This is a genomic window from Thermoanaerobaculia bacterium, assembly GCA_035593605.1.
Taxonomy (GTDB): Bacteria; Acidobacteriota; Thermoanaerobaculia; order UBA2201; family DAOSWS01; genus DAOSWS01.
In genome coordinates, this window is the sequence record DAOSWS010000008.1 from 1 (window position 1) to 115,343 (window position 115,343).

Annotated in this window: 102 protein-coding genes and 2 pseudogenes (1 of these 104 running past the window's edge); 60 read left to right on the forward strand and 44 right to left on the reverse strand. The window is 53.4% G+C overall.

What is annotated here, in order from left to right:
* Positions 1 to 258 precede the first annotated feature (258 nt).
* Positions 259 to 1,263: a hypothetical protein gene (locus PLD04_05180; GenBank protein HXK67715.1), complete on the reverse strand. Its 1,005-nt coding sequence runs from the start codon at positions 1,261 to 1,263 to the stop codon at positions 259 to 261.
* A gap of 78 nt (positions 1,264 to 1,341) precedes the next feature.
* Between PLD04_05180 and PLD04_05185 the strand changes: the two genes are divergently transcribed.
* Positions 1,342 to 2,838, forward strand: a complete 1,497-nt coding sequence (locus tag PLD04_05185; GenBank protein ID HXK67716.1) for a GAF domain-containing protein — start codon at positions 1,342 to 1,344, stop codon at positions 2,836 to 2,838.
* Here the strand turns inward: PLD04_05185 and PLD04_05190 are convergent.
* The 5 genes from PLD04_05190 to PLD04_05210 form a co-directional block, all read right to left on the reverse strand.
* Positions 2,758 to 3,375 carry an anti-sigma factor gene (locus tag PLD04_05190; GenBank protein HXK67717.1) on the reverse strand — a complete coding sequence of 206 codons (618 nt, stop codon included), beginning with the start codon at positions 3,373 to 3,375 and terminating at the stop codon, positions 2,758 to 2,760. The genes PLD04_05185 and PLD04_05190 overlap by 81 nt on opposite strands.
* On the reverse strand, positions 3,365 to 3,925 hold the full coding sequence (locus PLD04_05195) for an RNA polymerase sigma factor (protein ID HXK67718.1): 561 nt from the start codon (positions 3,923 to 3,925) through the stop codon (positions 3,365 to 3,367). The genes PLD04_05190 and PLD04_05195 overlap by 11 nt, the downstream gene beginning before the upstream one ends.
* Positions 3,926 to 3,963: 38 nt before the next feature.
* Entirely contained in the window at positions 3,964 to 4,734 is a 771-nt protein-coding gene (locus tag PLD04_05200; protein HXK67719.1) for a TatD family hydrolase, read from the reverse strand.
* Between the two features lie 71 nt (positions 4,735 to 4,805).
* Positions 4,806 to 7,175 (reverse strand): von Willebrand factor type A domain-containing protein, encoded by a 2,370-nt coding sequence (locus PLD04_05205; protein HXK67720.1) that lies wholly within the window; start codon positions 7,173 to 7,175, stop codon positions 4,806 to 4,808.
* Positions 7,172 to 7,744, reverse strand: coding sequence for an RNA polymerase sigma factor (locus PLD04_05210; GenBank protein ID HXK67721.1), 573 nt, complete (start codon positions 7,742 to 7,744; stop codon positions 7,172 to 7,174). Before PLD04_05210 ends, PLD04_05205 begins: the two co-directional genes overlap by 4 nt.
* A gap of 114 nt (positions 7,745 to 7,858) precedes the next feature.
* Here PLD04_05210 and PLD04_05215 point away from each other — a divergent pair, with 114 nt between their 5' ends.
* The 5 genes from PLD04_05215 to PLD04_05235 all read left to right on the forward strand — a co-directional run bounded on the left by PLD04_05215 (position 7,859) and on the right by PLD04_05235 (position 10,167).
* Complete coding sequence (locus tag PLD04_05215) at positions 7,859 to 8,509, forward strand: hypothetical protein (protein HXK67722.1); 651 nt, start codon at positions 7,859 to 7,861, stop codon at positions 8,507 to 8,509.
* Between the two features lie 89 nt (positions 8,510 to 8,598).
* Complete coding sequence (locus tag PLD04_05220) at positions 8,599 to 9,249, forward strand: ParA family protein (GenBank protein HXK67723.1); 651 nt, start codon at positions 8,599 to 8,601, stop codon at positions 9,247 to 9,249.
* Positions 9,228 to 9,620 carry a hypothetical protein gene (locus PLD04_05225; protein ID HXK67724.1) on the forward strand — a complete coding sequence of 131 codons (393 nt, stop codon included), beginning with the start codon at positions 9,228 to 9,230 and terminating at the stop codon, positions 9,618 to 9,620. The genes PLD04_05220 and PLD04_05225 overlap by 22 nt, the downstream gene beginning before the upstream one ends.
* Positions 9,617 to 10,030 carry a hypothetical protein gene (locus PLD04_05230; protein ID HXK67725.1) on the forward strand — a complete coding sequence of 138 codons (414 nt, stop codon included), beginning with the start codon at positions 9,617 to 9,619 and terminating at the stop codon, positions 10,028 to 10,030. The genes PLD04_05225 and PLD04_05230 overlap by 4 nt, the downstream gene beginning before the upstream one ends.
* A gap of 2 nt (positions 10,031 to 10,032) precedes the next feature.
* The gene (locus PLD04_05235) at positions 10,033 to 10,167 is read left to right on the forward strand and encodes a hypothetical protein (protein HXK67726.1); all 135 of its coding nucleotides are present in this window, start codon (positions 10,033 to 10,035) and stop codon (positions 10,165 to 10,167) included.
* 44 nt (positions 10,168 to 10,211) lie between these two features.
* Here PLD04_05235 and PLD04_05240 read toward each other — a convergent pair whose 3' ends face one another.
* The 4 genes from PLD04_05240 to lepB form a co-directional block, all read right to left on the reverse strand.
* Positions 10,212 to 14,372, reverse strand: a complete 4,161-nt coding sequence (locus tag PLD04_05240) for an integrin alpha (protein ID HXK67727.1) — start codon at positions 14,370 to 14,372, stop codon at positions 10,212 to 10,214.
* A 268-nt stretch (positions 14,373 to 14,640) separates the two neighbouring features.
* The gene (locus PLD04_05245) at positions 14,641 to 16,317 is read right to left on the reverse strand and encodes a M2 family metallopeptidase (protein HXK67728.1); all 1,677 of its coding nucleotides are present in this window, start codon (positions 16,315 to 16,317) and stop codon (positions 14,641 to 14,643) included.
* A 100-nt stretch (positions 16,318 to 16,417) separates the two neighbouring features.
* Positions 16,418 to 17,134: an endonuclease III gene (nth, locus tag PLD04_05250; GenBank protein ID HXK67729.1), complete on the reverse strand. Its 717-nt coding sequence runs from the start codon at positions 17,132 to 17,134 to the stop codon at positions 16,418 to 16,420.
* Positions 17,073 to 17,750, reverse strand: coding sequence for a signal peptidase I (gene lepB, locus PLD04_05255; protein HXK67730.1), 678 nt, complete (start codon positions 17,748 to 17,750; stop codon positions 17,073 to 17,075). The genes nth and lepB overlap by 62 nt, the downstream gene beginning before the upstream one ends.
* A gap of 81 nt (positions 17,751 to 17,831) precedes the next feature.
* Between lepB and PLD04_05260 the strand changes: the two genes are divergently transcribed.
* From PLD04_05260 to amrS, 13 genes are all read left to right on the forward strand, one after another.
* The gene (locus PLD04_05260; protein ID HXK67731.1) at positions 17,832 to 18,524 is read left to right on the forward strand and encodes a ubiquinone/menaquinone biosynthesis methyltransferase; all 693 of its coding nucleotides are present in this window, start codon (positions 17,832 to 17,834) and stop codon (positions 18,522 to 18,524) included.
* Positions 18,508 to 19,428: a bifunctional methylenetetrahydrofolate dehydrogenase/methenyltetrahydrofolate cyclohydrolase FolD gene (gene folD / locus PLD04_05265; protein HXK67732.1), complete on the forward strand. Its 921-nt coding sequence runs from the start codon at positions 18,508 to 18,510 to the stop codon at positions 19,426 to 19,428. The genes PLD04_05260 and folD overlap by 17 nt, the downstream gene beginning before the upstream one ends.
* The gene (gene coaE / locus PLD04_05270; GenBank protein ID HXK67733.1) at positions 19,425 to 20,024 is read left to right on the forward strand and encodes a dephospho-CoA kinase; all 600 of its coding nucleotides are present in this window, start codon (positions 19,425 to 19,427) and stop codon (positions 20,022 to 20,024) included. The genes folD and coaE overlap by 4 nt, the downstream gene beginning before the upstream one ends.
* A gap of 51 nt (positions 20,025 to 20,075) precedes the next feature.
* A complete protein-coding gene (locus tag PLD04_05275; GenBank protein ID HXK67734.1) occupies positions 20,076 to 21,182 on the forward strand; it encodes a sensor domain-containing diguanylate cyclase in 1,107 nt (368 codons plus the stop codon).
* Positions 21,183 to 21,224: 42 nt separating this feature from the next.
* Positions 21,225 to 21,797: an RNA polymerase sigma factor gene (locus tag PLD04_05280; GenBank protein ID HXK67735.1), complete on the forward strand. Its 573-nt coding sequence runs from the start codon at positions 21,225 to 21,227 to the stop codon at positions 21,795 to 21,797.
* Positions 21,794 to 22,423, forward strand: a complete 630-nt coding sequence (locus tag PLD04_05285; protein HXK67736.1) for a hypothetical protein — start codon at positions 21,794 to 21,796, stop codon at positions 22,421 to 22,423. The genes PLD04_05280 and PLD04_05285 overlap by 4 nt, the downstream gene beginning before the upstream one ends.
* On the forward strand, positions 22,395 to 22,982 hold the full coding sequence (locus PLD04_05290) for a hypothetical protein (GenBank protein ID HXK67737.1): 588 nt from the start codon (positions 22,395 to 22,397) through the stop codon (positions 22,980 to 22,982). Before PLD04_05285 ends, PLD04_05290 begins: the two co-directional genes overlap by 29 nt.
* Positions 22,983 to 23,097: 115 nt before the next feature.
* Entirely contained in the window at positions 23,098 to 25,101 is a 2,004-nt protein-coding gene (locus PLD04_05295; GenBank protein HXK67738.1) for a TonB-dependent receptor, read from the forward strand.
* A gap of 76 nt (positions 25,102 to 25,177) precedes the next feature.
* Positions 25,178 to 25,426: a hypothetical protein gene (locus tag PLD04_05300; protein ID HXK67739.1), complete on the forward strand. Its 249-nt coding sequence runs from the start codon at positions 25,178 to 25,180 to the stop codon at positions 25,424 to 25,426.
* On the forward strand, positions 25,419 to 25,640 hold the full coding sequence (locus PLD04_05305; protein ID HXK67740.1) for a hypothetical protein: 222 nt from the start codon (positions 25,419 to 25,421) through the stop codon (positions 25,638 to 25,640). Before PLD04_05300 ends, PLD04_05305 begins: the two co-directional genes overlap by 8 nt.
* Entirely contained in the window at positions 25,637 to 26,446 is an 810-nt protein-coding gene (locus PLD04_05310) for a metallophosphoesterase (protein HXK67741.1), read from the forward strand. Before PLD04_05305 ends, PLD04_05310 begins: the two co-directional genes overlap by 4 nt.
* 6 nt (positions 26,447 to 26,452) lie before the next feature.
* The gene (locus tag PLD04_05315) at positions 26,453 to 27,370 is read left to right on the forward strand and encodes an HAD family hydrolase (protein ID HXK67742.1); all 918 of its coding nucleotides are present in this window, start codon (positions 26,453 to 26,455) and stop codon (positions 27,368 to 27,370) included.
* Positions 27,357 to 28,394: an AmmeMemoRadiSam system radical SAM enzyme gene (amrS, locus tag PLD04_05320; GenBank protein HXK67743.1), complete on the forward strand. Its 1,038-nt coding sequence runs from the start codon at positions 27,357 to 27,359 to the stop codon at positions 28,392 to 28,394. Before PLD04_05315 ends, amrS begins: the two co-directional genes overlap by 14 nt.
* A gap of 24 nt (positions 28,395 to 28,418) precedes the next feature.
* Here the strand turns inward: amrS and PLD04_05325 are convergent, their stop codons facing one another.
* The gene (locus tag PLD04_05325) at positions 28,419 to 29,135 is read right to left on the reverse strand and encodes a rhomboid family intramembrane serine protease (GenBank protein ID HXK67744.1); all 717 of its coding nucleotides are present in this window, start codon (positions 29,133 to 29,135) and stop codon (positions 28,419 to 28,421) included.
* A 36-nt stretch (positions 29,136 to 29,171) separates the two neighbouring features.
* Between PLD04_05325 and queC the strand changes: the two genes are divergently transcribed.
* The 4 genes from queC (at position 29,172) to PLD04_05345 (ending at position 32,354) form a co-directional block, all read left to right on the forward strand.
* The gene (queC, locus tag PLD04_05330) at positions 29,172 to 29,843 is read left to right on the forward strand and encodes a 7-cyano-7-deazaguanine synthase QueC (protein ID HXK67745.1); all 672 of its coding nucleotides are present in this window, start codon (positions 29,172 to 29,174) and stop codon (positions 29,841 to 29,843) included.
* Positions 29,844 to 29,879: 36 nt separating this feature from the next.
* Positions 29,880 to 31,136 (forward strand): hypothetical protein, encoded by a 1,257-nt coding sequence (locus PLD04_05335; protein HXK67746.1) that lies wholly within the window; start codon positions 29,880 to 29,882, stop codon positions 31,134 to 31,136.
* Between the two features lie 5 nt (positions 31,137 to 31,141).
* A complete protein-coding gene (locus PLD04_05340) occupies positions 31,142 to 31,561 on the forward strand; it encodes a hypothetical protein (GenBank protein HXK67747.1) in 420 nt (139 codons plus the stop codon).
* Positions 31,562 to 31,694: 133 nt separating this feature from the next.
* Positions 31,695 to 32,354 (forward strand): hemerythrin domain-containing protein, encoded by a 660-nt coding sequence (locus PLD04_05345; GenBank protein ID HXK67748.1) that lies wholly within the window; start codon positions 31,695 to 31,697, stop codon positions 32,352 to 32,354.
* A gap of 150 nt (positions 32,355 to 32,504) precedes the next feature.
* Here PLD04_05345 and PLD04_05350 read toward each other — a convergent pair whose 3' ends face one another.
* The 3 genes from PLD04_05350 to PLD04_05360 form a co-directional block, all read right to left on the reverse strand.
* Positions 32,505 to 33,737, reverse strand: a complete 1,233-nt coding sequence (locus PLD04_05350) for a sensor domain-containing diguanylate cyclase (GenBank protein ID HXK67749.1) — start codon at positions 33,735 to 33,737, stop codon at positions 32,505 to 32,507.
* Positions 33,738 to 33,930: 193 nt separating this feature from the next.
* Complete coding sequence (gene hutH, locus PLD04_05355) at positions 33,931 to 35,463, reverse strand: histidine ammonia-lyase (GenBank protein ID HXK67750.1); 1,533 nt, start codon at positions 35,461 to 35,463, stop codon at positions 33,931 to 33,933.
* A 29-nt stretch (positions 35,464 to 35,492) separates the two neighbouring features.
* A complete protein-coding gene (locus PLD04_05360) occupies positions 35,493 to 36,662 on the reverse strand; it encodes an acyl-CoA dehydrogenase family protein (protein ID HXK67751.1) in 1,170 nt (389 codons plus the stop codon).
* 149 nt (positions 36,663 to 36,811) lie between these two features.
* On the opposite strand from PLD04_05360, the gene PLD04_05365 reads away from it, so the two are divergent.
* From PLD04_05365 to PLD04_05400, 8 genes are all read left to right on the forward strand, one after another.
* The gene (locus PLD04_05365; GenBank protein ID HXK67752.1) at positions 36,812 to 38,062 is read left to right on the forward strand and encodes an outer membrane beta-barrel protein; all 1,251 of its coding nucleotides are present in this window, start codon (positions 36,812 to 36,814) and stop codon (positions 38,060 to 38,062) included.
* Between the two features lie 10 nt (positions 38,063 to 38,072).
* Complete coding sequence (locus PLD04_05370) at positions 38,073 to 38,933, forward strand: SLBB domain-containing protein (protein HXK67753.1); 861 nt, start codon at positions 38,073 to 38,075, stop codon at positions 38,931 to 38,933.
* Positions 38,933 to 41,056, forward strand: a complete 2,124-nt coding sequence (locus PLD04_05375) for a polysaccharide biosynthesis tyrosine autokinase (GenBank protein HXK67754.1) — start codon at positions 38,933 to 38,935, stop codon at positions 41,054 to 41,056. The genes PLD04_05370 and PLD04_05375 overlap by 1 nt, the downstream gene beginning before the upstream one ends.
* Before the next feature lie 43 nt (positions 41,057 to 41,099).
* Positions 41,100 to 41,558 (forward strand): hypothetical protein, encoded by a 459-nt coding sequence (locus PLD04_05380; GenBank protein HXK67755.1) that lies wholly within the window; start codon positions 41,100 to 41,102, stop codon positions 41,556 to 41,558.
* 9 nt (positions 41,559 to 41,567) lie between these two features.
* Positions 41,568 to 42,005, forward strand: a complete 438-nt coding sequence (locus PLD04_05385) for a hypothetical protein (protein HXK67756.1) — start codon at positions 41,568 to 41,570, stop codon at positions 42,003 to 42,005.
* 113 nt (positions 42,006 to 42,118) lie between these two features.
* A complete protein-coding gene (locus PLD04_05390) occupies positions 42,119 to 42,943 on the forward strand; it encodes a MoxR family ATPase (GenBank protein ID HXK67757.1) in 825 nt (274 codons plus the stop codon).
* Positions 42,940 to 43,809: a DUF58 domain-containing protein gene (locus PLD04_05395; GenBank protein HXK67758.1), complete on the forward strand. Its 870-nt coding sequence runs from the start codon at positions 42,940 to 42,942 to the stop codon at positions 43,807 to 43,809. Before PLD04_05390 ends, PLD04_05395 begins: the two co-directional genes overlap by 4 nt.
* Entirely contained in the window at positions 43,806 to 45,704 is a 1,899-nt protein-coding gene (locus tag PLD04_05400; GenBank protein HXK67759.1) for a DUF3488 and transglutaminase-like domain-containing protein, read from the forward strand. Before PLD04_05395 ends, PLD04_05400 begins: the two co-directional genes overlap by 4 nt.
* Here the strand turns inward: PLD04_05400 and PLD04_05405 are convergent.
* Both PLD04_05405 and PLD04_05410 read right to left on the reverse strand, forming a co-directional pair.
* Entirely contained in the window at positions 45,643 to 46,521 is an 879-nt protein-coding gene (locus PLD04_05405; GenBank protein HXK67760.1) for a 2-oxoacid:ferredoxin oxidoreductase subunit beta, read from the reverse strand. The two genes, PLD04_05400 and PLD04_05405, sit on opposite strands and share 62 nt — an antisense overlap.
* Positions 46,521 to 48,272 carry a 2-oxoacid:acceptor oxidoreductase subunit alpha gene (locus PLD04_05410; protein HXK67761.1) on the reverse strand — a complete coding sequence of 584 codons (1,752 nt, stop codon included), beginning with the start codon at positions 48,270 to 48,272 and terminating at the stop codon, positions 46,521 to 46,523. Before PLD04_05410 ends, PLD04_05405 begins: the two co-directional genes overlap by 1 nt.
* Positions 48,273 to 48,394: 122 nt before the next feature.
* Between PLD04_05410 and PLD04_05415 the strand changes: the two genes are divergently transcribed.
* Positions 48,395 to 49,180: an SDR family NAD(P)-dependent oxidoreductase gene (locus tag PLD04_05415; protein HXK67762.1), complete on the forward strand. Its 786-nt coding sequence runs from the start codon at positions 48,395 to 48,397 to the stop codon at positions 49,178 to 49,180.
* Here the strand turns inward: PLD04_05415 and hisS are convergent.
* Positions 49,161 to 50,459, reverse strand: coding sequence for a histidine--tRNA ligase (gene hisS, locus PLD04_05420; GenBank protein HXK67763.1), 1,299 nt, complete (start codon positions 50,457 to 50,459; stop codon positions 49,161 to 49,163). The two genes, PLD04_05415 and hisS, sit on opposite strands and share 20 nt — an antisense overlap.
* Before the next feature lie 28 nt (positions 50,460 to 50,487).
* Between hisS and PLD04_05425 the strand changes: the two genes are divergently transcribed.
* From PLD04_05425 to PLD04_05440, 4 genes are all read left to right on the forward strand, one after another.
* Positions 50,488 to 51,657, forward strand: a complete 1,170-nt coding sequence (locus PLD04_05425; protein ID HXK67764.1) for an alanyl-tRNA editing protein — start codon at positions 50,488 to 50,490, stop codon at positions 51,655 to 51,657.
* A 57-nt stretch (positions 51,658 to 51,714) separates the two neighbouring features.
* On the forward strand, positions 51,715 to 52,206 hold the full coding sequence (locus tag PLD04_05430; protein HXK67765.1) for a ferritin family protein: 492 nt from the start codon (positions 51,715 to 51,717) through the stop codon (positions 52,204 to 52,206).
* Positions 52,203 to 53,822, forward strand: coding sequence for a methionine--tRNA ligase (gene metG / locus PLD04_05435; GenBank protein HXK67766.1), 1,620 nt, complete (start codon positions 52,203 to 52,205; stop codon positions 53,820 to 53,822). Before PLD04_05430 ends, metG begins: the two co-directional genes overlap by 4 nt.
* Before the next feature lie 281 nt (positions 53,823 to 54,103).
* Entirely contained in the window at positions 54,104 to 56,071 is a 1,968-nt protein-coding gene (locus PLD04_05440; GenBank protein ID HXK67767.1) for a dockerin type I domain-containing protein, read from the forward strand.
* A gap of 163 nt (positions 56,072 to 56,234) precedes the next feature.
* Here PLD04_05440 and PLD04_05445 read toward each other — a convergent pair whose 3' ends face one another.
* Both PLD04_05445 and PLD04_05450 read right to left on the reverse strand, forming a co-directional pair.
* Positions 56,235 to 57,392 (reverse strand): O-antigen ligase family protein, encoded by a 1,158-nt coding sequence (locus PLD04_05445; protein HXK67768.1) that lies wholly within the window; start codon positions 57,390 to 57,392, stop codon positions 56,235 to 56,237.
* Positions 57,389 to 57,640: a Trm112 family protein gene (locus tag PLD04_05450; GenBank protein HXK67769.1), complete on the reverse strand. Its 252-nt coding sequence runs from the start codon at positions 57,638 to 57,640 to the stop codon at positions 57,389 to 57,391. The genes PLD04_05445 and PLD04_05450 overlap by 4 nt, the downstream gene beginning before the upstream one ends.
* A gap of 41 nt (positions 57,641 to 57,681) precedes the next feature.
* Here PLD04_05450 and PLD04_05455 point away from each other — a divergent pair, with 41 nt between their 5' ends.
* Positions 57,682 to 58,704: a glycosyltransferase family 4 protein gene (locus tag PLD04_05455; protein HXK67770.1), complete on the forward strand. Its 1,023-nt coding sequence runs from the start codon at positions 57,682 to 57,684 to the stop codon at positions 58,702 to 58,704.
* Here the strand turns inward: PLD04_05455 and PLD04_05460 are convergent.
* The 4 genes from PLD04_05460 to PLD04_05475 form a co-directional block, all read right to left on the reverse strand.
* The gene (locus PLD04_05460; protein HXK67771.1) at positions 58,650 to 59,525 is read right to left on the reverse strand and encodes a PHP domain-containing protein; all 876 of its coding nucleotides are present in this window, start codon (positions 59,523 to 59,525) and stop codon (positions 58,650 to 58,652) included. The two genes, PLD04_05455 and PLD04_05460, sit on opposite strands and share 55 nt — an antisense overlap.
* A 69-nt stretch (positions 59,526 to 59,594) precedes the next feature.
* The gene (locus tag PLD04_05465; GenBank protein ID HXK67772.1) at positions 59,595 to 64,898 is read right to left on the reverse strand and encodes a cohesin domain-containing protein; all 5,304 of its coding nucleotides are present in this window, start codon (positions 64,896 to 64,898) and stop codon (positions 59,595 to 59,597) included.
* On the reverse strand, positions 64,895 to 65,359 hold the full coding sequence (locus PLD04_05470; GenBank protein ID HXK67773.1) for a cohesin domain-containing protein: 465 nt from the start codon (positions 65,357 to 65,359) through the stop codon (positions 64,895 to 64,897). Before PLD04_05470 ends, PLD04_05465 begins: the two co-directional genes overlap by 4 nt.
* 17 nt (positions 65,360 to 65,376) lie before the next feature.
* Positions 65,377 to 71,019, reverse strand: a complete 5,643-nt coding sequence (locus tag PLD04_05475; GenBank protein HXK67774.1) for a S8 family serine peptidase — start codon at positions 71,017 to 71,019, stop codon at positions 65,377 to 65,379.
* Positions 71,020 to 71,268: 249 nt separating this feature from the next.
* Here PLD04_05475 and PLD04_05480 point away from each other — a divergent pair, with 249 nt between their 5' ends.
* The 10 genes from PLD04_05480 (at position 71,269) to PLD04_05525 (ending at position 80,910) form a co-directional block, all read left to right on the forward strand.
* Entirely contained in the window at positions 71,269 to 72,198 is a 930-nt protein-coding gene (locus PLD04_05480; GenBank protein HXK67775.1) for an SAM-dependent methyltransferase, read from the forward strand.
* 60 nt (positions 72,199 to 72,258) lie between these two features.
* The gene (locus tag PLD04_05485; GenBank protein HXK67776.1) at positions 72,259 to 73,008 is read left to right on the forward strand and encodes a YIP1 family protein; all 750 of its coding nucleotides are present in this window, start codon (positions 72,259 to 72,261) and stop codon (positions 73,006 to 73,008) included.
* Entirely contained in the window at positions 73,005 to 74,213 is a 1,209-nt protein-coding gene (locus PLD04_05490; protein HXK67777.1) for an efflux RND transporter periplasmic adaptor subunit, read from the forward strand. The genes PLD04_05485 and PLD04_05490 overlap by 4 nt, the downstream gene beginning before the upstream one ends.
* Entirely contained in the window at positions 74,213 to 74,896 is a 684-nt protein-coding gene (locus PLD04_05495; protein HXK67778.1) for an ABC transporter ATP-binding protein, read from the forward strand. The genes PLD04_05490 and PLD04_05495 overlap by 1 nt, the downstream gene beginning before the upstream one ends.
* Complete coding sequence (locus PLD04_05500) at positions 74,893 to 76,110, forward strand: ABC transporter permease (GenBank protein HXK67779.1); 1,218 nt, start codon at positions 74,893 to 74,895, stop codon at positions 76,108 to 76,110. The genes PLD04_05495 and PLD04_05500 overlap by 4 nt, the downstream gene beginning before the upstream one ends.
* Before the next feature lie 100 nt (positions 76,111 to 76,210).
* Positions 76,211 to 77,800 (forward strand): hypothetical protein, encoded by a 1,590-nt coding sequence (locus tag PLD04_05505; GenBank protein ID HXK67780.1) that lies wholly within the window; start codon positions 76,211 to 76,213, stop codon positions 77,798 to 77,800.
* Between the two features lie 20 nt (positions 77,801 to 77,820).
* Positions 77,821 to 79,104 (forward strand): radical SAM protein, encoded by a 1,284-nt coding sequence (locus PLD04_05510; GenBank protein ID HXK67781.1) that lies wholly within the window; start codon positions 77,821 to 77,823, stop codon positions 79,102 to 79,104.
* Between the two features lie 63 nt (positions 79,105 to 79,167).
* Positions 79,168 to 79,407, forward strand: a complete 240-nt coding sequence (locus PLD04_05515) for a CDGSH iron-sulfur domain-containing protein (protein HXK67782.1) — start codon at positions 79,168 to 79,170, stop codon at positions 79,405 to 79,407.
* 14 nt (positions 79,408 to 79,421) lie between these two features.
* Positions 79,422 to 80,021 carry a YceI family protein gene (locus PLD04_05520; protein ID HXK67783.1) on the forward strand — a complete coding sequence of 200 codons (600 nt, stop codon included), beginning with the start codon at positions 79,422 to 79,424 and terminating at the stop codon, positions 80,019 to 80,021.
* Positions 80,022 to 80,121: 100 nt separating this feature from the next.
* Positions 80,122 to 80,910 carry an SDR family NAD(P)-dependent oxidoreductase gene (locus PLD04_05525; GenBank protein ID HXK67784.1) on the forward strand — a complete coding sequence of 263 codons (789 nt, stop codon included), beginning with the start codon at positions 80,122 to 80,124 and terminating at the stop codon, positions 80,908 to 80,910.
* Between the two features lie 187 nt (positions 80,911 to 81,097).
* Here the strand turns inward: PLD04_05525 and PLD04_05530 are convergent, their stop codons facing one another.
* From PLD04_05530 to PLD04_05545, 4 genes are all read right to left on the reverse strand, one after another.
* Entirely contained in the window at positions 81,098 to 85,459 is a 4,362-nt protein-coding gene (locus tag PLD04_05530) for a PKD domain-containing protein (protein ID HXK67785.1), read from the reverse strand.
* 108 nt (positions 85,460 to 85,567) lie between these two features.
* Positions 85,568 to 86,785, reverse strand: a complete 1,218-nt coding sequence (locus tag PLD04_05535) for a hypothetical protein (protein ID HXK67786.1) — start codon at positions 86,783 to 86,785, stop codon at positions 85,568 to 85,570.
* Positions 86,786 to 86,801: 16 nt separating this feature from the next.
* Positions 86,802 to 87,629 (reverse strand): outer membrane lipoprotein-sorting protein, encoded by an 828-nt coding sequence (locus PLD04_05540; protein ID HXK67787.1) that lies wholly within the window; start codon positions 87,627 to 87,629, stop codon positions 86,802 to 86,804.
* Positions 87,626 to 87,979: a sulfite exporter TauE/SafE family protein gene (locus PLD04_05545; protein ID HXK67788.1), complete on the reverse strand. Its 354-nt coding sequence runs from the start codon at positions 87,977 to 87,979 to the stop codon at positions 87,626 to 87,628. Before PLD04_05545 ends, PLD04_05540 begins: the two co-directional genes overlap by 4 nt.
* A gap of 44 nt (positions 87,980 to 88,023) precedes the next feature.
* Between PLD04_05545 and tmk the strand changes: the two genes are divergently transcribed.
* The 9 genes and pseudogenes from tmk (at position 88,024) to PLD04_05590 (ending at position 100,082) form a co-directional block, all read left to right on the forward strand.
* The gene (gene tmk, locus PLD04_05550; GenBank protein HXK67789.1) at positions 88,024 to 88,644 is read left to right on the forward strand and encodes a dTMP kinase; all 621 of its coding nucleotides are present in this window, start codon (positions 88,024 to 88,026) and stop codon (positions 88,642 to 88,644) included.
* Positions 88,626 to 89,375, forward strand: a complete 750-nt coding sequence (locus PLD04_05555; protein ID HXK67790.1) for a hypothetical protein — start codon at positions 88,626 to 88,628, stop codon at positions 89,373 to 89,375. Before tmk ends, PLD04_05555 begins: the two co-directional genes overlap by 19 nt.
* An 18-nt stretch (positions 89,376 to 89,393) precedes the next feature.
* A pseudogene (locus PLD04_05560) lies at positions 89,394 to 89,936 on the forward strand (GTPase domain-containing protein).
* Between the two features lie 247 nt (positions 89,937 to 90,183).
* Complete coding sequence (locus tag PLD04_05565; protein ID HXK67791.1) at positions 90,184 to 91,881, forward strand: VWA domain-containing protein; 1,698 nt, start codon at positions 90,184 to 90,186, stop codon at positions 91,879 to 91,881.
* Between the two features lie 10 nt (positions 91,882 to 91,891).
* Positions 91,892 to 93,526, forward strand: coding sequence for a VWA domain-containing protein (locus tag PLD04_05570; protein ID HXK67792.1), 1,635 nt, complete (start codon positions 91,892 to 91,894; stop codon positions 93,524 to 93,526).
* A 329-nt stretch (positions 93,527 to 93,855) separates the two neighbouring features.
* Positions 93,856 to 96,258 carry a hypothetical protein gene (locus PLD04_05575; protein ID HXK67793.1) on the forward strand — a complete coding sequence of 801 codons (2,403 nt, stop codon included), beginning with the start codon at positions 93,856 to 93,858 and terminating at the stop codon, positions 96,256 to 96,258.
* A gap of 162 nt (positions 96,259 to 96,420) precedes the next feature.
* Entirely contained in the window at positions 96,421 to 97,755 is a 1,335-nt protein-coding gene (gene trkA / locus PLD04_05580) for a Trk system potassium transporter TrkA (GenBank protein HXK67794.1), read from the forward strand.
* 2 nt (positions 97,756 to 97,757) lie between these two features.
* The gene (locus PLD04_05585; protein ID HXK67795.1) at positions 97,758 to 99,212 is read left to right on the forward strand and encodes a potassium transporter TrkG; all 1,455 of its coding nucleotides are present in this window, start codon (positions 97,758 to 97,760) and stop codon (positions 99,210 to 99,212) included.
* A gap of 276 nt (positions 99,213 to 99,488) precedes the next feature.
* Positions 99,489 to 100,082 (forward strand): annotated as a pseudogene (locus tag PLD04_05590) (peptide-methionine (S)-S-oxide reductase).
* 10 nt (positions 100,083 to 100,092) lie between these two features.
* Here PLD04_05590 and PLD04_05595 read toward each other — a convergent pair.
* Entirely contained in the window at positions 100,093 to 100,890 is a 798-nt protein-coding gene (locus tag PLD04_05595; protein HXK67796.1) for a hypothetical protein, read from the reverse strand.
* Between the two features lie 177 nt (positions 100,891 to 101,067).
* Between PLD04_05595 and PLD04_05600 the strand changes: the two genes are divergently transcribed.
* A complete protein-coding gene (locus PLD04_05600) occupies positions 101,068 to 102,363 on the forward strand; it encodes an HD domain-containing protein (GenBank protein ID HXK67797.1) in 1,296 nt (431 codons plus the stop codon).
* A 122-nt stretch (positions 102,364 to 102,485) separates the two neighbouring features.
* On the opposite strand, the gene PLD04_05605 is transcribed toward PLD04_05600, so the two are convergent.
* The gene (locus PLD04_05605) at positions 102,486 to 104,546 is read right to left on the reverse strand and encodes a S9 family peptidase (GenBank protein ID HXK67798.1); all 2,061 of its coding nucleotides are present in this window, start codon (positions 104,544 to 104,546) and stop codon (positions 102,486 to 102,488) included.
* Positions 104,547 to 104,662: 116 nt separating this feature from the next.
* Between PLD04_05605 and rplU the strand changes: the two genes are divergently transcribed.
* Positions 104,663 to 104,974 (forward strand): 50S ribosomal protein L21, encoded by a 312-nt coding sequence (rplU, locus tag PLD04_05610; protein ID HXK67799.1) that lies wholly within the window; start codon positions 104,663 to 104,665, stop codon positions 104,972 to 104,974.
* Between the two features lie 2 nt (positions 104,975 to 104,976).
* Positions 104,977 to 105,237, forward strand: coding sequence for a 50S ribosomal protein L27 (gene rpmA, locus PLD04_05615; GenBank protein HXK67800.1), 261 nt, complete (start codon positions 104,977 to 104,979; stop codon positions 105,235 to 105,237).
* A 654-nt stretch (positions 105,238 to 105,891) separates the two neighbouring features.
* Here rpmA and PLD04_05620 read toward each other — a convergent pair.
* From PLD04_05620 to PLD04_05690, 15 genes are all read right to left on the reverse strand, one after another.
* A complete protein-coding gene (locus PLD04_05620; protein HXK67801.1) occupies positions 105,892 to 106,101 on the reverse strand; it encodes a hypothetical protein in 210 nt (69 codons plus the stop codon).
* Between the two features lie 45 nt (positions 106,102 to 106,146).
* Positions 106,147 to 106,680, reverse strand: coding sequence for a DUF1697 domain-containing protein (locus PLD04_05625; GenBank protein ID HXK67802.1), 534 nt, complete (start codon positions 106,678 to 106,680; stop codon positions 106,147 to 106,149).
* Positions 106,681 to 106,701: 21 nt separating this feature from the next.
* Positions 106,702 to 107,064 carry a cupin domain-containing protein gene (locus tag PLD04_05630; GenBank protein ID HXK67803.1) on the reverse strand — a complete coding sequence of 121 codons (363 nt, stop codon included), beginning with the start codon at positions 107,062 to 107,064 and terminating at the stop codon, positions 106,702 to 106,704.
* A gap of 34 nt (positions 107,065 to 107,098) precedes the next feature.
* A complete protein-coding gene (locus PLD04_05635; GenBank protein HXK67804.1) occupies positions 107,099 to 107,599 on the reverse strand; it encodes a hypothetical protein in 501 nt (166 codons plus the stop codon).
* Between the two features lie 47 nt (positions 107,600 to 107,646).
* Positions 107,647 to 108,402: a type II CAAX endopeptidase family protein gene (locus PLD04_05640; protein HXK67805.1), complete on the reverse strand. Its 756-nt coding sequence runs from the start codon at positions 108,400 to 108,402 to the stop codon at positions 107,647 to 107,649.
* 125 nt (positions 108,403 to 108,527) lie between these two features.
* Positions 108,528 to 108,803: a hypothetical protein gene (locus PLD04_05645; GenBank protein ID HXK67806.1), complete on the reverse strand. Its 276-nt coding sequence runs from the start codon at positions 108,801 to 108,803 to the stop codon at positions 108,528 to 108,530.
* A gap of 56 nt (positions 108,804 to 108,859) precedes the next feature.
* Entirely contained in the window at positions 108,860 to 109,117 is a 258-nt protein-coding gene (locus PLD04_05650) for a ribosomal protein L7/L12 (protein ID HXK67807.1), read from the reverse strand.
* 33 nt (positions 109,118 to 109,150) lie between these two features.
* Positions 109,151 to 109,609, reverse strand: coding sequence for a heme-binding domain-containing protein (locus tag PLD04_05655; GenBank protein ID HXK67808.1), 459 nt, complete (start codon positions 109,607 to 109,609; stop codon positions 109,151 to 109,153).
* A gap of 136 nt (positions 109,610 to 109,745) precedes the next feature.
* Positions 109,746 to 110,120 carry a hypothetical protein gene (locus tag PLD04_05660; protein HXK67809.1) on the reverse strand — a complete coding sequence of 125 codons (375 nt, stop codon included), beginning with the start codon at positions 110,118 to 110,120 and terminating at the stop codon, positions 109,746 to 109,748.
* A gap of 26 nt (positions 110,121 to 110,146) precedes the next feature.
* Positions 110,147 to 110,491 (reverse strand): hypothetical protein, encoded by a 345-nt coding sequence (locus PLD04_05665; GenBank protein HXK67810.1) that lies wholly within the window; start codon positions 110,489 to 110,491, stop codon positions 110,147 to 110,149.
* A gap of 15 nt (positions 110,492 to 110,506) precedes the next feature.
* Positions 110,507 to 110,866 carry a hypothetical protein gene (locus PLD04_05670; GenBank protein ID HXK67811.1) on the reverse strand — a complete coding sequence of 120 codons (360 nt, stop codon included), beginning with the start codon at positions 110,864 to 110,866 and terminating at the stop codon, positions 110,507 to 110,509.
* Between the two features lie 9 nt (positions 110,867 to 110,875).
* On the reverse strand, positions 110,876 to 111,172 hold the full coding sequence (locus PLD04_05675) for a hypothetical protein (protein ID HXK67812.1): 297 nt from the start codon (positions 111,170 to 111,172) through the stop codon (positions 110,876 to 110,878).
* 153 nt (positions 111,173 to 111,325) lie between these two features.
* Positions 111,326 to 112,384, reverse strand: coding sequence for a hypothetical protein (locus tag PLD04_05680; GenBank protein ID HXK67813.1), 1,059 nt, complete (start codon positions 112,382 to 112,384; stop codon positions 111,326 to 111,328).
* Positions 112,385 to 112,415: 31 nt separating this feature from the next.
* Positions 112,416 to 112,958, reverse strand: coding sequence for a GNAT family N-acetyltransferase (locus PLD04_05685; GenBank protein HXK67814.1), 543 nt, complete (start codon positions 112,956 to 112,958; stop codon positions 112,416 to 112,418).
* Between the two features lie 108 nt (positions 112,959 to 113,066).
* Positions 113,067 to 114,356 (reverse strand): MFS transporter, encoded by a 1,290-nt coding sequence (locus PLD04_05690; GenBank protein ID HXK67815.1) that lies wholly within the window; start codon positions 114,354 to 114,356, stop codon positions 113,067 to 113,069.
* A 411-nt stretch (positions 114,357 to 114,767) separates the two neighbouring features.
* Between PLD04_05690 and PLD04_05695 the strand changes: the two genes are divergently transcribed.
* Positions 114,768 to 115,343 carry the 5' portion of a hypothetical protein gene (locus PLD04_05695; GenBank protein ID HXK67816.1) on the forward strand. It continues 66 nt past the right edge of the window, so the window shows 576 of its 642 coding nt (coding positions 1-576); it begins with the start codon at positions 114,768 to 114,770; its stop codon lies beyond the right edge, outside the window.

A 115,343-nucleotide genomic window follows, 5' to 3' on the forward strand; every position in this document is an offset into this window, starting at 1 on the left:
AAATCTGATTGAGTTGCTCCTTCCAAAAGGGAGCGCTGTCCAGAGTCTGTTTTTGAAGGCAGGGGGTCAGAACTTATATCTTTACATTGGAAAGTCAGCGTCAGCCTTTAATTGCTGGTAAATTTTGGGTTAATGTACCGTACCCGCCACACAAACAATGCCATAATGCACGAAAGCCAGCTAATAATCCAAAAACTTACCACCTGAAGAAGGTAGAGGAAAAGGAACGGTACGATTGAAAGTGGGTGCTGCCTACAACTACGATTTGCGATAGGGTCGGGAAAGCTGAATCTCGCCGGAAAAATGTTTTGCCATCTGGCGGACCATCTCTTCCTCGTGGCCCAGGTACTTGGGAGAGATGTGAAGGGGTCGGAGACGTTTGGCACGAACCTGCTGTGCAATTACAGCGGCATGGAAGGCATTGAAGTGGTTTCGCTCCAGTGCTCTTTCTTCCTCACCCTCCGGAAAGGCCGTCTCCATGTATAGAATATCAACTCCTTCCAGGAAAGGGATGAGTCGCTCCAGGTTTTCTTCATGGTACGCAGTATCCACGACATATCCGATCGAACGGCCCGGTGTAACAATGACCAGTTCCCGTGTGATTTCGCCGATCGGGCGGCGGCCCGCCGGTGTATCCATCGGTGTCGACTCATCCATACCCAGCTTGATTGCCCTTTTGATTTCTTTGAGCCAGGGACCCGGAGGAAGTCCGGCCTCTGTAAGAGCCTGTGCGTTGATGTTGACATGGTCATGCTCCTCCATTCGAAAGGCCAGCACGGGAATACCATGGTCCAGCGTACAGGCAGTGACCCGGTGCACCTCATTTTCTACGATCGGACCGTCGGAAGGGCACTCACGGAGCGACTCCATGACGAAGTGATTTCTGCAGGAGAAGGTGGCTTCTTTTCGCGTCGTTTCTCCGACCTCCAGGACTCGTAATCGAAAGGGATAATCCTCTCCCAGGTTCCAGGTAAAGGCGGAGAGAAAACCGTTCACGTTGGAAACGAAACCTTCAGGACCCACGAGAAGAACCTCTTCATCCCGGGTCAGATTTACGCGGAGAAAGTGCCCCATGCCGACAAAATGGTCCACATGAGTATGTGTAACAAAGGCGGCACGCACCCTGCGCAGGAGCCGGGTCGCCACATGGGACACAGGCGGGAGGTCAAAGAGGTACTCATACCCTTCCACAATGACATGAACGATCACCCCCGGGTCCCCGCAGGGCCGATGGAGAAGCCTGGGAAGGAGTTTCTCACGCATGGACCTATTTTGACATAAAAAACTCACAAACCTTAAGCCGTGTTGCGCGGGCTTCCTGATTCTGGTATGTTCATCCGAATGGAATACGCGTTTATCCTGGAAATCGTGAAAAAGATCCTGAAAACGGATCTGCTGTATATTTTTTACAGCAAGGGTGGATTTCACAATCAGGTATTTCCTCATTCGACAAACAAGGAACCGATCCCCAACGTGTGCTCCAGGGAATGCGCTCATCACATCAACTGGATTCCCATCGACCAGTGGCCCGATTGCCCGATGTCAGGATGCATTCTTGATGACTTTTCCTCCTTCGCCGGAGTCATCTGTATTCCCTTTTCCAATAATTTCATCCTGGTTCCCGTTACAGCCCATCCGGGAGAAGATATTCTTGTGCTCATCAAGGAAGCCCTGGAGATTCATGTCCGGGAGATGAATCTTGTCTTTGAGCTTGAACGCAAGGAACACCGGGAGAAGACACTCTTTGAACTTCATCAGCGCCTCGTCGGGAAGATCGCCTTCGAAGATCTTCTCAACGAAATGCTCCTCTTCATTAAAGACTCACTGGGGTACCACAACTGCGCGATTCTTCTCTACGAAGAGGATGGTGAACATCTGAAAATTGTTGCTTCGATCAACTACCCCCATGAAGTCGTGGAAGCCTTTCGAATCACCTCCCGGGACGGCATCACCGGATATGCCGCTCTACATAACGAAATCGTGATTGTGGAAGATGTTCTCGATGACCCCAGGTACATCCGCTCCAGCCAGGCCACCCGATCGGAGATGGCGATCCCCCTCCGCGTTCATGGAAGTGTCATCGGTGTCCTGGATGTCGAGAGCGACCGCCCCGGATTTTTCAGTGAAAACGATCGCCTCATTCTGGAACCCTTTGCCCACATTCTGGCCGTCGCCATTGAGAATGCCAAGCTGTACCGGACCCTTGAAGAACGGAACGAGGAACTAAAAGACTTTTTCTTTCACACCGTCGAAACATTGGCCGAGGTCATCGAGGCCAAGGATCCCTACACACGCGGTCATGTAGGCCGGAGTGCTTACTTCGGCGAGCTCCTTGCCGGGCTGATGGAGCTGGATGATGCTCAGATCGAACAGGTTAAGCTGGGATGTATCCTCCACGATATCGGGAAGATCGGTGTCCCGGAAACCATTCTTCTGAAAGGTTCCCATCTCTCCGATGACGAGATGGTTATCATGCGCCGCCATCCCGAAATCGGGGTTCAAATCCTGCGGGGTATTTCCCAGCTCGAGCCGGTGATTCCGTTCATCCTCCACCACCACGAGCGCTTTGATGGTCATGGATACCCGAAGGGGATCGGAGAACACGAAATTCCGCTGGGAGCCCGGATCGTAGCCATCGTCGATGCCTTTGATGCCATGGTGTCGGATCGCCCTTACCGCTCCCGTCTCCCCCTCAGCCATGCAATGAAGGAGCTGGAACGAGAATCCGGTGGCCAGTTCGATCCAGAAATTGCGAATCTATTTCTTGCCTGGCTCCGGGATCGTGAGAACCAGGATATAGTCACCCGCCTCAGCAACGGAGAAGGTCCAGCGGCGTAATAATCCCCGATATCTTTCCTGTAACTTTTCCGAGCCGCCTTCCATTTCAAGAATCTTTTCCATCTTCCCATGTTGATCAATCAGGAGATGAATCGACATGACGGTACCCCGCTCGTCCAGAAGGACGGAACGCGGCGGATGGACCGTTTGCACCACTCTCCCCGACGGAAAAACCTGCACCAGGATCAACGGTTCTTCAGGCGTGCCGGGAGGGAAGGCATGGGTATAGATCAGGATCAGGACAAGGAGAAGCATGACCGAGGCGCCGATCACACCAAGGGTTGTCTCCCAGAGCATTCCAGGGAGTCGGCGCGTTCTTCCCTTACGGTCTCTGGCCACTCTCTGCAGAAAGGCTCGACGGAGGGAGGGGGGTGGGTCCAGGGATCGCAATGCCTTCAGGTTCCGCGTGGCCACTTCCAGAGCCTCTTGAATTTCACGGCAGGCCGGACAGGTTGAAAGATGAGCCTGCACCTGATCTCTCTCGATCCCGGAGAGATCGTTGGCGGCCATCCGCTCCCGGATCTCATCACAGTTCATGATTCCTGAACTCCTTTCGGAACTGCTCCGCGAGGGCAAGGCGAGCACGGGCGAGGCGGGAACGGACGGTGCCTATGGGAATGGAGAGAATCTCTGCAATTTCTTCATAGGATAGTTCTTCCGTCTCCCGGAGGACCAGAATCTCCCTGTATTCCGGACGAAGATCCCTGAGAGCCCTTACAACCTTATCTGATCGTTCCATTCTGAGTGCGTACTGTTCCGGTCCTTCCGCTGGCGAACTCAGGTCAATGTCTTCCAGTGATCTGGACCGTCGGTTTCGTTTGATCTCGCGCTTCAGGCGTGTCCGGGCTGTGTTCAACGTGATGGAGATGATCCAGGTTTTCAGCGTCGACCGTCCCTGAAACCCCTGGATGGAACGCAGAACCTTGAACAAAACATCCTGAGCGCAATCGCTTGCGAGGATTTCATCTCCCAGCACGCTCATGGCCAGCCGGAAGACCATAGGACCGTACCGGCTGAAGAAGAGTTCCGAAATTCCAGGATCCCGGATCTTCAGGCCGTAGACGAGATCCTCATCCTTCACAATCATGGGACTCTCCGGCAGCCTGGAAGTTCCGGATCAAGAGCTTAGCTCCGCCCAAGGTAACGGTATGTATTCTCTGAAAGGACCCGCCGGGTGATCCGGTTTGAAGAATCGGCCCGGACTAGATGATCAGCCACCCGGGAGGTCCAGGTTGGACGGGAAAACTGACCGCTGTAGGGAACCGGCGTATCGGTTTCGACAAGAATCAGGTGCAGATCAATCGTGAGAGCCGTCGAACAGGCCTCTTCAGAGAAAAGGATCGATGGACCCGCGGAAACAAAGATCCCCTCCGCATTGGTTGCCCTGAGCAATTTCTTTGAATGGGCAAACCAGTGGAGAAGTGCCTGGAGCCCGGTTTTTTTATGAAAGGAAATGGCCTCTTCCATGGTCTGACGAAGGGCACGCCGGGAATGCAGGTTAATCGGAAGACGATGTGCCTCGGCTATCTCCATCTGCGCATGGAGGTGGGAACGCTGCAGGGATTGTGCCGTTTCGTCTTCGGCATGTTTGAAATCCAGCCCGATCTCACCCATACAGACCGCTTCCTTCGCATGTTTCTGCAAAAAGTTCAGGCTGCGTTCCCAGGTTGCTGAATCGTAGTAGACCGATTCCGCTGGATGGATTCCCAGACCGGGAAGAACAAAGTCCGGAAAGCGGTCCCGGATCGCAAGAACCGCCTCCATCGTTTTCAGATCCTCACTCACACAGATGACCGATTCAACTCCCGCATCTTTCGCACGCTGGACTTCTTCCTCAGGGTGGTCAAGGCTGTACAGATGGCAGTGGGCATCGATCAGGTTCATCGGTTCAGGCATTCCCATGGATTATAAAGTGTCCCGGGACGGAAAGAAAACGGGCCTTCCCGGAGGAAGGCCCGTGAGGTATCTCAGTTGGTGGTGATTCCGGGTGAACCATGGCCGTTCAGAATGGTCTCCGCACGGGAGACAAGATCGAAAAACTCGTCCGTCTGCGCATTCAGATGAGCGGTTTTCGGGATGGAGCCGGCGACCTTCAGGATCGCGGTAAATCCTCCATCCTCCTTTGCCCAGTAACTGCCCCGGAGAATTTCCGCAAACTGGGCCACGAGCGCATCGACGACCAGGTAGGGAGAGGCTGCAGAAAGCTTCCTGGCAAGGTTCTTCCGGTGGATGGATCGGGCGATCTCCCGGGCGGTGTCGCTGTCGGGTTGTTTATAGCGGATCCGGACCACACCCAGGTCATTTCCACGTTTTGCGAGCTTAACCTCATAGAGGGCAATCACCGTGTGTCCGGCGTTGACCTCCCCTGCATCCACCCGGTCATTCCGGAAATCAACATCCCGGACATCCCGGTTTTCATACCCCAGAAGGCGATAACGAAGAACCGTGTCGGGGTTAAATTCAACCTGGATCTTCACATCCTTGGCCACGGTCTGCAGAAGGCCCGTCAGCTTCTGGAGGAAGAATCGCTCCGCCTCTTCGTAGGTATCGATGTACGCGTACATGCCGTTTCCCCTGTCGGCCAGGCGTTCCATCAGGACGTCGTTATAGTTGCCCATCCCGAATCCGATCGCGGTCAGAAAGACGCCTCTCTGGGCAAAAACGCTCAGCTGTTCCAGGATGTCTTCCGCGCCGGTCCGTCCCACATTGGCAACTCCGTCGGAGCATAGGATCACACGGTTGACCGCACGGGGATCGAACGCATTGAAGGCCATCCGGTACCCGATCCGCAACCCTTCTTCTGCGTTTGTCGATCCGCCGGGACGAAGCTGGCGGATAGACTGAAGTATTTCTTCCCGGTTTTCCGGAGTCACCCGTTCATGGCTCATGAAGGATTCCCCCCTCGACCCGTACACGGCGATTCCGATGGAATCCCGGCTGTCGAGACGATCGACCAGGAGCCGGAGGCTGCGCTTGACCAGTTCCAGTCGGTTTTCACGGTTCATGGATCCCGAAACATCGATCACGAAAGTCAGAACGACCGGCTTCCGGGATTCCTCCGGGATTGACCGTGCGGCGAGACCGACGCGAACCAGGTGATACCCGTCACCGAATGGCGAGGGAACCCCGTCCACGTGGATCGCCCAGTCCTCGTTCCGCTCCTCCGGGTATCCCTGGGGAAAGGCGTTGACAAACTCTTCCACCCGGACGGCATCCTGGGGGGGAAGCTGACCGCGCATCAGGTAGTTCCGGGCCACAGTATAGGACGCTGTATCCACATCTACGGCAAAGGTGGAAAGAGGATCTTCCTCCGTGACGATGAAGGGATTGACCCCGGCGTGCTCGAAGAACATCGACGGGTAGGGCTCCCCGTTGGGAGGCACGCTGCCCCCGACGTTGGAGGGATCGTGTGTTGCAGATCCCCCTCGGAGTCTGTCATTGGAAACCGTAACCTTTTCTTCAAATTCACCATAGGTAATCGGTGCGGGAGGCGGTGTCTGGGCCTTTTTCTCCTCAGCCCGTCTGGATTTTTCCAGACCCGATGCCGACGTAGAACCCGTTCCCGCCACCTCGGTTGGCGCATCCTGACGAATTTCTCCTGCAGCCCGCTTGTCCTTCGAACGCTCTACAGTCTGGTCATAATCCTGACCCTTACGATCTGAATAGAGGGCATCCATCTCTCTCGGCTCTGCCGCACTGGACGGTGCTGTCCGAAGTTCGGGTGCTGATTCTTCAGACCTTACGCCTGTCGTCCTCAGTGCCTCACCCATTTCTCGATCCTGCACTTCGTTCTTCTCTCCTGCCTTCTGAACTTCCTTCATCGCCGGTGCGTACTCGTCGAGACCGGCCTTGCCGATCGTCGCTCGGCTTTCCTGTCCATCCCGGTCGTAAGGTATTGCAGAGGAAAGATCTCCAGTATCAGCTTTTATTGACATTTCTTTCTGCGCCAATGGTGTTGATTGAGATTCAGCCACGGCCTTCGCCTGGGGAGCCGTGAGATCAACGAGACCCTGCCTGTTGCCGACCCTGAGGATAGAAATTGCGATAACCCCTACAACAAGGGCTGCCGCGACGGGGAGCCAGTACCGGATCGGGGTCCGGAAGGTTCGCACATCGGCTTTCGTGGCCTCCGCCACGATTCGATCCACCTCTTCATCCGTCGATTCCAGCGCCGGGAACCCGTCCCGGATCATCCCGACCGTCGATTCCAGCTGAGTCAGCTCAGCCCGGCAGAGTTCGCACGTTTCCAGGTGCTTCTCTACCATCTCATGATCTGCAGGCTCCAGTTCGTGAAAGAGGTAAGCGGCAAGTTTTTCTTCGATATGTTCGTGTTTCATGATTGTCCTCCTTGTCCAAGGTGGGAGGCCATTCTTTTCAGACCGTGATGGAGGATGTAGCCCACATTGGAAACGGAGAGGTCCATGGATTGGGCAATCTCCTGGTAACTCAGACCCTCGACGACCTTCAACAGGACGACGGCCCGATCCCGCTCCGACAGTACATCCATGGCTTCACGGACCTGCAGGGTCAGATCGGGGGGCAGGCTTCCCCGGGAGGAGATGTGGATGGCCCCTCCCAGGCGTTCCTCGCCTCGTCTCTTCCTCTGCCGGATCTGGTCGATGCATTGGTTGCGGGTCACTTTAAAGAGCCAGGCCATGGGATTTTCCCGGATCGACCTTCCCACGCGGTAGAGCTTCGTGAAGGCTTCCTGGACCGCGTCCTTTGCGGCGTCCCAGTCCGAGATCACGGCGTACGCATAGTGCGTAAGGCGGCTTCTGAGCGTCCGCACGACCTCGGGGAAGGTTGAAGCGTCTCCGTCGATGAAGGATTGAAGAAGGGTTCCCGCGTCCGGCTTTTCATCCATGATCGTCTCCATTGTACCGAATCGGTTCGCTGTCTGTTCCATCACGATATGACCTCCTCACCCCACAGACGAACGGGGCCGTATTTTTCTTAGATCCCGCGTCTGCGAGAATGAAACGGGAGCTGCCGGGTGTTGTAACATATGGAAGGAGGTCGGATGAAACGAACGATGACGATTCTTGCCGTAACCTTTGCCTCGCTCCTGGGACTGTCCTGCACGGCCTTTCGGGGCTACCATCTCACATTGAACGGATTTGCCAGTCCCGACATCCCTCTCCGGGTTTCCCCGGATAACACCTTTGCCCTTGTGACAAACCCCGATGCCGAAAATGAAATGTTCGAAAAGGAAGTCATCCGGAAGACCGGCCTCGCTATGGAACAGGCGGGAGTAAAGGTTCTTCCCCGGGAAGAAGCCGACTACCTGATCATGGTGACGTACGGCCTCGGAGGTGAACGGCCGGTGGACAGTTGGGACATCGATCCCGTATTTGACATCATGATCTTTCCCGACCCCCGCATCTTCTTCCGGGGATTCACCTTTTCCCCGGTGCGGAGAGGGGCCTATCTTCACTGGATGGAAGTCAATGTAATCGAATCCGAACCCTTTGACAGGGATGGCACACGCTCCATCGTGTGGCTCGCTCAGATCGCCTGCTTATCCCCCTCCAACGATCTCAGGGAGACGGTGGATGCCATGCTGGTGGGAGCCATGGAGATATTCGGGACCGACACCGGGCGTGCCGAATCCGAAGTCATTGAACCCTGGGATGCACGGCTGGATATCTTCAGACAACCTGACAACCCCTGATTCGTGATCTGAATTCCTTTGAGGGTTTCCAGGTTCGGGCAGGATGTACCCGGTTCGCGTGAGGTTGTGAAATCTGGGATAATAGAACCATGGCCCGCAAGAATCTATCACTGACCCTGGCCTTTATGAATACGAAGGGAGGGTGTGGGAAAAGCCTTCTCGCCTATAACGTTGCAGGCATGGTGGCGGACCAGGGATATCGGGTTGTTCTCCTGGATGCGGACCGCCAGGGTTCGGCCTGGGAAATGTACCGGGCCCGGACCCGGGAACTTCCCTTTACCGTCCAGCATGTACCGGACAGCCTGGACGAGGCCCTGACTCACCGGTCGGAGGAAGTCACAATCGTGGACAGTCCCCCGAACCACGACGAAATTGCCATGATCCTCATGGACAGGATGGACACCCTGGTCATTCCCATGAATCCCACTCCCCAGGATCTTCGGGCCACCACAGCCCTGCTTCCTCTTCTAAGGCATTCACAGATGAAACGAACTCCTCCCCCCCGTGTTCTTTTCGTCTTTAACCGCGTCCGGCCCCGGCTCGCCATCGTGGAGACGATGTACACCCTGGCGGACCGGCTCGGAGTCTTCCCCACAATCAGCATCCCCGAAACATGCGCCTTTCAGGAAGCATCCTTTGCCGGACTTCCGCTCCACCGGTGGGAGGCCGACCACAAGGCCGTAACCGCAATCGAATTGCTCACTCAGGAGGTGACAGGATGGCCAAACGACAAAAGTTAGAAGCCCTGCTGGATCGTTCCGTAGAAGCAGAACCCGTACCTCCCCCACCGGAACCGGCCAAGCAAAAACGGACAGCTGCCGCAAGAAAACCCGCGGCCGCAAAGCAATCCAGAAGGCCTCAATCGAAAAGAAAACCGGCTGCCGTGAAAAAACCGATACAGAAAAAAGCTGCGGTAAAAAAAGAATCGGAGGACATTCTCGTAACTGAGCATGGACCGAAAATCAGGAAAGGGAAAAAGTATTACCGGATTGAAGTCACAATCTCTGCAAGGGTGTCCAAGGACTTTGCGAGGAAACTCATGGATAAAGGAACGAACCCGTCCGATCTCCTTGAACAGGTGCTCCGCGGCATGCTTCGGAAGGTGAAATGAACGCGGTTCTGGACATTCACCCTTACGGAACCCTCACCCTTACCGGATTTGAGCGGGCTTCCCACGAAGAAAACCACGAAAACTTCATTCGGGACAACTGGGAAGCCCTGGCCGGGTACGCCTACCTTCAGTATCGGGAGCGGGGCGGCGGAGCGCTGGCCCTGGTGGTTGAAGATAAGGAAATGCACTACCTGACGGAGGAAGATGGGGAGATCTTCGAACAGATGGCGGACGACCAGGCCCGGGACTTTATTCGTCTGTACGACCCCGAGCTGCATTTCGTGATTCTCATCGTCTGTCCGGGGAAGAAGCAGAAGATTCTTGCCTACCGGTACGGCGCGAAGAACATGACTCCAAAGGAAGCCAGCGAGAAGATGATGGGAAGCCTCCTTCAGGGGCTGGACACCTGACGATGGCCCGGCGGCCGATTCTGGGGTTTTTCACAGGATGCTGCTGTTGCGGATGCCTTTCCCTGCTCTTTATCCTGATGATTGTGTCCTACTTCTTCCGCGGCATCCTGACCTTCATTTTCGGATCGGGCTCCTGAAAAAACGATCTATCTACTGAATACGGACTAAGGTTTTTACTTTCTCAGAACGGCCCCTCCGCTGGACAGTTGGCATTGTACGCGGTGACCTGGTAATACCAGGTGTTGTAGGGCCCACCCGGAATATCCCCCGAGATGTCGGTCCACTGATTGTTGGACGTGGCGGCGTCTCCGTCGAGGATATTGCTCGCCACGATCTCCCAGGATTCCTTGGGAAGAGCGGGGTCATTTGAGCGGCGCACATTCCAGCCCGTCCGCTGGTCCAGCTGGTTCCAGTCCTGCCAGTGGATGATGGGATAGTTGTCGGGAACACTCTTGGTCTCCTCGTAAATCCATGCCGCCTCGTCGGGGACGTTGCAGGTCGGCGCGCGGCGCAGATCGGTTTCCATCAGCCCGTTGGCCGTGGGGGAGAACCAGGGGCCGTGCCCCTGGAGGGGAGTCGTGGCCGCACGGTACTTCGTCCGCATTCTCCAGAGATACGGACCATCAGTTTGAAGGATGAGAGAGGGGGAAAGAGCAGTCCCCGTAAGTTGGCTGTTCGTCCATCCATACTCGGTCTGAAAGGGATTGAGGCCGGAAGAGAAGGTCCCTCCCAGTGGGGTAACCTGCCATTCGAGCTTCACATCGCTTCGACCGAAGGGCGTCCGGCCCGACAGCGCAAGTCGGAACAGGCCGTCCCCCGCACGACCCAGCGGTGCGATCATCGCACTGTTGTCAATCCTTCTCTGGATCGGGCACAGGGATATCCCCGGCCCTCCTCCACCTAAGTAAACCCAGGCCCGCCCTTCGTCGGTCTCACCGTTGTCATAGGAGGAGATACCCACAAGCACGTCGGCAAATCCATCACCATTTACATCCCCTGCAGGGCCGACGAAGGTGCCCCAGAATGAGGCAGACTCCTGGTCGCTCTCCATCGTCCAATCCGGAGAAGATAGCAGGCCGGAGGCCGAACCGATATAAACCGCAGCCCCTCCCTCTTCCGTTTCACCATTGGAGTAGGACGCGATGCCGATGATGACATCGGAAAAGCCATCCCGATTCACGTCCCCCGCCGGAGCGGTTGACCACCCCAGCAATTGCCCCGCTTCACTGCCTTCAACCGTCCAAGCTGGTGCAGAAGAGAGGCCGATTGATCCCCCCAGATAGACGGCGGCAAGGCCTGCGTCCGGGTAAGTCCCGTCAAAGAAAGGCGACCCGACAATGACATCGGAATAACCGTCGCCGTTTACGTCTCCGGCTGTCGCAACCGCATGGCCCAGGTAAGCGTTGTTCTGATCGCCCTCCGCTGTCCAGGCGGGCATTGCCGAGGGACCGGCAGCCGACCCCAGGTAGAGGAACGCCCGCCCTTCGTTGGGCTGGAAAGCAGGCAGGTCATCATAGCCCCGGGCGCCAATAATAATGTCCGAGTAGCCGTCGCGGTTTACGTCCCCGGCCGTGGCCACGGCATTACCGAAATAGGCGTTGTTCTGCTCACCCTCCGCCGTCCATACCGGTGTCCCGGCGAGCCCTGCTGAACTTCCCAGAAAGACCATTGCCCGTCCTTCGTCCGTTTCGCCATTGTCGTAGCGCCGCACCCCGACGATCACATCGCCGTACCCGTCCCCGTTCACGTCTCCCGCCCCGGCCACCGCCTCTCCGAGAAGGGCCGTGCCCTGGCCACCAAACACCGACCAATCGGCCGATGCCGAGGGGCCCATGGCGCCACCCAGATAGACAAACGCCCCTCCCTCCCGACCAAACCCCTGGGTCATATCGGGCGCGCCGATGATGAGGTCGCTGTAGCCGTCCCCGTTCACGTCACCGGCACCGCCCACGGAGAATCCGAAATGGGCATAATCCTGTTCGCCCGTCAACGACCAATTGGCGACAACGGAAACTCCATCGGGTCCCCCAAGGTAGAGGAACACGGCTCCTTCCTCGGTGAATGCACCACTATAAAATGGTGCACCGATCAGCACATCGTCGAAGCCGTCCCCGTTCACATCCCCGGCGGTACGGACGGCCTCGCCGTACCGGGCGCCTTCTGCGTTGGATTCTCCGGTCCAGCTTGTTGCGGCCGCCAACCCACTTGCCGATCCCATATACACATAGGCCCGTCCCTCATCGGTCTGGCCATTGTCGTACCCAGATGCCCCAACGATGATATCCGAATAGCCGTCCCCATTGACATCCCCCGCCGTCCCAACAAAGATGCCGAAGAAAGCGGAAACCTGGTCGACCTCCTCGATCCAGACCGCGGTCGCGGAAAGTCCCGAGGCCGAGCCCAGGTAAACGAACGCCCGCCCCTCATTGTTCTGGCCGTTGTCGTACAAGGGCGCCCCCACGGTGACATCCGAGTAGCCATCCCCGTTCACGTCTCCCGCCGTTGCTACAGACTGACCAAAATAGGCGTTGACCTGGTTGCCCTCTGCGGTCCAGGCCGCGGTAGTGGAAAGCCCCGAGGCTGAACCCAGGAAGATGAACGCCTGCCCCTCGTTGCCCTGGCCGTTGTCGTAATAGGGCGCTCCCACGATGACGTCTGAATAGCCATCACCGTTTACGTCCCCCGCCGTCCCTACGGCAAAACCGAAATTAGCGGCATCCTGGTCGCTCTCCACTGTCCATGACGCGGTCGTTGAAAGTCCCGAGGCCAAGCCCAGGTAGACATACACACGACCCTCATCGTACTGGCCGTTGTCGTAATAGGGCGCCCCCACGATGACATCGGAATAGCCGTCCCCATCGATATCCCCAGCTGTTGCCACAGATCGGCCGAAAAAGGCGGCATCCTGGTCGCCCTCCACCGTCCAGGCCGCGGTCACGGAAAGTTCTGAGGCCGAGCCCAGGTATACATACGCCCGACCCTCATAGCTCTGGTCGTTGGTGTAATTGGGCGCTCCCACGATTACGTCCGAATAGCCGTCTCCGTTCACGTCCCCCGCCGTCCCCACGGCAAAGCCGAACTCGGCGCTGTCCTGGTCACCCTCCATCGTCCATGACGGGATCGTGGAAAGCCCCGAGGCTGAACCCAGGAAGACATAAGCCCTCCCCTCGTCGGTCTGGTCGTTGTCGTATAAGGGCGCTCCCACGATGACGTCGGAGTAGCCGTCCCCATTCACATCCCCCGCCGTCCCCACGGTAGATCCAAACCGTGCGTTGTCCTGGTCACCCTCCATCGTCCATGACGGGATCATAGAAAGTCCCGAGGCCGAACCCAGATAGAAATACACCCGGCCTTCATCGGTCTGGCCGTTGTCGTAATAGGGAGATCCCACGATGACGTCGGAGTAGCCGTCCCCGTTGACATCCCCCGCCGTTCCCAACCTGTAGCCAAACGTGGCGGCATCCTGATCACCCTCCGCCGTCCAGGCGGGGCTGGTGGCCAATGGATCCACGGTGATGGGGTAGACTGCTCCCTCCGCATCGATGACAATGCGAATACCCCCACCCCTTCCGTAGTCCGTAGATCGTAAACCGGTGACAGGACTCCCCACCCACCCCTCAAAGTGGGCCGGGAGTTCCTGGCCGGTGGCGTCCGTGACTTTCAGCTTCGCGTATCGCAGAACACTGACGTTTCCGCTGTCCCAGAAGTCCACCGCATGGCCGTCCTCGGCGAACTTCGGATGGAGGGAGCCGGAGAGGAGTAGATCCAGATAAAGTCCGGTATTTTGAATTTTGGATTCAATGTTCTTACCTCTACTGACTGCCGGCTGCTGACTACGGTCTACGGGTGGCCGGTGGATTGTAAACCCCTGTTCCAGACCATCGGGAGTGTTGACGTACCATTCGGTGATCCGGCCGCGGTCCAATTCGATGCGGTTGTCGTACACCTGGATCCCCGGCTGTGTGTCCGTCTGCTCCCCGGGCATCAGAAGCGTCAGGCCCCAGGTCCAAGAGGGGACGTCCTCCCGCCTCGGCACCACGGTGATGCCCTTCTCCGTGAACCAGGTCCGGAAGCCCTGTGCCCGGTTGGGGGCCTGGTAGGCTCCCTGCCGGTCGGGGAGGGGAGACTCTTCCTGCCACGTGATGCCGTACTCATCGCTCCGGATGTCCGCCTGGACCCGGAACCACCAGTCCATCCCGGCCCCCGGAGGGAGCTGGACGTCGGCCGATGCCGGCAGAGTGAGTTGGGAAGAAGAAGGCGGCGGATCACCGTGGAGTGATAGTGCTGGGAAAATGAAAAGCAAACTCAACAGACAGCCCGTTCGAATCGTCCGTGCGATCATGGGCTACCTCCTGCGCCCTGAAGATATGTGAACTATATCACAATATCAGGAATGCAAGTAAGGTTGCCCTGTTCCCCTTTAGACATATTTCATATAGAATGATCAAACCGTTTAATTTACGCTACTTCCCCCTTTTACTTTTCCGGTAGAAAACCTCATCCGGGTCTTACATTCCACTCATTTAAACTCTGTTTTCGAATGGGAGCAAATAAAAAGATTTCGGGGCAGCAGAGCTGCCCCGAATCAATACATTACGGTATCTTTATCGTTAGTTTACAAACTGCTCCGCAAAGTACTTCGCTGTCAGGGGTTCTCCTGTCGCGTCAACGACAAATTCATCCCAGCGTTTGGTCTTTCCAGGGGCAAAGACCTTTTCCTTCAGGAAGGCGCCCAGTTCGGGATGGCCTATGAAGATGACATCGGAAGCAGTTCCTTCCTTAAGAATATCCGTTGCCATCGTGTGAAGGAGCTGGCTGGCCAGGAGCTGGCCCAGCATATAGTTATGGTAGTAAACCGGGGACGAGGTCAGATGAATCTTGGATGCCCAGTCCGGTGCATTTCGGCCTTCGGGAGGCGTAAGAAACTGGTATTCGCTCTTCAAGTTCCACCACAGGGCATTCAGATCCTGGTCGGGATCCCGGTATAGCTCCCTTTCGAACCTCAACATGACTTCGGTCCAGCGGCAGAAGACCAGCTGTCCCATCCTCTCCTGCATGTGGAGCTTGTCCCTCCAGGCGTCGGTCGTGGCGTCATCCAGGTCCAGCATCACCTTGAGCCAGTCGGCATTGTTCGTCATGCGCTCGAACATCTCGGCAATGGCTTCAGTCGTGAAGATGTGGGCCTCTTCGCGGAGAAGGAAGGGCAGATTCGGGTCGATGTTCTTGGAATAGACTCCGTGCCCCAGCTCGTGCATCAGCGTGGAGAGCCAGTAATGAGAAGGCGTGATGGAATCCATGGTGCGGACATCACCCTTCCGGTCCACATCCATGCAGTAAGCATGCTGGTATTTGCCATCCCGGCCGTAGAGATCGCTGTTTTCCAGGATTCCCTTCACCGGCAGTCCGATACCATCATAAAAGGTGGACACGATCTGCACGATGTCCTTGTCCTTCAGGACCGCGTCGATGTCCACGCCTCCCAGATCGGGAGCTTCCTGAAAGAAAAAGTCCTGATAGTGCCAGGGCATCATGGCATCCGGCTTGATCCGGTACTTTTTGGCAAGGGTTTCATCGATCTGGGCCTTGACCTGACGGAAGGGTTCGTCGGTGAGGGTTTTCAGCTCATCAAAGACCTTGAAGAGCTCTTCCACGCTCTGCTCGCGGAGATCAAGCTGCATAACGTAGTAGTCATCGTATCCAAGGGCCTTCGCGGCCTCGTTCCGCATCTTAACCAGTTGGATCAGGTCCGGGGCAACTTCTTCACCGACTTTTTTGAAGGCTTCCCAGGCTTCCTGGCGGCGGGCCGACTTCGTCTCTTCCGCAAGAACCGTGCGGAGTGCATTGTCATCCACAGCGGCTCCTTCAAAGGTGGCCCGGAAGGTATTGAATTTCTTTTCAATGTCTGTAGAGAGCTTGACCATTTTTTCAAGAAGGGCAGGATCGATCTGATTTTCAGCATAGGCATTCTTCAGAAGGACCAGTTGCCGCTTCAACAAAGGATCGGTTACTTTTCCCGAAGCTTCCCAGGCCTTCAGCTTTTCGTACTCCTCGTGATTCGAATAGAGGGTACGGATCTTGAGGAGGAGATCGCTGTACTGTGTGTAGTATTCTTCTTTTCCTGTCCCCGTGGCATTCCAGTATGCCAGGTTCATGTCCTTCAGCATAGGTTCAATGGTTGATACATGTGCCGTAAGGAATGTGGAAAATTCTTCCTGAGGATTGGGCGCACAGCCCGTCATCATGAAGACAAAAGCCCCGAGTAGAAAAACCATGGTAATGAAACGCATTCTGTACCTCCGTATGATTTATGAGTATGCATTATCCCAGATTCCGGCAAGGATGTCGCCTCTGGAAAGAAGAAATGAAGAAAAGAGCTATGATGGCGGATCAAGTGGGGGTCTCTGATTCACGGTTTGGATCCACACCAATTTTCGGGCAGTCCGATTGGATGGGACACTGGGCGCACCGGGGATTCCGGGGCAGGCAGACGCGCTGTCCGAAGGTAACCAGAATATCATTCACCGGAATCCACCAGCAGCGGGGAAGAAGTAGCTCCAGAGCCGCTTCGGTTTCCGCGGGAGTCTTTGTTCGAACCCATCCCAGCCTCTGACTGATTCGATGAACATGGGTATCCACACAGATCGCTGGAGTATCAAATCCGAGTCCCAGTACGAGGTTGGCCGTCTTTCGCCCCACCCCGGGAAGGGCCATCAGATCCTCCCGCGTGGAGGGTACCTTCCCATGATACTCCTCCACAAGAATGCGGCCGATTTGATTCAGCTGCTTCGATTTGGTCCGGTAAAATCCCGCCGGATAAATCAGCTCTGCAATCCGGTCAGGATTGGTCTGCGCGAGGTCAGCCGGTCGGGAAACAATTTCAAAGAGCCTCCGGCTTGCTTCCCTTGTTACGGCATCTTTCGTCCGCAGGCTGATGATGCAGGCAACAAGCAGATGGAAGGGATCGTGATACCCTTCGTCCATCTGACGAAGAGTCGTCTTCTGCAGGGTACCCACGTACGCTTCGAGAATCTTCAGGAGGCGGTTAACGTGGAAAAGTGAAGGAACGGGCCCAGCGGGTTTTGGAGAAGAAGGTAAAGAAGACATTGAAAAAGTTTCGCGTTTTTTGAGAAACGGACTCTCTGGGATTGTAGGGCGGGGCTTCATACGACCAGTAAATGAGCCATGGCGTTCCCAGAATATTATCCCTTGGGACAAAACCCCAGAAACGGGAATCGCGGGAGTGATCCCGGTTGTCCCCCAGGGCAAAGATCATGTTTTCAGGCACACGGGTGGGAACATAGACGGGCCGGTGTCCGTCTTCCATCAGGTAATGGGCCCATGGATCCTCCAGGGGCTTTCCATTGATATAAACCGTCTTATCGGTGATAGCCACGATATCTCCGGGCATTCCAATGGCCCGCTTGACGAACATGACCCTGGGGTCTTCGGGATATTTGAAAACGATGATATCCCCGCGTTTGACATCCGACGCGGGAAAGAGTGCATCCAGAAAACCCAGCCCCGGATCGCGAAAGGAAAACTTGTTCACGATGAGATGATCCCCTACAAGAAGGGTCGGAACCATCGACTGGGTTGGGATCTTATAGGTTTGAAAGATGAATACCTTCACAAAGGATGCAAAGATGACGGCCACAAGAATGGCCTCATAATATTCCCTGAACAGGGAGTGCTTCCTCTTTTTCTTTTCTTCCTTTGGCATCGCCGAATTGTAACACAACCCTCCCGTCCTGAAATTCCCATCCTCCGATCTTGCAGGCACCCGGTGCTACAATCTTACTCCATGACGAAGCCTCCGGATATTCCGATTCCAACGGAACCCGTCTTTTCGGATATCAGCCTGAAGTATGATCGGCTGAACCAGATCCTCTCCCTGGGTCTCCATCGTAGATGGAGGCAGAAACTGGTGAAGGATATCCACCCCGGTGACAGGGTTCTGGATATTGCCTGCGGAACCGGAGATGTCGCACTGGCGGTCGAGGAACGGGGTGCCCGGGTCATCGGACTTGATCCCTCCCTCCGCATGCTTCAGCTGGCCCGGACCAAGGGCCTCACTCACCTTGTATGCGCCCAGGGTGAAGCACTGCCTTTTCATGACGGAGTCTTCGACGGAGCCACGGTCGCCTTCGGGATCCGGAACTTTGCCGATCCGAAGGCATGTATGGAGGAGACAGAGAGAGTTCTGAGCACTCCGGGGACCTTTGGTATTCTGGAGTTTTCTCTGCCCCGCAACCTCTTCTGGAGAACAGCGTTTAATTTATATCGAAAACTGATTCCCCTGATCGGAGCCGTCCTTGCTGGCTCATGGGCCGCTTATGGACATCTGGCTACCAGTATAGGTATCTTTGCCTCATTTGATCTGGTCTCCCATGCCCGGAGGGCGGGATTTACGAAGGGTTCCATATCCACTATACTGGGGGGGATTGTCACGTTAACCTTGGTGTCGAAAGGAGAGCCGGATGGCAGAGATTCTTGACGGAAAGACCGTCGCGGATCAGATTCGCGAGAATGTCAGGCAGGAAGTCGAGATTCTTCAACAGCAGGGTATCACTCCGTCCCTTCATGTCCTCCTCGTGGGTGAAGATCCGGCAAGCCAGATCTATGTCAGCTCCAAGACCCGTGCCTGTGAAGAAGTTGGGATTCGAGGCGTACTGCATACCTACCCGGACACCCTGACCCGGGAAGAGCTTCTCCGGACGATCGATGAATTGAACCGCGACCCGGAAGTCGATGGCATTCTGGTCCAGCTCCCCCTTCCGGGAGATCTTCCCGAATTCGAAGTCACGCTTGCCATCGATCCCGCCAAAGACGTCGATGGCTTTCATCCGGTAAACGTAGGGCTTCTTTCCATGGGGAAGGCCGTTGTCAAGCCATGTACTCCCGCCGGGATAATGGAGCTCCTTTATTATTTCGGGATCCCATTGAAAGGTGCCCGGGCTGTCGTCATCGGCCGGAGCAACATTGTAGGTAAGCCGATGGCTCAGCTTCTCCTTGCAGAACATGCAACTGTGACGTTATGCCATTCTCGGACCAGGGATCTTCCGGCAGTTGCCCGTGAGGCGGACATTCTTGTCGCGGCCATCGGGCGCCCCGGCATGGTGGACCGCTCTTTTGTCCGGGATGGTGCAGTCGTGATTGACGTTGGCGTAAACAAGCTTACTGACGCCGAAGAGGTTTCCCGCTTCTTCTCCTCCAATGAAAAGAAGCGTTCTTTCTTTGAACGCAAGGGGTATGTGCTGATTGGAGATGTTCACTATGACGATGTGGAACCGGTCGCTTCCAGGATCACCCCCGTTCCCGGCGGGGTCGGCCCCCTCACGATTGCCATGCTGATGAAAAACACGCTCATGGCCGCCAGGGCCCGTCGTAATATCAAGTGATTATTGGCGTTACAGGAGGAATCGGGTGCGGAAAGAGCACGATCACCCGTTTCTTTCAGGAGCTGGGATGCCCCGTTCTTTCCGCCGACGAGGTTGTACATGAGATTTACGCTTCGGATGCAGAAGTACGGGAGAAGCTCTCCATGGCATTTGGGACAAGGATTTTTTCCGCGAAGGGGGACGTGAACCGCGCGATCCTGGCAGAAGTCTTTTCCAGTAAAGAAACGACCCGGACACTCAACAGGATCGTCCATCCGGCCGTGATCCGGCGCATTCAGATCTATCACCAGGATCTGGTTGACCGGGATCCCTCCACGATTCTCGTGGTGGAAGCTCCCCTGCTTTTCGAAGCCGGAGTGGAAGAAGTCTTTGACCGGATCATCTGTGTGACATGCCCTGAGGAAGAGGGGTATGAACGCTTTGCCGGGGCTGGAAACACGACGCCGGAAGAGGCACGGAAACGGGCTGGATTCCAGCTTCCTCAGGAAGAAAAAGCACGTCGTTCAGATTTTGTGATCGACAACAGCGGGGATCGATCGAAAGCCCGGGAGCGGGTCCTCTCCATTCTGAATACATTACGATCGCAACTGATATAAACCCGGACAGCCAGGATTGCATTCGCCCCACAAGTTTGCTACCGTGAATCCATGGAGCAGACCTTCGTCCTGCCCGGCGCAGAACTGGAGCATTTTCTTACTCGAAAACGATCGATCAACATTTTCCAGACCTACGTTTCCTTTGAAACCTTTCTCCTGAGGGTCCTGGAAATGGCGAACCGGTTTGTTCCCGCGGAGGCTGTATCAATTCTGATGGATGATCCTCGCCACAAAAAGGATGATCCGGAACGAAACGCCCTGCGCTTTGTCGCTACTTCGGGCGCCAGGGCTTCCGGGCTCCTCGGCCGTTCGATCCGTGGAGACCAGGGAATCGTGGGCCACGTTTACCGCGAAAACCACATTTATCTGACCAATGACCCGTACAACGACCCCCATTTTGATTCCGCCTGGGATAAGGAAAATTCCTTTGTCACACGTTCCATCATCGCCGCACCCATCCATATCGAGCGTGCGGTCATCGGGGTGATTGAACTCATCAATGCTGCATCAATTGATGGATTCACGGAAACCGACGCACGGCTTCTGGAGGTCTTTGCCGATTACACTTGCCTTTCCATTCAGAATGTCATGGATGCCAAACGCGCACAGGAAATCGCTCAGCAGGACGAGCTTACCGGACTCTATAACGATCGGTTCTTTCATATTCAGCTGACACAGGACATCCTGGAAGCCCAGAAGAAAGGCGGGGATGTCTGTCTCCTCTTTATGGATCTGGATAAATTCAAGAAGGTCAACGATACTCATGGTCACCTGGCGGGAAGCCAGACCCTGCGTGAGGTCGGTTATCTTTTGCGGGACCTCGTGGACTGGCCCAGGGCTACCCTTGCGCGGTATGGGGGCGATGAATTCGTGATCATTCTTCCCGATGCTCATCTCACCGCCTCGCAGCAGGTGGCCGAATCGATCATCGAAGCGATTCAGACCCATACATTTCTGACCCATCCCTTTGGATTTCTCAAGCAGCCCTTGAATCTTAAGGGTGCCATTTCATGTTCCATCGGCATCGCCTCTTTCCGTAAGATCGTAGCATTCAAGCCTCTCCCCCTGGAAGAGCTGAAGGAGGATCTCATCCGATACGCGGACCGGGCAATGTATCGGGCAAAACAGCGCGGCCACGGGTACGTCGAACTTTCATGAGTCGGGAACCCTGAGGCCCGATCTTGCGTAATGATGAGTGACATGAACGATTCCATCCTCGTAGAACGGTGCCTGGCAGGCGATGAAACAGCGTGGAAATCCCTGGTGGATCGATACGCCAGGCCCGTTTTTTCCGTATGTTTCCAGTTCACCGGGAACGGACACGATGCAGAAGACCTGACCCAGGAGGTTTTTCTGAAGATCTATTCCAACCTGCATCGCTACGCACCGAGATATCCATTTCTGACCTGGGCCATGAAGATTGCAAGAAATCTCTGCATCGACGAGTACAGGCGACGGAAGACCGAACGAAGCTTCAACCATATCGGGGACGAATATCTCCACCTTCTGTCCTCTTCCAGCGATCCTCACGGAGAGACCCAGCAGAGAGACGAACTGAACCGTGCCCTCTCCGCCCTTCATCGCCTTCCGGAAGAGTCCGTTGCCATGATCCTCATGCGGGACCTGATGGGCTTCTCCTACGATGAGCTCAGTGACATCTTCGAGGTCCCTGTGGGTACGGTCAAATCCCGCCTGAACCGGGGCCGTTTCGCCGTTGCCATGGAGATCCATGACACCTCTGCACACCATGCAGAAATGGGGGTACAGGCATGAGCGGGCCCTGCAGAGAATTTCGGGAACGCCTGACGAAGGGCCTCGCGGACTGGAATGATTACAACCATGTGGAAGAGTGCCATGCCTGTGAACTCTGGCTCCAGGAACACATTAATTTCCGTCGGCTGCAGCTTACTCCACCGGAAACCGAACCCGTTCAGGTCAGAACACCAGAGTGCGAAACCTTTCTTGAGCAGCTGGCTCACCATGAGTACCGGAGAGAAGATCAGCTCTCCACCTCGTGCCCCCGCTGTGAAACGACAGCCCGCACCCTGTACGCCCTCCGGGATGCTCTATCGAACCACCTGACACCATCGAAGGCTCTTCGATCCCGTATTTATGACTTTCAGAGGCCGAAAACATCCTTTTTCCTGCAGGCATTGCAGATCGCAGCCGCACTTCTGCTGGCAGCGTTGCTTACCTTTTTCACCACGCCTCTGGGAAAATTCAATGTCGATGCACAAAAGGGAAACCTCTCAAAACGGGTCGTCGTCGAGCTATCTCTTGCCAAGGCCTATCTATACAAAATCTACGGTGAAGCAAGAGGCCGGCTGGCCATGACGCTTGCCCAGAATCCCTCTGACGAGGAGGAAAAAAATGAAATGCCAGTACCATCCGGAAAATGACTCCATCGGAATCTGTATTATCTGTGGCCGAGCCATCTGTCACGATGACATGAACCTCGTGGATAATCGCTACGTATGCAGTCCCTGTTACAGCGAAAGGAAAAAACCGCTTCTCCGACGAAAGAGTCCCGGCTGGACGGTCGTCCTGAACGCCCTGCCCGGAGCCGGATACCTCTATCTCGGCCAGCACATCAAAGGCCTCATTGTATTTCTGTCTTTTCTGGCCGCCGCGAAACTGGAGGAGCCCATCCTCATCATGGGAACCTTAGCTTACGCATTTATTGACGGCTTCCGGCAGGCCCGGTTCATGAACGCGGATCTCTACCAGGAACCTCAGCCCCTGGAGGAGAAGGGCAGGCTTACGCTGGGTATCGCCCTTGTGATTCTGGGTTCTCTCCTCATTCTCGGCAATCTGTACGGCTCCACACTGGAGATCCTGCAGCACATCTGGCCGCTGGCCCTGGTGGCCGTGGGTGCCTGGCAGATTCACGTTGTCATGAAGAATAAATCCGAAAAGAAGAAGCCCGAAACAGATACAGTTAATACGGAAAACTCTTGACGTCAGGGGTCTCCCGAGTATAATCATGATCGTGCCGGGGGAGTCACCTCCCCCATCTATTATTTGTGGCACGAAATTCCTGCAATGGTATGGGAAATAGAAAGAGGAGGATCTTATGATCAGGACTCTGTTTATTCTATGGCTGAGTATCGCCTCCATTCTCAGTGCCGATATTCGAGGGCGGCTGCTGGACACCACAGGACGACCGCTTCCCGCCACACCCCTTACAATCGAAGAAACCGGTGACTCGACCTCAACGGATCTTGACGGAGGGTTTTCCCTGCCCCTTCCATCCGGGACCTATACGCTTGAAATCCTGGATCAAAAGGTCTCCGTCGTATTTAACGAGGGCGAAGTGCCCGATATCCGAATTCTTGTTTTTACCCATGCCGTATCCGCCCGCTCGAACGCCATGGAGACCATAACTCTGTCCGAGAAAACTCTTGACCGCAGCCCGGGCTTCACTCTGACCGAGGCCCTTGCTTCCGAGGCCGACATTCATATGGTAGGAATTGGCGGAGCCCTCGCCACGGTTTCCATCGGCGGACTGGCCAAGCACAGGGTCCAGACCACGGTCGGCGGCTACCGCGTTTCCGGGGATCGGAGAGCCGGGAGCGACATGGGAACCCTCATTCCCTCCCTTCTGGATGGAATCACCGTTATGAAAGGCGGTACCGCGACATCCTATGGTTCCGAAGCCATGGGCGGTGTCGTCGATGCCCTTCTGCCCGCTTTTCGTCCCGTTACCGGTATTTCTGCGGGAATTCTGTACGGTGAAAACAACCAGAGAAAAACGTTCGATTTTCAGGCGAAAGGTGATCGATGGATCCTGGCCGGCGCCTACGATGACGCAGACAGCTACAAAACGGCGGAAGGCGAAGAGGAAGACGGTTTTTTTACGCGGGAGAACTTCTATGGCGGTTACCTCCTGCAGGATGACCGGCGCCACACCACACTTGACCTCCTCTATACAAGGGGTACCGATATAGGTAAGCCTTCTTCTTCCTCCAAACCCACTCTTTACCCCGAAAACATTCTTTCCGTGGCCGGAGTCCGATCCTATGGAGAGCTCTGGCAGTATCAGGCCGGCGCCATCTACCAGAAGCTGGTAACGGAACGATCCGGAGAGCGCTCCACAATTACATCTACCAATGTGCAGGGATCGATCATCGGCACCTTTGGACGTTCCTCACTTGGATTCCATCTTTACACCCGTCAGGGCATGGATGCAAAGGTCCAGAACGACGACGGCACAACCTTTCCTCTGGATGGAGCGACACACTGGGAACTCGCACCCAACGCAACGACCTCACTCCCCCTTGGAAAGAACCTGGATCTCAACCTCGGAGCCAGGCTTCAGTACTTCCGGGCTGACGCAGGTACGGGAACCACCGTCTCCGACGATATCGTACCGGCCGGTTCGGTCCGCATTTCATGGATATATGGGCCCCATGTTCTGTCAGCTGGCATCTTTTCGGCCTATCGATTTCCGACTCTGGAAGAACTCTTCTACGAAGGACCGTCTGGGCGAGGATGGGTGAAGGGCAATGCCGATCTGGATCCTGAAGATGGCTATGGAACCGGCCTTACCTGGCGCTGGCATTCAGGAAAATTCGAGACCGAAGCGTCCTATACCCTTCACGAACTGAACAGTTACATTGAAAAGATCGAAACGGAGCCAGACCAGTACACATTCCGCAATGTGCAGGATGTACGGATTCAGGACGCTGCGATACGTTTTCTCTGGGGTTCAGCTTTTTCCGCCGGTCTTTCGTGGGCCAGGGGCCGGGACCAGGATTCAGGAGATGTGATCGATGACATCCCCCCCCTGAAGGCCTCCCTTTCTCTCTCTCCTTCCTTTAGTGCATTTTCACCCTACCTTCACCTTCTGGGCGTAGCACGCCAGGAAGATTACGGACCCAGCGAAGTAGAGGTTCCAGGATATCTCGTCATCAATGCCGGTATCGAATACGCATGGAATTCGACCGTAACGATTGGGATACATGCATTCAATCTTCTGGACAAAGAATATATGCCTTCGGCCGATGAACAGGCCGTAGCCGCACCCGGTCGTTCTATCGTGATGTCCATAAAAACTAACTTTTTTTCCGAAGAATAGCACCATTTCAGGCTTGCCAAAGCCGCAATCGAGAGGTATAGTAAATAGTGTACTGATGTTTCAAGGAGGTTAAGACATGGAACAAGAAACCGTTAAGGGAAAAGTCGAGGAAGTCAAAGAGAAAGTTGCCGATGTTGCCCACAGGGGCAAGGAAAAGGCTCGCGAACTCTACGACAACGTCAAAGACAAGCTGGCTCAGCAGGATTGGCATAAGGTGAAAGAGAGTACAACGAACTATATCCGGAACCATCCAGAGCGAGCCATCGGTGCGGCTCTGGTTGCAGGTTTTCTCCTGGGCTATCTGATCCGGAGGAAGAGTGACTGAACCTGAAGGCAGCGGCGCTCTGGTCACCCTCATTGATGATGAGAGGACCTTTGTCGATAATCACCCGTACCTGACGTTAACGGGCGCCGCCTTTCTTGGTTTTATTCTCGGAAGGTATGCGGGAGATGAAATCCTCCACTCTGCGGCCAGAGCCTCTACAGGCATGGTTTCCCGTCAGATTGAAGGATTATTTCAAATGCTCTCGCGTCAGTGACCCTCCGACTCCTTCATCTCTCTGATATCCACTTCGGCCCCCCCCATCTTTACTCACGATTGGAGGGGCTTTCTGGCTTAATCGAGCGAGCTGACGGTGTCGTGATCAGTGGAGATCTGACCCAGCGAGCGAAAGCTGTTCAGTTTTTAGCGGCCCGGAAATTCCTGGATTCCATGGCCAAGCCCTGGATTGCCGTTCCCGGTAATCACGATATTCCCCTCTACCCCTTTCACCTCAGGCTCTTTGCCCCCTACCTGCGCTGGAAACGCCATTTTAAAGGTTTAACTGATTCCGATCTCCAGCTTCCGAATCTATGCGTCACAGGAATCTGTACCGCCCATGGGTTAACTCTGACGGAAGGAAGAATCACAAATCGACAGCTCTTACAGCTTCAGCGAACTCTTCTGCGTTCCAGCCTGTCGGACGTTCGTATTCTCATTCTCCATCATCCGATCCTCCCTCTCCCCGGAGACACCCGTGACCGCAGCATAAGGGGCAACCGAACTCTTCTGCGTTGTCTCGCATCGAACCCGATCGATCTGGTCTTATCCGGCCATGTCCACCGTTCCCTCATGCAGGATGTCCGAGATTATCTGCCCCGTTTTCCATACAGCCTTCCGGTCAGCCATATCGGCACTTCTACGACAAATCGAGGCCGAGGAAAGGAACATGGCCTTCAATCGTGCCAGATGGTCGAGGTAGACCCCCGGAATATCACCCTGCATCATTATCTGTGGTCCGATTCCGGATTTATTCTCACAGATACGGCCATTCATTCGCGCCGAACTCGCGGAAGGACAAGCTGAACGGCGATGGACAGGGCGATAACCTTCCATGCCGATCTGTCCGACGGGTTGAATCGAAGAGGAATTCACCTGGATGAAATCAAGCGGATGATTAAGACGATCCCCTGGCAAACGACCGATCATGGAACACGGTTTCACGTTTCAGGTCCTTCCTTTGAAGTTCATTGTGTTTCAGAGGAGGATGAAGTTTTTGTTGATAACGTGTTTCTGAACGAAGGAAGAAAGACGACCTTCATCCTTTTCGATGTAGACGGAACTCTTCTATCATCGCACGGAGTGGGCCGCGCAGCCATTTCGTCAGCGCTAGCGCGGGTATACGGGACAGAGGGTCCCATGGATACCTATCCCTTCAGTGGGAAACTGGACCCAAACATAATCCGGGAGCTGATGGCGCAGGCCGGATTCTCCGATTCAGTTATCGAAAAAGGATTGCAATCCTGCCTGCAATACTATATTGAAGAGTTGTCCGCCCGAATGACTCCCCGGAAAGTCACACTTAAGCCGGGCATTCGAGAACTGATAGCCCATCTTCATGCTCGACCCCATACCTATCTGGCCCTGTGTACGGGCAATATCCCGGAAGGAGCCCGGCTGAAAACCCGAATGGCCGGATTGGATGACTATTTTCTGACTGGCGCTTTTGGTAATGATGCCCTGGATCGAAATGGTCTTCCACCCGTTGCGGTCCGCCGTCTCCAGCACCGCCTTCTCATCCGGGGAATCCCTCATCGAACGATCGTAATTGGCGACGCACCCGTTGATATTCAGAGTGCTCACCACAATCGCAACCTCTCCGTGGCCGTAGCCACCGGTGCCCATTCCAGGGAAGAGCTATCTGTGTATCAACCCCATCTTCTCGTAGATTCCTTCGCCGACCCCTCCCCCTTCTTCAAGTGGATGGAGGAAATCCTTGAAGAGAGCTGAATACTGGCGAAAAGAGGGAGAGAAGGTCATCTGCGAGCTCTGTCCGCACCACTGCTCATTGCGGGAAGGACAGTCCGGAATCTGTAATGTCCGGATCGTTTCCGGAGGAGAGCTGATGACGCTCACATACGGAAACCTGATGGCCATGCACGCGGATCCCATTGAGAAAAAGCCTCTTTTCCACTTTCTTCCCGGGTCCCGATCCCTTTCCATCGCCACGGCAGGATGCAACCTTCAATGCGTATTCTGTCAGAACTGGAGCCTTTCCCAGGTTACTCATTCACCAACAGACGGTATCTCTGAAAAGGCTGTACCTCCCGAATCCATCGTGGAGGCTGCCCGAAAGCAGGAATGTGCAAGTATTGCCTATACCTATTCCGAACCTACGATCTTTTTTGAGTACGCCCGGGATACGGCACGTCTGGCCCATTCGAGAGGCATTGCCAATATCTTCGTAACGAACGGATATATAGAATCCAGTCCCCTGCAATCCCTTCACGGCCTCCTTCATGCCGCCAATGTTGACCTGAAAGCCTTTTCGGAACGTACGTACCGGAAGATCATGGGAGGGGAACTCGCTCCCGTACTGAACGCATTGAAGCAGTTAATCACAATGGGTGTCTGGGTAGAGGTCACGACACTGGTGATTCCGACCGTAAATGACAGCAGCGAAGAACTTCGGGACATTGCACGGTTTATTCGCGAGGAGCTGAATGAAGATACGCCATGGCATGTTTCACGGTTCCACCCTGACTATCAATTCGGACATATTCCTCCAACTCCCGCAAGTACACTCCGCCTGGCCAGGGAAATCGGTCTGGAGGAAGGGCTCAACCATGTGTACACGGGAAACCTGCCTGGAGATCCCGGGGAAACAACCTACTGCCAATCCTGCGGAAGAGCTGTCATTAAGCGGACCGGCTTCGTTGTCCGACGAAACATGCTCAGGGAGGGCGCCTGTCCTCACTGCGAACGACCTGTGCCGGGAGTCTGGTCCCATTCGCCGGCTCCCATGACTCCGTAACCACAACTACCTGTTCATCCAGGCTTACCGATCCTCGGGATCTACCCAGTCGATCACGCGGCCCCGGTAGGGTGACCTTCGATAGAACATCAACGTAACCAGGATGCCGGACAGGAATCCTCCGATATGGGCCCACCAGGCCACTCCACCCTGCTGATAGTACTCCGCGCCAAGGCTCGTTACACCGGAAAAGAACTGGATCACGAACCAGAATCCCATAAAAATAAGAGCCGGGATTTCGATGAACTGAATGAAGAAAAAGATGGGGAGAATCGTGAGAACCCGGGCACGGGGATAGAGCAGGACATAGGCTCCCATTACACCCGCGATCGCGCCCGAAGCTCCTATACTGGGAAGAGAAGAACCTGTCTGGCTGAAAATATGAGCCATTGAACCGCAAACACCGCAAAAGAGATAAAAAATCAGATAACGAACATGTCCCATCCGATCCTCAACATTGTCCCCGAATATCCAGAGGGTGAGCATATTTCCGAAGAGGTGCAGGAGGCCGCCATGCATGAACATGCTGGTCAGCAGCGGTAAGTAACGTAAAGGGTGGAAAGGATGCACATCCCCCCAGGCCACAAAGGTGGCGGGAACGACACCGAAGTGACGGATAAAGACTTCCAGCCTGGAACCCAGTGTCAATTGAAAGAGAAAGATAACAACATTGACAACGATGATCCCGTAATTCACGATCGGGAAGCTCCGGGAGGGTATACTATCCTTTATGGGTATCACAGGAATATTGTCCGAAACTGCCCGGGCGGGTGTCAAGTGAAGGGCGTCATCCTGCTTTCCGGCGGACTTGACTCCGCGACGGTGGCAGCCTGGAAAATCCGGGAGGGTGCTGTGCTGCACGGGCTGACCTTCATTTACGGACAGCGTCACAGTCTTGAAACGGAACGCGCCCGGAAGCTGGCGGAGACACTGGGAATTCTCCCCCACCACCTTGTTCCCCTGCCCATTGAGCTCTTCCGCGGATCAGCTCTTACCGAATCGGACATCCGTGTGCCGGAGGACCAGGAGATCGGCAATACCATTCCAGCAACGTACGTTCCGGCGCGCAACCTCGTATTTCTCAGCATGGCCGTGGCTTATGCTGAATCTCATGATCTTGACACCATTTACATAGGAGCCAATGCTATAGATTTCAGCGGTTACCCAGATTGCCGGCCGTTCTTTATCGACCGAATGAACGAGGTGGCACAGGCGGCAACCCGACGGGGAGCGGAAGGGAAACCGATCCGGATTGAAGCTCCTCTGGTGACCATGTCGAAAGCGGATATTGTGCGTAAAGGAGTGCAGCTCGGTCTCGACTTTTCTCTCACAACATCCTGCTACAACCCGGGCCCGGAGGGTGCACCCTGCCGCCGTTGTGATGCCTGTCGGCTCCGTGCCCGGGGATTTCAGGAAGCCGGCATCCAGGACCCGCTCGTTTTGCTATAATGGGCGATTATTACGAAGCCGTATGAGGAGTAGTCCATGACCCGCCTTAATCCCTGTGAACTTGAGATCGACCTGTTTTGCAACGGGATCAAGATTCACGAATCCTGCAACCTTGAATCCGACGCGCGTCTCTTTGCCCGGACCCGGGCGGGCCTGGGAAGCGGCCTTGAACTCATGATCCCCGGAGATCTGAAAGATATCTGGATGAACGTACCTGTCGAGGAAGATTTTGTCCAGAACACACCCTATTTCTTAAAAAAGACTTCCACGGGATATATCGTCTGGGACAGCCGGGAGAACATCAACTATCCCGTGATGATCCCTCCCACACCGGACTGGTACAACCAGAAGACCTATCGCGGCAACCCCATGAGTATGGTCGGCGTACTTCAGGGAACGTATCTCGGGATCTATATCGCCAATTCCTGTATGTTCTGGCATCCCAAAGTTGCCATGAACTGCAAATTCTGTACAACAGGACTGAATGTCGGCGTAAACGAAATCGTCAACAAAGATGTTGAGGAGGTCGTCGAAGTCTGCCGCACGGCAAAGGAGCGTTCCGGCGTCACCTTCGTCCACTTTAATTCGGGATGGCAGGGAGGGAAGGGTGTGGAGATTGTTGCCCCCTATATCAAGGCGATTCGGGAAAAGGTCGGTCTCTTCACAGGCGTCCAACTCGTTCCTGAACCCAAAGAGACGCTATGGAAATACGACTGGCTCATCGATCTTGGTGCCAATCACTTTTCCTTCTGTTATGAATTCCACAATCCGCAGTATTTCCGCGACCTGCTGCCGGGAAAGGAAAAGTATCTTTCAAGAGAGGCTTTTTTCAACGCCATGGAATACACCTCCCGGAAACTGGGGAAGGGAAAGGTAAGCGGGGAGATCATTGCCGGCGTAGAACCCCTGGAAGACACACTCCAGGCCATTGATTACATTACATCGGTGGGTGCATTTCCCACGGTCTGTATATTCAGGCCTGTCATCGGTTCGGACATGGAACACTACCCTACCCCATCGTTCGAGGACATGCGAAAGGTCTACACTCACCTCTACCATTCCATGAGGAAGAACGGCCTTCCGATGGGTATCGTCCCGAATATTGAGGTTTCTCTCGTCGTCAATCCCGACGATACCCGCTTTTTGGCGCCCCGTACCCTTTCCTGGCACCTCTATGAATGGAAATTAAAGATCATGAAGCTTGCTGCAAGACCCATTATTTCCAGCGTACTTCGTCCATCGAAGGCAAAGACTGACCTTGACTCCATGGAACAATATCGTCCGAAGGAGTAATCCCGATGATTACGAATGAGAAAGATGGCCCCATTGCCGGAATTCTTACCCAGGTCCAGGACGATACGCTTGCAAGCCGCATCGTGAATCTGGTAAAACACTCCGCGGAACCCTGGGAACTGGTTCCGACCACGAAGGGTTATGAGATCAGCTGTTCCAATCAGGTTGGGGATTTACCGAACCGGGCACGCATAAAGATCTTCCGACCTGAAGCGGCATTACTCGTGATCTTTTTTTATAAAAAGAGCAATGTGCCATGGAGCCGGGATCGTTTTGCCTACGGAGGTATCGAAGTCGGCCCGGATGATTCTGCCCCTTCAGATGACCAGATTCAGGCATGGCTCATCTTTGCTGAAAGCGGATTTTCTCCGGAAAGTCGTCCTCCCGACCTGATCCGTCTCTTTCCTTACGACATTCCGGCATAAAAAAACCCCGGGGCTGCCCGGGGCTACGAGGGAGGAGGTTCGTATGAGATCTAACTTATGTACGGATGACACCACAAACCTGTTTAGGAGGAAAACCCGGATCCGTAAAATGAAAGGAATCCTCTCCTGACCCATGAACGATCAAACTGATTTTCTTGCCCAGCTGATCCGGCATCACGACCTCATCGACCGCATGACGGGATCAATGAGAACCTTGCTGCACCTTGTACAACAGGGGTCCGCTGACCCTGCCGAGTTGAAGAACTATCTGGATTTTCATCAAAATTTCATGGTCCTTTTCCACCATGAACGGGAGGAAGTCCTGTTCAGGGCACTTGAAGAAAAAGGCCTGTCCGGGAAACAGGGCCCCCTGTTCCTTCTTCGCGAAGAACACAGAGAGATGCGACAAATGATTGAAACTTTATATACCATGATCTCATCCGTGACAGATCCCGAAGCGGTCTCGAAGAATGTCACCACGCTGAGTCATTGGATCTGGGAACATGTGGACAAGGAAAATTCCGTTCTCTTTACCGAAGTTCCACGCCATATTCCTCAGGATACCAGGGAGACTGATCTCAAGGTCTACCTGGAAGAGGAAGAGAGGTTCGCACCCTGGCTTATTCGGGTGGAACGGTGTACTCAGCGGCACCCGCCCATGCGTCCCGATATCATCCGGGGTCCGGGCTGTGTCCAGTGCCGTCACTTTACTGTACGATGCGACGGCATGGAACATGAATGGTGGAGAGAAGAGGACTGGAAGAACCTTCACATCCGGATGGGGGGAGACTGACCTCATCTTGATGTATCTCATTCACAGGAAGACTTGAGATCAACAGTCAGTTGGGTAACGGATCGTCTGTCGGCTTGCAGGTCCCATCTCGAAAACAGGATCCGTTGTCACTCAGTTTTTCGTTTACACCAGCGTAGTTTTGGTTCTGCTTCAGGTTGGGATTGAAAGAGAAGGTCTTACCTGATTCCGGCCCGCCCGCTTGGCTTGATATAAATGAGAGTCTGCCGTTTCAATCAGGTCTTCCAGCCGGGGAGAATCGGCCTGAGCCACGCCGATGCTGCAGGTCAATGTTACGGTTCTGTCATTTGGAACACTGAAGAGGTGCTGTTCCGTGAATTTTCGGATCCGCTCGGCAATAACAACACCACCGTTGAGATCGGTTTCCGGCAGTGCGACACAGAATTCCTCCCCCCCGTATCTTCCCGCAAAATCGGTTTCTCTCAGTGAATGAACCATAAGCCAGGCAAACTCCCTCAGCAGGCGGTCGCCTGTTTGATGCCCCAGTGTGTCATTGAACCGCTTGAAATGATCAAGGTCCAGCATGAGCAGCGTAAATGGATTCTTGTAGCGCATGGATCGGTGCAATTCCGTTTCCAGTAAATGCATCAAATTCTGCCTGTTGTTCAGACCGGTGAGGCTGTCCGTACGGGCAAGCCGTTCAAGCTGCCTCTGTGCTTCTACTTTCTCGGTAATATCCTGCACGATGGTATCAAAAAACAGGAGATCGCCCTTATCATCGAAGGTACCCCTTGCATCAAAGGAACCAATGAATATGGTGCCGTCCTTTCTCCTCAGGTGGACGGTGTGTCCGATGACGGCCCCTTCTTTTGCAAGCCTCGCAAGGAGATTGTCCCGTTCACGCAGATCGACCCACACGTCCGCAAGTTCCGCTATTTGAAGTTCCGCATAGGAGTCATACCCCGTCATCCTGAGCAGAGCTGGATTTACGGTCTCCAGGTTTCCTTCACGGTCGGCCCTGTAGATACCCACCGGGAGATTCTGCTGTAAACGAAAAAACCGGCGCTCGCTTTCCTGCAGGGCCGTTTCCAGATGTGTTTCTTCATAATGGGCATGGTACTCCAGCAGGTAATGAATGGAAGGTTCCGGAAGCCGTGTGAGCGTGGCGGGATGATCCCTCCCGGTGTCCGGGTCATCCAGTAGAAAGCGAGCATGTCCTTCCTCCATTGCAACCTGGAACGCACGACACATCCGCAGCACATTCCGAACCTCTTCCGGAAGCCGGTCTCCCTCCATTCGAGTGGTTTTCAGAAAGGCATCATTGCATTGAAACACTCTGCCATCGTCGTCGACCAAGGCCGCCGCCCTGACCGAACAATGAAACGCAAGCCTGTAGATTCCGTCGTGTTTTTCCCTTGTGTTCATGGTTACCCGGTAATGAAACCATGGTAACCCTGCATCATAAAACTGTCAAGGAAAGGAGATACATATATTTAAAATAAGGAATGATGGTTTCATGTACTTCTGAAATTCGGAGGGCAGGCTCCATTTCCTTGCAGGCAGTTTCGCTCACGGAACTCTTTGAAATATCCAACCAGGTAATCCCTGGCCTTCGCAATCATCGAAAGAGCAGACCTGAAATTCCTTTACAGAGCGTATCCGGAGGAGTCGTGCGCAGCATATCGGCCACCTCTTCAATTTGTGAATGGAGCGCCGTGTCTCCCTTCCATTCCCCCACCCGATCTTTCACCATAGCAACGACCCCTTCCAATTCTTCAGAAGATTTCAGAGGTCGAAGAAAATCTACCGCTTTCACGGCGCACAGCAGCTCAATGGCAAGAATCCATGCAAGACGTTTCAGGATCTGCCTCCACTTCCAGGCAGCATGGGGAGCCATGGAAACATGATCCTCTTTACCTCCCGATGTCGGAATCGAATCCACACTTGCGGGGAAAGCCAGGCTCTTATTTGCAGAAACCAGCGATGCCGCCACGACCTGGGGAATCATCATTCCGGACTCGAGACCTTCTTTCTCCACAAGAAATGGGGGGAGAAAGGAAAGCTGCGGATTCACCAGCGTTTCCACCCGCCGTTCAGCGATGGATCCGAGCTCCGCCATGGCAACCGCTGCAAAATCGCACACCAGCGCCACAGGCTCTGCGTGAAAATTCCCACCCGATACCATGCGTCCCTCCTCGGGAAAGATGAGAGGATTGTCCGTGACGGCATTAATTTCCCGCCCGAGAATATCGGAAACGTGATGGAGCGTATCCAGTACGGCCCCGTGCACCTGGGGAGCGCAGCGTAGTGCATAGTTATCCTGAACCCGCGGACACTGTTCATGCGAATGCCTGATCTCACTTCCCCGTAATAATCTCTCCAACACCGAAGCCACTTGAATCTGGCCGCTCTGCCTGCGGATTTGATGGATCGGCGCAAAGGTGGGTCCGTCACTCCCTCTTGCCGCATCCAGGGTAAGGGCCGTAATGGCCTGAGACCATGAAAACAATCTTCGCGACATGTTGAGGTTGTCCAGTGCCATAGCCGTGGAGACCTGAGTGCCATTGATCAGAGCAAGTCCCTCTTTCGGTTGCAGGGTCAGGGGAGAAATGCCCGCCTTCTGCATAAGTTCAATCGAAGGGCACACCTCATTGTCTGCAATCAGGCTTCCCTCTCCGACGAGGACCAGAGCAAGGTGAGCCAGTGGTGCCAGATCACCCGATGCGCCTACCGATCCAAAGGCAGGGATCGCAGGGTGACAATTCAAATTGGCCAGCTGGATCAGGGTTTCCACGAGAAGGGGCCGAACCCCGGAATGGCCCTGTGCAAGAGCATGAGCGCGAAGCATCACGATGGTTCGAGCCAGATGGCCGGGAAGATAGCGCCCGACACCGCAGGCGTGGGAGCGAATCAGGTTGAGCTGAAGAGCTTCGAGGTCATCCTTTTGAATGGTTACCGAGGAAAACTTACCGAACCCGGTGGTAATCCCATACACGACACGGCCTTCCTCCACTGCGCTCGCAACCATGGCCCGGGAGCGATCCATGGCCTCCCGGGCACCCGGATGGAGCTGAACCCTCCCTCCCTCCTGGAGATAGGTCAGAACTTCATTCAGTTTAAGCTCCCCGCCCAGTGTCAGATCCACGGACATAGATGCCTCCTCAGGAGTCAGAGCCCTGGCTATTCCTCGGGAGGATTGAACGAGGGATATCCGGTGAGAGCCTGACCGATAACGAGCCCATGAATGTCATGGGTCCCTTCATAGGTATAGACAGCCTCAAGGTTCATCATATGGCGAATAACGGGATGTTCATCCACAATTCCGGCAGCGCCCAGGATTTCCCTGGCCATCCGCGCGCACTCCCTTGCCATCCAGACGTTGTTTCGTTTTGCCAGGGAAACGTGAGTGTGGTGCAGTTCCCCCTTGTCTTTCAGCTGGGAAAGGTGGTAACAAAGCAGCTGGGCCTTACTGATCTCAGACACCATCCAGGCCAGTTTCTCCTGGATGATCTGATGGGAAGCAATCGGCTTTCCCCGAAACTGGATACGGGACCGCGCGTACTCGAGCGCGTGATTTGATACGGCCAGGGCCGCGCCGATGGCGCCCCACGAGATACCGAATCGAGCCTCCGTCAGGCATTGCAGAGGGTGCCTCAGCGATCCGGTTCCCGGTAAGACATGGTCCTCATCCAGTTCCACGTCCTGGAAAAAGAGTTCGGACGTATCGGAAGCGCGCAGGGAGTACTTGCCTGGATAGGAACGGGATTCAAATCCAGGCGTGTCCCTTTCAACCAGAAACCCCCTGACGGAGCCGTCTTCACCCCGAGCCCACACGACGGCCACGTCCGCTGTGGAACCATTGGTGATCCACGCCTTGCTGCCGTTCAGGACATAAGCAGAGCCATTCTTTTTATACGTCGTCCTCATTCCTCCCGGGTTGGAACCGAAATCGGGTTCCGTAAGACCATAGCACCCGATAGCCTTTCCCGCTGCCAGTCGGGGAATCCAGTAATCCTTCTGTTCTCTCGAACCCCAGTTGTGAATCGGAAAAATCACAAGAGAATTCTGAACGGAGACCATGCTTCGAAGGCCAGAATCTCCCCGTTCAAGTTCCAGCATGATCAATCCATAGGGGACTGTGGTGAGTCCCGGAAGATCATATTCATGCAGAGTGGCCCCGAATACGCCCAGGTCGGCAAGCCGGGGCACCAGATCCACGGGAAACGTCCCATTTCGATAATGGTGTGTTATGACGGGCAGGAATTCCGCATCGACAAACTCGCGGATTGTCTGCTGAATTAAACGCTCTTCCTCGGTAAGAAGCGTTTCAAAGTTAATAAAGTTATCCATGCGGCGTATTGTATAGAAATTCACGTTTTTTACAAGATGGTTATATATGGATAGGCAAGAACCCTAGAAAATCCTTGAGAAGATATTGACATTTCCTAAAGGACGCTGTATACTTTTCAAAACTTTGGAACCGATAGAGGAGGTACTTTATGAAGAAGACGGCTATCATGCTCTGCCTGGTAATGTTGTTACCGCTTATGGCTTTTGCGCAGGAGGCAGACCAACCCGGAGTTAGCGAGCAGGGCATCCAGCTCGGAAGCTTCATCTTTACCCCATCTTTTGAACTGATTTACGAAAGCAAGGACAACATCTTCCTTCGCCCCAGTAAGGACAAAGATCCTCTGGGCATCGGCGAAGAAAGTGATTCCATCTATGTTGCCCGCGCCCGCTTCATGCTTGAGTATCCCTTTGCGGATAACTACTTCCGGGCCACCTGGGTACCCCAGTGGAGAGATTACGCCGACAACGAGCTTCAGGAAAACTTCACACACTACCTCGATCTCGTAGGCTCCTTCAACACTCCTTCGGGTCTTGAGCTTGACATTGCCAACCACTATGTCATGGGCTCCCTAGAAGTGCAGGAAGTCGATCCCGGACAGGAACTCGTCTATGGTGACGTCCCCTTCACCAAGAACACGACAACCTTTGACATGAAGTATTTCTTCACCCCGACGGACGGCTTCGGCCTCTATGCCGACTACACCATGTTCGAGTATGACGATCCTACCGCACTCTGGTACGACTACACATCCTATACCGCAGGCCTCTCCTATCAGCGTTACATGAATCCCCTTCTCCGGATGGCCCTCGGTTTCGATTTCATGTCCTATGACGCCGACCAGAATGAGTTTTCTCTCGTGCCCGATAAGATCCGCGACTACGACGGTTATAATGTCTATGTGAAGTTCTACGGGGATTTTTCACCGACGGTCAATTCCTCCATTAAAATTGGCTATGAATCCCTTAGCTTCGACAAAGTCGCCGGATACGGCAATCGCGACTATGACGATTTCAGCGTTGACGCCGATCTGACCTGGGAAGTTACCGAAGGCCACTCACTGACCTTCGACTCCCAGAGAAAACTCTATGCTTCAAACTTCGCCGACGTCTCCAGCTTCACCCACTCCCATCTGGGCGTACGCTATAATGCGCAGATGGGCGCGAAGACCTTCGGCGCCCTGGGCATGAGACTTTTGAACAACGACTACAACGAATCCTCCGAGATTTATGGGAGGACCCGCAGTGACGACATGCTGGAATTCAAGGCTGAGCTCGGATATCACATCAACCCGACCTTCTCGACCCGCCTCAACTACACCATGCAGGATCGGGACTCGAACATTAACATGTTCGACTACAAGGTCAACATCTGGGCAATCAATCTTGTAATCGGCTTCTGATCAGGTTTCGATGATGCAGTTGGGGATTGCCTTACTCCTGGGTCTATCACTCCTATTCCCCGCCATCCAAAGCCAGGACAAACCCCCGGCTTCACCGATGTTGGTGGAGCCGGGTGTTTATTTAATCGGCCCTGGAGACATTCTCTCGATTCAGGTTGGAGGAGAGGATGATCTCACGGGCGATTACGAAGTGCAGGCTTCCGGAACCATTCGTTTCCCGCTCCTCGACGAAGTGAGGGTGGCCGGCCTGAAACCCGGTGAGGCAGCTTCCCGCCTGGAAAAACTGTTGGAGAAAGATTACTTCGTAGATGTCCAGATGAATCTCACCGTAAAAGAATTTCGATCCCAGTGGGTCAACGTCTTAGGTGAAGTGAAGAAACCTGGAAAATACTACCTGAAAACGTACACGACCCTTATGGACATCATTTCCGAAGCTGGAGGTCTGGGCGAAAACGTATCCGACACGATCATCGTTCAGCGAGAAGTGGAAGAGCAGGGAATAAAGGTCATTAAAACTTATCCTGTTCCAGTAAATGAAATCATCGCCGGAACGGGTCTTCTACCCAACATGCCCCTCTTCTCCGGCGATACGATCTATATCCAGGAATCACAGTTTTTCTTCGTTACGGGAGAAGTGACCCGTCCCGGCAAGTATCAGCTTTCCGAGGATATGACCGTGATGGAAGCAATCGCCGTTGCGGGAGATTTCGGCAAGTTTGCCAATCGGAAAAACGTGGAAATCCATCGAAAGAAAGCAGATGGAACCACAGACGTGATCGAAATTAATCTTCCCGACATCCGGAAAAATAAAGCAGAAAACATTCGCCTTGAACCCGGCGACCTTATCGTTATCAATAGAAGGTTCCTGTAATGAGTGACACATTGCGTCCCGTAGATCCCATGGATCCGATGGCCATGGACGAGTCGGAACAACTCGTCCTGAAGTTCAGAGAATACCTCTCCATTGCGTGGAAGGGTAAATACTATTTAATTCTTTTCATGCTTCTGACAGGTCTTGCGGCCTTCGTCCTCTCCAAGTTTCAGACTCCGATCTACGAGGCCAAGGCAACGGTGAGCATCGATGTCCGCCCGCCCGAGATCGTCCGAAGTCAGATTTACACGGGACCGAACTGGTTTGAGATCAACTATTACATCTCTGAACAGGTTCGGGTTCTCACGTCCCGCAGACTGGCAGAGAGGGTTGTCGAATCCCTGCATCTGGACACACAGGGTCCCTTTGCCGGAGCGAACGATCCTGCCGCAGCCTTCGCCCGCGGAGTCGATATCGACCACGAAGAGGAATCCAACATTCTAAATATTTCTCTCCGCGGGAAAGACCCTGAGCAGGTCACCCTTTGGGTGAATCAACTCGTCGAGAAATACAGTGAGATCAACATCCTTGATTCGATTGATAAGTCAAAAAAGATCCGTGAGGTCATTCAGAATCAGCTTGACCCCCTGCGGGAGCAGCTCTCCAAGAGCGAAGCCAACCTGACACTCTTCAAGGAAGAGAAAAACTACTACTGGGCCGATGAGGATAAGAACGTCATCAGTGAGCAGATCAACAAGCTGAATGAAGAATACGCCACAGCAAAGGTGGAAAGGATCAACCTTGAATCGAAGATTAAGGCTTTGAAGGATCTTCGTGCAGGGAAAATATCCATGCAGTCCTTTCCTGAAATTCTGGACAACGCCTCCATCCAGCAGCTGAATTCCCAGCGTGTTACACTCGAAGTGGAAAAAACCAAGTTGATGAAGACCTATAAACCGGAGCACCCCAAGGTCGTTGCTCTGGACAATCAGATCAGGGAAATCAATGCGAGCATCAGTCGGGAAATCGGTCTCATCGTCTCCGGACTTGAAACCCAGTTTTCGATGAAGAAACAGCGGGAGGAATCTCTGCTGGCCAACGTTCAAAATTTAAAGGAAGAAGCGATCGACCTTTCCAAATCCAGGCTGGCGTATGACAAGCTCCGCCAGGAGTATGAACAGAATAAGTCGTTTTACGAGGACATGCTGACACGTTCCAAGGAGCTCGACATATCCTCGACCGTGAACTTAAATCGGGTCCGGGTAATCGACCCGGCCATTGTGCCCACTGTCCCCATCAAACCGAATATCCGACGTAATACCCTTATGGGACTTGTGCTCGGCCTTCTCCTCGGTTTTGCCTTCCTGTTCGGAATGGATTATCTGGACAGTTCGATTAAGACCCCGGACGATGTCGAAAAATATCTCGGGATACCGGTGCTTTCGGTAATCCCCAGTTTCTCACCGGACAAGGTGAAGATCCTCCGTGAATTCTACCAGTCGATCCGTACCGGTGTAATCTTCACCAAACGTTCAGAAGGCTGCCAGGTTCTCATGGTAACTTCGGGAGGTCCGGGAGAGGGTAAGTCAACCACGTCCTTTAACCTGGCAAAAATCTTCGCCGCTGCCGGCGACAAGGTCCTTCTGATGGACTGCGACTTTCGCAGACCGGCCCTCCACAAACATCTTAAAATTTCAAATTCGGTCGGAATCACGTCCCATCTCTTCGGTTCGAAAGACCAGGAGATCATTCGAACCTCGGAAATCCCCAACCTATGGGTGGCCACATCGGGTCCCCTGCCTCCGAATCCTCCGGAACTGATCACCCGCAACTCATTCAAGATGTTGATTCAGTCACTTAAGAGCCATTTCAACTGGATCATTATCGACTCCCCGCCTCTGGTTTCGGTTACGGATTCTCTCCTGCTGTCCACCTATACCGATATGGTGATCCTGGTCATCCGATACAACGATCTGGACCGACGGATCATTAAACAATGCCTGAAAGGATTGCAGCACTCCGGTGCCAATATTGCAGGCTCGGTGATTAATGATGTAGATCTTGATCAGGACACCCGATATTCTCACCACTATTACTACTATTATTACAAGGGCTATGATAATGAAACGCCCAAACAGGAAGAACGGGGAGCGCGAATTAAGAAGAAACGGATGAAGGCTTGACAAGACTTTCTTTGATGTGTATATTAGCCCAGAGGAGGACGAAATGAAACGAACCATGATCCTAGTATTTGCACTCTTCATTATTACAGGCCTTATGGTGGCTCAGGATGAAGCAAACACGATTATTACCCAGGGGCAGTTTGCAGTGAAACTCACTGAGATCCTGAAAGCTCAGACACCGGAAGATGCAATTGATGAACAATCCGCGATTTCCTTTATGGAATCGGTGGGTGTTGCTCCTGTGGATGGCTGGAATATCTCAGCTTCTTTAACCGAGGGCGTCCTCTCCCAGCTTGTAAAGGTTGTGGGTGTCCAGTATTCACCGATCGATGCCAATGCATATGTAACCGTCGCTAAGGCCAATATTATCCTGCGGCGTTATTCCAAGATGTTCCGCGAATACTACCTGGTTCATTACAATGCTGATAACAGTACTAATTCTGAGATCGTGGACGATGGTGCGGTTCCCGCTCCAAGTGTGAGCCCCGGCCAGGTCCAGTAACAGATTTTCATGTTGACTCATAAAGGGTGGGGGATCATTCTCCCACCCTTTTTTCTTCTTCTTGTATGCTCATTTCTTTCCTGTGGAAAGGAAACACCGGAAGAACGTGTGACAAGCATCCGCAAGGGGTATGACATCAAATTAAACGGGTGGAACTATACGGAACAGGGGGTCATACTCGATATTGTGGTCACCCGCTCTGTAAAGGAAACTCTGCCCGGTATTACCGCTGAACTCTATCACTTTGATGCCAACAACCAGCAGATTGCCATGATCCCCGTCTATATCAAAACGGAGGCAATTCCCTACGGCGTCAGTGCGCAGATGTCCATTCCGCTTCCCGATCTAAATCTCAAGGATGATGAAGGACTCGGGTTAAAGTACTTTCACTACCCCACTCAATCTCAAATCAACCAGTACAAAGAGTACAGGGAGCCGAATCTCTGATCGAGCAGCGAGAGATTTTACGCAAGCTTACTGAGAAAATCGGGGACATCCTCCAGGGAAAACGTGATGTCATTCAACGGGCCCTCATTACACTCATTGGTCGTGGCCACCTGTTGATTCAGGACGTACCGGGAGTCGGGAAAACACTTCTCGCGCGTTCGATTGCCACTTCGCTTCATCTCCAGTTCCAGCGGATCCAGTTTACAGCGGACATGATGCCCTCCGACATTACGGGAGTAAGCATCTTTGATCCCAAGCGTCAGGAATTTTCTTTCGTACACGGGCCGGTATTCACCCATATCCTTCTTGCGGATGAAATCAACCGGGCAAGTCCAAAAACACAATCGGCTCTTCTCGAAGCCATGAACGAGGGCGCAATTACTGTAGACCGCAATTCCCATCCTCTACCCCGACCGTTTTTTGTTATAGCCACACAGAACCCCATTGAATTTTCCGGCACCTACCCATTACCGGAGTCACAGCTTGACCGTTTCATGATGTGCATTTCGGTTGGATACCCTCCCGAAGATGTCGAACGTCGTGTTCTTCTCATGGAGCCAATGGATCAGGTTCTTTCAGGAGTGACCCCGCTTTTGGACAGGGACGATGTGCTTCGCCTCCAGGAAGAGGCCGGAAAAGTTTTCGTTGACGAAAAGCTCCTGACCTATATCATGACTCTTGTCCAGCACACGAGAACCCACCCCGACATCATGGTGGGTGTTTCGACACGGGGCGCACAGAACCTCCTTTCTGCATCCCGTGCCCGTGCCCTGCTCCATGGTCGCGGATATTGCATCCCCGATGACATAAAGGCCCTTGTCGTCCCTGTTTTTGCCCATCGGATTCTTCCCCGCCACTTCCGGGATTCACTATCTGAAACCGAAACGACGACCCGGATTCTCCAGGAGATACTTTCCAAAACAGAAGTTCCGGTATGAACATCTGGTGGGCCAGGCGGACAACAACGGGAGGCGCATACGTCCTCTTTCTCATCCTCGTGACAGGTGCCGCGGTGAATACGGGGAATAACACACTCTACATCACAGCAGCAACCATGATGGGAATCCTGCTTGTATCCGGATTCCTCTCCCTTCTTGCGATTACAACCGCCAGGCTCGGTCCCCTCAAATACACAGAACTCTTTGCTGAAGAGACGGGGACGATTTTTGTGCGAGTCGAAAACCGGCGAAGATGGTTTCCGCTTCAGGGATTATTGATCAATGGGCAACCTGTGGACCCTATTCCTTCCCGCGGTGAGTCATGGGCGCCCGTTTCGGTAACCTTTTCAGAACGTGGTTCCGTCTCATCTCTGGAACTGACTGTCACATCGACCTATCCATTCGGATTTTTTCTTCGCGAGCGAAAAATTCGAATGGAAAGTCCAATTACGGTTTACCCTCACCCCATCCCCGTCTCTCAATGTGACGCCTTGCTCTGGAAGGGAACAGGGGAGCAGGTTTCAGAAGCGCATCTGATGGGAGAAAGATACTATCGAGGCTTGAAACCTTTTCATCCGGGCGAGGATCCGCGAACGATCCACTGGAAGAAAACAGCTCAGCAACAGCGCTTTATCGCGAAGGAGTACTCCTTCCTTCAATCTGGAAGAGCCATCTATATCCTCCCGGTCGAAGGAGGAAGGGAAGAGTTTGAGCGTTCGGTCTGCAGGGTAACCTATTGTATCCTGAGAAACCTTAGAAGGGGACGCGCCGTGGGTATTCAGTACAGGGAGGATTCCATCGAACCCGGTACAGGTCTCGTTCATAGACAGAGGATCCTGACCTTCCTGGCCCTTGTTCAACCATGAAGAGCATTCTCCTTCTCTCGGCGTTGCTTCCTCTTCCCCTTCCCTTCAGCTATGTAATCCCATGGTGGATGCTGGTCGGGTACGAATCCATACTGCTCTGGCAATATCTTCGGCCGCATCGTGGAAAATCCTATCTAATCCTCTCCTCCGGCAGGGTAAACTTCCTTTCCGGATTGAATCTCGTATTCTTCTTTATTGATGCTCTCCTTTTCTCCCAACATCTCATCCAGGTGGCGGTGCACCTTACGCTGGGACTTCTTCTTGTAAAGATTTTATCCATCCAGTCGCGGCGCGACTACCACCAATTTCTTATTCTCTCCTTCTTCCTCTTTCTATCCGCCATGGCATCGGCCACCCACGTTGCTTCTGTCCCCTATTTCCTGCTGACTCTGGGAGCGTTCCTGAACCTGTTAATGGACTGGTCGCAGCCGAAACTGATTCGAAAGCGGACGATTATCACTTCCACGTTACTTGCGTCCTTGCTCCTGGGTACGCCCCTCTTTTTTATCATCCCTCGCTTGAAGAGTGCCTATGTCAAAGGATTTACCCGGACGACAGAAATGACGACGGGCCTTTCCGATACCATTACCCTGGGATCGATTACTTCCTTCCGTGACGATTTCACCCCCGTACTTCGAGTCTTCCCCCGGGATGGCATCGAACCGGGGCAGTCTCTCAGGCTAAGAGGCATCACCTTCGATTTTACCGACGGTTTGCACTGGGAACAGAGAGCGCTAAAGCTCATCGCAATCCATCCTCCATCAAGGCGGCTCCGTACCCGTCGGCCCGACATGGAGATATTTGTTCACACTGAAGCCCTTCCCCATCTCTTCCTCCCCTATTACACGGTCGAGACTTCCTTCCCTGTTCCTGTCAACCGTTATGCAGATGGCACCCTCATGGTTTCCCGGGGATTCACCTCGCCCTTTTCATACGCATTGAATCTGGATTCCCGAAGCCCACTGGTTCAGGACCGCAGCGATCCGGAAGGATGGAAACAGCTTCCCCTGAACCATGTCAATTATCACTTACTGGCCGATGAAATCCTTGGTGTGGAGCCACTCGACCCTGGCGTTACGGCACGAAGTCTGGAAACCTACTTTCATAGAGAATTCCGTTACTCACTTCAACCTTCTATTCCAGAAAACGTTGACCCGACCGAATATTTCCTTCGAAATTCAAAGGAGGGACACTGCGAACTTTTTGCCTCCTCCATGGTCCTTCTTCTGAGGGCCCGTACGATCCCCGCCCGTGTCGTCGGCGGTTATCTCGGTGGCGAGTGGAATGCCGTACAGCAGCACTTCATTGTGCGTCAGAGCAACTCTCACGCATGGGTGGAGGCATGGGTCGGTGAGGAATGGCGGATGTATGATCCCACACCTCCCGAAGGTCAGCCTCAGGTTCAACGTACCGTTGGCGGTCTGTTCCGGGGAATCCTGGACACATTCAATTATCTGTGGGATCGCCATGTTCTTCCCTTTGGACGATCAGAGCAGATTGAGCTTCTCTTTCGCGTTCGTCATTTCCTCAGAGACCTTCGCCCCTTCCTGGTTCCGATCACACTATCGCTGCCTGCCCTGGTAATCCTCTATGTTGCCGGCCGATTGTGGCAGAAGGGGTATCGGTTCCAGCTGTTACTCTATCGCTCTCTCCGCAAAATAGCGGCAAGATCTTCCGGAAAAGCGGCACGGGCCATGGGTCCTCAGGAGGTCGCAGACCAACTTTCCAGAATCCTGCCCGAACGGAGAGAGACAATCGAACGATTTATCCGGGCGTATCACCAGTCTGCGTTCTCCAATGATCGCGGGAAAGGCTACAGATTCCGGGAGGCGTTTATTCTTCTTTGTCGTCTTGCAGGGGCAAGAAAATTCTCCGGAGGTCATCCTCCGTCATAGCCCCGTCTTTCTGTGCTTCCGCAATAACATAATCGTAGGCATCGGAAAGTACCAGCCGATCTTCCCGGTACAATATACCGAGGGCAATACGGTCTTCCCGGCTGGCGACGGAAAAGGCCTCTACCTTGTTGGTGGGATCGAATGATTCATCCACTTCATAGGTAATCTCTTTATAGAGCTTGAATAGCTCCCTTCCTCGATACGTCACACAGGGAGAAAGAACCTGAATGAAAGAAAATCCTCTGTGCTCAATGGCCTTCTTCATCAGATCCTTCAATAGCTTTACGTTACCCGCAAAGGCCCGGGCTACAAAAGTCGCCCGATAGGAGATTGCAAGCACGGCGGGATCAAAGGGATGTTCTGGATTTCCATAGTAGGATGACTTCGTTTTAAGATGGAGCGGAGATGTAGGGCTGGTCTGTCCCTTGGTAAGACCATAGATCCCGTTATCCATCATGATATACGTGATGTCCACATTTCTTCTGCATGCGTGGGGAAAATGTCCGGCTCCGATGGCAAGGCCGTCCCCATCGCCACCCGTACCGATCACGGTCAGTGCAGGGTTGGCCAGCTTGGTTCCCTGGGCAATGGGCAGGAGCCGTCCATGGATGGAATTGAACCCGTAGGTTTTAATATACCCTGGAATCCTGGAGGAACAACCGATCCCCGAGATCAGGGCAACATCCTTGGAGTCAACTCCTATTTCCGCCAGGGTATGGTAGAGGGCGTTCAGGACTCCAAAATCTCCGCATCCTGGACACCAGATGGGATCGAGACCGGATTTATAATCTGACCAGAGGTGTTCATTTTCGCTCATCACAGCTCCTCCTTCAGGCGGTCGTAGACTTCCTTCACAGTGAGAGCCCTGCCGCCGGGGATCGCATAGGTGCCGATCTGATCTTTATCACAGAGATAGTAGGTGCGAATGAATTTAAAGAATTGCTGATTCCAGGAGGTTTCAAAAACAACAAATTTTTTAAGAGGTCGAACCATCTCATCAAAGTGAGCATAGTTCGGGGGATAGATAATCTGAGGAACAACGGCTTTGACTTTGTGCCCTTCTTCATTAAGACGAAGGACGGCTTCCTTCAAAACCCCCTTACTGGATCCCCATCCGACAGCTCCAATTTCCGCATCTTCCGGTCCGTAGTGACGGATATAATTCAGCTCACGGCGTACGGCATCAAATTTTTTGTATCGCTTTAACGTCATCTTCTTGTGGCATGAGTACATTGCAGAGGGAGATCCCTTTTCATCGTGCTCGATTCCCGAGGCAAGGTACATTCCATCGGCCATTCCGGGTATGGCCATCGGGGATATGCCGTCTTCCGTATCTTTATATCGTAAATAGGGATTGAGATCTTCCGGACCCGGGTGTAGACGCTGTCCCTTATTCACGAATCCTCCGGTAAGATCTCCGAAGGTCACGGTTTCATATCGATGGCCGATCAGCTGATCTGACAGTATAATGACAGGCATCTGGTACTTTTCCGCCGCATAAAAGGCTTCTACCGTCGTGTCGAAACAATCCTGCACATCGGCTGGTGCCAGTACAATTTTGGGAGCATCGCCATGGGTTCCAAAAACAGCCTGGAGAAGATCGGCCTGTTCTGTCTTTGTGGGAAGGCCCGTTGAGGGACCTCCACGCTGGACACTGGCGATTACAACGGGAATCTCCGCCATGGAAGCCAGGCCGATTCCTTCCAGCATCAGGGAGACGCCGGGACCGGAGGTCGCTGTCATAGCTTTTTTCCCCGCATAGGAGGCACCGATACAATGGCAGATCGCGGAAATTTCATCCTCGGTCTGAATCATCATTCCACCGAACCTGGGAAGATACTGACTCATGAAGTGCATGATTTCACTGGAGGGTGTAATCGGGTAACCGGCAAAGAAACGGCATCCGGCCCAGATGGCCCCCAACCCAATGGCATCATTCCCTGTGAGGACAAGCTTTGGCTCTCCCCGGGTGTAGGACAGCTTATAGGATGGATCCAGATCCCCAAAGGATTCACGGGCATACGTCGCGCCTACTTCCAGGGCTTTGAGGTTGGAGGCAATGACAGCTTCACCTTTCTTGAAAAAACGCTTCTGAATGTGCTTTTTTAATCCATCGGGGGAGAGACCAAACATTTCGGCAAAGAGCCCAAGGGCAACAACATTTGCTGCCTGCGGCACCTTCACCTCCTCCGAAGCAAGCCGTTTGAACGGAACCGGAAGGAGACGCTGTGTCGGCTTGACCTCAAAGGGGAACTGATCCACGAGGGGGTCGTCATGCTCATAAAGGATAACGGTGTGATCGTTAAGCATGAGATCCTGCCTGAACTTGGGATACTCACTTAGATGAAAGACGATCAGGACATCGCAGGTATCTCCTGGACTCAGAACCTGATCTTCACTCATACGGATCTTTGTAGAACTTTCACCACCGCGAATCTGAGGACCGAAGCTCTGAACGTTCATAGCATACAGCCCTTCATAGGCTGCTGCATCGATCAGCATCGCACCCGCGGTGACGGCACCCACCCCTCCGGCCCCTACAATCCCAACCGTCAAATCAGATTTCATGCTTGACCCCCCCTTTGGTGTCACTAGATCAGCCTCAAAGGATAACATAACGGCAGAATAATGCAAGTGCGACATGGATTCAAATGCCTTTTGCCCGGCACCGATCATGCTAGAATACCCCCATGGCCATCATCCTCGTTACAGGAGCTTCCTCCGGAATAGGGGAAGCGTTCAGCCGCCAATCTATTGAGCGGGGAGACAACCTTGTCCTGGTAGCCAGAAGATCAGACCGGCTCCTTTCGATTCAGGAAATGGGTGAAAAAAAGGGGAGCCGGGTACTCCTTGTTCCCGGAGATGTGCGGAATGAGAACTGTCTGCACGATGCTGTAGACCAGTGCCTGACTGAATTCGGAACTCTGGACGCAGCCGTCTCCAACGCCGGACTTGGACTCTTTGGCCCGGTGGATAAACTCTCCAACGAACAGAACCGCACGATGGTAGAAACCAACATCATGGGTACGGTTAATCTATTGCAGGCAGTTCTGCCCCATTTCCGAAGTGTGAACCGGGGACACTTCATGGCGGTAGCATCGATCGCGGGACTCATGGGATATGCAGGAATGGCAGTTTATTCAGGTACGAAATTTGCCGTGGTCGGCCTCATGGAAGCGCTCGCAGGTGAATTTAGAGCTACTCCCATTCGATTTACGGCCATCTGCCCGGGGGAAGTGGAAACAGAATTTTTCGACCATGCTGATCGATCTTCCATGCCCGCAGCGGCCGGTCTCATTCGTCCGCTCAAAGCTGATCAGGTTGCCAGGACTATGATTCGCGCTCTTGCGTCAAAAAAGAATCGAGTCGTACTGCCCTGGACCGCTGCCGTATATGTCCGGTTTCACCAGACTTTTCCCGGCATGAGTCGCTGGGTCTTTTACCGGATCAGCGACCTCATGCGTCGAAGAGACTGAGCTTACCCTTGATTCGCTGATGAAATAGCTCCTCTTTCAGGGATATCTGTTCTCCTGATTTCATATTCTTGATCGTGATCGAATCTTCAGAAGCTTCTGATTCGCCGAGAAAGATGGTAAAGGTTATCCCGGTTCGGTCTGCGAACTTCGCCGCAGCCTTGAAGGAACGCCCGTCGACTTCTTCGATGGCAGTATGACCGGATGATCGAAGAACTCTGGCGATCCGGCCTGCACGGTCTCGAAATTTCTCTTCCGATGGAACCAGGTAATAGAGTTCGCGCTGCAGAATCATGTCACGGAAACTGTTGGGAAGGATATCCACAAGACGATCCTGACCGATCGCAAATCCGACTCCGGGGGTTGTCGGCCCACCCAGTTCCTCGATCAGTCGATTGTATCGCCCCCCGCCCAGCATGGCATTCTGAGCCCCCAGATCTTCGGATACTACTTCAAACACAGTACGGGTGTAATAGTCCAGTCCCCTCACAAGCCGGTCATTCCGCTCATATGCAACACCCGCTCGATCCAGTCCTTCGAGGACCTTACCGTGGTGAATCCGGCATTCGTCACAAAGATGGTCCACCATGGGAGGGAGCTGGGTCACCACAGCCTGACAACCCCGGGTTTTACAATCCATGACCCGAAGAGGGTTGACCGTGATACGCGACCGGCAGTCTTCGCAGAGATCCTCTTTCCGCTGGTCCAGGGCATGGATCAGGATCTTTCGATAGGGAGGCCGACAAACATCACAACCCACCGAATTCAGCAGGACGCGAAGGTGTTCGAAATGGAGAACCTTGAGGTAATCATGGACCATGGTCAACATTTCAACGTCGGCTTCCGGAGTTTCACTCCCCAGGATTTCCGCACCGATCTGATGAAACTGGCGGTATCGTCCCTTCTGCGGGCGTTCATACCGAAACATGGGGCCCAGATAGTAAAGCCTCTGCGGATGGGGTTGCACACGAAGACCGTGCTCGATATAGGCGCGGGCGACCGAGGCGGTTCCCTCGGGACGAAGGCAGATCGATCTTCCCTTCCGGTCCTGAAAAATATACATCTCCTTGTTCACAATATCCGTTCCCTCCCCTATGGAGCGAACGAAGAGTTCAGCCGGCTCAATCACGGGATTCCGAATTTCCATATATCCGAATGTTCCGAAAACCTCGTGAGCTTTCCTCTCCACAGCCTGCCACAGGCTGCTGTCCGGCGGAAGAATATCCCGGGTTCCCTTGACTGCACTGATCTTTTCCTTTGTCCGGCTAGCATGTGAATCCACGAATGTCCTCCTTTGCTACAATAGCTGAATGGACGCCCTATTCTATCAGAATCCTGAAGCTAAGCAGCTGACTACAAAGATCATCACCTCAGGCAAGGATGAACGTGGTTCCTATGTAACCCTTGATGAAACCCTTTTTTACCCTGAGGGCGGCGGTCAACCCGGTGACCGCGGCACGATAAATGGTGCAATAGTCACGGATACACAAAAGATTGACGAAGAGATTCGACACTATGTGAACCAGCCGATCCCGGTCGGACCCTGTGAATGTCATCTCGACTGGCCTCGACGTTTCCGGTTCATGCAGCATCACACAGCCCAGCATCTGTTGACGGTCCTCGCGGACCGTATCATGGGATGGCGTACGCTTTCGTTTCACCTGGGAGAGGCACAGGCAACACTGGATCTGGGGGGAGATGCCATCGAACCCTCCCGTCTGGAAGAGCTGGAGGATCTGGCTAATTCTCACATCCTGAAAAATCTGCACGTTTCCACCCGGTGGGTGACCGGGGAAGAATACCAAACCATGGAGATCCGGAGCCGGCTCCTGCCGGAGGGATTCTCTGGACAGGTACGAATTGTTTCGATTGAAGACCTGGATCAAAACACCTGCGGGGGTCTCCATGTCGCTTCACTGGGACAGGTCCAGCTACTTCGGCTTCGTGCCGGAGAACGGATCAAGGGTGGGCGGCGTGTCCTGTTCTGGGCGGGAGGTTCCGTCCTTCAGGTCGTTCGCGATACAGACCGTCTTCATGAAGGAATTACGGAGATCCTGGGTTGCGGTCCATCCGACTACCTGGAAGCTCTGTCCTCCTGGCAAAGCCAGCGACAGACAGCTTCCAGAACGATCCGGAAGCTTCATGAGACAATTCTCCATTGGTTACACGAGGGTATCCCTGTCTCCGATGTAATTCACCTTTCCGGAGGAGACCCCTCTCTCCTAAGCAGAGCCTCTGAAATCCTTGCAGAGAAACGACCGGGATCCACTCTGCTCCTGATCGGGGATGGAGAGGAAACTGTCTATTTCCTGGTAATCCAGGGAAAGAACTCCACCCGGCCGGCATCCGAGCTCTTCCAGCGAGTCCTTCAGGAAACCGGCGGCCGCGGAGGAGGCAGAGATCCCCGATACCAGGGAAAAAGTGAAGGCAGAGGAACACTGGATCGACTCCTGTCATGGGCATCCACCTGGAAAACCTGAAGCGAAGAGCGCATCCTGTGGTAAAATAATGCCTTACGAAACCGGAGGTTACGAAATATGAACATTCAAGAGCTTATCGAATACGCCATAGAAAAGGAAGTCATGAGCCGCAGAATGTACGAGACGGTCGCAGAGCGGTGCGAGGACGATGAAGCGCGCATGATGATCCTCCAGCTTGCCGGTTTTGAGGCGACCCATATCGACATCTTTACCAGGGCGTTGGAACCGGAGATCAAGAAACTAAGCTTTGATGTTCAAAATTTCATCAAGGATTGTGAGATTCGCCCTTTCAGGCTCTCGAACGTGTTTGATCAATCCGCCCTGGACCAGGCCGGCCTCGAGGAAGTTCTCAAAGTTGCCAGGGGTTTCGAAAAATCCATGTCCGAATTCTACGGCTCCATTGCCGACACCGTACCGGGAGAAACCATCAAATCCATGGGGAAAAGGCTCGCCGGTGAGGAGCTGGGGCATTACGAATACATTTCCCGAATCGAAGGAATTCTGGGCCTTTCATCCGATGTACACGACGAGGAATTTCACGCACAGTGAAGAAAACCGTCGTCACCTCCGCTCTTCCCTATGCAAATGGTCCCATCCATCTGGGCCACATGGTGGAGTACATCGAGACGGATATTTATGTTCGATATCTGAAATCGAGGGGCGAATCGGTAATCTATTGCTGCGCCGACGACACACATGGTGCTCCGATTGAAATCAACGCCAGGAAACAGGGAATAACTCCAGAAGATCTGATCAACCGGAGTTACCGGGAGCATCAGCAGGATTTTCACGACTTCCACGTGGACTTTGACTCTTTCTATTCTACGAATTCACCCGAAAACAAGGAAATGTCCGACCTGATCTTCACCAGGCTCCGGGACCGCGGGGATATCTATACAAAAGAAATTGAGCTGACATACTGCAATCAATGTGAGCGTTTCCTTCCGGACCGTTATGTCCGGGGTACCTGCCCCCGCTGTGGCGCGACGGATCAATACGGTGACAACTGCGAATCCTGCAACAGCACCTATCAGCCCACGGACCTGCTCCATGCGACCTGCGCCCTGTGCGGATCCGTACCCACCACCAGGACTTCCGTTCATTACTTTTTCAAGCTGACGAATTACGCGGATCGGCTTCGAGAGTTCCTGACAAACAAACTGATTATTCAGGAAAATATAAGGAATTTCTGTCTTCACTGGATCGACGGCGGGTTAAAAGACTGGGATATTTCCCGTGATGCCCCCTACTTCGGGTTTCCCATCGTGGGAGAAACCGATAAGTACTACTATGTATGGCTGGATGCTCCCATCGGATACATCGCTTCAACCAAGCACTACTGTGAACAGCGGGGGCTGGATTACGAAGATTACTGGACCCGGGATACGGGCAGGATCATCCACTTTATCGGGAAAGACATCATCTATTTCCACTTTCTTTTCTGGCCCGCCATGCTTATGGGGGCCGGGTTTCAACTTCCCGAGGCCATCCACGTCCATGGGTTCCTGACGGTCAACGGCGAAAAGATGAGTAAATCCCGCGGGACCTTTATCACAGCCCGTCAGTATCTGAATGCCCTGAATCCTGATTATCTTCGGTACTATTACGCCGCCCACCTGGGAAACAAGGTCAGCGACGTCGATCTGGACCTGGAACACTTCCGACAGATGGTCTCAGGGCAGCTTGTCGACAATATTCTTAATCTGGCCAACCGGGTGTTGAAATTCACGGCCAGCCGTCTCGATGGAAGATTGACGGCCGGAGCACTCCCTCCCTCTCCTGACAGGGTCGGGGAAATTCTTTCGTCCATTCAGACCCATTATGCCGAGCTGGATTTCAGTCGCGTTGTACGGGACCTGGGGGAACTGGGCGATATCGGAAACCAGTTCATCCAGGAGACCCAGCCCTGGTCCCAGATTAAAACCAGTGAGGATGAGGCGCGAACAACGGTATCCCGTGCCGTAGACCTTCTGCGGCGGATGGCAATCTGTATGAGTCCCATTCTCCCGACAACAACGCAACGGCTTTTCTCCCAGATGAACTCACCCGTGCAGACGCTTCAGGATTTGGATCACACATTTTCAGATCACCGGATCGGAACGCCGGAGCCGCTCCTGCCCCGGATCGATAAAGTCGACCTCATTTCCAGCGAAGAAGGCTCCTGACAAAGAACTGATGTAAAACCATCACACTTAAAAGTGCACATACAATTGAGCAATAGGGCATCGTTGGGGGTAGCGGACTATCCCGATGATAGCGCTGCAAGCCTTCTTTTTTTACACGATCAGTGTTCAACTGAATTATATCCTTCTGTCAAACTACGGGTGGACTACTCCCCTTGATTAAATGCGCGCAAACTATTGTTCGGTATGGACGGATTTGAAAACACGAACGTAGAATCTTGATCAGTTATTGGGAAGGAGGTCAATATCATATAATAGTAAACATGCGCATCCCCAATAGGCAGGGACACATTGGCTTAATAATTTTATTTATTTGCCTTCTTCCTGTTTTGCCAAATGAATTATTCTCACAGATTCCTTCCCAGCCGGGCTGGCCTGTTGAGGTGACTAACAATGATACTGGCTCATTATTGATTGCCGACTTTAACGATGATGGAACCAAAGAAATACTCGGGATGGGGAAAACAAACACTTTCCAGGACAAGTACCTATACATGTTCAACCCTGATGGTACGATTCTTCCCGGGTTCCCTGTAATTTCAGACGCATATAGAGTCGGAAATCCTATAGCCTTCGATTCTGATGACGATGGCACTCTGGAATTCGTGATTTCCTACGACGGACTGCACATGTTTGATTTCCAGGGTAACGAACGCTGGTATATACCCCATGATGGGCCGATCTTCCAATCGAATTATGTACCATACAATCTGGCAGCCGCTGATCTAACGCAGGACGGAAAGCAGGAAATTATTGTCACGTGCACTGACGGAGGAGGTATTTTTGTCTTTGACTCTGATGGGAACTTGCTGCCCGGGTGGCCAGTGGTAATATCGGCCCTTCCAGGCTGGACACCGCCCGGAATGAATTATTCGGCAACGATTGGTGATTTAAATGGAGACGGGGAACTCCAGATTATTGTCGTGACCGTTCAAGGGCACATCATCTGCTTGAAGCCCAATGGACAGTTTTGTCCTGATTTTCCAATCCTATATTCAGCACCAGGAGCGATTGAAAAACCTATACTTTTCGATCTCACAGGTGATGGAAAATTAGAGATTCTAATATCCAATCGTGGTGAAGACGAAGTTTGGATCCTGGATTATATGGGAAATCAGCTTAACACACTGCCCTTGATAGCAACAGAAATGTCTTTTGGAGATCCCAATCAGGATGGAATCATGGATCTGGGATTTCGAGCCCAGGGTGGATATCACCTGATAGAAACCAGCACTTTCACTGATCTACCAGGATTCCCCATCAACCTTAGTGGAACACCCTGGGAGAATTGGGCTTTCAGACGAGCGAACTTCGTAGATCTAACCGGTAATGTTCAGCAGGAGCTTCTCTTTGGTTCTTCATACAGTAGTTTTGTTCCCGATGGACAAATGATGGCGTTTGATCTGAATGGATCCATGATCCAGGATTTTCCAATCGGCCCGCTCTACCATAGATCTACTGGTGGGGCGTTCTCAACGATCAACGATCTTGATGGAGATGGGGATGTTGAGTTTTGTATTGGATCTGACAATTCGGAGTATATCATCCCACGGGGATCCACGGTCTATTGCTGGGATTCTCCGCAACCCTACAATCTGGATAACATAGACTGGGCGATGGAAGGGTTTGACATGCGGCATACGGGCCGGTGGAGAAAGCTCTACCACATTGACAGAACCAACAGCCATCTTGCCTTCCCGGACTGTTCCTCCAATCCCTGCGTCCTCTCTGCTGACGGATCTTTGCATGATGTGGTTATCACCGCAACCCGCCAGGCCGATGGCACGCATCCATCAGGACAGGATGTACGGTATTCCAGGACTCCGGGTTGCGGTGAATATGTGGGTCCCGTTCTGGATAACGGCGACGGCACTTACACCAGACAATTACAGGCACCTTCGTCCGATTGCACAACTGGCCTGCATGCCTGGGTGAACGAATTTAAACTGGATGAAAGCGTTACGATCCACTTTGTTGACTGCACTGCGGATCTAGGGGACGTAAACCTTAACGGTTCGATATCATCTCTTGATGCCGTACTGATTCTGCAAAAGGTCGTCGGAATGATTTCGTTTAATGACGATGAGTATTGTCGGGCGGATGTGAATGAGAATGGGACTATCACCAGTTTAGACGCTGCTTATGTATTGATGTGCACAGCGGGCAATTGCACCAGTCTTCCAACGATTAACTTCCAGGCGGCTTGCCAGAATCACGGGAACTGTATATGAATTTGTTTTTTGCAAAGGTTGTTATGATTTATTTTTCACATCACTGACGTTGTCAGAAAAGAAACGATGGAAAGCGCTATTAAGGAGTTCACCCGGAACGACTGATTTCTGCTCGATGAGAGGACAAATATCAAAGGGCCAGGAAATAGTCCCCGGCCCCTCGTCATTTATCCCTGATCGCTCCTATTACCAGGAGCCCGACCGGTTGAGTTTCACTTGATTTATCAGATGCAGTACCAGAATCTTCATCCGAAACAAGATAGAGCGTGGACGCCACCAGGGTAAGCATCAGCACCTCCGTGTCCCCGAAGTTCCATTCAAACAACCCGGCCAGGGTAATTCCGACCAGAGAGGCAATCGAGGCCAGTCCTCCCCAGGTTCTGCGGCGGCGCCACCCCAGGAAAATGACTGTCCCCAGAAAAAATCCATAGGGCAGCAGTCCAGCAAGTCCACGTTCGGCAGCAATCTGAATCACGTTATTGTGGAGATGGGGGATTCTGAGCCGGGTAGACCACGGTTCCCGATAAAAAGGATAGACCTTTCGTGCCATATCCGGCCCTACACCTGTGAGCGGATGGTCCAGGAACATTCTTGTTCCTGCCACCATCATGGCCAGCCGATCATTGTTGGAGGGGTCGCTGAGATCGAAGAGGGATCGGACCCGGTCCCGGTGAGGGCCGGGAAGAAACAGGACCACGATAAATAGGATCAATATCACCAGGGCGGCTTTACGCCTCATGGAAACCACGATCACCAGAAATCCCGCAGCCAGTCCCACCCATGCGTTCCGTGTCAGGGAAAGGATAACGGCGACGATGGGAAGGATGATCCCGGCCATCGCTGCCCAGCGCAGGATTCGATCCTTTTCTTTCAAGGCAGTCACGGTATTGATCAGAATCAGGATCACGAGAAGACCCGCAAAGGTCATATAGTGAGAAAGAGGTCCCCGGATTCTCCAGAAGGGCTGGCCCGGAACGACAAAGGCATACTGCAGAAAACCCCAGGCAGCCAGAGCAATCCCCATGAAGACAAAGACCCACATCAGGGCGCGCTGTCCCATTTCACGGGCGTATATGGCTGAGAGAGGAAATACAAGGAAATTGAGAAGATCTTTGCTGGCATGGAGGGACTCGATGGGATGAGCGCTTGTCGCAATCGAGGCAACCGAGGCCATGACATAGGCAATCAGTGCCACGAAAGGAGGATCCATTTTCCAGGATCGGCGAACCGCAAGGGTACAGAAAAGCAAGATTCCCCAGGTGATATTCGCCAGAGCAATGAGGGGAATCGAAAGAATAGCCGCCAGAAAGAGCGGATTCACGGAGTTTCGGGGGGCAGCTCCACTGCGTCTTCGATGAGAAGAACGGGGATATCGGAAACCACAGGGTATACCTTACGGCACCGGGAGCATCGAAGTCCCTGTTCCACGACAGGTTCCTCATCACGAAACCTGGGGCGGTACCGTTCGATCAGCTGCTGACAGAGGGATTCGGGAAGCGGTAGAAGTTCCAGTCCCACCTTGCAGGCCGGGCAGGCCAGAATTTCCAGAAAATCCGCGTCGAGGCTCATTCCTACCTCCTTATATCTTTCCTATGGTAGCATATTTCCCTATGGTTTCGAGGATTGTGCATCTCGTTTCAGGGAAGCGTTTTACGGGAGCGGCATCGGTAGCCCTGTCGTGGCATGAGGCCCTTCGCCACAGAGGGTTGGAGAGCCGGTTTCTCTACATGGGAGGCTACACACTGGAAGAAAAACTCCGGGGCAGACAGGACTGCATTCCCTACCCCGGCTATCATTCCATATCCCGCTTTGTAACCCGTGAAACGAAAAATGCTCTGGTCTTCGCGCATATTTCCCAGGACCACTGGTTCCTCTCTCTCCTTGCCCGCAAGTCCGCAAAGCGAATCCTGGTTTTCCACCGTCCTGCGGCTGTCAAAACCGATTGGATCCATCGCAGGATATATCAGAGATGTGACGCCGCGATTCCGGCTTTTCCAGGGACAGTGAACCTTTCCTGCCTTCCGGTTCTGCCCTGGATTCCCCCCGCCGTGAACACCGACATTTTCACCCCGGGAACCCAGCCTCATGATCCACCGGTGTTGGGCACAATCGGGAAACTGACCCGTGATCGGCATCATGAACGATTCATCTACCTTCTGGATAACCTGCAGCGCCGAGGTGTCCCTTTTCGTGCAAAGGTAATTGGAAAAGGCCCTCACCTTTCCTTCCTCATGGAAGAGACGAATCGGTGCGGTCTTGACCCGGTGTGTTCCTTTGTGGGGTACCACGAAGATGATGCCCTTGCAAAAGAACTGGGCACATGTGACCTCTTCATCTGGTGCATGCCCGGATCACAGGGATCTCATCGGGCTCTGCCTGAAGCCATGCTCTGTGGATGCGCCGCAGCGGCCTTTCCCATGGAAGGGCTTGAACCGTGGATTGAGGATGGAAAAACCGGGCTCCGGCTGAGCTCCCATATGGAAGAAGCGGCTGATAAGCTCATTCCGTGGCTGCAGAATCGTGAAAGTCTGAGGATCCTGGCCGAACAGGGTCGTAGTCGGGTCCTGGAGAGGACGAGCTACGATTCGATCGCCGATCGGATAGAAGAGATCCTCTCCAAAATCGAGACATAGTAGGACTGCGGAATCCTCAACCCACCCCGGCCCAGTCCCGGAAGGATACCCGGTTTAAGACGACCATGGAAATCACTCCCGCCGCATGGAAGGAGACCGTGTCGCCTGGCAGCCGAATCAACCCATTTCACAAAATCTTCTGAATATTCACTGTACCGGGTTTCGACAGCATCGAGACCCTGCCCGACGGCATAGGCTAAAAAGGATTCGAGCTGATCCTCGGATAATCCCAGAAAGTTTGGGTGGCAGAGGACACTCACACCCCCGTCTTTTCGAATCAGCTGAATGGCCTCGGCAAATCCAAGTCGTTTCCGATTCACGTAAGCAGGTTTCCCGGTATTGAGGTATCGTTCAAAGGCAAGATCAAGGTTCTTCACATGCCCGGCCCGAACGAGGGCTGCAGCGATGTGGGCTCTTCCTGCAATCGGTCGGGACAGAATCCACTCCCGATCCCGACTACCGATCGGAACGCCAAGATCAGAGAGCGCATGGATGATTTTTCGATTCCGTGCATTCCTGCTCTGTGCAAGTCGGTCCAGAGTCAGGGCCACATGCCCGTTCAACGGAATCCCCAGGCCAATCAGGTGGATCGAGCGGGGAATTCGGGAATCATTCGTGGAAAGTTCTACTCCGGGTAGAATCTCCGGATTGGAAAAGGAATTCATTCTTCCCGACCAGGAAGCCCAGCCGTCGAGGGTATCGTGATCGGTGATGGCAATGGCAAAAAGACCCGCGGCCGCGGCAAGTCGATGAAGCTCGGTAAGATTGAGGGATCCATCGGAAGCTGAGGTGTGACAGTGCAGATCTACGTAGAAATTCATGGCAGACTACTATAACAAAAAAAGGGAGAGGCCAGTGGCCTCTCCCTTTGACTCACAAAGAAAGGATCTTCAGGGTGTCACAAAGATCGCGTCACCGCTGAGGTTATCCACAACGGACAGATAGGGAAGAACCTGTCCCTGACCGCTCACCACGGTAAATCGGATGTACCCGTTGTTCAAAAGCTCATCCCCGTAGATGATCCGGACGATCTCGTTAAACTGCCTGTTTTCATGGATCCCCATTCCGAATCCATACGAACCAAGGTACGTGCCATCGTGATCGAAGAGTTCGATCAGGATCACGGCGTCTCCCAGTCCGATCTCGGAGAACCCGAGGTTGGAACGGAAATCTTCATTCTGGGTGAGATGGATCAGGTAACCCATCGTCCCGGATTTAAAGCTCTCATCGGCCATCGTGGGCATTACACCCTGTCCATAGGAACCGACATCAGCCGTCGTATAGGTGCGGCTCATGGCCACTACGCCAGAGGGTGAGGTCAGGGTCAGGACACCATAGGTATCCCCGACCAGCGTAAAGAGCTGCTGGAGAAAGTTCTCCGACATGTACACCTTCTTGCTTTCCAGGCTGATATTGGCTGCAAGGGATGTGGCTCCCGTTGTGTAGGTTACGGTAACATCCTGGGCCGTATCTGCCGGATTGAAGATCCGAAGTTCCGTTCTCCAGCTGGTGTCGTTAGCACCCGCGGCCTTGGCGGCAACGGGGACGATCAGCTTTTTCATGTCTTCTGCATCGAAGATCTGGGCCGGGATATACACTGCATCGCCGGAATCCTGATCGATCATCGAAGCGTAGGCCAGTATGGCACCCGCACCTGTCACGGTAACTTCCGCGCGGGCAACGGGAACTTCATCCGTGATTCCCAGGTCGTTAAAGATGTCGACCTGGAAATGTCCCATGGGATAGAGAGGATAGGCTCCCGATCCCAGGTAATTATTCTGGTCATCGTAGAGTGTCACGTTGGCCGTAGCTGCCTGCCCGGTAACTTCGACGAAGCCGACGTTGGTGCGTCTCGTCTCCGTGGAGGAGAGCATCACGAGGTGGGCCGAATCGGCCTGTCTCGCCTTGGCATGCTGCGCGCGGGCAGGTGACGGCATATTCAATGCCATCGATTTGCTCACGGCGGGGATAAACTGCCCGTAGCTCCCCGTGTCGGAGGTGGTATAGGTCCTCGTTGTGACGTAGACCGGATCGTCCGAAGTGACGTGGAGAGCACCCGCCATGTTCGAGACACCGAACATGTTGGTCAGCATGTTGTCCATCATCATCTCTTCATGGGTTGGAATGGTCCCGTTGTAGACATAGGGGCTGGTCATGCCATCCGTATCGGAGGGGATGAAGGTAATCGAATAGGCGATCGTATGGTCCATGGGGTTCAGCATCCGGATATCCGTCTGCCAGTGTGTTCCCCGTGAACCCGAGGTTTCCGCCGCGGCTGCCACAAAGACATCGGTGGCTCCCGTTGGAGCCGCACCGCCGGATGTCGTGAAGTTCCACCTCGGACCGTTCTTGAAGGAGCAGTCGTTAAAGGCGGACACAATCCAGTAATAGGTTGTTCCTGCTTCAAGGTCTGTGAGGGTATAGGTCGTATCCGTAGTGGTCCCCACATACGCCACACCCATGGGAGTGGTGCCGACGTAGACTTCATAGTAGGTCGCGTTGGCCGCCGGTTCCCAGACGAGGGTGACGGGAGGTTCGACACCCTCGGCACCGTCTTCCGGGCTCACATTGGTGAACTGATCGACAGGGGTGCAGGGGGCCCCGGCACAGACGTTGCAGGTTCCGCCGCCGCCACCGCCCGCATCGGCGTCCACGAGAACACTGTCGACTTCCCAGTTCCATCCCCAACCAGTACTGGCATATCGGAACCGAATCAGGATCGTGTTCCCGACATATGGAGTAAGGTCGACGTGAACCAGGTGTCCTGACGCATCATCAGTTGTTTCATAAACCAGATTCGTCCAGGTCGTTCCTCCATCTGTGGAAATGTCAGTCCAGGCATCACCAAGACCTGCCATATCCTGGAAAAAGCAGTTGTATTCAAGGTACCCGGTTGTTGCGGCGGTTAGATCGATCGATGGGGTAACCAGCTCTGTATCCATCGTGGTGCCGTTACCGCAATCATCGGAATTAGCATCGGCCGCCTCCCCCGTGCCTCCCGTTTCGTTTCCACCGCTGAGGTATCCACCCGTGTTTGCGGTCGTATCCCACACGCAATCGCCACCGAGGTTGTTATTCTGCCATCCGGCCGGGGGCCAGGTTTCGAATTCCTCGGAGAGGAGGATGACCTGGCGCTTCTTGGCACCCGTGGGTACATTGAAGGAATCGGTCCAGCTGCCTTCGGTGGCCGTAATTGTCAGGTCGAGCACAATCACATCCCCGCAGGTGAAGGTTTCATCTACCATCACCATATATTCACTGTTGGACTGTGCCGTTCCGCCGGAAGCGGGGATGTCGGGATAGGTGGAGGTGTTCATCATCACTGTGGCTCCCGGGGTCGCCGTGGACATCACGGCGGAGACACCCGTGGCGTCGCCGGGGCCGTTGTTGATCAGGGTAACCGTCAGGTAGAGATACTCTCCAGGATCGGCCACACCGTCGTTGTTTCCGATACCGCCGAAGATGCAGACATCCCGAAGTGCGGCATCGTTGTAGGCCAGGATCGGTGGCAGACAGGACACGGTGAGCGTTCCGTCCACCTCCGTCATCGCCACGTCGTTCACGAGAGAGTTCTGGAGATCGAGGTTGGTAACCGTTCCGTCGGGCGTGGCAAAGCTGATCAGGAGATCAACCGTCGCGATCGTTCCCCCTCCCGCACCCAGGGCGGTACCGGAGGCCGCAGCCACGGAGATATGGTCGGCATAGACGTTGGACATCACCGTAAAGCCGCTGGCAATTCCGGCCGGAGCCGCACTGACACCGGTAATGTAGGTCGGATCGAAATAGAGGTCAAACTGGAAAGCCAGCATCCCGTCACCCTCATCCAGGGTGATGGGAACACTGACCGTGGTTCCGCACGATCCCGCTGAATTCACCACGGTCAGGGTTGTTGGACCGACTGGAGCCGCGATCGTGGTAAAAGACCACTCCGGGGTGATTGCATCCGGAGGACAGCCGTTTGTCGCCACGACAGTCCAGTAATAGGTCGTTGAATTGGCCAGAGGACCTGGATCGTAGGTTGTTCCAGCCACGGTGCCTACCATGGGTGGTGGACTGACCGTTCCGAAGTAGACGTCGTAGCCTGTCGCAGCCGCAGAGGCACCCCAGCTGAGCGTTGTCGTGGTCGGCTGGTCAATGGCCCCATTGGCAGGAGCCGTCAGCGTGAAGGCCCCCGGAGGCGTACACGGAGCGATCGTTGTAAAGGACCACTCAGCCGTGTTTGCATCGGGTGCGCAGCCGTTGGTGGCCACGACGGTCCAGTAATAGGTCGTGGAGTTGGCCAGAGGACCGGGATCGTAGGTCGTTCCAGCCACGGTGCCCACCATGGGCGGCGGGCTGACGGTTCCAAAGTAGACATTGTAGTTCGTTGCACCCGTAGAGGCATTCCAGCTCAGGGTTGTTGTCGTGGCCTGATCGATCGCACCGTTGGCGGGAGAAGCCAGCGTAAAGGCTGCAGGAGGCGTACAGGCAACGCAGTCAATGCAGACCGGGGTCGCAGAAGTGACCGTCACCATGACGTCGTCAACCTCTGCGTAGTAGTCCCATGAAGTCGTGTAATAGTGAAACCGGATAAGAACCGTATTCGAAACGTAGGGCGTGAGATCGAGACTCACGAGTTCTCCCGGCCCATATGCTGAATGATCGGCAGTCCAGGTCAGAAGGTTAGTCCACGAAATGCCTCCGTTGGTAGATATATCCACCTCAAAGGCATCGTTCGCACTGAAATCGTTATAGGCGGCTTGAAAATCGAGGGAAGCCGCCGTAGCTGTCGTGAGATCCAGCGCGGGCGTTCTGAGCTCGGTATCCATCGTCGTGCCATTGCCGCAATCATCACTATCAGCATCCGCACACAATCCGCTCCCACCTGTATAGTTGGTTCGGCCGGTATTGGTATTGCTGTCCCACACACAGTCGCCACCGTTATTCACAATCGTCCATCCCGCCGGGGGCCAGGACTCGAACGCCTCGTCGAGGATCACGGCGGTTGTGGAGCCGACCTCGACCTGGAAGGTCACGGTGTTGGTGTAGGCTCCCGCGTTTGCCGTCACATCGAGGCTGAAATCGATCATCGTACCGCACGCTACTGTTCCCGCAATGTCGAAGACAAAGGCTGTTGAAGAGGCGCCTGTACCCCCACCTGAAGCCAGGTCGGGGAAGTTTGCATTCGGAGTCGTCACGGAGATTCCGGGAGTAATGGAGGAGAGCGTTCCGGCCACACCCGTGGCATTGGCAGCACCGTTGTTGATCAGGGTGACCGTCAGGTCGATCGTCTCTCCCGGATCAGCGGAACCGTTATTGTCGCCCGCACCCCCGAGGGAGCAGGTGTCCGTGAACGACTGGCTGTCGTACTGCACGTCGGGTGCCGCCGCCGCGATGGTTGTAAAGGACCATTCAGGCCCCGTCACGGCCGCGCAGTCGTTTGCAGAGCTGTAGGCGACGACATACCAGTGATAGGTGATTCCATTTGTCAAATCACCAGGAGGGTCGTAGGTACTTGCAGAAACCGTTCCGACAAACAGCGGCGGACTGAAGGAAGATAAATAGACATCCCAGGTATCCGCATTGGGAGTATCCTGCCAGTCCAGGACTGCGGTCACCGCCACATTGGTCGCTGTGTCCGCGGGAGATGTATTTGTTACGGCTCCAATGGGAAGGTTCCCCGGACATGTAACTGTGAGAGTTCCAGGAACGGTTGAAGGCGTTACATCGGTTTCACCCGCGTTCGTGGAATAGAGCTGCCCGGTAGGATCGAGGAAGGAGAGGTTCGTGCTGCTTCCATCGCATGCCGTTGCGATTGCGGTAAATGGAATCAGAACCAGATTTTCATCCGTACCCACTGCAACGGGAGCTCCCGCCGCGGCAATGGGAACGTAGGTTCCAAATCCGTCCGTCAACGGAGCAGATGGACCGAACGCCCACGCGGCAAACAGGGCTCCAGGTGTTGGGATGCCCGGAGTGACCAGGGTCGGATCGTAGTAGAGCTTGAACTGAAAGGCGATCAGGTTGTCCGAGACATCGATCGTTACGGGCACGGATACTGCCCCGCCCCCACAGGTTGGAGACGGAGCGGGTTGTACCGTAAAGGAACGCACGGCCCTGGTCTGAGGTGTACCCAGCATCATCTGGGTATCGGCCCAGACGAGGCCGGTGGCACAAAGTAACGCGAAAAACGTAAAAAGAAGCCGTTTTATCATAGATTTCCCCCGGACGTGTGCTGCAGAGGCGTTTGGAGATCGAGCTCCATGGTTCTGGATTCCTGTGGACGGTCATTGATCAGGACTCGATCCAGATTGAAATTCGTGGATTTCAGGGACCCGTCCTTCACCTTGAAAATCAGGGTACAGAGTACCCCCTCGGATGCCGGAAAGGGTTCCGCCGAGGCAAAGGCGCCCCGGAGGGTTCCCCGGACTTCATGGACGGCATGCATGGCGTCCACTGTGAGGGGTCCCTTCTCCAATCGAACAAACTCGAGGGCCCGGGGATCGAACTTGACCTGAAACTCCGCCGCGGTGGGTGCTTCCGGGAAGGCCATCCTGACAGTCAGGACTACCTGGTTCCCGGGAAGGACCTTCGCAGGAGCCAGATCAATCCCGCCTGCGGCCCAGAGACCCGCCGCAACAGCCAGGGTGAGTAATGTAATCAGTGTGCGCTTCATGGTTTCCTCCTTCCCGACTATGGGAGACAGTTCCCATGGGCGTTGCAGGAAGGCTCAAACCCGGCAGGAAGGCCGGGACAGTTCCCCGCAACACACATGAGGATATAGGCCGCATCAAGAGAGGTCACGGCGGCATTCTGGTTAACGTTGGCCCGACAGTACTCCTCGGGTGTAAAGGTAATCATGCCCACGACCTCCTGGAGGACCAGGGAGGCGTCAAGGGCGGTGACCTGGGAATTGAGGTTCACATCACCGAGGTCGGCATCACATCCACCGGCAACACAGGTCGTGCAGGTAGCACTGCCCCCTGTTGCGGTAACTTCAACACCATCCACCATCCATCCCCATGCCCAGCCTGTACACACGTAACGGAAACGAATCAGGACGTTGTTTCCCACATAGGGTGTCAGGTCGATGTTAACCAGGTGTCCTCCTCCATCGTCGGTCGTTTCAGATCGGAGGTTGGTCCAGGAGGATCCACCATTGGTTGAAATATCGGTATAGGCATCTCCGTCACCGGCATAGTCTTCAAAGCGACAGTTATACTGCAGGGTTGCCCCGGTAACGGAAGTGAGATCAATGGATGGCGTGATTAACGCCGTATTCATGGCGCTTCCACAATCATCGGAGTTGGCATCGGCTGCCTCTCCGGTGCCTCCGGTCGTATTCCCCAGACCAGAGTACCCTCCGGTATTGGCCGTGGTATCCCACGCACCACATCCACCATTGTTGATATTCTGCCAGCCGGCCGGAGGCCAGGTCTCGAACTGTTCATAGAGGAGCTGACCTCCTCCCGCCATTCCCGTCGTCTGCTGGAATGTATCGGTCCAGCTTCCCTCGTTGGTGGTGATATCGATCTGGAAATTGATCGGATCGCCGCAGGGAAAGGCCTGATCGATCGTCACTTCATACAGGACCGTATTGGTCCCCGTGGCTCCCACACCCAGATCCGGATAGGGCGAAGTGTCCACATTGACCGTGATCCCCGGAGTGGCGGAAGAGAGGACCGCGCTGACGCCCGTGACGGGATCGGTACCGCTGTTGGCGAGAGTCACGGTCAGGTAGAGGTTTTCACCGGGATCGGCAAACCCGTCTCCGTCCCCAGGACCACCGCCGGTGCAATCATCGGTGAAAGAGTGACTATCATACGAAGCTTCAGGACCACACGCCATGGGCGGATATTCGATCGTGAGGGACCAGGACTGGATCGTTCCCGTGTCGCCGCCTGCATCGTCCGCCACAAAGAGATCCCAGTCACCGAGTGCGGAAATCCCATCCACCTGGCTCAGTGGGGCTTCGGGAATGAACGATCCTGTGAAGGGCGCCGTTCCGGCTGTAATGGCCGTGGCCGCTTCGTCATCAAAGACCGTGTTCGTGTAGTTGTCTCCGCTGCTTCCATTATCGGTGGAGAGTTCCACCTGGGTACCGTTGGGGGCAACGAGGTAGATATCCAGGTCGCTGTCCCAGGTGTGGGTGATCGTAAGGGTCACGTTGACATCCACAACCGTACCGGCATCCGGAACGCTGATCGTGGAGGTTACGCCCGTCGGGTTAGAGTCGGGGATGCTGAGCGGTGTATCGGTCGAGTTGTAGATCGCTGTACTCAGGGTTCCCGCAGTGAAGGTGTAGTAGGTTCCGCTGTTGTCGTCCGAGGCAGAAATCCCATAGGTATCTACTGACGTTACGGAGAAATAGTAGTCCGTGCAGACCAGCAAACCGGGAATCGTGACAGAGTGGCTGGATACCAGAGTCGGATCCGAAGCCGTCGAAGCAGGAGGCATCGATGGATCGTAGGTAACCAGAGAGTCGGCATCCCGGTTGGTCGTCCATGTAACCGTGACTGAATTGCCGTTCACAACTGCCTGGACATTGGAAATTGTCAGAGGTGTGCAGAAGGCCGAGGCCGTATCGGTAACGACAGCAGGATTCCCCGATCCGTCATCGGCATCATTGTAGGTTCCTGTAATCGTGTCTCCATCGGTGAGCGACAGGAGACCATCGGCAGCAGGAGCACCCGCAGTGGTAGCGATCGAACCCAGGAAGACAGAAGAGGAAGTTGACTGTTCGGTGAGGGTAACCGTTTCACCACCCGCCTCCGTTGTGGAGGAGAGGGTGACATTTACCGTTTCCTGGACACCGGGATTGGTGTTGAGATCCATGTCCATTACCGTGACCGCAATCGTATCTCCGCTGCAGGTGTAGACGTCACGGTCCAGCATGATCATTCCAGCATGGCAGTTGACAGGGACCGACACAATCACATCGTCCACGTACCATCCGTCACGATTGACAATATCGTCTGCCACGAGATGAAAACGGAACTGGACCGCCGGGTTTCCTGCATAGGCGGAAAGGTCGATGGCAACCTGGGTCCATGCTGCAAGCGTTCCCGAGTAGGTAGCCACCGCAGTCCAGGATGTCCCTCCATTGGTGGTGACTTCCACATACCCGTAGTCATATCCGCTTTCGATGTCGTAGTGGTGCCAGAAGGAGAGGAGGGCGGTGCTGTATGCGGAGAAGTTAAAGACGGGGGACGTGAGGGAGACGTCGGCATAGGCGGTGTAATTACCCCCCGGAGAGTCAGTCCAGGAATGGCTGGCGGAGTGGCTGTCCGTGTCAATGATGGCCCACGGAGAATCCGCCGTCCATCCGGCGTTTCCGGACTCCACATCGTCCATGAAGAAGTCGAACATCCCAAGGGTTTCAAAGGTGTAGTACGCCCCGGAGTTATTGTCCGTAACGGTGTTCTGGGCGGCATCCGTCGAAGAGACCTCGACGAAATATGTCGTGCAGGAGAGGAGATTGGTCAGGAGAATCGAATGGTTGAGAACTAGGGCCGGCGAGCTGGCCGTATTCCCGAGCCCGGGTGTATCCCCGTAGTTCACAAGGCTCGTGGCGGGTTCGTTCGTATCCCAGGTCACGATCGCCGAGTTGTGGGTAATCGAAATAATCTGGACGTTGGAGATGATGGGACCCACGCAGTCGGCCACGGCTGTATCGGTAACGATTGCGGGAGCGCGAAGGGTCTGTGTACTGGATCCACTATCCGCGTCGTTGTAGGTCGCCGTGATCGTATCTCCGTTGGTTACCGAGAGGAGTCCGTCAGAAGCCGGGGCAACAGAAGTGGTGTTGATCATACCGGTAAAGACACCGCTGCTGGTTCCCACCTCGTTTAAGGTTAAAGTTTCTCCTGCAGGTTCGGTTGTGGAGGAGACCAGGACGTCCTGGGTGCCGGCGCCTTGAAGATCGGCGTCACTGACGGTGACCTCGATGGTGTCGGAACAGTTATAGATTTCCCGGTCCATCTGGATGATACCGGCCGAAGTCTGATTCGTCGCGTTATAGATATAGAGGGCGTAGTCCTGATCCGTCAGGTTGGCGTCTCCCGGGATCGCATCGCCGCCGAGGTTGGTGGCAATCACCCGGAGGGTGAAGGTCGCCACGACACCGGCGGGGAAATAGACACCCTCAACGTTATTGATCGTGTCTGGCGTACCCGTATTGGGAACGGACACGCCGTTCGTGAAATTGTTACCGAGGTAGACATCCGCTCCCACCGTGACCTCGAGGTCCAGATCGTTCACCAGACCGCCGGAGGGCGTCGCATTGGGATCCCCCGGAGCATCAGAATAGACCAACATGACCCGGACGGGTAGCGATGGATCGACCACGGAGAAGATAGGTTCAGGGGAGTGAGTTTGTCCCGAAGTTGTAAAAGTATATCCCTGGTCGAAATAGTATTTGAATGCGGAATCGAAGGCACGTCCCAGGTTAACCCGTCCCCATCCCTGGCGCATGTTGGGAAAGTTCAGCGTCGAACTCCCGTTGCCATCTGCGCCGCCGACCATATCATCGGCCGAACCCAGCATGACAGCCTTGTTCATGGCCGGGGAGGGCGGAGTTCCCATCTCATTGTCGTAATACTGGTAAATCAGGGCCGCTGCACCCGCCATCGACGGGCAGGAATGAGAGGTTCCCGAGGACCACGTGTAGAAGGTCTGACCGGAAGGCCAGTACCGATCGTCCGCTGTTCCCGATGCCCCGCAAACACTGGCACCGGTAAAACCGGAATACTGGGAAGCCGCACCCTGGATATGGTTTCCGGGGGCCATGGCATCGGGCTTGATGCGGCCGTCTTCGCAGGGCCCGGGAGACGTGAAGTCGGTAATGTCGTTCAGGCTGTCCGCGTTGGAATCACCGCAGCCATCCGCGATCCCATGGTCCCGTACGTTCTCGCTGGCTCCGGAGGTGATAACGTTCTTGGCTGTACCGGGGGCCCCGGTCATCCCATCTGTGGGACCATCGTTTCCAGCGGAGAAAACAACCGTATAGGCATAAAGTCCGTTGCCGGAGTTGCCATCGGCATCCCGGACGGCCAGGTCGTATTGCTGGGCGTCTATATTGTATCCGCCGTAGGTTGACGCACCCCAGGAGTTAGAGGTAATGACGGCGCCATTGGAAGCGGCTGGTGCCGTAATTTCGAACATGTCCGCCATTCCGCACCAACCACTCGACCCGAAAATCTTTGTCTGACCGCCTCGGGCTGTGGGGGCCATACCCATACCGTAGTAATAATTATTGCCGTCAAGAGCCCCGGTTCCCTTGCCGTCACCCAGTACGATGGACTGGTTGATGGTTCCGTGCCCATCCATCCCGAAGTTTCCTTCACTGCAGAGGTCAACCTGGTAAATCACCCGGCAAGAGGTTCCCAGGGCATCGTCAAAGTCGGGATGGTGGTTTCCCACCGTCGTGTCTCCGGTGTCCCAGCCGTCGTCAGCAACATCGACAATGACGGAGCTGACATCGCTCAAACCGACCGTGGAAAGCCAGGCTTCATAGCCCGGTCCATCGGGAAGAGTTCCGGTGTAGTTCCCGGCAAGGATCTGGTCCTGGATTTCGTCATGCATCTCTCTTGGGAAGATAGGTTCGATCCAGATGACGTAAGGAAGCTTGACCACACGTTCCACCATTTCCATCCGGCCGTGGGCTGTAAGATAGACGAAGGGGGAAGTGGTTACCCTGGGGGTTGTAAAGGTTACCCCTAGGCTGGTCAGATCCTGGAGAGTCTTTGAAAGTTTATTATTGTTAAGAAGGAGAATCGCTGCATCGCCTTCCTTGACATCCTTGTTCTTTCGAATATGCGATGAAACCTTGAATTCTCCTGAATAGTAACCGGCCCAGTCGACGGCTGGTATCGTCCCGAAGTTTACCGGCTTTCCTTCAGGGACCTCAACCAGGAGGGCAAAGTTGGGAATATACTGAACTATTTTTGCAACTCCTCTGGCCTTCAGGGCGGTCACCCATTCCGCTTTGATGGGCCCCTGAAAGTGGACCACGTAGAGCCCTGCCTGAGTTGCCTCAAGGATGGGAGCTCTGGAACCGATGGAGATATTGGGGGTCAATCGGATCACGTCCCAATCCTGCAAGGGCATAACCGTAGCCTGTTTCAGAAGCTGTGGGGAATTTAGCTTTCCCGTTGAATCTTCGACCAGTAAGAATGCGCCATAATCATCGATAACATTTAGCCCGAAGGTTTGAGCAATCTTTCCCTTCATGGATGAATCAAAGGGTCGTACGATGGCTCTTTCTGCGGGTACGGCCAGGGCGGTTACCGCCACCAGCAGCGCCCACAGCACCAGGGCTGCGCCTAATTTTTTCATAATTTCTCCTCCCTCGATGGGTTCACTGTCCACTATTATTTAGGAGGCGGGCCCTGTTGTCAAGGAGAAGATTCCGCTTGCCGACCCAATGCTCACTGTGGTACAAGAGATTATGCCAAAAAGAAAGCGACGTCCCGCGGATTTCTTCATGGCCTTTCTGGGAATCATGCTTTTAATCCTGTTTGTATTTGTAATCCTCATGGTGCTGGGGGTTGGCAAATAGCCAGACAAATTCCTTTTCGTACCTTCATGGAAGAGGCCCTCTATTCCCGTGAATCCGGGTATTACAGAAAGAAGCGGCACCCGGCCCAGGAGGAAGGTGACTATGTGACCGGAGCTTCCTTTCACCCGGCCCTGGCTTCCTGTGTGGCGGCATGCATACAGGAAAACCTTCCCCGATGGGAAGATCCGCGCTTCGTTGACATCGGCTGCGGTTCCGGTCAATTACTGGCAAACCTGTTACCCTGTCTTCCGAAAGAGTGGACTGCCGTGGCCATCGATCTTCACGATCCCGAATATCTTCCCGTCGGAGTAAAACATCTTCGAGATCTCAATGAGCTGCAGGAGATGCGGGGAGTGTTTTTTGCCTACGAGTTCTTTGACGCCCTGCCCTGTGATGTCCTGACCTTTCGACAGGGAGCCTGGCATGAGCTTGTGGTCGAGGAGACCGCAGAAGGTGCGAAATGGGCTGAGGGAGGCCCTGCGACGCATATTGCTCTGGAATTCCTGGAGCGATTCAGGGTCGGCGGCAGGGAAGGACAGATAGTGGAGGTATGTACAAGGGCGGAAACGATCTATGAGACCCTCGCGCGGAAACTTACATCAGGGCTCTTTCTGACCTTTGATTATGGGAAAAAGGCTCAAATCCTCTATAACCCGCAGGTGTTTCCATCCGGGACCTTGATGGCCTACCGTTCGCATCATATGGACCGAAACGTCCTGAATTCAAAGGGAGAACAGGACATCACCTATGCCGTGAATTTCACAGCCCTGGAAGAAGCGGGCGAAAGAGCCGGACTGAAGACGTTGTCCTTTACCACACTGGGCGAATTCCTGGTTCGGTTTGGGATCCAACAGGTGTATGATAATTTAACGAATCGAGAAGATCAGGCCAGGGTCCGGTCCATGATTTATGGTCCCATGGGCCAGGACATCCGGGTCCTGATTCAGATTCGTTAGACAGGACACGGGTTTGAACATTTCGCGGACTCGTGCGTACTAGGTTCCTGGGAGGTCTACATGAATAGTTTATCTGCCATTTTCAATGTAATCATTTCACCCAAACAGGCGTTCGCCGCACTGAAAGAACGGCCCTATATCCTTGTCATCATGGTACTGACGGCCCTGATCACCGGAGTTGTGACCTTCGCGATCATGTCCCACCTGGACCCAGTAACGGTCCGCACGGAGATTCGGGAACAGATCCAGGAGTTCAAATCCAAAATTGAGAGTCAGACCGGACAATCGTTAACGGACGAGAAGATCGATGAGATGGTGGACAAACGTGCCGAGGGCATGAGTAAATGGACGGTGATCTCCAGCTTTGTCGCACCTGTCACGTCTGTCATCATGTATCTGATCCTTGCTCTCATCTTCTTCCTTCTCTTCAAGCTTCTCGATACCGAGCTGAGTTATAAACAGTCCTTCTCCCTGATCCTGCACTGTTACATCCCCCACCTGATCAAGGCAATCCTTGCGGTTGTGATTGCCATGGTCAAGGGCAGTTACGGCATGATGGAGCTTCAGAATTTGGTTGCCTCCAACCCGGGCGCGCTGGTAGATCCCAAAACCCAGAAAGTCCTCCACACCCTCCTGACCTCCCTTGACCTCTTTAACGTCTGGGTGGTTGTCCTTATGATTCTCGGGTTCGGGATCGTCTCAGATAAGAAACCCTCCAGGGTCGCACCCTGGATCATCGGCCTCTGGATCCTCTGGATCGTTGTGAAGGTAGGCGCCACTGCTGTTCTTGGATCGGTGTTTGGTTCATGAAAAAAGTACTCATCATCCTGGCCGTTGTCGCGGTTATTGCCCTGATGATCTTTTTCAGTGTGAAGGGAAAGGGATCCAAGGGGAAAGAAGTCTACACGGAAGATGCAGCGCTTCGTCCCATCGCCCGGGAAGTACTGGCATCGGGAGAAATCCGCCCTCGCACCTATGTTAACCTTCAGTCTGACGTTGTCGGAAAGATCATCCGGCTTCATTTCAAGGAAGGAGACTGGGTCAAGAAGGGACAGATCCTGGTGGATATCGAAAAGGAGACCCTTCTTCGACAGAGGGATCAGATGACTGCAGCCGTCAATTCCGCGAAAGCCAACCGGGAGCGTGTTGCCGCCATGGCAGACGAAGCCCACCTCAGATACAAACGAACCCGGGAACTGATGGACGAGAAAATCGTATCTCAGGAATCCCTGGACAGTGCCTGGGCCTCCCTGAGGCAGGCGGAAGCCTCCCTGACCGCCGCAGAGCAGGATATGGAACGATCTCAATTCGCACTGGATGAGCTCAACGAACAGATCAAAAAATGTACGATCCTGGCGCCGATGAATGGCCGCGTCGTCGAATTGGACATGGAAGAGGGAGAAGTGGTAGTGGCGGGAATGAATATTCCGGGTTCGGTGATCGGAGTTGTGGCCGATATGTCGGACATTCTGGCTGAGGTTGATGTGATCGAGAGTGAAATTGCTGGGTTAAAAACAGGGATGCCGGCTACCATCGTAGTTGACGCCCTCCCTGATATCACCTTCGAGGGCGAAGTGGAAGAGATTGCCCACAGTGCGTTCAAAAAGCTCGATGTGAATTACTTCAAGGTGAAGGTCCTGCTTCATAATCCCGATGAAAATCTCAGGCCGGGAATGAGTGCCCGGGCCACGATTACCCTGGAGAAGAAAGAGGACGTCCTGTCTGTTCCCATTCAGGCCGTAGTGGAACGGAAGGATGAAAAGGTCGTGTTCACTCCGGACAACGGGAAGGCTAAAAAACTCTTAGTTACTACCGGGATCAGCGATGAACACCACATTGAAATTACGGAGGGACTGGAAGAGGGAACTTCTGTAATCACCGGACCGTCCAGAATCCTCAAGGACCTGAAAGAAGGAACCGAGATCAAGATCAAGACAAAAGAAGAGAAAGAAGAAGATCAATCGACGGAAGAAAACAAAGAAGAAGGTGCTGACGTGGAGGTCAAAGTCGACTAATGGATAAGCTCATCTTCATCGAAAACGTCACCAAAGTGTATAACCCCGATACGACACCGGTTCACGCCCTCCGGGGGATCAGTTTTTCCGTGGACCCGGGAGAATATGTGGCGATCATGGGAGCCTCGGGATCGGGGAAATCGACATTGATGAATATACTTGGGTGCCTCGATATACCGACCGAAGGTCGCTACCTCCTGGCCGACCAGGAAGTGGAAACCATGGACGATGATGATCTGGCCAAGATTCGCAACCGGGAGATTGGGTTCGTCTTCCAACAATTCAACCTCCTCCCCCGCTCCACTGCACTGTACAATGTGGAGCTTCCGCTGATCTATGCCGGCGTCAGCCGCAGAGAGCGGGACGAAAGAGCCCGCGAATCCTTGAAGGCGGTAGGGCTCGAACACAGGGTGGGTCACGCTCCGAACGAACTTTCGGGTGGAGAACAGCAGAGAGTTGCCATTGCCCGGGCACTCGTAACCAATCCGGCTCTTATTCTCGCCGACGAACCTACGGGCAACCTGGACACGGCATCTTCCTCGGAGATAATGGCAATCTTTGACCGCCTGAACGGCGAGGGGAAATCCATCGTCATGGTGACGCATGAAGAAGATATCGCCGGGCATACCCGCAGAGCCATTCGTCTAAGGGACGGGCAGATTATTGGAGATGACAGGAAATGATTGTTGTTGAGAATTTTCGAATCGCTCTGCGCGCCATCTACGCCAACAAGATGCGTTCCATTCTGACGACACTGGGGATCATCATCGGTGTAGCCGCCGTGGTGGCCGTAGTCTCTATTGTCCAGGGGATGTCATACATGATTGCGGGGCAACTGCAGGATGTCGGTGCTACCTATATGATGGTCTTTCCCAATCAGGATCCCAACGATCCCGCCGTATCCGGGAAGGACGTCAAGCTCACCCTTGACGATGCCGAGGCCATTCGCCGGGAATGCCCGGCCATCGCAGCCCTCACCCCGATAATCTGGCGATCCGGAAATGTTACAGCGGGAGGGCGAAAGTGGCAGGCCTTTGTTGTGGGAGTTAACGAGGAATATCCTGATATCGTGAACCACTTTGTCGAAACCGGGCGATTCATCACCCATCACGACATCGAGGCACGGAAGCATATTACCCTTGTGGGACAGACCGTCGTGGACGAGCTGAAGCTTGGACCCGATCCCATCGGGAAGCAGATCTCATTTTCCGACACACCCCTGACCGTCGTCGGGGTAATGGAGAAAGTCGGACAGCAATTCGGGCAGGACCAGGATTCCATCCTGATTGTTCCCTACACGACGGCCGCCATGATCTTCGGAGAAACCGCGTCGCGCCAGATGCGATTCGACATGAAGGCCGCCTCCGAGGATGTGGTGGATGTGGCCAAGGATCAGGTGATCACCACCTTACGGAAACAGCATCGGATCAAGGAAGGCCAGGGAAATGATTTCCGGATCATGCACCAGGAGGAGATTCTGAAGACGGTCACGTCGATCCTGGGAAGTGTCACCCTGGTTGTCGGAGCCGTTGTCTCCATCGCACTCCTGGTCGGCGGAATCGGAATTATGAATATCATGCTCGTTTCCGTGACCGAACGAACCCGGGAAATCGGTCTTCGAAAAGCGGTAGGAGCACGTCGAAGGGATATTCTGGTTCAATTCCTGATCGAGGCTGTCACCCTCTGCCTTGTGGGAGGTATGATCGGACTATTCCTTGGATGGGGTCTCGGTACTCTGGGTGCCAAGGCAATCCCCGGGTTTCCCCCGGCCCATGTTCCGATCTGGGCAATCTTCCTGAGTCTCGGCTTTGCCTCCGGTGTAGGTGTCCTGTTCGGCATTTATCCGGCTTACAAGGCAGCCCGGCTTAATCCGATCCAGGCCCTGCGGTACGAATAATATCCATCACCCCCCTTCCTGAGAGTGATACAATCAGGACCATGATTCCAGGTGTCCGGGACGGGTACCCTGATCGGTCAGTTTTCTCGGTGCAGGATCGATGAAAATCCCTGCAGGATTTAAACCCGTACTTCACCCCTTCCTCTTCGCCATATTTCCGGCCCTTTCCCTTCTTTCCCATAATATCGCCCTGGCGACACCGGGAGTCATAGTTAAATCGGTTGCGATCCTGCTCCCCCTGGCCTTCCTCTTCTTTTCCATTCTGACACTGGTCCTGAAGGACCGATTGAAGGCCGCGATGGCCCTGACGGCCTTCTGGTTCTTCTTTTTCTCCTTCGGGCAGGTCCTGAATATCCGATACGGTCTCCTGGCGGCGGAGGTTGAGGGGGGAATCATTCGAGCCCTTTTAGCTCTCTGGGCAGGATTGTACCTTCTCATTTTTTTCTTTATCGTCAGAAGCAGGCGAAACCTCGAGCCACTGACCCGGGTCTTTAATGTAATTGCCCTGGCAACGATCCTCGTTCCCTCCGCTCTGATCGTGAGGGGAAGGATGACCGGACATCCCGTCCAGGAAAGTCCAAAGGAGATCAGGGGAATCCAGATACCCTCCTGGTCTCTCCCCCATGAATCCACTCCTTCAATCTTTTTCATTATCCTGGACGGATTTGGGGACCCGGACTACCTCCAGGCCACCTATGATCTGGATCTGACAGCCTTCCGAAGCGAATTGGAAACCCTCGGCTTCTCCGTTGCTCCGTCCAGCCATTCCAACTATTGCCAGACGATTCTTTCCCTCACGGCAACCCTGAACTGTTCTTACCTTCAGGATATCCCCATGGGGGGAACCTGCGATCGAGAAGCATGCCTGCCATTCCTTCGGGACAGCATGGTTGTCCGTCTCGCAAAACGCGCAGGGTACGCTACAATCCAGTACGATTCCGGTTACAACGGAACGGCCGATCTCGGAGCGGAGGAGACGCTTTCCCCCATCTTGTCCTTCAGCGAGTTTGAAAACCTTCTCATCAACTTCACTCCCGTCCCCGCCATTCTCCATCACTTCGACCTCTTTACTCAGTTTGACGCACACAGGGGAAGAATTCACTTTATCCTGTCTTCCCTGCCTTCCGTTGCGGCCCGGAAAACCCCTGTCTTTGTGGTGGCGCATATCCCCGCACCCCATCCCCCCTTTGTCTTTGACGCCCGGGGCAGATCCATCGACACGGGATTAGAATTTTCCTTCGGAGACGGCAATCATTCGGACTACGGCAAAGATCCGCCCACCTACAGGAAGCTATATGCGGACCAGGTCCGATTTCTCACAGGAGCCGTAGTGAAATCCTTAGGGGCGATTATCGAGCGCTCCCCCACAGCTCCCGTCATCCTTCTTCAGGGAGACCACGGGCCCGGGTCCCAGCTGGACTGGGGAAGCGTGGAGAAGACGGCCCTACCTGAGCGGATGGGAATCCTGAATGCATGTCTTCTTCCGCCGGGATCACCACCGATCCAGTACACAGGCATCACCCCCATCAACACGATGCGTGGTGTCCTCCGGACCGCACTGGGAGCCAGCCTGCCTCCGGTCGAAGATCGAAGTTACTTCTCGACCTGGAATATTCCCTGCAATTTCCACGATGTAACGGACCGACTCCTCTCAGATACCCACCAGGAGCAACCCGGGAAGGAAGAGTAGCCCCTGGACACTAACTTCCGTTGAACTACCTCCTGATTCAACCTCCCGCCTATGACTTTTCCTGCCATGACTTCTGGCTGAAACCCCTGGGTCTCCTCAAGCTGGCCACGCTTCTTACCGGAAATGGCCACAAGATCCATTTCTTTGACTTTTTAGACCGATCCGCCCCTGACGTTTCCGAGGCCTTCAGGCAGAGCCGTCCCGATGGAAGAGGCAAATTTCCTTCGCGCATCGTTTCCAAACCTGCACAGTTCAACAATGTCCCCAGATACTTCAGGCGGTATGGAAGATCCGAAAAAGTCTTTGAGTCCTGGCTTCGCTCCATTCCTGAACCTTCTCACATCCTCCTGACCTGCGGACTTTCTTACTGGGCTCCCGGTATTGAAGAGGTGGTTTCCACACTCCGACAGGTTCTCGGTGATGTCCCGATTACCGTTGGAGGAATTCTTCCCTCACTATTTCCAGCTTACGTATCCGATCTGGGAATCGAAGGCGTGTCGATGGAGAAACTACCCGGCTGGCTCAAGGAACGGGGCCTGGCAATGGAAGCTCTGATGGATGCAGCTCCTTTCTGGTCAGGGTACGGCGCCCTTCCCTACCTCGTGACCCGTCTATCTTACGGATGCCCTTTTCACTGCTCCTATTGTGCCGTTCCCCATCTCCAGCCTGGAATCCATCGGATAAATCCACAACGTATGGCTGAAGAGATTTTTCCCTCTCTTCGACCGGAAACAAAGCATATCGTTTTCTACGATGATGCACTCCTGTTCCATGTCGATTCATTGATTGAATTCGGTAAAATTCTTTCAATCTCACATAGCCTCTCGTACCATACACCCAATGGCCTGGCCTGTCGTCTCGTGGACCCAAGCCTTGCGGTGACTCTGAAGAACCTCAATTTTAAGACTCTCATGCTCTCCCTGGAGACTATTGATCCCCATGTCCAATCGGAAACGGGAGGCAAAGTCTCGATGGACGATTGTACGCATGCCATAAGCCACCTGCGTGAAGCCGGGTTTTCTTCCCGCTCGATCCAGGTCTACCTGCTCATGGGCCATCCCTCCATTCCTCCAGATAAAGTGCGTCGAGCTCTGGATGCCATAGGAAAAATTGGCGTAATCCCGATACTGGCTGAATATTCTCCCATTCCGGGGACAATCGATGGAGACCGGATCCTGGGCCCCAATCCCATGGACCCGATGAAGACAAACAAGACCTACCATCTCCATACCTGGGCAGATTCCACCACGATCCAGGAACTGAAAGATATTCAGCTGGCGTATTCCCGATCCGTGATGCAATAAAACCCGGCCTGTTCGTGTTTGAATATAGGTCTCAATCTATAATAAAAAACAGGAGCTGAACTCATGACAGAACCTAAAATCGCAGATAAAAAGCCATCGGTAATCGATCTGGAACCCGGAACTTACTGGTGGTGCGCTTGCGGACTATCTGCCGGACAACCCTTTTGTGACGGATCGCATAAGGGAACCGGGCTGACCCCCATGAAAATTGAGGTTTCCGGATCCGCGCGACGCGCTCTGTGCAATTGCAAGCATACTCACGGAGCCCCTGATTGCGACGGCTCTCACAAAACTCTGCCCTGAAAGGAGACAAGATCATGAAACGCATATTTTCCACGTTATTTGTTGCTCTGGCCTTTCTCTCCATCCCTCTCTTTGCGTCAGACACCTATTCTCTGGATTCCGCCCATTCTTCCATTGAATTCGGAATCAAGCATATGGTGATCTCAACCGTAAAGGGTTCTTTTTCGTCTTTCGACGTTTCGGTCCAATACGACCCCAAAGAGGTTGCGAAGTCCTCTGTCGAGGTCTCAATTCAGACAGATACGATCAACACCGGGAACGAAAAGCGGGACGAGCACCTGAAGAGTCCAGATTTTTTTGACACGAAAACCTACCCGGCGATTACTTTCAAAAGTAAACGAATCGCCAAGAAGGGCGACTCCTATGAAGTTACCGGTGATTTCACCATGCATGGTGTCACGAAGGAAATCACCTTTCCCTTTACGGTTATGGGTCCCATCAAGGATCCCTGGGGAAACATGAGGTTGGGTGTGGAAGCTTACACCACACTTAACCGTCAGGAGTACGGCGTATCCTGGAACAAGACACTGGATACAGGCGGGCTGGTCGTCGGGGATGATGTCAAGGTGGAAATCCATCTTGAGCTCGTCAAAGCTCAGGAAAAGGCGTCCTGAAATAATCTGAAGCTAAGTTTGACAGCCGGCATCTGCCGGCTGTTTTCTTCTATTCCGGATCTACGGGATACAATGGAAGTGCTGTCGAGGAGGAACTTCCATGTCTTCGTTCATGAACCATTTCTGGAGAAACAAACGTATTGTGATCACCGGAGCGTCATCGGGACTCGGTATGGCAGTCACACGGGCTCTTGCTCCCTATGGGTGCCAATTCGCATTATTAAGTCGCAGGACAGAACCGATGATATCTCTGGCGAAGGAACTGGGAGGCGGAGAAGACCGTTTTTTTATCGCTTCCTGTGATGTCAGAGATTACGTTAGCGTCCAGTCCTCCATTGATACCTTTGCGGCAAAGACCGGAGGATTGGATGTAGCCTGGGTAAACAGCGGTGTTGCCGGGGAAACTTCCTGGCATCAATGGGACTGGGAACGGATCAACACCACGATCGATGTCAACATCCGGGGAGCCCTCCACACTATTCACGCAAGCCTTCACCACATGGCTCCAGCAGGGCAGGGCACGATCGTCGGGATTTCCTCCGCCGCTTCAATGCGGGGCCTGCCCGGACGGACCGTATACTCGATGAGCAAAATCGCTCTGAACTGGATCATGGATAGCCTTGCCGCAGAATTTCCCACGATCCGATTCGTCACGATCATGCCGGGCTTTATCGATACACCCATCAATCAGGATAATCCAAACCGCTTCTGGCTGATGCAGCCTGAACGCGCCGCTCTGCTCATGATCCGGGCCGCGGCAAGAGGGAAATCGGCCTATATCTATCCCTTCCGTATGAAGCTTCTTTATCATTTAATCCATTCACTTCCCACACCGGTCTATCGTCGGCTGGGAAACCGTCTGGCGGACTTCTCGAGGCCCGGCCGATAAGGGTCGAGGTTCATCATTTCGGATCTGCATCGCAGTCAGGTCATCGTTTCGATCTGACGATGGAAGTACGCCAACAGCAGGTCAGAAAGGCAGGAGGATGCATAACAAGGGGGGAGGGTTTCCCCTCCCCCGATTTATGGAGCTTTTCGGACCGTAACTGCTGAATCTACAGCATTTTCGCCTCTGGTTAGCGGATGTCTCCAGGGATGAAGACCGGGTCGCCTGAATCGTTGTCAACGACAGATGCATACGGAAAGAGAATTGCTCCAGGTGTCGAAGTCCGGACTTCCGCCCACGCATCCAGCTCCTGATCCGCAATACCTGAAAGGATATCGCCAATCTGAATGGCGCCGTACGAAAGAAGGGCCTCGCTTCCTTCAAGGAGAACCGTACCGTCCGGACCGTAAATCGTGTATTCGACCGAAACCGACCCGGCCACTCCACTGGCGAATCCGATATTTGTCCGATAACGATTGGAAGCCTTGAGGCCCGGAAGGATGGCCGTTTCTCCTGCGTGCAGGGCAGAAGAATCCTGGAACCCCGGGATGAACTGTCCATAAGTTCCCGTATCTTCCTCCGTGAACGTCCGGGAAACAACCACAACGGATCCTCCGGACGGTGTCACCTGGATCGCTCCCGCGCCCTCAGTACCAAAGACCGATTCGACCACGTCAAGATGTCGGCGGGACTGCCCGGGGTCCAGAGAAAAGGAATACCCGGGTCGAACACCGTTATCCCGGCCCTGGGCCAGATAGGAAAGATTGTAGGTCACCGTACCGGAAGTCGGATTCAGCACATCCAGATCCGTGCGCCATATTGTATCCCTCGCGCCGGGGCTGTGAGCCGCCGCAGGAACGGTTATCCTCCCGGAAGAGGGTTCGATGGGATAGACAAAGATGGGGTCGCCCGATTCGTTATCCACCACCGAGAGATAGGGCAGGATTGAGGCTTCAAGGTCGTACAGGCTAAGCACCGCGTACCCTCCGTCCGTGGATCCAGCAAGGCCAGAAGCCTGTATGGAGGAAAAGGCGGGAACCTCAAGAGACGGATTGGCGATCGTGGATCCCTGAGAATCCCGAATATCGACATCGACGATCACCGGATTTGAATAGAGGTTGACCAGTCCAAGATTTGTACGGAACTGTTCTCCGACGGTAAAGGACGGCAGGATGATGTCATCGAAATAGGTGAAACCTTCGGCATCGGGAAAGGCCGGGATCGTCTGGCCGTAGGTTCCATCGGAAGAATTATTGAAGGTTCGTGAAGACAGGATTGCCTCGGCCGGAAGAACCACATGAAGGGAACCGGCCGAATTTGTCTTTTGAAAGAGATCCTGAACCGCATCATCTACTCGAACCGTGCTGTGGGCAGGAAGGTCAAGGGAGATCGAATCCACGAACGAGCCGTTTTTCCCTCTTTCGCGGAAAACGATAGTCGCACCTGAATCAACGCCGGTTGGGTTCACTGCCGTCAATTCCGTCATCCATGAAGTCCCGTTGGCGCCGGAAGCGCTGGCTGAAGCGGGAATGGTGACCCGGGAACTGAGCGGCATGGAAGTACAGTCCGTGCAATTGACGGTGAAGCGGACGGTTCCGCGATTATCATCGTAATAACTGGCTACAAAAACGCTGTATGTGACCCCGGCTTCAAGCTGAACCTCCACGTAGGAATTGGTGCGCGGTCCACTGCAGTGAACCACTTCATCATCATCGTTGCAGCCGTTCGGAACAGGGGACCAGGGTCCACAGGCCGGTCCTGTCCAGACAGACAGTACCGTATCTCCTCCCGACCCACAGGTATCAAAGGAATAGGTCGCGCTTTCTTCCGGGATATAGTGGAACCAGAGGGAACCAAAGTACCCCGCGTTAGATGGTATGCACGAAGCCGCCGGCGTTTCGATTTCAAAGTTGGCTGCCTCATTTGAGGTTACAACGGTATACGGAAGCGGTGCACGGGAAGGGATCTCGACGGCAGCATCGCACGTGTCCCCTTCCGGTACAACTTCAATCCGCACGGTCGCAGAACGCAGAGCGCCCCTTTCGTCCCTTGCGGTCAGCCCGATTGAAAAGGCTCCGGGACGCTGGAAGGTGTGGGATACGGAAGAAGGTCCCGCTGCAGCAACGATACGTTCCCATGTATCGGAAAAGGTCCAGAAAGTATCCAGGGTATCCCCGTCGGGGTCGGATGTCGTTCCATCGAACGTGATCGTCGTACCGCGGTCAACGACAAGAACCGTATCGGAAGCAGCGATCTGAACGACGGGGGGCTGGTTGGGAGAAACAGGCAGCGGAAGCTCCCAGATTCCACGTCCATGAGTGGCGACCCGGAGCATGGATCCGTCGGGAAAGACGCGGATATCGTGGATTGACGTGCGGGGGAGCCCCGCTCCATACTCTTGCCAGGTCGCACCTCCATCCACAGATCGATAGAACCCGAGGTCCGTTCCTGCATAAAGGATCGCAGGATCGAGAGGGTCAAAACGTACGACCTGCACGCTGTAGGGAGGAAGCCCCGCATCCCGTCGCTCCCAGGATGCTCCCCCATTGTGCGTCATGTAAAGGTTTCCGTTGTCGCTCCAGGCATAGCAGATTGCGGCGGCCATGGCATCATGCGGAGAGATTACCGCGTTCCGCAGGGATCCATATGCAGGAAGCGTTCCATCATCCGGAGAGTACGCGGTCCACTGAATGCCTCCATCTCTGGACCAGAAGACTTCCGCACCTTTCACTACAAGGATAGAAAGAGGATCGGCTCCGGTCAGGGCCACGGAAAGTACATCAGACCCGTTCCAATTTTCCCCCTGTACCCTGTCATGCGGAAGTTGGAGCCAGGTCTCTCCGCCATCGCGGGAACGCCATGCGAAATCGGATCCCGTGAACACCATTTCCGGCGAGGATGGGTGCAGGGTGACCACCGACAGAAAGGATGCGCCATCTCCGGGTGTGTAGGGAGGTGTAATTTCGGAAAATGAAGCCCCGCCCCCGAACTGATTGGACCGATAGATGGCTCCGTACTGAACCGTTCCATAGGCGATATCAGGGATGTCCGGATGGATGGCGCATTCGAATCCATCGCCTCCGATAACATCATCCCAGAGCCCCGAATCATCATTCCGTCTTCGGCCGGTCCCGTTGTCCTGCGTTCCTCCGATGACACGAGATGGATGGGATGGATCGTGGTCCATGGCATAGTACTGCCGGGTAACGAGTCCGTTGTTTTTTCCGGTCCACGTGTTGCCGTCATCCATGGAAAGGTAGATCCCTCCGTCACAGGCAAGGATAAGTACCCCCGCCTGGTAGGCATAGTCATGAGCATCAACATGCGGAAATGCATTAAAGGACGCCGTAGTCCAGGAGATACCCCCGTCGACGGACCGAATATAGAAAACTCCCCCTGCATTAATGGTGTCGGGGTCGTCCGGGGACACAATGATGGTGTTGTCATACCACCCCTGGCTTCCCAGAAAATTACGAATGTAATACCCGTATGGACTCCCGTTATTGCTGACATCTTCCAGCTCTGTCCAGGATTGCCCGCCATCGGCCGTTCGATAGATCCGCGAAGTCATAGTGCCCAGAGCATTGAGGCTGGAGTAGGCCGCATAGAGGATCGATGGATTGGATGGAGCCATGGCCAGAGAAGTACGCTCGTAAAAGCCATTGGATGGATCGACAGACGGAATACCGGAATCGGAAGGCGTCCACGTCATGCCCCCATCGGTGGATCGCCAGATTCGATGAAAATTTTCATCGCCGCAGGATCGAACACACCAGGTGGAGGCGTAAAGAAGAGATGGATCCTGTGGAGATCGAACAAGATCCGTACCATCCACATCGGGCAGAGTGGTGATCCAGGTGTCTCCCCCGTCCATGGTGTACAGCAGGCCCTGGCTGGTCCCTGCCACAACAATATTTTCATTGTCAGGATCTACGGAAAGGTCATAAAACATCTCAGCAACGACATTGTCGGGAAGAATCCAGGACAACCCTCCGTCCACAGATTTAATCAATCCAATCCCGGGAATGAAGTCGATGGCATATCCCCCCTCTCCGCTTCCCAGGTAGATGATCGAGGGATTGGAGGGCGCATAGGCGACTGCCCCCACGGAGAGATCCGGCAGCATATCCGTCAATGGGGTCCACGTACTGCCCCAGTCTTCGGTTCTCCACACTCCCCCGCCCGCGGCTCCAACTAGAAACGTACCCTCAATGGCGGGATGAGGTGAAATTGCCGTCGCCCGGCCAGCTCCGTTCAGGGGGCCGAGACTTCTCCACTGAGGCTCAACTTCCCTGGCGGCACGGGGAGGATGGGCCAATGACCAGCGCATTTTGGTGAGACGGGTCCCGCTGTCCAGAAGGGGGCGGCCCCCGTGGGTGGAAGCATACCAGAAGGCTCGATCGTAAATGAGGTCGGCTTCACCGAGCCATCCATCCATGTCCCGATCCGCCACAGAGTCTCCCTTGGGAGCCTCCAGGTCGACAGGTCCGGCGGACACGGGGACCAGAGAAAGCGACATAAAGATTGCGAAAAGGGTTACACGAAGCAGCATGGTATGCCTCCAGCAGTAAGATTCTTTTAGTTCCGGCGGTAAACATACCGCTCGGGGATACATACAAAAACCAGGCTCGATTTCTTCCCGATAGTGTAACAGGAACAATCAATGCAGATACACCCTCGCTGTAATTCGAAGCACATCATGATCGGAAAAGATGCGGAGCGGATGGTCTTCAGGCGCATCCAGAGTCACCCACTGCAGCTCAACGTGGAGATCCGGATGGAACCGATAGAGGAAGGTCAAGTCCGAAGTCCAGCCATGATCGGCATCGACACCCAGGGACCAACGGCCATCCCATGAATTCAGATCCCGGGTTGTCATCGTAAGGAAGATCGCCTTCTGAAAGGGACGCAGGGGATCCAGAACTCGAATGAAATCAGGGGTGGAGCCCCCCTCGAGATGGTCTTCCCGGATGGCCTCGACAGCCAGACGGAATTCTCGATGGGAGAACCCGGGGTATAGGGATCGCTCGAGACCGACAACGGTTACGGCGTAATTCTCAAGACCTGGATGGTTGAACCATCTTCCGGCACTCTCCAGCCTTACAGCATAAGGCCCCGTCACCCAGACCAGGGTAACTCCTGCAAGATCCATCCGGTGATGCAGAAAGGGAACATGTCCGGATACCGGCCCCTGAAGATAGAGGCTCACCCCCTGTCCCCAAAGAATAGTCCAGTCCACCGGGCCGGCGGTCGAACCGAACGAGAGAGCCATTTGCGTTCTGGAGTCCCAGGGAAATTTTTCCAGCTCAATTGCAGGGTCACCGCTTCCCCAGGGAGCCCATCGAGAACCGGGGGACGAGTATCGGGGGCTGTCCGCACGCACGAGAGAAGCCCATCCACGGAATTGTCCCCGCTCCCAGGACCAAACCAGGCCGGGCACGGCAAGATAGCGGACCGGTCCAAAGGGAAAGGTGAGATCACGAGGCTGAAGAAATTCTATCGGATGGAGAACTTCGCTAATCCCACGGGGTGTATGGATCTTCCCTGCGTCCAGATCCCACCATGGACTTCGGTAACGAACCAGGACTTCTCCGAGATCCAGTTTTGGCACTTCGAAGTCCTTCCCGTCCCAATCGGGACGCCACGATTCCCCCACCATCGAGCCATGATCCGCGCGGGCCAGGATCTCCGTATGGATCTCAAAACGATGGATCGCCCCCGTTGCTTCACCCAGAAAGAACACCTCTCCTTGCGGGCCGCCTCCTGGAGATAACATCGTAGTGAGATCCAACCAGCCCTGAACATCCCACGTGCCTCCAGATAGAGAGGCTGAATGGATGAGAAGGATCAGGAATAGAAATTGATAACTCCTTCTCATGGGATGAAACTCATCTTCAGGGAAGAGAATTGACGGGTTCGACCCTCTGCCTCAGCGAGCGGAGGGTAAAGGTCGATTCGGCGTCAAAATCCGGATCCGTATTCCGTTGAAGCAGGGAGAGTTCCGTGACCCTCCCATCGGTCAGGCTTTCCATTTTCAAAATGTTTTCTCTATAAACTTGAGGAAGAACTTCCTCCACACCCTGCACCGTAAGTGTCTTACTGTGGAAACCATTATGATCAAAAAAGTAAACACGCCTTGTCCGAAGGGTCGTTTGCCCGATCCAGATCTCTCTGGATCCGTAAGCTGTCTCTTTCAAAAACTCTGGGAGGGGTTTTTCGATCAGGTGCCAGCATAATTCCTGGTCGATCACCTCATCTCCCTTAAGATCGTACATGTGTTCAGGGATATGAAATGACTGCAGATCCTCGTAGAGAAATGTCGTTCCCATAAAGCGATTTTTCCGCTCGCTCCCTGCAATTCTTTTAATCTGACGCGTTGCAGGATGGTAGAACCATTGCTGATCGTCGCCTCTTTCGGGTTCATGGGTCAACAGCCCCACCCCGCGTACTTCCGCAGGCGACAGGAAGCGAAGAAGTGTCTCATCGCGTCCACCGGGAAGAGTCCGTGCATAGAGGTCATACGTTCGGATGAACGTTCTTCCATCCCCTCCCTCCAGCACCATCCTCCATTTCGACCATTCAAAGGAAATCTTATTGGCCACCTCCGCTCTCTCTACGATTTCACGGGCGGAATCTGAAGATGCCTGAGAGATCAGAAGGGAGGACAACAGCAGGAATGGCATCAGGCCAAACCGAGAAAGACCCGCCCTGAAATGAATCACCGGCTCCGGATAAAGAGGTAGATCGCCATAAAGAGCAGAAAAACAGCAAATATTCTTTGAAAGGTGCTCTGCGATACCATGGGAACGAGACGTGCCCCGACCTGTGCGCCGATGATTCCGCCGGCGGCCAGGCACAAACCAACGGTGTAGTCGACGTTGGCCAGCTTGTTGTGGGCAAGAAGCGCGGAGAGGGAAATAAGGAGAATGGCCAGGAAAGAGGTCCCGACGGCATGAGTATGAGGTTTCCCAAGGAACAGGAGAAGGGGAACCATTAAAAAGCCTCCGCCAAGACCCGAAAAGGAAGCCAGAACTCCGATCAGAACTCCAAACAGTATAAATAGGGCGAACATGAGCTCATCTTACCAGAACCCTGAGGTATGGTAAAATATGCGTAATGGCAAGGTTCATAACGTTTGAAGGCGTCGAAGGATCGGGAAAATCCACCCAGATCGAACTCACCTCAGCCTGGCTGGGTCAGAAGGGCATTCGTCACACTGCGACACGTGAACCCGGGGGTACGAAAGCCGGTGAAAGCATTCGTCAGCTTCTGCTCCACCAGACCGATGTACAGCTGTCTCCACTGACGGAAGCCGCCCTCTTTACTGCTGCGCGACAGCAGTTGCTTCAGGAAATCATCCTTCCCTCTCTCAACTCGGGTTCCTGGGTGTTATGCGACCGTTTTATCGATTCCACCATTGCCTATCAGGGGTACGGGCGGGGTGTAGGTGAAGAAAAGATTCGCAGAATGCATTCCATCATTGGAAACATCATGCCGGATATCACCTTCTTCCTCGACGTTTCCGTGGAAACAGGACTGAAGCGGTTACATCCCGGAGTTCGAGATCGCTTCGAATCGATGGATTTCTCTTTTCATAAGAGGGTCCGGGATGCATATCTTGTCCTCTACAAGAAAGAACCCAATCGAATTGTAATCCTGGATGGAACACGACCCGCCGAGGACATTCAGGCGGAAATCCAGGAACGACTTGCTCCCTGGTGCAAGACCACATCCTGAAGGCGGCCCGCGAACACCGCCTCTCTCCCACGATCTGCATCGTCGGCGAAGATTCCGATACAATTCTCAATTTTGCTCTGGAAGCGGTTCGAATTGAACTCTGTGAAGAACAAAGCGCAAAGGATTGTGCCTGTTCTCAATGCCGGCTTATCAGAAACCGAACCCATCCGGATGTCACCCTTGTGGCTCCTGAAGGGAAAGCGGAGATCATTTCGGTTGAATCCATTCGAAACGTTCGAAGGGAAGCCTACCAGGCCCCCTTTCAGGCTTCGACAAAATGGATCGTCATCCATCAGGCTCACCGGCTCAACGTAGCATCTTCCAATGCACTCCTTAAGATTCTCGAAGAACCTCCTGAAGCCACAAAATTCTTTCTACTCACCACCAATGATAGACTTCTGCTGCCAACGATTCGCAGCCGATGTTTTGTCTATCCGGTTTCCCTTACAGCACCGCCACGGACACTCCCCTCGGAAATCGAAGAAATTGCGGCAGATCCCGATCGAAGCCTGGCCATTCTCAATATTTCTTCACTTTTATCCGGATATTCCCTTGCAGAAGCATCGGAAATCCTGGCCGAACTATCCAGGAAAACCCGTGATGCGCTATGGGGAGATGCCTCCTACGAAATTTTCTCTCTCCTGGCAGATCGACCGGCCACATATCAAAAAAGACTTGTTCTTGAATCGATTCTTCTCTCATGCTTTAATGAAAGAAAGTTCGATCAATAATTGTTGGAAGGATAGAATATGGTATTTATCAATGATGCCGTGAAAGAAGTCACCCTTAAGCTGGTCTACTACGGTCCCGGGCTGTCAGGAAAGACCACGAACCTCGAGTACATTCACTCTGCACCCGATGTGGGAAACAAAGGAAAGATGCTTTCGATGGCAACGGAAACCGACCGGACGATCTTCTTCGACTTCATGCCGATGGATCTGGGCAAGGCTGGCGAATATAAGATTCGCACTCAGTTGTACACGGTTCCCGGTCAGGTCTTTTACGATGCCACGCGTCGACTTGTACTTCGCGGAGCCGATGGCGTAATCTTCGTGGCCGATTCTCAGCGGGAAATGATGCAGAGTAATCTTGAATCTTTAAAAAACCTGAAAGACAACCTCGTGATCAATGGAATCGACCCAGACAAGATCCCCATTATTCTTCAATACAATAAGCGCGACCTTCCCAACACCCTTGGCTTGGCCGAACTCGATTCCATTCTGAATCCGAAGGGATTCCCCACTTATGAAGCCGTAGCTGTGCGGGGCGATGGAGTGATTGACACGTTTCGCGAAGCTCTCAAACGGATCATCCACAACCTGAACCATCGTGTGGATATTATGCTCAAGGAGATACCGCAGGCCCCGGCTGCGGCCGAAGAATCTCCTCAACCTGTGCGGCAGGATCCGTTAGACATGCTGAAGTCCTTTTACCATCACAATGAAAACATGTTGAAGCTTCTTGCCTCCATTATGGAGGAGATCAAACAACAGCAGGAATATCTGGGTGACTATCTGCATGGAGACGGGAGTCAGATCAATGAAAAGTAAATACGCAGCGATTCTTATTCTTCTGGCTTTTCTTGTGATGCCGGTCTTTTCTCAGGAAGAGGACACCTCTCAGGGTGTGCCGGTATTCGGAGAAACGATTGAAGTTCATCTGGTGCCCATTCAGGTCCTGGTCCGGGACGGTAAGGGAAACCCGGTCACCGATTTAAAACGCGAGGACTTTATTCTGGAAGAAGATGGCAAGGAGCAGGAGATCACTCACTTTGCGGAAGTTCGGCACCGCCAGAGCGTAAATGTCTTTACCGCAGGTGAGAAAAAACAGCCGCCTGCAGAAATTGCAAAAGAACCCGAGACGACCCCATCCACGGAAGCACTTCTTGGAGAACGCTATATCTTTTACGTGGACAACGTCAATATTCACCCGCTGCAGCGGAATGCGGTTTTGAAAAAGGCCCAGGAATTCGCAAAAGAAAGAATCGGAAACGGAGTCCTGGGCATGGTTGTGACCTTCGATCGATCTCTCCACATCCAGACCCCCTTTACCGACGACGCCTCCATGATTGTAAATAAACTGGAAGAGCAAAAGGAGCGGACGGGGGACGCCCTCGTACGTCTCAATGATCGGAGAGACCTTATTGACAGCATTAAAAACAGGGAAGATCGGACCTATTCGTACGCTCTTTCCAAAGTGCGGGGGTTCGCCGCACAGATTCACAACGACATGCAGTTCACCCTTAGTGCCCTCAAGGACTACCTGACATCCATCCGGGGAATGGAGGGCAGAAAAGTTCTTATCTATATCTCCAGCGGCCTTCCCGAAGTGCCCGCCTATGAAGTCTTTTACTACCTTGGTGAAATATATCCCCATGAGAATGTATTCAGCTATGCCGACTTTTTCAACCTGAGGTCCCACTACAAAAGCATCATCAACACGGCAAACTCAGCAGGTGTCAACCTCTGCATGGTGGATGTGTCGGGATTAAGAGCCATGGGAACCGAGGGCGCCGCAGAAGAGAGATATTCCGGCACCGACATCGATTATACGGTGGAGACCAATAACCTCATCGATCCCCTGAGAGCCATGTCCGAGGAAACGGGGGGCGTGGCCATCGTGAATACCAACGATTTTGCCATGGGATTTAAAAAGATCGCCGAAACCGTGGATAACTATTACTTTCTGGGATATCAGAGAACACGCCCCATCGAAGACAAGTTTCATAAAATCGAGGTATCGCTGAAACCCAAGATTCGAGGAGCCCGGATTTCCTACAAAAAAACCTTTCTGGAAAAATCGATCCACTCCATCATGGGGGACAAGATCATAGCCAACCTCATCTTCCCGGAAGATCACAATCCACTGGAAATATCCGTAACCTTCCAGCAACCGACCGTAAAGGAAGATAATAAAGAAGCCTTTATTCTTCCCATGACAGTGGAGATTCCTTTCAGCAGTCTGAATCTGACCTTGAAGAACGATCGCCACATCGGACGCATCAAGATTGGAATTGCCGCGGGCGATGGAAAAGATCGAAGCGAAGTTATCTGGAAAAATCATGATTTTAATATCCCGGCCACCGCAATGAAAGAACTCGAAGGTACAACCTTCAAGTACAACCTGGAACTCATGATCGGCGGTGGTGCGAACATTATCAGTGTGGGTGTTCTGAACGAATTGGACGGAACCGAAAGCTACAAGCGTGAGCGTGTCTTTATTCGTCCGCCCCAGTAAGGAGACTGACATGCGAGTTTGGATGATTACTGCGATTCTCCTGATCGCCTCCTTTCCGCTCCCCGGACAGGAAAAGCCTGTTTTTTCGGGAGAAACAGTCGAAGTCAGGGTCGTCGACGTGCCGGTTCAGGTAACGGATAAAGATGGCAATCCGATAGTGAACCTGTCTCCCGAAGACTTTCAACTTTCGGTGGATGGAAAATCCCAGCCTTTGAAATACTTTTTTGAAGTCAAGGATTCCGGGACGCTGAGACAGTCTTTCGCGGAAGCGTACAAGGCCTCCGGCGCAAAGCAGCCGGGAATTCAGCCGGAATTTCATAAGCGAATTGTAATTTTCCTCGATGGATACCACCTCCATCCCCATAACTATCTCCGTGTCGAATCAGCCCTGGAAACTCTTTTGGGAACGGTGATGGTGGAGGGCGATGAAGCATCCATCTTTCTGGCCATGCCTTCCGTGCAAAGAATACAGGACTGGACGGACGATGTCATGCTCTTAAAGAGGACTCTCCGGGAATTTAAACTATCCAGTACCGCCTCCACGGCCCTCCCCCTTCGCCAGAGGGATATGGAACGAATCATCTCGTCGACCAGTCGATATCAGTTTGCCCTGCAGAGTGTTCGTGGGTACGCCCAGGAACGCCGTTACGAAATTCTTCGCGTCATTGATGCCATGAGGGCAGTCCTTGATATCAACCGCACGGTGTCAGGAGAAAAGTATTTCATTTACGTCGGGGAAGGGATTCCGACCATCCCCGGGCTGGAATATTTTTACCTTCTGGATAAATACTTCCCGAGATTTGCATCACTCAACGAAGCTACACAGTATGATCTGAGCCACGAATTCGACTTTCTGGGCAAGTTTGGAGCCTCCTGCGGATTCACGATGTACCTCGTGGATTCCCGGGGACTTGTTTCTTCTTCTCCCGGGTTTGAAGCCGATATGAGTGGTGAGGATTACGTCCGGGGCATGGATGTATTTGGACAGTCCGCTGTCCTTCGTTCCTCACAGGACTCTTTAAAAATCCTCGCTGATGCAACGGGTGGCCGGGCCATAGTCGACACAAACGACGTCAAAGCAGGGATCGGGAAATTCTCACTCGCTCTGAACCATTACTACTCCCTGGCCTTTGAACCCGGGCATCCCAGAGATGGCGCCTATCATGACATCGAAGTCAAGATCAAGAACCCGGAGTTTGTCGTTTCTTTTCGCAAGGGTTATGTGGATTTCTTACCCGAGGAGAACCTTCCAACACGTCTGCAGACCTTTCTGGTCTGGGATCGCGTGCCTCACAATCCCCTGAATTTCGGCGTCCGCGTGGAAAAATCATCCAAAAAAGGCCGATACTATCTTGTTCCTATTAAGATTCTCTTCCCTAAAAAATCCATGCCCTTTACCGACGGAAAAACCATGCTTCGTGTCGGCATCGTGATCGGCGATGAACAGGGAAGAAAAAGCGAGGCTTTCACGCAGAAAATTAATCTCACCAGCGAAATGTGGAAAGACAGTGACACCCTTGCGGTGCCCGTCAAACTTCAGATGCGAAAAGGTGAACAGACCATGATTGTGGGAGTGGAAGATCCGTTTGAAGACATTTCCTACGTGAGGCTGACCGTCAAGGTTCCCACCGGGAATGATTCGTGATATAATTCTGTTTGAGGTAACAGGTATCAGCATACCACCTCCCAATGCCCCCCTTCTATGATACCTCCTTTCATTCCGGCCGGCTTTGCCGGCCGCCTTTTTTTCCGGAAATCCCACTAAACAATTGATATTAAAGAAGTTTTTGACAACCTGACAGAATATTGGTATATTCATATCAAAGAGGTTAGGCGGGAGCGATAAACTATAAAACCGGGGATTTTTGGGAAGACACAAAGGAGTCCGCAATGGTTAGTAAACCCACAAGTATTATGATATTAAGTCGCATTATTCGTGAAAACCTTTTCACATGGATTGTGACAATCTTATCCTTGTTTTGTTTATCCACCCCCCTTCTGCATGCCGCAGACAATGTACCAACCGACATCAAGCTTGCCGGGACACAGCAGGGTGAAGTTGCTTCCTTCGCCAGCCCCGATAACTGCGATAACTGCCATGTCGGTCCCTCCGGCCAGGACCCCAATCTTGAACCTGCCCATGGATGGAGGGGAGGGATGATGGCCAACGCAACGAGAGACGCTCTCTTCTGGGCTACGCTGGCCGTCGCGGAGCAGGATTTCTACCCTGCGGGTCTCAACCCTGACCCTTTGGAGACCCAGCGAGGCGGTGCAGGAGACCTCTGCATTCGATGTCACTCGGTGAATGGCTGGGTGAATAATCGGTCCACACCCACTGATGGTTCTTCCCTGACAACCGGGGACGTGAATGGCGTAGAATGCGAATTCTGTCATCTTCTCGTCAATCCGGACATGAACATAAACATCTCCGGCACGACTGAAATACAGAACGCCCCCTTTGAGGCCTATGACCCCGATACGGGTGAGGGATATAACGGCGCGGCCCAGTACGTGATAAACGGAAACGGGACACGCCTCGGCCCCTACACCGTTACCAATGCAAAGCATGCATTTCTCCCTTCCTCCTTTCATCGAGATGCAAGGCTCTGCGCGACCTGCCACGATGTCAGCAATCCGGCCGTGGGCGATCTCGCGCACAACAACGGAGCAATGAAACCTCTGGGAGCCGGTTCCTTCAGCGGTGTCCCCGGCGCCCCGGTGGATGGAAAGGCTTCTCTCAATAATCCCCCCTACTCTTACGGAATCGTGGAACGTACCTACAGCGAATGGGTCGCGTCAACGCTGGACACTCTCATGGTCAACGATTATCCGACTTTGCCGGCAGATCTCAGAGTATCCGGAGGAAGCCTGGATATTGCCTATCACAGGGCGTACGATGCCAGGAATAATGCAAATTACGAAGACGGGGTGGCCAGATACTATTCCTGTCAGACCTGCCACATGTCGGCCGGGACCGGTGTGGGCTGTAACAAGTCAGGAACACCCACGCGGACTGACCTTCCGCGTCATGACCAGACCGGGGGCGGGTACTGGATGCCCGATGTTGTTCAGTACATGGACACAAAGGGAACCCTGCGGATGGGAGGCGGGTTAAGCCAGGCCCAGAAGGATGCGCTGAACAGCGGAAAGGTCAGGGCCGCGAATATGCTAAAGAGCGCGGCATCCCTCAGTGCAAGCCAGGACATTAACGACCTCGTCGTACGGGTGACGAATCTTACGGCCCACAAATTGATATCCGGCTATCCTGAAGGTCGGAGAATGTGGATTAACACCCGCTGGTTCGACAATGGAAACAACCTGGTCCGGGAAGATGGCGCCTATGGAACGATCGGCCGAACCGTGAATGATCTGAACGGAACGCCTCACGAGGTCGAATCGATCCTCGATCCATCCACAACCAGGATATATGAAATTGAAATGGGAATGGACAAGGAGTGGGCCGCCCAGCTGGTAAGCCTCGGATGGGACACGGGCACGATTCTCAGCTACAATCGCCTGACAGATGCCGCCACACACACCCTGGGCGAACTGGCAGGAGAAGACCCGGGAATTCAATATCACACCTTTCACTTTGTCTTAAACAACGTCGTCGTAAATGATCCCCGCATTCCGCCGTATGGATTCAGCTACGACGACGCCTATGAGAGAAATTCCATTCCGGTTCCTGCGGACCAATTTGGTGTTACGGCACCATTCTCTGGAAAGACATATAATTATTTTGATGATGTCCGGTTTCCAATTCCCGCTGGAGCCGTTTCCGCGGATATCCGTCTCCAGTATCAGCAGACCAGCTGGGAATACATCCAGTTTCTCTGGCTGCAGAATGACGGCCAGAGCACCTTTCTTGCAGATGAGGGAATCAATATGCTTGATGCCTGGCTGAACACGGGAATGTGTCCTCCCCTGGAGATGGCCTTTACAACAATCAGCGGCCTGACATCCCCTTCCTCCTCACCGCCCGGTGAAACGTCTCACGAGGAAATCCGCGCGGAGCATCTTCGTGCATCCTATAATCCCGCCACGGAGGAGATTTCGGTTGTTTACACACCCGCATGTGATGCAGTAGGACACACCGTATACTGGGGAGATCTGGCCGGAATCTCGACCTATCTCTATGGAGGCGCCGTCTGTTCTTCCGATATTGACGGTGAAATCACCTTTACATCCGCAACCATGCCTCCATCCTTCTTTTTCCTGATCGCAGGAAATAATGGAACGCACGATGGATCTTATGGGACGAACACTTCGGGGCAGGAACGTCCTGGCGCAGATGGCCTGGAATGCGATTTTATTAACTATGATAAGGATGTGCTTCCCAGTACCTGCGACGCCATGAGGCTGGCCTTCGGTAAATAAATCGTTGCCGTTCCTTGTCCCATCCAGGGCGGCACCGGGAAATCAGATTCCATTTGATGATACCTGTTGTCATCGGGTACAATAGTGCGCCCGAACTGCGTCGGGTAATGCGGTAGATGGACACAGGTCTATCAACCTGAAACTCTGAGGAGTCAGCATCTTATGCCGAATATCATCATCGGAGCCGGGGAGGTTGGTTACTCCCTCGCCACCATGCTTGCCAGGGAAAATCGTGATGTTGTGGTAATCGATACCAACGAGGAAGCCCTGCTGAGAATATCAGACCATGTCGATGCCCAGACCATTGTGGGCCATGGCGCCAGCATTAACACTCTTAAGCATGCCGGCATTGCGGAAGCGGAAATGGTTGTCGCCGTAACGGACCTGGACGAAGTCAACATGATTGCGGCCATGACAGCAAAACGGCTTGGAGTCCCCATGACGGTAGCCCGGGTTCGTGATCCTGTCTATCTCCAGGGAACAAGGGTAATTTTCCGCGATATTCTCGGGATTGACCTGGTCATCAATCCAAGCATGGTCACTGCGGCGAAACTGGCTGCCATCTCCCGTAGTCCCGGTGCCATGGAGATCGAAGACTATGCGGATGGACTGATCAAGTTCATGCACTTCACTCTGGATCAGAGCTTCCTTTACCTGGATATGCCGTTAAAGAGCTTCCCGGTACCGGAGCATTTCATCATCGCGGCTATCCTGCGTGAAGGAGAACTCATTATTCCCAGTGGAAATGACATCCTGGCAGAGGATGACACAGTTTACGTCATCTCCAAGTCGGAGAAAGCCGAGCAGGTCAGGCTTCTCTTCGGGGGAAGTGAAATCAGGACCCGCAGGGTCGCAATTGCCGGAGGCGGAAGAGTCGGCCAGCTCACGGCCCGGTTACTCGAACGGGAAAAGATCGACGTCAAGCTGATCGAGCGGGACTATGAACGGTGTGAAGAGCTCGCAGCGGAGCTGGCACGCACAAGGGTCATCCATGGAGAATGTACGGATGTCGCACTCCTGAAAGAAGAAAAGATCGACAAGTGCGATCTGCTCATCGCCGCCACAGAGGATGATTCCACCAACATTATTTCCTGTCTCCTCGCCAAGGAACTGGGGACATTCAAAGTGGCCTCGCTGGTCCGCAAGGCCGATTTTGCCGCCTTTGTGGAGCGATTCGGAATCGATGTAGGTGTTTCGCCCCGTCTGCTGACCGCAAACATGATTTTCAAGCATCTTCGAACCGGGCAGGTAGTATCGATCGCGAAGCTGGTGGACGGAAAGGGCGAAGTCCTGGAACTGATTGCCTCGGAAGGTTGCAAAGCCTCAGGTCACTCGATGAAGGATCTTAATTTTCCTAAAGGTGCGATTGTGGCAGCGGTTCAGAAGAAAAAGGGAATCCTCATTCCCAGGGGCGCCGACCGGATCGATCCGGGGGATCACGTCATTGTTCTGGTCAAACCAGAAGTCGTGGACGAAGTCGGGGCTCTCTTTTCCTGACCATGAATCTCCGTCTGATCAGCAAGATCCTCGGACTGTTCACCTTTTACACGGGCCTTTTCATGGTCTTTCCCCTGCTCTGGAGTATTCACGACAGGGGACCCGATCGCATCCCGATCCTCCTTTCCATGGTAATCACGGTGGGCCTCGGGGCTATCACCTTTCTCTCCTTTCGAAAGGAACGGGGGGAAATATTCCGAAAAGAAGGAATCTTTATCGTTACGTTCAGCTGGATTATTGCGGCTGCCGTGGGAGCCCTTCCCTACCACTTCACCGGTATTGAAGAATTCCCCACCTACGTGGATTGCTTCTTTGAATCCATGTCCGGATTTACCACTACCGGAGCAAGCGTCCTGACCAATATCGAAGCTCTGCCCCGGGGTATCCTCTTCTGGCGCAGTCTGACCCACTGGCTGGGCGGGATGGGAATCATCGTCCTGTTCATTGCGGTTCTTCCCTTCCTTGGTGTTGGAGGTCGAGAACTCTATCGATCGGAGGTTCCAGGACCGACTCCGGAAGGTCTGCGCCCCCGAATCGCGCAGACCGCCAGGACCTTATGGGTAATCTATGGAGTTCTCACGGTTTTTGAGACGTTATTCCTGATGCTGGCGGGCATGAATTTTTTTGAATCCCTCTGCCACACCTTCGGAACGCTGGCAACCGGCGGGTTTTCCACGCGCAATACCAGCATCGCAGCTTATGACAGTGTTGCCATTGAATCGATCATTATCCTCTTTATGATTGCTGCCGGTGTCAATTTCAGCCTTTATTATCAGGCTATTCAGGGAAGTATTAAAAACATTCTTAAGAATACGGAATTTAAAGTATACATCGGTCTAGTTGCCTTTCTTACCACCTTTACAGCGATCACCCTCCTTCTGGCCCGGAATTATGATACGGTCGGGGAAGCACTCCGATATTCCGGCTTTCAGGTTGTCTCCATTCTGACCACAACCGGATACGCCACAGCCGATTTTGACCTCTGGCCTTCTCTGCTCAGAGTTCTTCTCGTTGTTTTGATGTTCATCGGTGGCTGTGCCGGTTCTACCGGCGGCGGGATGAAAGTTATCCGCATAATCGTCCTGGTAAAAGATGGAATTCGGGAAATTAAACGTACGATCTATCCGCGATCCGTCTTCACGATCAAAGTCGGCGGTGAGATTGTGAAAGATTCCACGGCAGCGGCAATCCGTGGTTTCTTTATCCTCTTCATGCTGATTTTCGTGGCGGCATCTCTGATCATGGCAGGCCTTGGGCTCGACCCTGTCACCGCCGTCACGTCCGTGGCCGCCACCATGGGAAATATCGGCCCCGGCCTGAACCAGATCGGTCCTACCCTCAATTATGCTTTTATCCCGCTGAGCGGAAAGATTCTTCTCTCCTTCTGCATGCTGCTCGGCCGGCTTGAGCTTTTCACGGTGCTTGTCCTGTTAAGTCCCGATTTCTGGAAGCGATAACAATTACATAGATCTCGGGAATGCTGGCTCCTCTCCCCGTGTTCTCAAAGGGATATGAAACACGGGGAAGGTTATCGAACAATCAACGCATTTCTGGCGATTGTACCATGGCTGGCTGCAACGCTGACATTGCTGACATTTACCCATCCGGTACGATCTGATCTTGCATCCCCGGGAGAGAAATCTATGACGCATTCCAAGACACCCGAATTTACAGTTGTTCCGACCCATCTCAAAACCGCGACGTTCTCACTCGGGTGATTCTGGGGCCCCGACTCCCGGTTCGGGAGCTTGAACGGTGTCGTACGAACACGTGTAGGCTATACGGGTGGAACAACCCAACATCCGACATACCACAGTCTGGGTAACCATACGGAGGCAATCCAGATCGATTATGACCCCGATATCATTTCCTATCGTGAGCTGTTAACGATCTTCTGGGAATCCCACAATCCGGAGAGAAAAGCCTGGTCGATACAATACAGGGCTGCAATTTTCACTCACGACGACCATCAGCGTTCAGAGGCAAAAATCTCCCTGGAACAGATTCGCAGGGAAAAAGGCACAGTTTACACGGAAATCCTTCCCCTCGCAACGTTTTATCCGGCGGAAGATTATCACCAGAAATACTACCTTCGTGGAAACCGGGCTCTCGCTTTCTTTCTTCGGGAATCCTTCAACGACCCGGTCACGTTTCGGAACTCGACTCTGGCGGCAAGGCTGAACGCTTATTCAGGCGGTTATCTGAAGGACAACAAACTGATGGCCGCATTACAAAGGGATGGAATCCCTGAGGAAGTGATCGACAGGCTCCGTTCTCTTTTAAACGTGCCCAATTCGAAGCCTCTTACCTGTACCGCTTCTTCCTGATGCGATTCGACTATGGAGCCAGGCCCCTGGAGCATGGCATCTCCAGATGGGCTATGAATTTTTCCGCATTAATCATTACGTCATCCTCTCCGATCTGATCAAAGGGATTTTCAAGATGGTCCTGGATCGTATCAAGACTTACCAGGATTATCGTGAAGAGAACCGGCGTAACATAGGCCAGTACGCCATGGAGTGAACCCGACACTGCAGAAAAGTACGGGCCATAGGCAATGGGAAGGACCACGATAAAAAACTCACTGAAGGTGCGCAGGGTTCGAGGTGTCCGATACTGGTAGATGTGTTTCACACTCTCAAACGCCAGCATCATTTTACTCAGGTATTGATTGCATCGGGAGATCTCCCCGGATGCCAGGCCAAGCTTCCTGAGTGAACGGATATACTTGGAAAGACAGGAAAAAGCCTCCTGAACCTGAATCTCGTTTTCCACCATGGCCGCAAGAGATCCAGTAAAGAGCCTGCGAAGAGCCTCCATGAGGCGGAAGAGATGACCTTTAAGTTCCTGCAGTGATGTTTCATCGATTGTCTCCGGCCAGTCACGCGCCGCAAAATAGATGGCTCGTCCATGGGCTTTGAGAGAACCATAATGGTTCAGAGCATCCTCTCTGCGCTTATACGCACCGCCGATGGAAAAGACAATGGGAAAAACCACCGCCGTAGCGACAAGGGTCAACGGGAAATCCGCAGTGATCTGGTAGGTCCGGCACACATAGGTGGCAAGCACCGCCAGTACTGCAATCAGCAAAGCTCTGAAATTCAGAATAATGGAGATACGGCGGAATATCTTCATCATCGTCCTCCGAAGGGAAGTGTTCCAAGTATACATGAACCCGACAGCACCTATGTCTTCCCGGGGGGAGCCTTCCTGCAGGTCTGGAAACCTGCAGAAAACCATTACCGTATGATATGATGATGCCAGGCGAAGAATGGCGGCATCGTAGCAGAAAATCAAAAAAGGGTGGGCACCGTGAACCAGGATCTTCGAGTATCACTCTTTGAGATTGTTTCCGGAGTGGCGGATATTGCCGACTCCTGTCATCCCGCTCTCAGGGATCACCACGCAAGGGTGGCCCTTCTGTCCTGTTTCATCGGGCGAGAGATGGGACTGGGACAGTCCGTTGAACAGGTGCTCATTCTTGCGGGGCTTCTTCATGACGTTGGAGCTCTCGGCCTGGAGGAGCGACTCGATCTTCTCGAATTTGAAGCCGACTTCGATATCTCTCCCGAGGACACCCACGCGCGGCAGGGAGCATGGCTGGTCGATTCATTTCCTCCTCTTCATGCCGTGTCAAGGCTGATCCGCGATCACCATGCCCGCTGGGATCAGAAAGGTGCTCTGGAAGCCCAGGGATTAACCCCGGCACCGGGCACTTTCATTCTCCACCTTGCGGACCGGGTCTCCGTTCTTCTCAACCGGGATCGTCCGGTAATTCAGCAAGTGGAACACGCCCTTCAACGGGTCATGGAAAGATCCGGGTCAGTTTTCTGGCCGGAAGCCGTCGATGCACTCGGAAATCTGGCCCGGTTCGAACATTTGTGGATGGAAATACTCCATCCCAACGCCCGTGACACGCTGAATCATATGGTTCACCCATGGGAAATCGTGATCGACCTTCCCGGACTCTTCAACCTTGGGGAGATGCTGACTCGTGTCGTTGACTTCCGCAGTCCCTTTACCGCCGGTCACTCACGCACCACCGGCATGGTGGCTGAAAAGTTGTGGCGCCTGGCAGGTTTTTCCGAGGATGAAGGCACCCTGATCGCACTGGCGGGATTTCTTCACGACCTCGGCAAACTGGCCATACCTTCCGAAATTATTGAGAAACCCGCGGGCCTGACATGGGAAGAGCGACAGAGCATGGTCACCCACCCTTACCATACTCACCGTTTTCTGAGAGGGATTAAACCTTTGAGATCGATTGAACCATGGGCCTCGTTTCACCATGAACACATGGATGGGAGCGGGTATCCCTTTCATGTCTCAGCGGAAGACATCCCGATGGAATCCAGAATCATTGCCGTGGCAGACGTATTTACAGCCCTGCAGGAAGACCGACCTTATCGCCAGCCCAGGTCTCCCGGTGCCACTATAAACATGCTGAAATCCATGTCGGAGAGGGGCGCTCTGGACGGGGAAGTGGTGTCTCTGGTTGAAAATAACAGAGATTCCCTTCTCGATGTGCGTCACGAGGCTCGAAAAAAGGCCTCAGAAACCTTTGTAAGCTTCTCCAGTCAGGGTGTATTAACCCAGAAAATGCAGTAGAAGAAATTTCCTGAGGCCTGAAACCCCGTACTATCGACGAACCTGCCCGTTCGTCACTCCATACCCTATGTTCAATACTGCCTCGTCGCTTCTCTCTGTGTGGCCCCTGTCGAGTACGGTATTCAGCGCCCCGCCGCAACCCCTGCCTCATGATCCGGGTTTACATAGCGGTCAAACCAGCTGAAGACCTCGCTCCACCAGATCTTTGCATTTTGCGGCTTCCGAACGAAATGGTCTTCATCCGGGAAATAGAGAAGACGGCTGGGGACACCCAGACGCTGAAGCGCAGTGAAGAAGTGCATGGCCTGGTTTTCAGGAACCCGATAGTCCTTCGCACCCTGGACGATGAGGACGGGGGTTTTCGCATTGGCTACGAAGAGCGATGGGGAGTATTTCATGTAGAGCTCAGGATGTCTGAAGGGATCTCCTTCGAATTCCCATTCGGGGAACCAGAGTTCCTCCGTCGTGCCATACATGGATAACTGATCGTAGACACCATCATGGGATACCAGACATCGGAACCGGTCGGTATGGGTGGCAATCCAGTTCATCATGAAGCCGCCATAGGAGGCGCCCGCCGCTACCAGGCGGTCCCCATCCACGAAGGGAAAGGTCTTTACGACGTAATCAACCCCTGACATGATATCTTCATAAGGCTTCCCTCCCCAGTCCCCGGATATTGCCTCTTTGAACCTGGCACCGTAACCGGTTGAACCCCTGAAATTGGGAGCAAAGACAACATAGCCTGGAGCAGCAAACATCTGCAGGTTCCATCGATAATGGAAATCGTCATCCCAGGCCCCCTGGGGTCCGCCATGAGCAAGGAGTACCATCGGATACTTTTTTTCCGGTTGAAAATCGGGAGGACGCACGAGATACCCATGGATCATCGTCCCATCGAAGGATGGATATCGGACTTCTTCCAGAGAACCCCATGAAATCCCGTCACATCGCTCCCGATTCATAAAGGTAAGTTGACGAAGCGCCCGGGTCTTGATGTCCAGGGCCCACAATTCCCGTGGGGACGTTGAGGACTCAATCACGAGAATGAGAGCTTTACCATCCGGCACAAGGTCCAGGTCGGACACCGTGCGTTTCATCGTCAACTGCGTTACCGATCCGCCGGTGGAAGAAACACTGAAGACTTCCGTGTATCCGTCGCTCCCCGCAAGAAAGTAAATCGTCTTTCCGGTGGGCTCGATGACATATTTATCGACGGACCGATCAAATCCGGCAGTAAGATTAAGTTCCTTGCCATTTTCCAGGTTTCGGACCACCAGTTCCTGTTGATCGGCCTCATACCCGGGATGGCCCATCCGGAGGTACGCCATCCTCGTTCCATCGGGGAAAAACTGTGGAGAATCATCCCAGGCCAAATTGGCTGCGGTCAGCGTCTCATGGTTTCCGGAACGAAGATCGATGAGATCGATATCGTGATTGGTGGATATCGCACTCTTTTCTTCCCGGTTTACAACTGCAGCGACTTTTGATCCATCAGGAGAGATTGCCATGGCATAGGGACCTCCCAGAGCGATGGGAGGAAAAGAGTCTTTTCCAGGAGTCAGATCCAGGGCTTTCCCCGAGGCAAGATCATACATAACGAGATGGCTGACCGTATCGTCCAGCCATTGATTCCAGTGTCGGTAAAAGAGGCTGTCAATGATCTTCGCTTTCGACGGGCGGGATTCATCGCTTTCCACTCGCTTCCGGTTGCACTCCCAATCGGCACCACATTCTGGATAAACCCCCATAAAGAGAAAGAGGCTCTTTCCATCGGGTGCGATGGAAAAGGCATCCACATCCCGCTCGAAGGATGTAACGGGAATGGCCTCCCCTCCTGACATGGCCAGGCTGTAAACACCCACGTGTTCCCCCCGGTCCGATAAGAAGTACAGGATCTTTCCATCCGGTGACCAGGCCGGATCAAATGCGCTTGTGTCGCCGGAAGTCATGGGTTTAATAGACTGATCTGACATGGCATAAAGATAGATAGCTGTACGATGATTATTAGACTCCATGCTGTATTGATCAACGGTGAACGCGATCCGTTGTCCATCGGGAGAGATCACCGGGGAACTGATCCTCTGCATGGCGAAAAGATCATCCACCGTAATGGGGTGATGGGCCGCAGCCTGAAGACTGAACACCTGAAACAGGGAAAGCACGGCAAGAACGAATTTCATGGTTGACCTCCTGAACCTCATCGTTGTCGACCCATGATAGACACATATCCCCTCTTTTGACAACCTCTGGAAATTGTGATACAGTAGCCCTTCCCTTTCCGATAGGAGGAGTGCAGATGTACGCTATTATTGAAACGGGCAGCAAGCAGTACCGCGTTAAGCCCGGCGACACCCTGGCCATTGAAATCACGCCTTCCGATGAAGGCAAGGTTATCTTTGATCGCGTTCTCGCGGTGAAGAAGGAAGACGATCTGCAGATCGGGCGTCCCGTCCTGGACGGAGTCACGGTTGTGGGGTCGGTTCTTCAGGAGTTCAAGGCGGACAAGATCATCGTTTTCAAAAAGAAACGCCGGAAACAGTACAAAAGGACTCGAGGCCACCGGCAGCAGCTTCTGAAGATAAAAATCGAGTCGATTGAAGGAGTGTAACCATGGCGCACAAGAAAGGACAGGGTAGCAGCCGGAACGGAAGAGATTCCAACCCTCAGTTTCTGGGTGTTAAGCGTTTCGCCGGCCAGTTTGTGACCGGAGGCTCCATCCTGGTCCGCCAGCGCGGAACAAGGTTTAAACCGGGCCTCAATGTCGGCCGTGGAAAAGACGACACCCTCTTCGCCAAGGTTGACGGATACGTTCACTTTGAAAACCGTGGACGTCTGGGCCGGTTTATCAGCATTCAGGCTGACAAAGCATAGTTTCGCTTTACTATTTCGTGAACAGACTGCCTGCAGATTCCTGCAGGCAGTTTTTTGTCATTCCAGAAAGGAACGGCAGGATAGGTTTTACCGTTTCGGCAAAAACCAATGCACGTACCCGCAGTACTCACACACGTAACACGTAGCCGTCGCATTGGCCCAGTCCAGACTGAAAAAGGAAGCGACAGCCGTGTTCAGTTGACCCTCCCTTTTCCAGAAACGATCCCTCTTGCAGATCTCACAATGAAGTGAGATGTCACCCGGGAAGATGAAGACCTCTTCCGGCTCTTTGCTGTCGAACAATCCCATGGTTTTTCCCTTCCTTTCCACCGGATGAACTCCGGTTCTGATGGATAATCAGACGAATTTGCCGGCTCACCTTCTGAACCATCCCCAGGGGAGTATACGGGGAACCCTCCGGCTGTATTCTCGATACGCTTCTCCAAACAATTCCTCCAGGTATTCCTCTTCTCTTGACACCAATCCTGAAACAACCCCGTACATAAATAACGGAGTTGTCAGGATCAGCCAGCTTTTAAGGATCAATGAGATCCCTGGGACAAGAAAGACAATCCAGGAGGCATACAGAGGGTGACGGCAGCAACGATAGATTCCCTCTGTGACAAGGTGTCCGCGGTTATAGGCCCGCTGAACTTACACGACGGAGATCAGCAAGAAAGGAATCCCGATAAGGATGAAAAAAATGCCAGTTCCCTGGATAAGCCGTTGCGGAAGAAACTCCATTCGAAAGACCGGAGCAAACGACAGATCCACAACCAGCATGATTCCGCCATAGAGTATGGAGAACACTGCAAGGAGAGGTCCAACGCCCCAGCGGCTCATTCGTGGAATCTTTCGCTTCACAAACTCCCTCCTACCCTGCAACCATTTCCCGCTTCATACTTGTTCTTACTCAACTATGGCTCGAATGGCTGTGAGCGTGCGCCAGTTTCGCGCGGTCGCGGGAGTTCTAAGAACGGATTCGACCCGGGCTGCCAGTGAGGATTTTCCGATTCCGTCCGGTGCATGAAGATAAAAGACCCGGTCATTCAGGGAGAATTTCTCGCTGTTCTTTCTTATCCGTTCAAGGGATTTCAGATCGGGGGTCTGGATACCGTGCAGGAGGAAGAATAGGTGGAGCGTGGCAGGCATGGATTCTGCTTCCGGAAAAGGGTTGTCCTCCATTGCTATTTTTAATTCTTCAGGCGAGAGAACCACAACATCAGGCTCAAAACCGGAATGATCCCAAATGGACTTGCGTATCAGTTCACCCAGCGCACCAGGGTCATCGGATTCATGAAAAAAGACAACGTTCCCGCTCTGAATATAGGTTCGCACATTCCGGGCACCACACTGTTTCATATGTTCCCGAAGATCCTGCATGCGAAGAAGATTCCGCCCGCCCACGTTAATCCCTCGAAAGAGAGCGATCCATACATTCATGGATTTGTGCTGTCCTTTCATTCAGATCCGCTCCGGATTTTTCACCGTGCGATCGTCCTGAACCGTACCCGTATTGAGTGTCCCTGCAGGTTCAAAGAGGAGAACATGAACCTCATCGGACGCTTCGGGACAGTGCTCCGTTCCTCTGGGTACGATTATAAATTCACCTTCCCGGATGGTCCTGGAAAAGTTTCGGAACTTCATGGTAAATGAGCCATGAAGAACAAGAAACAGTTCGTCTCCCTCGTTATGGGAGTGCCAGGTGAATAAACCTTGAAACTTCACGAGCCGGACGTGCTGTCCATTGAGTTCTCCCACGATCTTCGGATCCCAGAATGAGGAAAAGGCAGACAGCTTCTCCTCAAGGTTCACCACTTCACACATAATTCACCTCCTGGCCTCCGATCGGGGTTCGGATTTATCCTGCACCAACCGGCATCCTCTTCAGATAGTTCCAGTACCCCTTCAATGCTCGATAGGCCACCCACAGATAGAGAATTCCTCCCAGAATCATCGGTCCATAGATCAGGGCCACGGCGACGGGAGGCACGACCGCGGCAAAGAGCAGCCCTAAAGCGAAAATAAGTGCAGTCACTATGAAAATCAGAAGCATGGTGCTGAAGGTCATCGCGTTCCAGACAAGATGGGAGGCAAACCACCGATCCGGACGAACGGGACGAATCATTGCGGCCCAGAATAACCATGCGTAGTGATAGAGGGTTATGGAACCCATGACAAAGAACAACATCCCGATTCCCGTTTTCGGAAGATAACCCGCTACCAGGAGAGCGAACCAGGCCAGAAAGGCAACGACAAGGAAGTACGCTACATGGCCAAAAAGAAGTTCGATCGCTGAAGGGTCGGATTGCTCGGTCGTATTCAGCGACTGCTCCAGGAATGTGTTCATCCAGGCTCGCATGCATCCCTCCTGGCCGAAACTCTAATCGATGTTTCCATTACGCAGCTTCACCACCCAAATGGAAGGATGGCTCCTTCATGAACATGAAAGGCAACTTCGACAAAAGCGATAAAGTTCCAGAGAGAATGGAGAATCATGGTGACATAGGTAGATCCGGAAAGAATCCGTGCCAGCCCGAGCATGACGCCGCCCGCAAAGATCGTCAGGATCCCGTATAGATCGTATTGAAAATGCAGTACGGACCATCCGGCGGCCGTGAGGACCACTGCCCAGGCTGGCCCCCAACGGCTCTGGATACCGGGAAGGAGAAACCCCCTGAATAAAGCCTCCTCAAAAAGAGGAGCCGCAAAGACAACGGCCAGAAACAACAGGCTCCTGGATCCCGCCGTTTCAAACATGGTGACCATGACATCGGGAACGATGGGTTTATTCAACAGTACAGTAAGGACATCCGAGAGGATCGCAAAGGTGATCGTAGCCCCAATCCAGAAGGCAAAGACACGCAGGGATACGGACGAAAGGTTAAGGTATTCAAGAGGTTTCCTGCGGCGCTTCATCCAGGAGAAGAGGTAGATCATCCCGATCGCGGGAAAGGTGGAAACAAGGGAGGCCACCGCCATCACGAGCCCACTGGACGCCATCCAGGTCACATTTTGTTCAAAATCAACATTCGGGTACTGCACCTGGTGCAAAACCAGGAAAGCAACCGCCACCACCGTATTAAAAATAAGAAAGACCGCCAGAACGACCAGTGAAAGCCACAAAGAGCTCCAGGCTCCCCAGCGCTCTATATTCGTTGACACTTCCCCTGGAATTCCCCCTTCACCGGTGTTTAAAGTACTTTTGAGGGACCCCAATTCTGATCGATCTGAAACCGAATTCAACATCTCCGGATCATGGCTCATGGATTGCGTCCATCATATCACCATCACTCATCAGAAGGGGTGAACGTCCAGGTTCTGTCGTGAAAACACACTGAAATCCCATTCTCCAGGGTATGGCGCTCCAGTTCTGGTACATCGATCGTTTCCTCAGGAGAAAAATGAACCGTACCCGCAGCATAGGTGTATCCGATCCTCACTTCTCCCATCAAAAACTGGACATACGATCCGCTTCCACAGCCCGGGCATGTGTGATGCACGGTCTTCAGAAGAGACCAGTAACCGGAGCAGTGATTCAGGAATGTCTCAAGGGAGGATTTCATGCCGCAATTCCAGCATGGAATGTAGATGTCACCGTTCATGGCACGGTGTCCGCACACTACAGCTCCTTCTGTATCTCTTCAACCTTTTCCTTCGCTTCCTTCAGGCCAACATGATACATTTCACGATACAGTTTAATCGCCTGGATTTTGTATCCCTCGCGCATGAGGTGTCTGATATCCTCCATGGTTGCGTTCTCCGCATCAGGGTACATCCCGCGCTCTTTCAATTTTTTCGTATCACCCCCGGATTTCAGGATAGATATGACGACAAGAAAAACGATAACAGCGACAATCCAGGGGTAAAGATCTTTCATTGAAAACCTCCGGAACGTCTGTATCGGACAGGTCTAGTCATCTTCACGTTCATTTCCGGGCCTTTCTTCCCGCTCCGGGAAGGTGGCTGCCAGGCCCCTGACAAATTGCCCCCGCCCCTCATCGGATAACCGGGCTTCCGAATGTCCCAACCGATACATCAGCGGCGGCATGTCTCCATCCCGAACCTCATCGGCAGCGTCCTGTCCTCGATTTTTCTTCTGAACACCCCACAGAGACACGTTGAAATGTTCGCGTCCTTCTTGCACATCGTGCTGAACCAGCCACGAAACGGGGGCCACCCTGCTGTACCAGGGCCATTTCGTCTCATGGCTGTGACAGTCGGCACAGGCAACCACGAAGAACGCCCTCGTCTGGGCCGAATCCCAATCCGGTTCAGAGACAACCGGCGGGTTCACATGGTTCCTTCCGTATGGTATGAACTGAATGGCAATTATGAGAAAAATGAGTACAACAAAAATCTTCCATTTCATCGGGCTGTCCTTTCCTGCCTCTCAATCCGGCGCCCTGCAAGCTGGCAGGGGCATAACGTGCGGGATTTTCTATCTAAGTATATCGTACTGAGAGCGATTGAAAGGCCTCAATCGGAAGAACTCTTCCGGACAGAATTCATTCGGGAAGCCACAACCAGGATTCGACGGTAGCATCGATGGGGGGCAGGTGTTGAATCGTCCCATCCTCTGCTTCAACCCACGGAGCCGGATATCCCGGAGTATAGGTTACGACCAGGACGGTCTTGCCGTCGCTGTACCGGACATTCCGCTGAACATCCATTGCGTGGAGATCGTATTGTGTCGGTTTTCCCGTAATAGCCGCCACCCTCTTCTCGAGGTCGGTCCGTGTCATTCCCACTTCTATGGAAATATCACGAAGCGGGCTGGAAATGGAATCAACACCACTCTCTCTTGAAATCGGCATACAGGCAAAGATGGTGAACAAAAGAATGAGGAACGTCAGGTGCGAGACGACTCTCGAATCATGCATACGCTCCTCTCGCTTGGGGATTCCTTCTACAAGGCGAAGTTCATGATGGCCAGCAACACAAAAATGACAAGGGCAAGATTCAGGGGCACAACATAATGATAAAAAAGTGGGCCCACTCTTCCGTCCTCCTCCCGGGTCAGCCGTGCATACTCATGCAGATATTTGAGGATCATCCAGCGAAGCCAGACGATGTTGACACGCATGCCCCGTCTCTGGAGATCCGCTGCAATCAAAATAGCTGCGACGACAGCCCAGATAACACAGACAACACCAAGACCGATAAGAATTCCCATGGTACCTCCCTGGATTCTGATCCCATCCACCACTCCTGAAATCAACCACCCTTCCATTGTAGCCTGAATATTGGTCATGATTTGAATTTCAAATCACATGAGAAAGGCAGAAACAACTAGTGCAGCCATCAGCCCCGGAATCAGACAGGCCAGTACACGCAATATGGTGATAGCGCGTCCGCTGCTTCTTCTTAGAAAGAGAAGTTCCGCCAATGCTGACACCCATACGATTATGGTTACAGGAAGGGCAAAGATAAGTACGCCAATCATTTCCCATTTCTCAGAATATGCACGGTTCGTCCAGACTTCCAGGGTAAAAAACGAAACAAGAACCAGTCCTATCATCCAGAACAGGTTCACCAGGTAGAGAAGCCACAGTTGTCTGTATCGTGCTCCAAGAAACAGGAAAAGTACAAAGACCGAGAGTGTCAGTATCGCAACCAGGTAAATCATTAAAAGATGTCAGACATTCCCCGCCTCTTCCTCGCGAATCCTCTGCTGGGTCCTGTTCCAGTAGAGAATCCCCAGAGGCAGAAGGATCGAGTACGGAACCCAGAGAAAATAACGCCAGGGTGACGGCAGGACAAACAACAGCACAAGAAAGATAATGGCGGCGATCCAGCCAATGATGGAAGCCCTGATCGCAAAGGCTCGCTCCTTCGGTCCCAAAGTATTGCGGATCGAAGCATATGTACCGATGAGTCCGCCAATAACCCCGATCACGCAGCCAATGATTCCCCCAATCAATCCAGGATTCATCACGCAACTCCCTTCTTTCCAAATATTATCGACGTCAATCTCGAAATACTGAACATTGGATGCATCTCTTCTGGTATACGCATTATAAAGGGAATTCATTCGATATCGTGCGATCTTGATTTTTTTCAGATCGCCTGCTCATGAAGGACACTCTCAATTCTCCGATGACGGATCGGTGGCATTCACGGCCTTTTTGCTTTTTGTATAGTGTCCGGTGAGAACCTGGAAAAGTGATTCCGGAAATATAGCCTCGATTTCATCCAGTCGTTTTAAGCCAAAGATAAACGAGATCGCAATAGGATCCGTTCTGTAATCCGTATGTCCCTCATAAAAGCCATACCGCATGATGTAGTAGGGTGCCATTTCACTGAAATGGATGGTTGTCAATCGTTCCCGCAGTTCCGTAAATTGTGTCTGGGACAGGAAACCATATCTCGTTTTGAGAAGTGCTTCTTCATCCGGTAAAAGGTCACTATGTACTGAAATATCAAATCTTCCCTGAATTTCATCCTGAAAAATGGAGATTTGCCACCCTTTTGTGCCCTGTGCGTCCAGCTTGACTATTCTTCCGTTGTACAACAGGCGTGGAATCCGATCCCAGAATCGAGCCCAGTTTCCAGACTCGATTTCCATGAGCAGGATATTCCACACATGGAAAAGAGGTTTCGCCATATCTGGGTGCGTGAATCCCAGCCCGGCAACAAGCCGGTTATCGCCTTTCAATACGCTGAGGATATCCTCATCTGACGCTAAAAAACCCGCATAGGACAGCGCCCCTGGATGTCCGATACAATCGATCAGGGCAATCGGAAAACCCGTAATCTCTTCCTTACGATCCAGATCGGATTCAGAATGGAGCCCGGTCTGGGCCATGACCGGGAAATCCCCTCTATCCACCTCCAGCTGGCGGTCCTTACCAAAGATGCTTCCTACTCTACTGCTGTAATGCAAAGGAGTTCCATCTTCAACCGTAACAGGTATAAGAAGGTAATTCGAATCCCGGGTCATGGCGGTAACGATCTCGTCGCCCATAAAGGTATAAGGAGAAGGCAGACCGGGTGCATGGTTCAGAATCTCCGGATAAAGCGGGTAGGTTTTTCCCTCGAACACGACCGCAGCAGTCGAATCGGAATCCTGAGAAACAACGGAAACGGATGTCCAGACAGTTAGAAAGATAAGGAACCCGTAGATCATCCATGAATGACTCTTCACGGAAACCTCCCATCCTATTAAGATATTACTGTCATCCTTTTTTCATTATAAAACACAGAGTGCCTGTTTTTTCATCTTCTCCCTCAAAGGTAAAACCACATTTTTCAATTACTCGTTGTGAGGCATGATTTGTCGCAGCTGTTCGGATCATGATTCGCTTTATGCGGGTATCTCTCCATGCGAAGACAGTCAGAGCCTGAACCATATCGGTGGCATAGCCCAATCCTACCCAGGCAGGCATGATCGAATAACCGATTTCCACCTCACCTTCTACTCCAGGCGGGCCAAGAAATCCTCCCGATCCAATTAATACCCCATGACCCTCTGCCTCTGATCGCACAATGGCGTACCAACCGTACCACCCGACAACCGAATCACCGCCTTCCCTGAGGCGATCCCTGAAATACAACTGTGCATCCCGATCATATTCACCCGGTGGCCACCCGGCTTCAACAGAGACACCCAGAAGGGCTGCGAGACTGACGGGGTCTTCGATCTCTGCACAGACAAGATCGTACGTAGCCGCAATTAAATCCAGTTTCCCGGTTATGAGTCGTTTTCGACGATCAGACACCACTCCTGATTCCCCTCATGTTTTGATCTACAGGACATTCTGGCATAGAAATCAGAACGTTGTCACGGACATAATTTTTTTTTCAGGAGAGGTACACCATGCCGATGGCTATTTTTCCGGGGGAACAGAAAGTTCCGTTATGGTCTGAATGCCTTCCGCGACATTCGGGATTATCCCTCGCTGGATATAAATCGGTCGAACCATTTCCCGCAGCCCGGAGAGCCTTGTCATAAAGATCCAGGCCCCGACAATGCAGCAGATTCCACCAATCAGAAGGGTAAAGGGAGCTCCAATGGCACTGGCCAGACTTCCCGCCAGAAAGCTTCCAAAAGGAACGGTCCCCATGAAGGCCATGGCAAAGAAGCTCATGACCCGACCCCGCTTTTCATCATCTACAATCGTCTGCAGGATAATATTGCTGGAAGCCATTTGCACCATCATGCCAAATCCCGTAATCACCATGAGTACCAGGGAAAGAGGGAGGAATCGCGAAAAGGAGAATGCAATCAGGCCCAGGCCGAAAATACCGGACGCCAGAGGGACCAGTCGGCCAAGACCCAGAACACTTTTCCGGGATGCCAGATAGAGGGCGCCTACCAGGGCACCGACACCCGACGACCCCATGAGGAACCCGAACGTATGCGATCCTCCATGCAGAATTTCCTTGGCAAAGACAGGCACAAGAACCACATATGGCATGCCTACGAGGCTGACGAGTGCCAGAAGAAGAATAATCGACCGTATCGGAGCAAACCCGAAGGTGTACGCAAATCCTTCCCGTAATTCCTGAATCACGTGAGTATCTGTCTTCTTTTTCGGTTTTGGTCTGATTTTCATGAGAAGGAGCGAGACAATCACGAACGCATAGCTTACCCCGTTCAGCAGAAAACAGATCCCCTCTCCCATGGAGGCGATGATGACACCCGCAATGGAAGGCCCCAGCAGTCTCGCACTGTTCACCATTGAAGAATTCAGGGCAATGGCGTTTCCCAGATCCTCGTGGTTTTCCACCATCTCAACGACAAAGGCCTGCCGGGCCGGGATGTCAAAGGCGTTTATACAGCCCAGGAATACACTAAGGTAGATGATATGCCAGACACTCAATGCATCCGTGTAATAGAGGTAGGTCAGGAAAAGCGCCTGCACCATGGCCAGCACCTGTGTGACCAGCAGGATGCGATATCGATTCCACCGATCGGAAATGACCCCTGCAAAGGGAGCCAGGAGAAACGTGGGAATCTGTCCTGCAAACCCCACCACCCCGAGGAGAAATACCGACCCGCTTACCCGATAGACCAGCCAGGGGAGTGCGATACGCTGGATCCACGTCCCAACCAGGGAAATGCTCTGTCCACCAAAGAAGAGGCGGTAATTTCGGTACCGGAGAGATCGGAACATGTGCCGCGGAACTCCCGGCCTCCTGCTTTCGTTGGGTTGATCCTGAGTCATCATGAACTTTCTGACATGAGTTGGGTGGCTCTTCCAATGAAATTCTACCTGATTTTTTCCGGGTCTGGAAGTTCAGAATGCGTCTCATGTACCTATATTAGATTTGAATAATTCACTCCTGGATTATGTTCTCTAATGAGAATGAGACATAACAATTGGTCTCGCACTTTAATCATAGTAATACTCGTAATGTGGTCTTTAGAAGGCTGTACGACCTGGGCAGCCAGGGGTTTCCACGTACAGTCAGGCGAAAAGATTCAGCTTATTGTTATGCCTATCGAATGCACCGCCCCTATAACCCATCTGAAATCGATTGAAACAATACCTGAAGGTGCAGATCCACCAGATGATGAGGGAAAGGTGATTCGAGACTTGCTGGATCAGGCTACCCGGGAAATGACGGAATCCCTTGACCTTGAGTTGGATAAGACACCCTATTTCCATGTGATTTCTCATCAGACAGCGAAGAGAAAAGATGACCAACCCGGAGGTCAGGATCAAGCCGATGCAGTTTTAAAGGTACAACTTTCGGGATACGGCAAGCTAAAACGCAGATGGCAGCTCTACATGGTTGGTTCCGGGTTGGTTGAAGGCCTTCTCCAGGGTATCGCTGGCTATAAGATTTCAAGCAACATATACGTGGGCATCGGGTTGGCTGCCGAAGAAATCGCTCAAGAATTGCTGACCTGGGTGGGTGGTGTGGCTCTCTTCAACAAGCATTTCACACCCGTTCTTCTTGAAGCCAGACTCTACGATGCACACAGCGGGAAAAAGCTCTGGACCAGGATCATCGCTGCCGTAGGGAAAAAGAAAGATTTTTCGTCCCTTTCAAAAGAAGAGAGCCATCTTCTGGAAGTCCGGCTCCGCGTCGTACGGGAAAAGGCCATTTCCGAACTTACACAGGCTCTTGTTAAGAAAACCCGGAAACAGCTGGCA

Excerpts from the sequence above, each read along its gene's own strand:
- PLD04_05235 (HXK67726.1), top strand. The coding sequence starts at position 10,033 with ATGGCCCGGCGGCCGATTCTGGGGTTTTTCACAGGATGCTGCTGTTGC.
- PLD04_05260 (HXK67731.1), top strand. The coding sequence starts at position 17,832 with ATGACGAAGCCTCCGGATATTCCGATTCCAACGGAACCCGTCTTTTCG.
- PLD04_05190 (HXK67717.1), bottom strand. The coding sequence starts at position 3,375 with ATGAACTGTGATGAGATCCGGGAGCGGATGGCCGCCAACGATCTCTCC.
- PLD04_05525 (HXK67784.1), top strand. The coding sequence starts at position 80,122 with ATGTCTTCGTTCATGAACCATTTCTGGAGAAACAAACGTATTGTGATC.
- PLD04_05475 (HXK67774.1), bottom strand. The coding sequence starts at position 71,019 with ATGAAAAAATTAGGCGCAGCCCTGGTGCTGTGGGCGCTGCTGGTGGCG.
- PLD04_05630 (HXK67803.1), bottom strand. The coding sequence starts at position 107,064 with ATGTGTGAAGTGGTGAACCTTGAGGAGAAGCTGTCTGCCTTTTCCTCA.
- PLD04_05480 (HXK67775.1), top strand. The coding sequence starts at position 71,269 with ATGGAAGAGGCCCTCTATTCCCGTGAATCCGGGTATTACAGAAAGAAG.
- PLD04_05595 (HXK67796.1), bottom strand. The coding sequence starts at position 100,890 with ATGAAGATATTCCGCCGTATCTCCATTATTCTGAATTTCAGAGCTTTG.
- PLD04_05570 (HXK67792.1), top strand. The coding sequence starts at position 91,892 with ATGCGAGTTTGGATGATTACTGCGATTCTCCTGATCGCCTCCTTTCCG.
- PLD04_05395 (HXK67758.1), top strand. The coding sequence starts at position 42,940 with ATGAACATCTGGTGGGCCAGGCGGACAACAACGGGAGGCGCATACGTC.
- PLD04_05360 (HXK67751.1), bottom strand. The coding sequence starts at position 36,662 with ATGGATAACTTTATTAACTTTGAAACGCTTCTTACCGAGGAAGAGCGT.
- PLD04_05655 (HXK67808.1), bottom strand. The coding sequence starts at position 109,609 with ATGAAATGGAAGATTTTTGTTGTACTCATTTTTCTCATAATTGCCATT.
- PLD04_05670 (HXK67811.1), bottom strand. The coding sequence starts at position 110,866 with ATGATTTACCTGGTTGCGATACTGACACTCTCGGTCTTTGTACTTTTC.
- PLD04_05295 (HXK67738.1), top strand. The coding sequence starts at position 23,098 with ATGATCAGGACTCTGTTTATTCTATGGCTGAGTATCGCCTCCATTCTC.
- PLD04_05440 (HXK67767.1), top strand. The coding sequence starts at position 54,104 with ATGCGCATCCCCAATAGGCAGGGACACATTGGCTTAATAATTTTATTT.
- PLD04_05505 (HXK67780.1), top strand. The coding sequence starts at position 76,211 with ATGAAAATCCCTGCAGGATTTAAACCCGTACTTCACCCCTTCCTCTTC.
- PLD04_05300 (HXK67739.1), top strand. The coding sequence starts at position 25,178 with ATGGAACAAGAAACCGTTAAGGGAAAAGTCGAGGAAGTCAAAGAGAAA.
- PLD04_05485 (HXK67776.1), top strand. The coding sequence starts at position 72,259 with ATGAATAGTTTATCTGCCATTTTCAATGTAATCATTTCACCCAAACAG.
- lepB (HXK67730.1), bottom strand. The coding sequence starts at position 17,750 with ATGCCAAAGGAAGAAAAGAAAAAGAGGAAGCACTCCCTGTTCAGGGAA.
- PLD04_05430 (HXK67765.1), top strand. The coding sequence starts at position 51,715 with ATGAACATTCAAGAGCTTATCGAATACGCCATAGAAAAGGAAGTCATG.
- PLD04_05385 (HXK67756.1), top strand. The coding sequence starts at position 41,568 with ATGTTGACTCATAAAGGGTGGGGGATCATTCTCCCACCCTTTTTTCTT.
- PLD04_05605 (HXK67798.1), bottom strand. The coding sequence starts at position 104,546 with ATGAAATTCGTTCTTGCCGTGCTTTCCCTGTTTCAGGTGTTCAGTCTT.
- PLD04_05470 (HXK67773.1), bottom strand. The coding sequence starts at position 65,359 with ATGAAGCGCACACTGATTACATTACTCACCCTGGCTGTTGCGGCGGGT.
- PLD04_05405 (HXK67760.1), bottom strand. The coding sequence starts at position 46,521 with ATGAGCGAAAATGAACACCTCTGGTCAGATTATAAATCCGGTCTCGAT.
- PLD04_05370 (HXK67753.1), top strand. The coding sequence starts at position 38,073 with ATGATGCAGTTGGGGATTGCCTTACTCCTGGGTCTATCACTCCTATTC.
- PLD04_05240 (HXK67727.1), bottom strand. The coding sequence starts at position 14,372 with ATGATCGCACGGACGATTCGAACGGGCTGTCTGTTGAGTTTGCTTTTC.
- PLD04_05585 (HXK67795.1), top strand. The coding sequence starts at position 97,758 with ATGAATCTCCGTCTGATCAGCAAGATCCTCGGACTGTTCACCTTTTAC.
- PLD04_05495 (HXK67778.1), top strand. The coding sequence starts at position 74,213 with ATGGATAAGCTCATCTTCATCGAAAACGTCACCAAAGTGTATAACCCC.
- PLD04_05625 (HXK67802.1), bottom strand. The coding sequence starts at position 106,680 with ATGAATGTATGGATCGCTCTCTTTCGAGGGATTAACGTGGGCGGGCGG.
- PLD04_05275 (HXK67734.1), top strand. The coding sequence starts at position 20,076 with ATGGAGCAGACCTTCGTCCTGCCCGGCGCAGAACTGGAGCATTTTCTT.
- PLD04_05635 (HXK67804.1), bottom strand. The coding sequence starts at position 107,599 with ATGCGAGCCTGGATGAACACATTCCTGGAGCAGTCGCTGAATACGACC.
- hutH (HXK67750.1), bottom strand. The coding sequence starts at position 35,463 with ATGTCCGTGGATCTGACACTGGGCGGGGAGCTTAAACTGAATGAAGTT.
- PLD04_05415 (HXK67762.1), top strand. The coding sequence starts at position 48,395 with ATGGCCATCATCCTCGTTACAGGAGCTTCCTCCGGAATAGGGGAAGCG.
- PLD04_05285 (HXK67736.1), top strand. The coding sequence starts at position 21,794 with ATGAGCGGGCCCTGCAGAGAATTTCGGGAACGCCTGACGAAGGGCCTC.
- PLD04_05545 (HXK67788.1), bottom strand. The coding sequence starts at position 87,979 with ATGTTCGCCCTATTTATACTGTTTGGAGTTCTGATCGGAGTTCTGGCT.
- PLD04_05535 (HXK67786.1), bottom strand. The coding sequence starts at position 86,785 with ATGAGAAGGAGTTATCAATTTCTATTCCTGATCCTTCTCATCCATTCA.
- tmk (HXK67789.1), top strand. The coding sequence starts at position 88,024 with ATGGCAAGGTTCATAACGTTTGAAGGCGTCGAAGGATCGGGAAAATCC.
- PLD04_05515 (HXK67782.1), top strand. The coding sequence starts at position 79,168 with ATGACAGAACCTAAAATCGCAGATAAAAAGCCATCGGTAATCGATCTG.
- PLD04_05290 (HXK67737.1), top strand. The coding sequence starts at position 22,395 with ATGAAATGCCAGTACCATCCGGAAAATGACTCCATCGGAATCTGTATT.
- PLD04_05455 (HXK67770.1), top strand. The coding sequence starts at position 57,682 with ATGGTTTCGAGGATTGTGCATCTCGTTTCAGGGAAGCGTTTTACGGGA.
- PLD04_05195 (HXK67718.1), bottom strand. The coding sequence starts at position 3,925 with ATGATTGTGAAGGATGAGGATCTCGTCTACGGCCTGAAGATCCGGGAT.
- PLD04_05465 (HXK67772.1), bottom strand. The coding sequence starts at position 64,898 with ATGATAAAACGGCTTCTTTTTACGTTTTTCGCGTTACTTTGTGCCACC.
- PLD04_05380 (HXK67755.1), top strand. The coding sequence starts at position 41,100 with ATGAAACGAACCATGATCCTAGTATTTGCACTCTTCATTATTACAGGC.
- PLD04_05530 (HXK67785.1), bottom strand. The coding sequence starts at position 85,459 with ATGCTGCTTCGTGTAACCCTTTTCGCAATCTTTATGTCGCTTTCTCTG.
- PLD04_05500 (HXK67779.1), top strand. The coding sequence starts at position 74,893 with ATGATTGTTGTTGAGAATTTTCGAATCGCTCTGCGCGCCATCTACGCC.
- PLD04_05450 (HXK67769.1), bottom strand. The coding sequence starts at position 57,640 with ATGAGCCTCGACGCGGATTTTCTGGAAATTCTGGCCTGCCCGGCCTGC.
- rplU (HXK67799.1), top strand. The coding sequence starts at position 104,663 with ATGTACGCTATTATTGAAACGGGCAGCAAGCAGTACCGCGTTAAGCCC.
- PLD04_05225 (HXK67724.1), top strand. The coding sequence starts at position 9,228 with ATGGCCAAACGACAAAAGTTAGAAGCCCTGCTGGATCGTTCCGTAGAA.
- PLD04_05520 (HXK67783.1), top strand. The coding sequence starts at position 79,422 with ATGAAACGCATATTTTCCACGTTATTTGTTGCTCTGGCCTTTCTCTCC.
- PLD04_05340 (HXK67747.1), top strand. The coding sequence starts at position 31,142 with ATGATTACGAATGAGAAAGATGGCCCCATTGCCGGAATTCTTACCCAG.
- PLD04_05205 (HXK67720.1), bottom strand. The coding sequence starts at position 7,175 with ATGAAACACGAACATATCGAAGAAAAACTTGCCGCTTACCTCTTTCAC.
- PLD04_05280 (HXK67735.1), top strand. The coding sequence starts at position 21,225 with ATGAACGATTCCATCCTCGTAGAACGGTGCCTGGCAGGCGATGAAACA.
- PLD04_05565 (HXK67791.1), top strand. The coding sequence starts at position 90,184 with ATGAAAAGTAAATACGCAGCGATTCTTATTCTTCTGGCTTTTCTTGTG.
- PLD04_05660 (HXK67809.1), bottom strand. The coding sequence starts at position 110,120 with ATGCATGATTCGAGAGTCGTCTCGCACCTGACGTTCCTCATTCTTTTG.
- PLD04_05350 (HXK67749.1), bottom strand. The coding sequence starts at position 33,737 with ATGAACACAAGGGAAAAACACGACGGAATCTACAGGCTTGCGTTTCAT.
- PLD04_05490 (HXK67777.1), top strand. The coding sequence starts at position 73,005 with ATGAAAAAAGTACTCATCATCCTGGCCGTTGTCGCGGTTATTGCCCTG.
- rpmA (HXK67800.1), top strand. The coding sequence starts at position 104,977 with ATGGCGCACAAGAAAGGACAGGGTAGCAGCCGGAACGGAAGAGATTCC.
- PLD04_05200 (HXK67719.1), bottom strand. The coding sequence starts at position 4,734 with ATGCCTGAACCGATGAACCTGATCGATGCCCACTGCCATCTGTACAGC.
- PLD04_05690 (HXK67815.1), bottom strand. The coding sequence starts at position 114,356 with ATGTTCCGATCTCTCCGGTACCGAAATTACCGCCTCTTCTTTGGTGGA.
- PLD04_05460 (HXK67771.1), bottom strand. The coding sequence starts at position 59,525 with ATGAATTTCTACGTAGATCTGCACTGTCACACCTCAGCTTCCGATGGA.
- PLD04_05180 (HXK67715.1), bottom strand. The coding sequence starts at position 1,263 with ATGCGTGAGAAACTCCTTCCCAGGCTTCTCCATCGGCCCTGCGGGGAC.
- trkA (HXK67794.1), top strand. The coding sequence starts at position 96,421 with ATGCCGAATATCATCATCGGAGCCGGGGAGGTTGGTTACTCCCTCGCC.
- PLD04_05230 (HXK67725.1), top strand. The coding sequence starts at position 9,617 with ATGAACGCGGTTCTGGACATTCACCCTTACGGAACCCTCACCCTTACC.
- PLD04_05345 (HXK67748.1), top strand. The coding sequence starts at position 31,695 with ATGAACGATCAAACTGATTTTCTTGCCCAGCTGATCCGGCATCACGAC.
- PLD04_05215 (HXK67722.1), top strand. The coding sequence starts at position 7,859 with ATGAAACGAACGATGACGATTCTTGCCGTAACCTTTGCCTCGCTCCTG.
- folD (HXK67732.1), top strand. The coding sequence starts at position 18,508 with ATGGCAGAGATTCTTGACGGAAAGACCGTCGCGGATCAGATTCGCGAG.
- nth (HXK67729.1), bottom strand. The coding sequence starts at position 17,134 with ATGTCTTCTTTACCTTCTTCTCCAAAACCCGCTGGGCCCGTTCCTTCA.
- PLD04_05185 (HXK67716.1), top strand. The coding sequence starts at position 1,342 with ATGGAATACGCGTTTATCCTGGAAATCGTGAAAAAGATCCTGAAAACG.
- PLD04_05425 (HXK67764.1), top strand. The coding sequence starts at position 50,488 with ATGGACGCCCTATTCTATCAGAATCCTGAAGCTAAGCAGCTGACTACA.
- PLD04_05400 (HXK67759.1), top strand. The coding sequence starts at position 43,806 with ATGAAGAGCATTCTCCTTCTCTCGGCGTTGCTTCCTCTTCCCCTTCCC.
- PLD04_05220 (HXK67723.1), top strand. The coding sequence starts at position 8,599 with ATGGCCCGCAAGAATCTATCACTGACCCTGGCCTTTATGAATACGAAG.
- PLD04_05665 (HXK67810.1), bottom strand. The coding sequence starts at position 110,491 with ATGACCAATATTCAGGCTACAATGGAAGGGTGGTTGATTTCAGGAGTG.
- PLD04_05335 (HXK67746.1), top strand. The coding sequence starts at position 29,880 with ATGACCCGCCTTAATCCCTGTGAACTTGAGATCGACCTGTTTTGCAAC.
- PLD04_05410 (HXK67761.1), bottom strand. The coding sequence starts at position 48,272 with ATGAAATCTGATTTGACGGTTGGGATTGTAGGGGCCGGAGGGGTGGGT.
- PLD04_05650 (HXK67807.1), bottom strand. The coding sequence starts at position 109,117 with ATGAAAGATCTTTACCCCTGGATTGTCGCTGTTATCGTTTTTCTTGTC.
- PLD04_05210 (HXK67721.1), bottom strand. The coding sequence starts at position 7,744 with ATGGAACAGACAGCGAACCGATTCGGTACAATGGAGACGATCATGGAT.
- PLD04_05645 (HXK67806.1), bottom strand. The coding sequence starts at position 108,803 with ATGAAATCCTCCCTTGAGACATTCCTGAATCACTGCTCCGGTTACTGG.
- PLD04_05245 (HXK67728.1), bottom strand. The coding sequence starts at position 16,317 with ATGCGTTTCATTACCATGGTTTTTCTACTCGGGGCTTTTGTCTTCATG.
- PLD04_05315 (HXK67742.1), top strand. The coding sequence starts at position 26,453 with ATGGACAGGGCGATAACCTTCCATGCCGATCTGTCCGACGGGTTGAAT.
- PLD04_05675 (HXK67812.1), bottom strand. The coding sequence starts at position 111,172 with ATGAATCCTGGATTGATTGGGGGAATCATTGGCTGCGTGATCGGGGTT.
- PLD04_05375 (HXK67754.1), top strand. The coding sequence starts at position 38,933 with ATGAGTGACACATTGCGTCCCGTAGATCCCATGGATCCGATGGCCATG.
- PLD04_05365 (HXK67752.1), top strand. The coding sequence starts at position 36,812 with ATGAAGAAGACGGCTATCATGCTCTGCCTGGTAATGTTGTTACCGCTT.